The sequence below is a fragment of the Streptomyces sp. NPDC041796 genome (assembly GCF_055590785.1).
Window position 1 is genome coordinate 396,149 of the sequence record NZ_JBVJAH010000001.1, and the last position, 115,343, is coordinate 511,491.

93 protein-coding genes, 2 pseudogenes and 1 riboswitch (2 of these 96 running past the window's edge) are annotated in these 115,343 nt (G+C 71.8%); of the genes and pseudogenes, 69 read left to right on the top strand and 26 right to left on the bottom strand.

All coding sequences use genetic code 11. The annotated features are described in order from the left end of the window. The 4 genes and pseudogenes from ACZ6C1_RS01830 to ACZ6C1_RS01845 all read right to left on the bottom strand — a co-directional run. Positions 1-146 carry the 5' portion of a maltokinase N-terminal cap-like domain-containing protein gene (locus ACZ6C1_RS01830; protein ID WP_469236728.1) on the bottom strand. Its footprint begins 1,237 nt before the window's first position, so the window shows 146 of its 1,383 coding nt (coding positions 1-146); the start codon lies at positions 144-146; the stop codon falls past the left edge of the window. Positions 147-726: 580 nt separating this feature from the next. Further along, positions 727-2,418, bottom strand: a pseudogene (gene treS, locus ACZ6C1_RS01835) (maltose alpha-D-glucosyltransferase); the annotation flags it as partial. Beyond that, the gene (locus ACZ6C1_RS01840; RefSeq protein ID WP_469237157.1) at positions 2,415-4,400 is read right to left on the bottom strand and encodes an alpha-1,4-glucan--maltose-1-phosphate maltosyltransferase; all 1,986 of its coding nucleotides are present in this window, start codon (positions 4,398-4,400) and stop codon (positions 2,415-2,417) included. The pseudogene treS and the gene ACZ6C1_RS01840, both read right to left, overlap by 4 nt. A gap of 262 nt (positions 4,401-4,662) precedes the next feature. Next, positions 4,663-5,616, bottom strand: a complete 954-nt coding sequence (locus tag ACZ6C1_RS01845; RefSeq protein WP_469236729.1) for an SDR family oxidoreductase — start codon at positions 5,614-5,616, stop codon at positions 4,663-4,665. A gap of 117 nt (positions 5,617-5,733) precedes the next feature. On the opposite strand from ACZ6C1_RS01845, the gene ACZ6C1_RS01850 reads away from it, so the two are divergent. From ACZ6C1_RS01850 to glgP, 6 genes are all read left to right on the top strand, one after another. Further along, complete coding sequence (locus tag ACZ6C1_RS01850; protein ID WP_469236731.1) at positions 5,734-6,705, top strand: AraC family transcriptional regulator; 972 nt, start codon at positions 5,734-5,736, stop codon at positions 6,703-6,705. 118 nt (positions 6,706-6,823) lie between these two features. Next, on the top strand, positions 6,824-8,275 hold the full coding sequence (locus ACZ6C1_RS01855; protein WP_469236733.1) for a 4-hydroxyphenylacetate 3-hydroxylase family protein: 1,452 nt from the start codon (positions 6,824-6,826) through the stop codon (positions 8,273-8,275). Between the two features lie 451 nt (positions 8,276-8,726). Further along, entirely contained in the window at positions 8,727-10,121 is a 1,395-nt protein-coding gene (locus tag ACZ6C1_RS01860; RefSeq protein ID WP_469236734.1) for an MFS transporter, read from the top strand. Between the two features lie 61 nt (positions 10,122-10,182). Continuing rightward, positions 10,183-11,304 (top strand): monodechloroaminopyrrolnitrin synthase PrnB family protein, encoded by a 1,122-nt coding sequence (locus tag ACZ6C1_RS01865; RefSeq protein ID WP_469236736.1) that lies wholly within the window; start codon positions 10,183-10,185, stop codon positions 11,302-11,304. A gap of 13 nt (positions 11,305-11,317) precedes the next feature. Next, positions 11,318-12,610: an FAD-dependent monooxygenase gene (locus tag ACZ6C1_RS01870; protein ID WP_469236737.1), complete on the top strand. Its 1,293-nt coding sequence runs from the start codon at positions 11,318-11,320 to the stop codon at positions 12,608-12,610. Between the two features lie 125 nt (positions 12,611-12,735). Further along, the gene (glgP, locus tag ACZ6C1_RS01875; RefSeq protein WP_469236739.1) at positions 12,736-15,363 is read left to right on the top strand and encodes an alpha-glucan family phosphorylase; all 2,628 of its coding nucleotides are present in this window, start codon (positions 12,736-12,738) and stop codon (positions 15,361-15,363) included. Positions 15,364-15,765: 402 nt separating this feature from the next. Here glgP and ACZ6C1_RS01880 read toward each other — a convergent pair whose 3' ends face one another. The 4 genes from ACZ6C1_RS01880 to ACZ6C1_RS01895 all read right to left on the bottom strand — a co-directional run bounded on the left by ACZ6C1_RS01880 (position 15,766) and on the right by ACZ6C1_RS01895 (position 22,715). After that, on the bottom strand, positions 15,766-17,799 hold the full coding sequence (locus ACZ6C1_RS01880) for a M4 family metallopeptidase (RefSeq protein WP_469236740.1): 2,034 nt from the start codon (positions 17,797-17,799) through the stop codon (positions 15,766-15,768). Between the two features lie 451 nt (positions 17,800-18,250). Next, positions 18,251-18,856, bottom strand: a complete 606-nt coding sequence (locus ACZ6C1_RS01885) for a flavodoxin family protein (protein ID WP_469236742.1) — start codon at positions 18,854-18,856, stop codon at positions 18,251-18,253. Positions 18,857-18,915: 59 nt separating this feature from the next. After that, a complete protein-coding gene (locus tag ACZ6C1_RS01890) occupies positions 18,916-20,937 on the bottom strand; it encodes an ABC transporter ATP-binding protein (RefSeq protein ID WP_469236743.1) in 2,022 nt (673 codons plus the stop codon). After that, the gene (locus ACZ6C1_RS01895) at positions 20,934-22,715 is read right to left on the bottom strand and encodes an ABC transporter ATP-binding protein (RefSeq protein ID WP_469236745.1); all 1,782 of its coding nucleotides are present in this window, start codon (positions 22,713-22,715) and stop codon (positions 20,934-20,936) included. Before ACZ6C1_RS01895 ends, ACZ6C1_RS01890 begins: the two co-directional genes overlap by 4 nt. A gap of 197 nt (positions 22,716-22,912) precedes the next feature. Here ACZ6C1_RS01895 and ACZ6C1_RS01900 point away from each other — a divergent pair, with 197 nt between their 5' ends. After that, complete coding sequence (locus ACZ6C1_RS01900; protein ID WP_469236747.1) at positions 22,913-24,148, top strand: glycosyltransferase; 1,236 nt, start codon at positions 22,913-22,915, stop codon at positions 24,146-24,148. A 38-nt stretch (positions 24,149-24,186) separates the two neighbouring features. Here ACZ6C1_RS01900 and glgX read toward each other — a convergent pair whose 3' ends face one another. Next, the gene (gene glgX / locus ACZ6C1_RS01905; RefSeq protein WP_469236748.1) at positions 24,187-26,463 is read right to left on the bottom strand and encodes a glycogen debranching protein GlgX; all 2,277 of its coding nucleotides are present in this window, start codon (positions 26,461-26,463) and stop codon (positions 24,187-24,189) included. Positions 26,464-26,627: 164 nt separating this feature from the next. Between glgX and ACZ6C1_RS01910 the strand changes: the two genes are divergently transcribed. The 6 genes from ACZ6C1_RS01910 to ACZ6C1_RS01935 all read left to right on the top strand — a co-directional run bounded on the left by ACZ6C1_RS01910 (position 26,628) and on the right by ACZ6C1_RS01935 (position 33,296). Beyond that, positions 26,628-27,863: a L,D-transpeptidase gene (locus ACZ6C1_RS01910; RefSeq protein WP_469236750.1), complete on the top strand. Its 1,236-nt coding sequence runs from the start codon at positions 26,628-26,630 to the stop codon at positions 27,861-27,863. Between the two features lie 195 nt (positions 27,864-28,058). Then, positions 28,059-29,315, top strand: coding sequence for a L,D-transpeptidase (locus tag ACZ6C1_RS01915; protein ID WP_469236752.1), 1,257 nt, complete (start codon positions 28,059-28,061; stop codon positions 29,313-29,315). 77 nt (positions 29,316-29,392) lie between these two features. Then, positions 29,393-30,160, top strand: a complete 768-nt coding sequence (locus ACZ6C1_RS01920) for an enoyl-CoA hydratase/isomerase family protein (RefSeq protein WP_469236754.1) — start codon at positions 29,393-29,395, stop codon at positions 30,158-30,160. A 243-nt stretch (positions 30,161-30,403) separates the two neighbouring features. Continuing rightward, positions 30,404-30,907 (top strand): ATP-binding protein, encoded by a 504-nt coding sequence (locus ACZ6C1_RS01925; protein WP_469236755.1) that lies wholly within the window; start codon positions 30,404-30,406, stop codon positions 30,905-30,907. Positions 30,908-31,373: 466 nt separating this feature from the next. Further along, the gene (locus ACZ6C1_RS01930) at positions 31,374-32,558 is read left to right on the top strand and encodes a YncE family protein (protein ID WP_469237159.1); all 1,185 of its coding nucleotides are present in this window, start codon (positions 31,374-31,376) and stop codon (positions 32,556-32,558) included. Between the two features lie 96 nt (positions 32,559-32,654). Next, on the top strand, positions 32,655-33,296 hold the full coding sequence (locus tag ACZ6C1_RS01935; protein WP_469236757.1) for an ADP-ribosyltransferase: 642 nt from the start codon (positions 32,655-32,657) through the stop codon (positions 33,294-33,296). A 16-nt stretch (positions 33,297-33,312) separates the two neighbouring features. On the opposite strand, the gene ACZ6C1_RS01940 is transcribed toward ACZ6C1_RS01935, so the two are convergent. Next, positions 33,313-33,951 carry an N-acetyltransferase gene (locus tag ACZ6C1_RS01940; RefSeq protein WP_469236758.1) on the bottom strand — a complete coding sequence of 213 codons (639 nt, stop codon included), beginning with the start codon at positions 33,949-33,951 and terminating at the stop codon, positions 33,313-33,315. 93 nt (positions 33,952-34,044) lie between these two features. Here ACZ6C1_RS01940 and ACZ6C1_RS01945 point away from each other — a divergent pair, with 93 nt between their 5' ends. Then, the gene (locus tag ACZ6C1_RS01945; protein ID WP_469236760.1) at positions 34,045-34,260 is read left to right on the top strand and encodes an EF-hand domain-containing protein; all 216 of its coding nucleotides are present in this window, start codon (positions 34,045-34,047) and stop codon (positions 34,258-34,260) included. Beyond that, positions 34,257-35,198 (top strand): CopD family protein, encoded by a 942-nt coding sequence (locus ACZ6C1_RS01950; RefSeq protein WP_469236761.1) that lies wholly within the window; start codon positions 34,257-34,259, stop codon positions 35,196-35,198. Before ACZ6C1_RS01945 ends, ACZ6C1_RS01950 begins: the two co-directional genes overlap by 4 nt. On the opposite strand, the gene bla is transcribed toward ACZ6C1_RS01950, so the two are convergent. The 5 genes from bla to gcvT form a co-directional block, all read right to left on the bottom strand. After that, the gene (gene bla / locus ACZ6C1_RS01955) at positions 35,191-36,135 is read right to left on the bottom strand and encodes a class A beta-lactamase (RefSeq protein ID WP_469236762.1); all 945 of its coding nucleotides are present in this window, start codon (positions 36,133-36,135) and stop codon (positions 35,191-35,193) included. The genes ACZ6C1_RS01950 and bla overlap by 8 nt on opposite strands. A gap of 51 nt (positions 36,136-36,186) precedes the next feature. Further along, a complete protein-coding gene (locus ACZ6C1_RS01960) occupies positions 36,187-37,557 on the bottom strand; it encodes an L-serine ammonia-lyase (protein WP_469236763.1) in 1,371 nt (456 codons plus the stop codon). 160 nt (positions 37,558-37,717) lie between these two features. After that, the gene (gene glyA, locus ACZ6C1_RS01965) at positions 37,718-38,977 is read right to left on the bottom strand and encodes a serine hydroxymethyltransferase (protein WP_469236764.1); all 1,260 of its coding nucleotides are present in this window, start codon (positions 38,975-38,977) and stop codon (positions 37,718-37,720) included. A 13-nt stretch (positions 38,978-38,990) separates the two neighbouring features. Next, the gene (gene gcvH, locus ACZ6C1_RS01970; RefSeq protein ID WP_469236765.1) at positions 38,991-39,368 is read right to left on the bottom strand and encodes a glycine cleavage system protein GcvH; all 378 of its coding nucleotides are present in this window, start codon (positions 39,366-39,368) and stop codon (positions 38,991-38,993) included. A gap of 58 nt (positions 39,369-39,426) precedes the next feature. Continuing rightward, on the bottom strand, positions 39,427-40,542 hold the full coding sequence (gene gcvT, locus ACZ6C1_RS01975) for a glycine cleavage system aminomethyltransferase GcvT (protein WP_469236766.1): 1,116 nt from the start codon (positions 40,540-40,542) through the stop codon (positions 39,427-39,429). 143 nt (positions 40,543-40,685) lie between these two features. Further along, positions 40,686-40,778, bottom strand: a riboswitch (glycine riboswitch). Positions 40,779-40,933: 155 nt separating this feature from the next. Between gcvT and ACZ6C1_RS01980 the strand changes: the two genes are divergently transcribed. The 11 genes from ACZ6C1_RS01980 to ACZ6C1_RS02030 all read left to right on the top strand — a co-directional run bounded on the left by ACZ6C1_RS01980 (position 40,934) and on the right by ACZ6C1_RS02030 (position 52,225). Next, on the top strand, positions 40,934-41,605 hold the full coding sequence (locus ACZ6C1_RS01980; RefSeq protein WP_469236768.1) for an AAA family ATPase: 672 nt from the start codon (positions 40,934-40,936) through the stop codon (positions 41,603-41,605). 84 nt (positions 41,606-41,689) lie between these two features. Beyond that, positions 41,690-42,430: an enhanced serine sensitivity protein SseB gene (locus ACZ6C1_RS01985; protein ID WP_469236770.1), complete on the top strand. Its 741-nt coding sequence runs from the start codon at positions 41,690-41,692 to the stop codon at positions 42,428-42,430. Between the two features lie 36 nt (positions 42,431-42,466). Further along, positions 42,467-43,270, top strand: a complete 804-nt coding sequence (locus tag ACZ6C1_RS01990; protein WP_469236771.1) for an enhanced serine sensitivity protein SseB C-terminal domain-containing protein — start codon at positions 42,467-42,469, stop codon at positions 43,268-43,270. A gap of 295 nt (positions 43,271-43,565) precedes the next feature. Continuing rightward, complete coding sequence (locus ACZ6C1_RS01995; protein WP_469236773.1) at positions 43,566-44,564, top strand: ABC transporter permease; 999 nt, start codon at positions 43,566-43,568, stop codon at positions 44,562-44,564. 86 nt (positions 44,565-44,650) lie between these two features. Beyond that, complete coding sequence (locus ACZ6C1_RS02000) at positions 44,651-46,402, top strand: ABC transporter substrate-binding protein (RefSeq protein WP_469236775.1); 1,752 nt, start codon at positions 44,651-44,653, stop codon at positions 46,400-46,402. A gap of 81 nt (positions 46,403-46,483) precedes the next feature. Next, positions 46,484-47,491: an ABC transporter permease gene (locus ACZ6C1_RS02005; RefSeq protein ID WP_469236777.1), complete on the top strand. Its 1,008-nt coding sequence runs from the start codon at positions 46,484-46,486 to the stop codon at positions 47,489-47,491. Then, positions 47,488-48,579 (top strand): ABC transporter ATP-binding protein, encoded by a 1,092-nt coding sequence (locus tag ACZ6C1_RS02010; protein ID WP_469236779.1) that lies wholly within the window; start codon positions 47,488-47,490, stop codon positions 48,577-48,579. Before ACZ6C1_RS02005 ends, ACZ6C1_RS02010 begins: the two co-directional genes overlap by 4 nt. Continuing rightward, positions 48,576-49,811, top strand: coding sequence for an ABC transporter ATP-binding protein (locus ACZ6C1_RS02015; protein WP_469236780.1), 1,236 nt, complete (start codon positions 48,576-48,578; stop codon positions 49,809-49,811). The genes ACZ6C1_RS02010 and ACZ6C1_RS02015 overlap by 4 nt, the downstream gene beginning before the upstream one ends. Before the next feature lie 330 nt (positions 49,812-50,141). After that, the gene (locus tag ACZ6C1_RS02020) at positions 50,142-50,825 is read left to right on the top strand and encodes a trimeric intracellular cation channel family protein (RefSeq protein WP_359807273.1); all 684 of its coding nucleotides are present in this window, start codon (positions 50,142-50,144) and stop codon (positions 50,823-50,825) included. Positions 50,826-50,851: 26 nt separating this feature from the next. Continuing rightward, entirely contained in the window at positions 50,852-51,670 is an 819-nt protein-coding gene (locus ACZ6C1_RS02025; protein ID WP_469236783.1) for a thioesterase family protein, read from the top strand. A 111-nt stretch (positions 51,671-51,781) separates the two neighbouring features. Further along, positions 51,782-52,225: a hypothetical protein gene (locus ACZ6C1_RS02030; RefSeq protein ID WP_469237161.1), complete on the top strand. Its 444-nt coding sequence runs from the start codon at positions 51,782-51,784 to the stop codon at positions 52,223-52,225. Here ACZ6C1_RS02030 and ACZ6C1_RS02035 read toward each other — a convergent pair. After that, complete coding sequence (locus ACZ6C1_RS02035; protein ID WP_469236784.1) at positions 52,194-52,811, bottom strand: TetR family transcriptional regulator; 618 nt, start codon at positions 52,809-52,811, stop codon at positions 52,194-52,196. The two genes, ACZ6C1_RS02030 and ACZ6C1_RS02035, sit on opposite strands and share 32 nt — an antisense overlap. Positions 52,812-52,928: 117 nt before the next feature. Between ACZ6C1_RS02035 and ACZ6C1_RS02040 the strand changes: the two genes are divergently transcribed. The 3 genes from ACZ6C1_RS02040 (at position 52,929) to ACZ6C1_RS02050 (ending at position 54,633) form a co-directional block, all read left to right on the top strand. Continuing rightward, on the top strand, positions 52,929-53,075 hold the full coding sequence (locus tag ACZ6C1_RS02040; protein WP_469236785.1) for a hypothetical protein: 147 nt from the start codon (positions 52,929-52,931) through the stop codon (positions 53,073-53,075). Positions 53,076-53,085: 10 nt separating this feature from the next. Next, entirely contained in the window at positions 53,086-53,358 is a 273-nt protein-coding gene (locus ACZ6C1_RS02045; protein WP_469236787.1) for a DUF4190 domain-containing protein, read from the top strand. Between the two features lie 105 nt (positions 53,359-53,463). After that, entirely contained in the window at positions 53,464-54,633 is a 1,170-nt protein-coding gene (locus ACZ6C1_RS02050; protein ID WP_469236789.1) for a cysteine desulfurase family protein, read from the top strand. Here the strand turns inward: ACZ6C1_RS02050 and ACZ6C1_RS02055 are convergent. Next, positions 54,626-55,291, bottom strand: a complete 666-nt coding sequence (locus ACZ6C1_RS02055) for an N-acetylmuramoyl-L-alanine amidase (RefSeq protein ID WP_469236791.1) — start codon at positions 55,289-55,291, stop codon at positions 54,626-54,628. The two genes, ACZ6C1_RS02050 and ACZ6C1_RS02055, sit on opposite strands and share 8 nt — an antisense overlap. A gap of 60 nt (positions 55,292-55,351) precedes the next feature. On the opposite strand from ACZ6C1_RS02055, the gene mnmA reads away from it, so the two are divergent. The 4 genes from mnmA to ACZ6C1_RS02075 all read left to right on the top strand — a co-directional run bounded on the left by mnmA (position 55,352) and on the right by ACZ6C1_RS02075 (position 59,350). Next, positions 55,352-56,476 (top strand): tRNA 2-thiouridine(34) synthase MnmA, encoded by a 1,125-nt coding sequence (gene mnmA, locus ACZ6C1_RS02060; protein ID WP_469236792.1) that lies wholly within the window; start codon positions 55,352-55,354, stop codon positions 56,474-56,476. 128 nt (positions 56,477-56,604) lie between these two features. Continuing rightward, entirely contained in the window at positions 56,605-56,970 is a 366-nt protein-coding gene (locus ACZ6C1_RS02065; protein WP_469236793.1) for a hypothetical protein, read from the top strand. After that, on the top strand, positions 56,967-58,763 hold the full coding sequence (locus ACZ6C1_RS02070; protein ID WP_469236795.1) for an alpha/beta hydrolase: 1,797 nt from the start codon (positions 56,967-56,969) through the stop codon (positions 58,761-58,763). Before ACZ6C1_RS02065 ends, ACZ6C1_RS02070 begins: the two co-directional genes overlap by 4 nt. 107 nt (positions 58,764-58,870) lie before the next feature. Further along, the gene (locus ACZ6C1_RS02075; RefSeq protein ID WP_469236797.1) at positions 58,871-59,350 is read left to right on the top strand and encodes a hypothetical protein; all 480 of its coding nucleotides are present in this window, start codon (positions 58,871-58,873) and stop codon (positions 59,348-59,350) included. A 191-nt stretch (positions 59,351-59,541) separates the two neighbouring features. On the opposite strand, the gene ACZ6C1_RS02080 is transcribed toward ACZ6C1_RS02075, so the two are convergent. Further along, complete coding sequence (locus tag ACZ6C1_RS02080) at positions 59,542-59,865, bottom strand: DUF427 domain-containing protein (RefSeq protein ID WP_469236798.1); 324 nt, start codon at positions 59,863-59,865, stop codon at positions 59,542-59,544. 50 nt (positions 59,866-59,915) lie between these two features. Here ACZ6C1_RS02080 and ACZ6C1_RS02085 point away from each other — a divergent pair, with 50 nt between their 5' ends. The 15 genes from ACZ6C1_RS02085 to ACZ6C1_RS02155 all read left to right on the top strand — a co-directional run bounded on the left by ACZ6C1_RS02085 (position 59,916) and on the right by ACZ6C1_RS02155 (position 80,514). Further along, positions 59,916-60,455, top strand: a complete 540-nt coding sequence (locus ACZ6C1_RS02085; protein ID WP_469236800.1) for an LOG family protein — start codon at positions 59,916-59,918, stop codon at positions 60,453-60,455. A gap of 19 nt (positions 60,456-60,474) precedes the next feature. Next, positions 60,475-61,173 carry an SDR family oxidoreductase gene (locus ACZ6C1_RS02090; protein ID WP_469236802.1) on the top strand — a complete coding sequence of 233 codons (699 nt, stop codon included), beginning with the start codon at positions 60,475-60,477 and terminating at the stop codon, positions 61,171-61,173. Continuing rightward, positions 61,170-62,177, top strand: coding sequence for a methionine synthase (locus ACZ6C1_RS02095; protein WP_469236804.1), 1,008 nt, complete (start codon positions 61,170-61,172; stop codon positions 62,175-62,177). The genes ACZ6C1_RS02090 and ACZ6C1_RS02095 overlap by 4 nt, the downstream gene beginning before the upstream one ends. Before the next feature lie 23 nt (positions 62,178-62,200). After that, on the top strand, positions 62,201-64,384 hold the full coding sequence (gene ligA / locus ACZ6C1_RS02100) for an NAD-dependent DNA ligase LigA (protein ID WP_469236805.1): 2,184 nt from the start codon (positions 62,201-62,203) through the stop codon (positions 64,382-64,384). A gap of 225 nt (positions 64,385-64,609) precedes the next feature. Next, on the top strand, positions 64,610-66,718 hold the full coding sequence (locus ACZ6C1_RS02105; protein WP_469236807.1) for a putative bifunctional diguanylate cyclase/phosphodiesterase: 2,109 nt from the start codon (positions 64,610-64,612) through the stop codon (positions 66,716-66,718). Positions 66,719-67,276: 558 nt separating this feature from the next. Further along, positions 67,277-67,573 carry an Asp-tRNA(Asn)/Glu-tRNA(Gln) amidotransferase subunit GatC gene (gatC, locus tag ACZ6C1_RS02110; protein WP_016642027.1) on the top strand — a complete coding sequence of 99 codons (297 nt, stop codon included), beginning with the start codon at positions 67,277-67,279 and terminating at the stop codon, positions 67,571-67,573. Between the two features lies 1 nt (position 67,574). Further along, positions 67,575-69,068, top strand: a complete 1,494-nt coding sequence (gene gatA, locus ACZ6C1_RS02115; protein WP_469236809.1) for an Asp-tRNA(Asn)/Glu-tRNA(Gln) amidotransferase subunit GatA — start codon at positions 67,575-67,577, stop codon at positions 69,066-69,068. After that, on the top strand, positions 69,065-69,304 hold the full coding sequence (locus ACZ6C1_RS02120) for a hypothetical protein (protein WP_469236810.1): 240 nt from the start codon (positions 69,065-69,067) through the stop codon (positions 69,302-69,304). Before gatA ends, ACZ6C1_RS02120 begins: the two co-directional genes overlap by 4 nt. A gap of 16 nt (positions 69,305-69,320) precedes the next feature. After that, on the top strand, positions 69,321-70,832 hold the full coding sequence (gatB, locus tag ACZ6C1_RS02125; protein ID WP_469236812.1) for an Asp-tRNA(Asn)/Glu-tRNA(Gln) amidotransferase subunit GatB: 1,512 nt from the start codon (positions 69,321-69,323) through the stop codon (positions 70,830-70,832). A gap of 439 nt (positions 70,833-71,271) precedes the next feature. Beyond that, positions 71,272-73,335: a phosphocholine-specific phospholipase C gene (locus ACZ6C1_RS02130; protein ID WP_469237162.1), complete on the top strand. Its 2,064-nt coding sequence runs from the start codon at positions 71,272-71,274 to the stop codon at positions 73,333-73,335. 200 nt (positions 73,336-73,535) lie between these two features. Then, complete coding sequence (locus ACZ6C1_RS02135) at positions 73,536-75,860, top strand: MMPL family transporter (RefSeq protein WP_469236813.1); 2,325 nt, start codon at positions 73,536-73,538, stop codon at positions 75,858-75,860. Positions 75,861-75,879: 19 nt separating this feature from the next. Continuing rightward, positions 75,880-76,443 carry a GNAT family N-acetyltransferase gene (locus ACZ6C1_RS02140; protein ID WP_469236816.1) on the top strand — a complete coding sequence of 188 codons (564 nt, stop codon included), beginning with the start codon at positions 75,880-75,882 and terminating at the stop codon, positions 76,441-76,443. A gap of 35 nt (positions 76,444-76,478) precedes the next feature. After that, positions 76,479-77,081: a hypothetical protein gene (locus ACZ6C1_RS02145; protein WP_469236817.1), complete on the top strand. Its 603-nt coding sequence runs from the start codon at positions 76,479-76,481 to the stop codon at positions 77,079-77,081. Positions 77,082-77,208: 127 nt separating this feature from the next. Further along, positions 77,209-77,397: a hypothetical protein gene (locus tag ACZ6C1_RS02150; protein ID WP_469236818.1), complete on the top strand. Its 189-nt coding sequence runs from the start codon at positions 77,209-77,211 to the stop codon at positions 77,395-77,397. Between the two features lie 21 nt (positions 77,398-77,418). After that, the gene (locus tag ACZ6C1_RS02155; protein WP_469236820.1) at positions 77,419-80,514 is read left to right on the top strand and encodes a helix-turn-helix transcriptional regulator; all 3,096 of its coding nucleotides are present in this window, start codon (positions 77,419-77,421) and stop codon (positions 80,512-80,514) included. A gap of 584 nt (positions 80,515-81,098) precedes the next feature. Here the strand turns inward: ACZ6C1_RS02155 and ACZ6C1_RS02160 are convergent. The 3 genes from ACZ6C1_RS02160 to ACZ6C1_RS02170 all read right to left on the bottom strand — a co-directional run bounded on the left by ACZ6C1_RS02160 (position 81,099) and on the right by ACZ6C1_RS02170 (position 83,546). Beyond that, positions 81,099-81,272, bottom strand: a complete 174-nt coding sequence (locus ACZ6C1_RS02160) for a DUF6191 domain-containing protein (protein ID WP_469236821.1) — start codon at positions 81,270-81,272, stop codon at positions 81,099-81,101. 13 nt (positions 81,273-81,285) lie between these two features. Continuing rightward, on the bottom strand, positions 81,286-82,455 hold the full coding sequence (locus ACZ6C1_RS02165) for a PQQ-dependent sugar dehydrogenase (RefSeq protein ID WP_469236822.1): 1,170 nt from the start codon (positions 82,453-82,455) through the stop codon (positions 81,286-81,288). A gap of 68 nt (positions 82,456-82,523) precedes the next feature. Next, positions 82,524-83,546 (bottom strand): aldo/keto reductase, encoded by a 1,023-nt coding sequence (locus ACZ6C1_RS02170; protein WP_469236824.1) that lies wholly within the window; start codon positions 83,544-83,546, stop codon positions 82,524-82,526. 47 nt (positions 83,547-83,593) lie between these two features. Here ACZ6C1_RS02170 and ACZ6C1_RS02175 point away from each other — a divergent pair, with 47 nt between their 5' ends. From ACZ6C1_RS02175 to serA, 6 genes and pseudogenes are all read left to right on the top strand, one after another. After that, positions 83,594-84,544 (top strand): 2-hydroxyacid dehydrogenase, encoded by a 951-nt coding sequence (locus ACZ6C1_RS02175; protein WP_469236825.1) that lies wholly within the window; start codon positions 83,594-83,596, stop codon positions 84,542-84,544. Positions 84,545-84,868: 324 nt separating this feature from the next. Further along, a pseudogene (locus tag ACZ6C1_RS02180) lies at positions 84,869-87,689 on the top strand (putative bifunctional diguanylate cyclase/phosphodiesterase); the annotation flags it as partial. 956 nt (positions 87,690-88,645) lie between these two features. Continuing rightward, entirely contained in the window at positions 88,646-90,505 is a 1,860-nt protein-coding gene (locus ACZ6C1_RS02185) for an acetolactate synthase large subunit (RefSeq protein ID WP_469236827.1), read from the top strand. A 20-nt stretch (positions 90,506-90,525) separates the two neighbouring features. Beyond that, entirely contained in the window at positions 90,526-91,050 is a 525-nt protein-coding gene (gene ilvN, locus ACZ6C1_RS02190) for an acetolactate synthase small subunit (RefSeq protein ID WP_019889675.1), read from the top strand. Between the two features lie 74 nt (positions 91,051-91,124). Next, positions 91,125-92,126, top strand: coding sequence for a ketol-acid reductoisomerase (gene ilvC / locus ACZ6C1_RS02195; RefSeq protein ID WP_469236828.1), 1,002 nt, complete (start codon positions 91,125-91,127; stop codon positions 92,124-92,126). Between the two features lie 237 nt (positions 92,127-92,363). Next, on the top strand, positions 92,364-93,965 hold the full coding sequence (gene serA / locus ACZ6C1_RS02200) for a phosphoglycerate dehydrogenase (RefSeq protein ID WP_469236829.1): 1,602 nt from the start codon (positions 92,364-92,366) through the stop codon (positions 93,963-93,965). 60 nt (positions 93,966-94,025) lie between these two features. Here serA and ACZ6C1_RS02205 read toward each other — a convergent pair whose 3' ends face one another. Next, positions 94,026-95,324: a PucR family transcriptional regulator gene (locus ACZ6C1_RS02205; RefSeq protein ID WP_469236831.1), complete on the bottom strand. Its 1,299-nt coding sequence runs from the start codon at positions 95,322-95,324 to the stop codon at positions 94,026-94,028. A 173-nt stretch (positions 95,325-95,497) separates the two neighbouring features. Here ACZ6C1_RS02205 and ACZ6C1_RS02210 point away from each other — a divergent pair, with 173 nt between their 5' ends. The 8 genes from ACZ6C1_RS02210 (at position 95,498) to ACZ6C1_RS02245 (ending at position 103,454) form a co-directional block, all read left to right on the top strand. Then, entirely contained in the window at positions 95,498-96,424 is a 927-nt protein-coding gene (locus ACZ6C1_RS02210; RefSeq protein ID WP_469236833.1) for a proline dehydrogenase family protein, read from the top strand. 16 nt (positions 96,425-96,440) lie between these two features. Further along, positions 96,441-98,072, top strand: coding sequence for an L-glutamate gamma-semialdehyde dehydrogenase (gene pruA / locus ACZ6C1_RS02215; RefSeq protein ID WP_469236835.1), 1,632 nt, complete (start codon positions 96,441-96,443; stop codon positions 98,070-98,072). 231 nt (positions 98,073-98,303) lie between these two features. Next, entirely contained in the window at positions 98,304-99,527 is a 1,224-nt protein-coding gene (locus ACZ6C1_RS02220) for an MFS transporter (protein ID WP_469236837.1), read from the top strand. A 44-nt stretch (positions 99,528-99,571) separates the two neighbouring features. Then, positions 99,572-99,952: a hypothetical protein gene (locus ACZ6C1_RS02225; RefSeq protein WP_469236838.1), complete on the top strand. Its 381-nt coding sequence runs from the start codon at positions 99,572-99,574 to the stop codon at positions 99,950-99,952. A gap of 141 nt (positions 99,953-100,093) precedes the next feature. Beyond that, positions 100,094-100,639, top strand: a complete 546-nt coding sequence (locus tag ACZ6C1_RS02230; protein ID WP_469236840.1) for a GNAT family N-acetyltransferase — start codon at positions 100,094-100,096, stop codon at positions 100,637-100,639. Positions 100,640-100,874: 235 nt separating this feature from the next. Then, positions 100,875-101,015 carry a hypothetical protein gene (locus ACZ6C1_RS02235; protein WP_469236841.1) on the top strand — a complete coding sequence of 47 codons (141 nt, stop codon included), beginning with the start codon at positions 100,875-100,877 and terminating at the stop codon, positions 101,013-101,015. A gap of 64 nt (positions 101,016-101,079) precedes the next feature. After that, positions 101,080-102,123: a 3-isopropylmalate dehydrogenase gene (locus ACZ6C1_RS02240; protein ID WP_469236843.1), complete on the top strand. Its 1,044-nt coding sequence runs from the start codon at positions 101,080-101,082 to the stop codon at positions 102,121-102,123. Between the two features lie 239 nt (positions 102,124-102,362). Then, positions 102,363-103,454 (top strand): branched-chain amino acid aminotransferase, encoded by a 1,092-nt coding sequence (locus tag ACZ6C1_RS02245; RefSeq protein WP_469236845.1) that lies wholly within the window; start codon positions 102,363-102,365, stop codon positions 103,452-103,454. Positions 103,455-103,523: 69 nt separating this feature from the next. Here ACZ6C1_RS02245 and ACZ6C1_RS02250 read toward each other — a convergent pair whose 3' ends face one another. Continuing rightward, complete coding sequence (locus tag ACZ6C1_RS02250; protein ID WP_469236847.1) at positions 103,524-104,954, bottom strand: cytosine permease; 1,431 nt, start codon at positions 104,952-104,954, stop codon at positions 103,524-103,526. A 144-nt stretch (positions 104,955-105,098) separates the two neighbouring features. Here ACZ6C1_RS02250 and ureA point away from each other — a divergent pair, with 144 nt between their 5' ends. The 6 genes from ureA (at position 105,099) to cimA (ending at position 111,683) form a co-directional block, all read left to right on the top strand. Beyond that, the gene (ureA, locus tag ACZ6C1_RS02255; protein ID WP_469236848.1) at positions 105,099-105,806 is read left to right on the top strand and encodes an urease subunit gamma; all 708 of its coding nucleotides are present in this window, start codon (positions 105,099-105,101) and stop codon (positions 105,804-105,806) included. Beyond that, the gene (locus ACZ6C1_RS02260) at positions 105,803-107,524 is read left to right on the top strand and encodes an urease subunit alpha (RefSeq protein ID WP_469236850.1); all 1,722 of its coding nucleotides are present in this window, start codon (positions 105,803-105,805) and stop codon (positions 107,522-107,524) included. The genes ureA and ACZ6C1_RS02260 overlap by 4 nt, the downstream gene beginning before the upstream one ends. Before the next feature lie 13 nt (positions 107,525-107,537). Beyond that, complete coding sequence (locus ACZ6C1_RS02265; protein WP_469236852.1) at positions 107,538-108,554, top strand: agmatine deiminase family protein; 1,017 nt, start codon at positions 107,538-107,540, stop codon at positions 108,552-108,554. A gap of 98 nt (positions 108,555-108,652) precedes the next feature. Continuing rightward, a complete protein-coding gene (locus tag ACZ6C1_RS02270; protein ID WP_469236853.1) occupies positions 108,653-109,144 on the top strand; it encodes a hypothetical protein in 492 nt (163 codons plus the stop codon). Further along, entirely contained in the window at positions 109,141-109,758 is a 618-nt protein-coding gene (locus tag ACZ6C1_RS02275) for a TetR/AcrR family transcriptional regulator (RefSeq protein ID WP_469236855.1), read from the top strand. Before ACZ6C1_RS02270 ends, ACZ6C1_RS02275 begins: the two co-directional genes overlap by 4 nt. Before the next feature lie 281 nt (positions 109,759-110,039). Further along, positions 110,040-111,683, top strand: a complete 1,644-nt coding sequence (gene cimA, locus ACZ6C1_RS02280; protein WP_469236856.1) for a citramalate synthase — start codon at positions 110,040-110,042, stop codon at positions 111,681-111,683. A 16-nt stretch (positions 111,684-111,699) separates the two neighbouring features. On the opposite strand, the gene ACZ6C1_RS02285 is transcribed toward cimA, so the two are convergent. From ACZ6C1_RS02285 to ACZ6C1_RS02295, 3 genes are read right to left on the bottom strand one after another with little or no spacing between them, the layout of a single operon-like run. Beyond that, positions 111,700-112,062: an STAS domain-containing protein gene (locus ACZ6C1_RS02285; RefSeq protein WP_469236858.1), complete on the bottom strand. Its 363-nt coding sequence runs from the start codon at positions 112,060-112,062 to the stop codon at positions 111,700-111,702. Next, the gene (locus ACZ6C1_RS02290; protein WP_469236859.1) at positions 112,056-113,351 is read right to left on the bottom strand and encodes a PP2C family protein-serine/threonine phosphatase; all 1,296 of its coding nucleotides are present in this window, start codon (positions 113,349-113,351) and stop codon (positions 112,056-112,058) included. Before ACZ6C1_RS02290 ends, ACZ6C1_RS02285 begins: the two co-directional genes overlap by 7 nt. Further along, on the bottom strand, positions 113,348-114,154 hold the full coding sequence (locus ACZ6C1_RS02295) for an alpha/beta fold hydrolase (RefSeq protein WP_469236860.1): 807 nt from the start codon (positions 114,152-114,154) through the stop codon (positions 113,348-113,350). Before ACZ6C1_RS02295 ends, ACZ6C1_RS02290 begins: the two co-directional genes overlap by 4 nt. A gap of 83 nt (positions 114,155-114,237) precedes the next feature. On the opposite strand from ACZ6C1_RS02295, the gene ACZ6C1_RS02300 reads away from it, so the two are divergent. Then, positions 114,238-115,343: the 5' portion of a hypothetical protein gene (locus ACZ6C1_RS02300; RefSeq protein WP_469236862.1), read on the top strand. It continues 235 nt past the right edge of the window; 1,106 of the gene's 1,341 nt are visible here — the first part of the coding sequence; it begins with the start codon at positions 114,238-114,240; its stop codon lies beyond the right edge, outside the window.

Below are 115,343 nucleotides of genomic sequence, written 5' to 3' on the forward strand. Positions count from 1 at the left end.
TCGGTGGCCGAGACGAGGGCGAACCCGGTGACGGGCCGCCCCTTCCCGGCGAACCAGCGCTGGCGCGGCAGCCATTCGTGGAGCAGCGGCACCAGGGAGGGGAGCAGGGCGACCGGGGCCCGGGCGGTGGATGCGGTCTCCGACATGGCAGCGCGTCCTTTCCCCGGGCACTACGAAATGCACAGAACGTGCAGAGTGTCCCGGAATGCGGCGAGTGCTGTCCGGCTGTGCGGGACGTGTCGGGCGGGGATGGTCGAGATAGACCCGAATCGACGTATGAGGGGGAGAGTGCCCAGGGCGGGGCGCCGGAAACGCCCCGCCCCGATGTCCTCACCCCTTCCCGGCCGCCCGGGCTCCGCCGTCGGTGCGCGCGTCACCGCTCCGCCCGGCCGCGCCCGGCCCGGCCGCTGACGCCCCATCGGCCGCCGCGACCCGGGCGGCCGTCCCGGGGCCGCCCACGCCCGCGGCGGGGCCCGTCTTCACCGGGCCCGCCGCGGCGTCGGCGGCGCGTGCTCTCCCGGTCGTCCCGGGCGCCGGGAGCGTGTCGGCCACCGCTCCCGCGAACGCCGTGCCCGGCACGGCTACGGCCGTCGTGCCGGGCAGGACCGGGGCCACCGCGCCCGCCGTCGTCCGCGCCGCCCCGGCAGGAGCCGCCGCCCCACCGGCGGGTGCCGCCGTGGCCACGGTGGCTTCCGTGACCGTCTTGCCCGTGGCCGGCTTCATGGTGTCCTTGCGGAGGCGGAACCAGTAGAAGCCGTGACCCGCGAGGGTGAGCAGATACGGCCATTCGCCGATCGCCGGGAAGCGCACCCCGCCGATCAGCTCCACCGGGTGCATCCCGTTGAACCGCCGAAGGTCCAGCTCCGTCGGCTGCGGGAAGCGCGAGAAGTTGTGCACGCACATCACCAGGTCGTCCCCGTACTCCCGGAGGAAGGCGAGGACCGCCGGGTTGGACGACGGCAGCTCGGTGTACGAACCGAGACCGAAGGCGGGGTTCTGCTTGCGGATCTCGATCATCCGCCGCGTCCAGTGCAGCAGCGACGACGGCGACGCCATGGACGCCTCGACGTTGGTGACCTGGTAGCCGTAGACCGGGTCCATGATGGTCGGCAGGTACAGCCGTCCCGGGTCGCAGGACGAGAAGCCCGCGTTGCGGTCGGGCGTCCACTGCATGGGTGTGCGGACGCCGTCGCGGTCACCCAGCCAGATGTTGTCGCCCATCCCGATCTCGTCGCCGTAGTAGAGGATCGGCGAGCCGGGCAGGGACAGCAGCAGCGCGGTGAACAGCTCGATCTGGTTGCGGTCGTTGTCGAGCAGCGGGGCCAGGCGCCGCCGGATGCCGATGTTGGCGCGCATCCGCGGGTCCTTGGCGTACTCCGCGTACATGTAGTCGCGCTCTTCGTCCGTGACCATCTCGAGCGTCAGCTCGTCGTGGTTGCGCAGGAAGATGCCCCACTGACAGCCCTCCGGGATCGCCGGCGTCTTGGCCAGGACTTCGGAGACCGGGTAGCGGGACTCCCGGCGCACCGCCATGAAGATGCGCGGCATGACCGGGAAGTGGAACGCCATGTGGCACTCGTCGCCGCCGGCCGCGTAGTCGCCGAAGTAGTCGACGACGTCCTCCGGCCACTGGTTGGCCTCGGCGAGCAGCACGGTGTCGGGGTAGGCGGCGTCGATCTCCTTGCGGACCCGCTTGAGGAAGGCGTGGGTGGCCGGGAGGTTCTCGCAGTTGGTGCCCTCCTCCTGGTACAGGTACGGCACGGCGTCGAGGCGGAAGCCGTCGATGCCCAGGTCCAGCCAGAAGCGCAGCGCGGACAGGATCTCCTGCTGCACGGCCGGGTTCTCGTAGTTGAGGTCCGGCTGGTGGGAGAAGAACCGGTGCCAGTAGTACTGCTTGCGCACCGGGTCGAAGGTCCAGTTGGACGTCTCGGTGTCGACGAAGATGATCCGCGCGTCCTGGTACTGCTTGTCGTCGTCGGCCCAGACGTAGTAGTCGCCGTAGGGGCCGTCGGGGTCGTTGCGGGATTCCTGGAACCACGGGTGCTGGTCGCTGGTGTGGTTCATCACGAAGTCGATGATCACTCGCATGCCGCGCTGGTGGGCGGCATCGACGAACTCGACGAAGTCGGCCAGGTCGCCGAATTCGGGCAGTACGGAGGTGTAGTCCGATACGTCGTAACCGCCGTCCCGGAGCGGGGACTTGAAGAACGGCGGGAGCCAGAGGCAGTCGACCCCGAGCCACTGAAGGTAGTCCAGCTTGGCGGTGATGCCCTTGAGGTCGCCGACGCCGTCGCCATTGCTGTCCTGGAACGAGCGGACCAGAACCTCGTAGAAGACGGCTCGTTTGAACCAGTCGGGGTCACGGTCCTTTGCCGGCGTGTCCTCGAATGTGTCGTGGACGGGCTCGTTGACGATCATGATGTGGGTGACCCTCCGATCGGCGGGGACGGTCGCAGGACGAAGATGTGCGCGGGTGTGACACCCGGTGCGAGGCGCACATAGTTGGCCCTGCCCCAGTGATAGGTCTCACCGGTGAGCTCATCGCGCACCGGCACGGTCTCGTGCCAGTCGAGGCCGAGTTCCGGCATGTCCAACGACACCGTCGCCTCGTGGGTGTGGCGCGGGTCGAGGTTGACGACCGTCAGAACAATGTTCGAACCCGCGCGCTTGCTGTACGCGATGACGGCGTCGTTGTCGGCGTGGTGGAAGCGCACCGAGCGCAGCTGCCGCAGGGCGGCGTTGCGGCGCCTGATCCGGTTCAGTTGCGCGATCAGGGGGGCGATGGTGCGGCCCTCGCGCTCCGCCGACTCCCAGTCGCGCGGGCGGAGTTGGTACTTCTCCGAGTCGAGGTACTCCTCGCTGCCCTCCCGTACCGGGGTGTTCTCGCACAGCTCGTACCCGGCGTAGACACCCCACGTCGGGGACATCGTCGCGGCGAGCACCGCCCGCGCCTCGAAGGCGGGGCGGCCGCCGTGCTGGAGGTAGGCGTGCAGGATGTCCGGGGTGTTCACGAAGAAGTTCGGCCGCATGTAGGCGGCGGCGTCGCCGGACAGCTCGGTGAGGTACTCGGTCAGCTCCTGCTTGGTGTTGCGCCAGGTGAAGTACGTGTACGACTGCTGGAAGCCGATCGCGCCCAGGGTGTGCATCATCGCGGGCCGGGTGAAGGCCTCCGCCAGGAAGATCACGTCCGGGTCGGACTTGTTGATGGCCCCGATGACCTTCTCCCAGAACACCACGGGCTTGGTGTGCGGATTGTCGACGCGGAAGATGCGCACGCCGTGGGCCATCCAGTGCCGCAGCACGCGCAGCGTCTCGCGGACGATGCCCCGCATGTCCTTGTCGAACGCGATCGGATAGATGTCCTGGTACTTCTTGGGCGGGTTCTCGGCGTACGCGATGGTCCCGTCGGGCCGGTGGTGGAACCAGGCCGGGCGCTTCTTCACCCAAGGGTGGTCCGGCGAGCACTGGAGGGCGAAGTCCAGGGCCACCTCCAGGCGCAGTTCGCGCGCCCGTTCGACGAAGGCGTCGAAGTCCTCGATGGTGCCGAGGTCCGGGTGGACCGCGTCGTGGCCGCCCTCGTGAGACCCGATCGCCCACGGCACGCCGACGTCGTCGGGGCCGGCCGTGAGGGTGTTGTTGGGACCCTTGCGGTGGGTGGTGCCGATGGGGTGGATCGGCGGCAGGTATACGACATCGAACCCCATCGCCGCGATGGCCGGAAGCCGCTCGGCGGCCGTGCGGAAGGTCCCGGAGACCGGGCGGCCGTTCTCCACCCTGGCTCCCTCGGAGCGCGGGAACATCTCGTACCACGACCCGAACAGCGCCCGCTCACGCTCCACCAGCAACGGCAACGGCCGTGAGGAGGTGACCAGTTCGCGCAGGGGATGGGCGTCGAGCGCCTGCACCGCCTCGGTGCCGAGGGCGGCGGCGAGCCGGTCCTCGGGGGAGCGCCGCTCGTCGCGCAGCGCGTCCACCACGGCGAGCACGGCCTCACGGCCCTCGCCCTTCGGTACGCCGTCGGCGGCCCGTTCGTGCAGGGAGGCGCCCTCGGCCAGTACCAGGTCGGTGTCGATGCCGGCCGGGATCTTGATGCCGGCGGTGTGGCGCCAGGTGGCGACCGGGTCGCTCCACGCCTCGACGGTGAAAGTCCAGCGTCCTTCGGCCGTAGGGGTGACCTCGGCGCCCCAGCGGTCGGTGCCGGGCGCCAGTTCCCGCATCGGGGTGAACGGGCCCGGGTGTCCGGCCGGGTCCGTCAGGACGACATTGGCGGCCACGGCGTCATGGCCTTCGCGGAACACCGTGGCCGTAATCTGGAAGGTTTCGCCGACCACCGCCTTGGCGGGCCTTCTGCCGCAGTCGACCAGCGGGCGTACATCGAGAACGGGAATGCGACCAATCAGCGAGTTCACGGCATCACCTGAGGGTTGCGTACGGGGTATCGCTCTTTGTACTTGCTCGGTTGACGAGTGGCAGAGCGCAGGCATCACCGCTCCTGTCCGGGTTCACTCGGGTGGGCGGGTACCGGAGGAGCCCTACCCACACCCTTCGGGTGGGCAATCCGGCGCGTTGTTAACTACTCAGGCGTAGCCGGACACGAAAAGAACCGGCCCCGTTCGAGTGGAAAAACGTGGCCGGTTCGTGCTCGGGTGTGTCCAGTGGCGTTCAGGTGAGCGTCTGGGCGTCCTGCTCCTCCGGGTCGCTGGCCCAGACCTGCCACGGCTGGCGCGACACCCACTCGTCGACCGGCGCGGGCGCCACCGACAGGGCCCGGGCCGACAGCCCGTCGTCCCCCGCCATCAGCAGCGGCTCCTGACCCGCCGACATGTAGTGGTAGATGCCGGCCACTCCGGCCGCGGCGGCCGGGCCGATCGCCTCCGCGAGGCCCTGCTCGAAGACCTGCGGCGACAGCGCCCGGTACCGCACCTCGCGCCCCAGCCCCCGGCCGAACGCCTCCGCCAGCTCATCACCCGTCAGGGCCCGCGTGCCGCCGATGTCGTAGGTACGCCCTTCCAGACCGTTCACGGTGAGCGCCGCGTACACCGCCCGCGCCAGGTCCCGGTGCGAGAGCCACGCCGTCGGCACGTCGGCCGGCAGCGGATAGGCGAGGACGCCGTCGTTGACCAGGGCCGGGCCGTTCCACGGGCTGAACAGGTTGTCCAGGTAGACCGGTGGGCGCAGCACCACCAGCGGTACGCCGCTCTCCCGCAGTACCTCCTCGGCGATCCGGCGCGTCTCGAACGCCGCCACGTCGGTGGGCGTACGCGGGACGCGGGTGTTGGCGTTGTACACCAGCCGCCGCACCCCGGCCGCGACGGCCGCCCGCGCGATGTTGCGGGCGTAGGCGCGCACCCGCTTCGCCTCGTACACCAGCGGCATCACCACCGCGGCGTGCGTCGCCCCCGCGAAAAGCTGCCGCACGGCCTCGGCGTCGGCGAGGTCGCCCGTGGCGCACGAGACGCCGGGCAGCGGGGGCCGGTCGCCCTCGGGACGCCGGGAGAGCGTACGCACCCGGTGGTCACGCTCGGTCAGCAGGCGGGCGACCGCTCCGCCCTGGAAACCGGTCGCTCCCACCACGGCGACCCGCATCTGATTGTGCTCGGACTTTGGCTCCGACATATGCCTGATTGGCCCTTCGATAGGGTGTGACTGCTGCCATGACGGCTCCTCACAGGCTGGCGGCGGCGGCTTTGGCCGATCAATTAACAATTCGGGGCGGGGGTTGAAGGATCGTCCATGGACACCGTGCGCACCGAAACCGGGAACGACGACCGCAATGACGACCTCCTCAGTGAGCTGTTGCAACCGTTGCGTCTCACCGGCGTCTTCGACAGCCGCTGGCACGTCCGCGCGCCCTGGGCGATCGAGGGCGACGCCGAGCAGGGCTGTGCCGTCCTCCACTACATCGTCGAGGGCGGCTGCTGGATCACCGCCGACGGCCAGCCGCCGCAGGAACTGCACGCCGGTGACCTGGCCGTCTTCCCCACCGGCACCGCACACCGGCTCGCCGACCGGCCCGACCGGCAGGGCGTGCCGCTCAAGGCGGTCCTGCCCGAGCGCCAGCCCGGCACCTCCGGCGAGATCCGCATCGGCGGCACCGGGCCGGAGAGCCGGCTGCTGTGCGCCGGGCTGCACTACGACTCCAGCGCCGCCACTGGTCTGTACAAGGCGCTGCCCTGGGCGCTGGTCCTGGACCGCTCGCAGGTCGACCGGGAGCCGCTGCTGCGCGACACCCTGCGCCTGCTCGCCGCCCCCGACCGGCCCGTCGGCCCCGGTGACCGCCTGATCACCCTGCGGGCCTTCGAGATGGCCCTGGTGCTCGCGCTGCGCCCGCTGCTGCGGGAGTTCGCCGAGAACCCGGCCTCCCTGCCGGTCCTGCGCCACCCGGGGGTGAGCCGCGCCCTGGTGATGATCGCGACCCGGTTCGCCGAGCCGTGGACCATCGAGTCGCTCGCCCGGGAGGTCGGTATGTCCCGCTCCGCGTTCACGGCCGCGTTCCGCGCGCTGGTCGGCGAGGCGCCGGCGCGCCACCTGACCGGGCGGCGCATGCAGGAGGCGGCGCGGCTGCTCGGCGAGACGTCACTGCCGCAGTCGGCGGTACCGCAGCGGGTCGGTTACCAGAGCGCGGTCGGTTTCCACCTTGCCTTCCGCAAATGGTTCGGCGTCACTCCGGGTGAGTACCGGGCAGGTGCGGCGAGCGCCGCCTAATGGTTTTTGGACGCTGACTGGCCGGTTCTTAAGGACCATTGGACGGACGTTCATTGCCGAAGGCATGGACCAACGGACAGGCTCTCCTGCGGCAATGGCACCCGCAGGAGGAGAAACGGTGACGAGGTCCGGTCAGGAGTACCTGGCGTCGCTGCGCGACGGCCGGGAGATATGGCTCGACGGGGAGCGGGTGGAGGACGTCACCTCGCACCCGGCGTTCCGCAACACCGCGGCCTCGATCGCCCGCCTGTACGACCTGGCGCACGACTCCGAGCACACCCCGGTCCTCACCCAGGGTGGCGTCCACCGCGCGTACGCGATCCCGCGGTCGTACGAGGACCTCGTCGCCCGTCGTGAGGCGTACAAGGTGTGGGCGGAGGCGAGCTTCGGCTTCCTGGGCCGCACACCCGACTACATGGCCGGCGGCGCGGCCGGCTTCGCGGCGCTGCCGTCCCTGTTCCGGACGGAGGGCTACGACGGCTCCGCCGCCGCACTCGCCTACCACCGGCGGCTCGCCGAGGGTGACCTGTACCCGACCTTCACCATCACCAACCCGCAGAACGACCGCACCAGGTCCGCCTCCGAACAGGAGGAGGACGACCTGGTGGTTCGGGTGGTCGCCGAGAAGGACGGCGGGATCGTGGTGCGCGGCGCCAAGATGATCGGCACCGCGGCGGTGTTCGGCAACGAGGTGATCGTCGGCACGATCGAGCCGCTCGCCCCGCAGGACGTCGAACACGCGGTGTGCTTCTCGGTCCCGATCGACACACCGGGGCTGAAGTTCCTCTCCCGCACGTCGTACGAGGCCCAGGCGCGCAGCGTCTTCGACAACCCGCTCTCCTCGCGCTTCGACGAGAACGACGCGCTGCTCGTGTGCGACGACGTGTTCGTGCCGTGGGAACGGGTGCTGGCGTACCGGAACGTCGACGTGTCGTTCCGGATGTGGTGGCAGACCCCCGCGTACCTGAACTTCGTGCACCAGGCCGCCACCCGGTTCTGGACGAAGCTGGAGTTCCTCACCGGCGTCGCGATCCTGGTCACCAAGGCCAACAACACCTACGAACTGCCGCCGGTCACCCAGGCCATCGGCCGGCTCCTCGGCCGTGTCGCCCAGGCCAAGGCGTTCGTGCTGGCGGCGGAGGCGTCGTACGAGGAGGTGGACGGCGGCCGCGGCGGGGTCGCGCCCGGCAAGGACATCTCCTTCGCGCAGCGCATCATGGCGGGCGAGCTGTACCCGCAGGCCGTCCAGGAGATCAAACTCCTCGCGGGCGGCGGGCTCATCCAGCTGCCAGCGTCGGGCGAGGACCTGCTGCACCCGGAGCTGGGCCCGCTGGTCCGCAAGTACATCCGCTCGCCCGGCACTCCGGCCGAGGACCGCGTGAAGCTGCTGAAACTGGCCTGGGACGCGCTCGGCTCGGAGTTCGCCGGCCGCCACGAGCAGTACGAACGCTTCTACCACGGCGCCCCGCACGTCTACCTCACCCAGCAGGCATGGGAGGGCGGCGCCCCCGCCTGCGAGGCCCTCGCCCAGGCCTGCCTGGACGGCTACGACCTGGGACGTACCCGATGACCGCGTGTGTCCCGGGCTCGGCGCGCGGACGCCGCCCCGCCGTCGCGGACCGCGCGGGCCCGGCGGCCCGGCTCACCTCCGCCGCCCTCTGCGCCCCCGCCCGGCTGCGCGCCGACGACCCCGGCCGGTGCGCCCGTGGTGGCCGCGCGGTCCGACCGCCACGGCACGCCCACGGCACGGCGCTGCCCCACCCGGCGGCCGACCCCGGATGGCACCGCCGTCCGGGCGCCCCGCGCCCCGACGCCCCGGCGTGGCGCGGAATCCGTCCGGGGGGACCGGCGTGGCGCGGAATCCGTCCAGGGGATCCGGTGCGGCATCAGGTCACCGGCCTTGTGGCCGACCCCGGGTGGCATCGGGGCAGCGGCGGTGCGGGCGCCCCTGGACGGCACCCCGTCGCCGGGTGGCCGGGCGGCCGCGTGCGGCTGCGCCGCACGGCGCGCGGGAGCCGGCGATGAGGGGAACGCCCGGGAACCGGCGCGGCGCGCTGGGGCTGCTGGCGGCCACCCAGCTTCTGATGATCATGGATACGGCGATCGTCAACGTCGCCCTCCCGTCCGTGGACGCGGACCTCGGGGCCGGGTCCGCCGGCCTGTCCTGGGTGGCCAACGCCTACCTCATCACCTTCGGCGGGCTGCTCCTCCTCGGAGGCCGCACCGCCGACCTGTTCGGCCACCGGCGGCTCTTCACCGGCGGGCTCGCGCTCCTCGCGGCCGCCTCCGCCGCCGGGGGCCTCGCCCAGTCCACCGGCGCGCTGATCGCCGCCCGCGCCGTGCAGGGCGTCGGGGCGGCACTGGCGGCGGCCGCCGCGTTCGCCCTGCTGCTGATCCTCTTCCCGGACGGCCCCGACCGGCACCGGGCGCTCGGCGCGTTCGCCGCGATGGGCGGCCTCGGCGGCGTCCTCGGAACCGTTCTCGGCGGCGTCCTCACCGACCTGCTCGGCTGGCGCTCCACGTTCTGGCTGAACGTCGCCGTCGCCGCCGTACTCGCCCTGCTCGCCCTCCGGCTCCTGGACGGCGGCACCCGGGGCGCCGAGCCCGGCTTCGACCTGGCGGGCGCGCTCACCGCCACCGGCGGGCTCGGCCTCGTCGCGTACGCCCTCGTCGGGCGCAGCCTCCTCGCGGGCGCCGCCGGGCTCTGCCTGCTCGCCGCGTTCGCCGTCGTACAGACCCGCGCCGACCGGCCCCTCGTACCTCCCGCCGTGATGAAGCGGCCCGCGCTGCGCCTCGCCAACCTCCTCGGCGCCCTCGCCCAAATGGCGTTGTTCCCCATGTTCTTCCTGGTCAGCCTCTACCTCCAGAGCGTCCTGGGACAGTCCCCGCTCACCGGCGGCCTCGGCCTGCTCCCACTCTCCCTGGTCGTCGTCGCCACCGCCCCGCTGACCGGCCGCCTGATCCTCCGCCTCGGCCTTCGCCGGACCATGACCCTCGGTTTCTGGCTGCTGCTCGCGGGGATGGTCTGGCTCGCCCTGTCCCTGCGTGCCGACGGCACCTTCGCCACCACCGTCCTCGCGCCCAGCCTCCTGCTGGGTGCCGCCCTGCCGCTGGTCATGGTCACCACCAATGTGGCCGCCACGGCAGAGGCCACGAAAATGGAGACCGGCCTCGCCTCCGGGCTGATCAACACCAGCCAGCAGTTCGGATCCGTCCTGGGCCTGGCCGTCCTCGTGGCCGTGGCCACCACCCGTACCGGCACGGCCACACCCCAGGCCGAAACCGCGGGCTTCCAGGCGGCGCTGCTCGTCGGCGCCGCGTTCGCCGCCACGGCAGCACTGCTGTCCGTACGGCTGAGCCTGCCCGCGCCCGTACCGGCGCCGCCACGCCGAGGCCGGGTGGGCGACCCGCGGTGACCGCCTGACCAGCGAACACCGCGCCACTCCCGAACCCACACTGCCCGAGGGGGGCATCCCGTTGACCCTGTACGACCTTGTCGCGCCCGGTCTCGATACCTGTGCCGAACCGCGCTACCGCATCACCGAGATACGCGACGCCGACCCGCTCGGCGCCGACGCGCTGCTCGCCGCGCTCCCCGCGATGAACCGTGACGCCGACGTCGCCGCGCTCACCGTCGCCCTGCGCACCCTCGTACCCGACCTCGACCGGGTCGCCGAGTGGTGCGTCATCGAGGCGCTCGCCGCGATGCGCGACCTCGGCATGCTGCTCGGCTCCCTCAAACGGCACGGTGTCCAGCCGGTCACCGCCGTCCCCGAGGTCCTGCCCGTCCTGGAGGAGCTGGCCCGCCGCACCGACATGGTGCCCCGTGACACCGTGCACCACTACACCACCTGGAACCCGCTCGGCCACCGGCAGCGCATGTACACCGGCCACGAGATGGAGGCCCACCTCCAGGAAGCCGTCCGGATGGTCTTCCCCAGCCTCGTCGCCGCCCTGGACACCTGCGGCAAGCTTGCCCGCCTCGAACCGTACGACCCCGGCTTCGCCCTCGCGCTGGACCGTACCGCCCAGCACGTCCAGGCGATGGTCGACTCCATCGACTTCACCATCGACCACGTCTCACCGTCCTACTTCGCCCGCACGCTGCGCCCCTACTTCGAGGAGGTCGACGTCGCCGGCCGCGACTACCTCGGCCCGGCCGCCGCGCAGGTGCCGCTCTGGCTGGTCGACCTGACGGTCTGGCAGTGCGACCGCCCGCACCCCGGCTACGACGCCTTCCTCGCCGAGTCGGTCGAGTACAGCCTCCCGTCGTGGCGCGCCTTCCACGCGGCCCACAGAAGCGGCGTCTCCGCCGTCAGCAAGCTGTCCGCCGCGCTGAGCTGGGAGACCGTCCACCGGCTGCCGCCCCAGCTCGTCGCGTCCGCCCACTCCCTGGCGCGGGTGCTGCGCATCCTCAAGACGTTCCGCGCCCGCCATGTGGGCATCGCCCGCAAGGCCTACAGCGACGAGCTCCGGCTGTACGACGAGGGCAGCGGCGGGGCGCCGGTCGCGCTGCTGCGCTCGGTGCTCGACCTGACCAGGGACAACGAGACGCTGGTGCGCCAGGCCACCCAGCGGCCGCGCCCCACGGCCGCGTGAGGGGAGCGCCCGCATGACCCCGCACATACTCGTCGCCGGCGGCGGAGTCGCCGGACTGACCGCCGCACTCGCCCTGCACGCCGCCGGGTTCCACCACGTCACCGTCGTCGAGGCGGCACGCGAGATCCGGCCGCTCGGCGCCGGGCTGAACCTCATGCCCAACGCCGTGCGCGAACTCGACGCGCTCGGACTCCTCGACGACCTGGAGGCCGACGCCGTACGCACCCGGGAGCTGCGCTACTACCACCGCTCCGGCGGGCTGATCTCCCGTGAACCGCGGGGCGTGCGCGCCGGCTACCACTGGCCCCAGCTCTCCGTCCACCGCGGCCGGCTCCAGCAGGTCCTCGCCGACGCGGTACGCGGCCGGCTCGGCCCTTCCGCGATCGTCACCGGTGTCCGGGTGACGGGCCTGGAACAACTGCCCGACGGGCGCCCACGCGTGCGCCTGGAGCACCGCGAGGGTGCCGTGCGCGGCCGGGCGTCGCTGGAGCCGGACGTCCTGATCGGCGCCGACGGCATCCGTTCGGCGGTCCGCGCCGCCCTCAACCCCGGCGAGGGCGAGCCGCCCTGGAACGGCATGCTGGTGTGGCGCGGGGTGTCGTGGATGGACGCCCGCCGGGCGGGCACGTTCATGCTCGTCGCCGGCGACGACCGGCAGAAGGCCGTCGTGTACCCGATGGCCGAGCGCCCCACCGGGGACGTCCTCGTCAACTGGGCGCTCGCGATGCCCGCCGACAGCACCGCGAGCACCGTCCGGGACTCCCCCCGGGGCGACTGGAACCGGGCCGCGGTGGTGGCGGACTTCCTCCACCACTACGAAGGCTGGGAGTTCGGCGGGGTGAGCGTCCCCGACGTGCTGCGCGCCGCCGACGCGGCCCACGAGTACCCCATGGTCGACCGCGAACCCCTGCCGCGCTGGAGCCACGGCCGCACCACGCTCATCGGGGACGCCGCCCACGCCATGTACCCCATCGGCTCCAACGGCGCCACCCAGTCGATCGTCGACGCCCGGGCCCTCGCCCACGCCCTGGCCCTGCACCCCGACCCGGCCGAGGCCCTGGCCGCCTACGAGGCGGACCGGCGCCCCGCGATGACGGAGCTCCAGCGCGCCAACCGGCGCCTGGGCCCGGAGGCCGTCATCAATCTGGCCCATGAACGGGCCCCCGGGGGCTTCGCACACATCGACGACGTGATCCCCCCGCACGAGCGGCGCGAGATCGCCGCCCGGTACGCCGCGACCGGCGCGTTCGACCCGGAAACGGTCAACGCGGGCTCCCCGTACGAGGTCCCGGTGAGTACGCGGTGAACGCGCCCCCCTGAGTGCGCCGTGGTTGCGGAGGGCGGGGTGCCGATAACGTCGAAGGGTGAAGGCGGACGCACAACGCCCGTGCGTCCGCCCCGATACGTACCTGCCCTGCGAAGGTGGAACACGTGAAGGCAATCCGTCGATTCACCGTGCGCCCCGTCCTCCCCGACCCGCTCCGGCCGCTCAGCGACCTCGCGCGCAACCTGCGCTGGTCCTGGCACGCCGAGACCCGTGAACTGTTCCAGACCGTCGACCCCGAGGGGTGGCGGACCGTCGGCGGTGATCCCGTCCGGCTGCTGGGTTCCGTGTCGGCGGCCAGACTCGCCGAGCTGGCCCGCGACCGGCGGTTCCTGCGCCGCCTGTCCGCCGCCGCCGACGACCTCGACGACTATCTGCGCGGCCGCCGCTGGTACCAGAACCACACGCTCCCGGACGGTGACCTGCCCGCCGCCGTCGCCTACTTCTCGCCCGAGTTCGGTGTCACCGCCGCCCTGCCCCAGTACTCCGGCGGCCTCGGCATCCTCGCCGGTGACCACCTGAAGGCCGCCTCCGACCTGGGCGTACCGCTCATCGGCGTGGGGCTGCTCTACCGGCACGGCTACTTCCGCCAGTCGCTGTCCCGGGACGGCTGGCAGCAGGAGCACTATCCGCTCCTGGACCCCAACGAGATGCCCGTCAGCCTGCTGCGGCGGACGGACGGCTCCCCCGTGCGGGTCTCCCTCGCCCTGCCGGGCGGCCGCTGTCTGCACGCCCACATCTGGGTGGCCCAGGTCGGCCGCGTACCGCTGCTGATGCTCGACTCGGACGTGGAGGAGAACGGCCCCTCCGAGCGGGACGTCACCGACCGGCTCTACGGCGGGGGCAGCGAACACCGGCTGTTGCAGGAGATGCTGCTGGGAATAGGAGGTGTCCGGGCGGTACGCGCGTACTGCGAGCTCACCGGCCACCCCGCGCCCGAGGTGTTCCACACCAACGAGGGACACGCCGGATTCCTCGGCCTGGAGCGCATCCGGGAACTGAGCGAGGAGGGCGTCGAGTTCGACGCCGCCCTGGAGGCCGTCCGCGCCGGGACGGTCTTCACCACGCACACCCCCGTCCCGGCCGGCATCGACCGGTTCGACCGCGAGCTCGTCGCCCGCCACTTCGGTGACGGCGCGGAACTGCCCGGCGTCGACGTCGAACGCGTCCTCCAGCTCGGCATGGAGACCTACCCGGGCGGCGAGCCGAACCTCTTCAACATGGCCGTCATGGGGCTGCGCCTCGCCCAGCGCGCCAACGGCGTCTCCACCCTCCACGGCGCCGTCAGCCGGGGGATGTTCGCCGGCCTGTGGCCCGGGTTCGACGCCGACGAGGTGCCCATCACCTCCATCACCAACGGCGTCCACGCCCCCACCTGGGTGGCGCCCGAGGTGTTCCGGCTCGGCGCCCGCAAGATCGGCACCCAGCGCGCGGAGGACGCCCTGAGCGTCGGCGGCTCCCAGCGGTGGGACGCCGTCGGCGAGATCGCCGACTCCGAGATCTGGGACCTCCGCCGCGAGCTGCGCGAACAGCTGGTGACGGAGGTACGCACCCGGCTGCGGGCCTCCTGGCGGCAGCGGGGCGCGGGCTCGGCCGAGCTGGGGTGGATCGACGGGGTCCTCGACCCCGACATCCTCACCATCGGGTTCGCCCGCCGGGTCCCCTCGTACAAACGTCTGACGCTGATGCTGCGGGACCGGGACCGGCTGATGGAGATGCTGCTGCACCCGGAGCGGCCGGTGCAGATCGTCGTCGCGGGCAAGGCCCACCCGGCGGACGACGGCGGCAAGCGGCTGGTGCGGGAACTGGTGCGGTTCGCCGACGACCCGCGCGTACGCCACCGGATCGTGTTCCTGCCCGACTACGGCATGGGCATGGCCCAGAAGCTGTACCCGGGCTGCGACGTGTGGCTCAACAACCCCCTGCGGCCCCTGGAGGCGTGCGGCACCTCCGGCATGAAGGCGGCCCTCAACGGCTGCCTCAACCTGTCCGTCCTGGACGGCTGGTGGGACGAGTGGTACGAGCCGGACTTCGGCTGGGCCATCCCGACCGCCGACGGCCCGACCATGGACGAGGACCGGCGCGACGACCTGGAGGCCAACGCGCTGTACGAGCTGATCGAGAAGCGCGTCGCGCCCCGCTTCTACGACCGGAGCGCGAACGGGCTGCCCGAACGGTGGATCGAGATGGTCCGCCGGACGCTCGCCAACCTGGGCCCCAAGGTGCTGGCGGGACGGATGGTGCGGGAGTACGTGGAGCGGCTGTACGCCCCGGCCGCCCTCGCCCACCGGTCGCTGACCACCGACGCAGCTCGTGAACTCGCCGTCTGGAAGGCCAGGGTGCGCGCCGCGTGGCCGCGCGTGGCGGTCGACCACGTCGAAGTGGACGAGGCCAACGGCGTCGCCGAGCTCGGCTCCACCCTGGCGCTGCGGGTGCGGGTCGCCCTCGGGGACCTCCAGCCGGAGGACGTCGAGGTCCAGGCGGTCGCGGGCCGTGTCGACACCGACGACCGGCTCCGGGACGCCCAGACGGTGCCGCTGAAACCGGCGGGCGGACCGGACCAGCAGGGGCGCTGGGTCTACGAGGGCCCCCTCACCCTCGACCGGACGGGCCCGTTCGGCTACACGGTCCGGATACTGCCCACCCACCGGCTGCTGGCGGCGGGTGCCGACCTCGGGCTGGTCGCCCTGCCCACCGAGACGACGGGGGAGGGCGCGGGCGTCCTGATGCGCTGACCCCCTCCGCTGCCACCGCGGCTCGTCGCCCCTTCCCGCGCGGGGAGGGGCGGCGGGCCGCGCCGGTGTCCGCACTCGACGACCCCATGGTTCCGGCGCCGCCGCGGCGGCCGGCCGGCTCGCACCCGGGCGTGTGGCGCCCCGCGCTCGTCGCCCTGGACGTGAACGGCACGCTCCTGGAGGCCGGACCGCTCCGTCGCCCCGCCGGTGACGGCCGCCGTACGCCGCGCCGTTCCGGCCGGCGCCCACGTCGTGCTCGCCACCGGCCGTTCCGCGGCCGGGATCTCACCGGTGATCTCCTCGCCGTGCTGGAGCGCCGCGCCTCCGGCCGCACGTACGACCGCCCGGCGGCACTCGGGGTGCCACCGGGCGGTGCGTCAGCCGTTCAGCGTGCTTCCCGGATCACGGGAAGGTCAGCTTGAAGCTGTTGATGTAGCCGGTGTCCTGGGCGGCCCTGTCCTGCACGCGGAGCTTCCAGCTGCCGTTGGCGACCTCGCTGGAGGCGTTGACCGTGTAGGTGGCCTTGACGTTGTCGGCCGAGTCGGAGGAGCTGAACGGCTTCAGGTTGTAGACCGAGCCGTCCGGTGCGACCAGATCGACGACCAGGTCACCGCGCCAGGTGTGGACGATGTCCACGTCCACCTTCAGCGCGGAGGGGGCGTTGCCGGTGATGCCGGTGACGCTGACGGCGGAGGTGACGGCGGCACCGTTGTCCGGGATGGCGACGTCGGCCGTGTTCTCGAAGATCTTGCCGGTGCCGGGGTCGCCGCCACCGGGGCGGGACCCGACGTTGACGCCGGCCCACGCGTGCTCGACGGCCTTCACCTCGGCGCTGCCGGCGCCGTACAGCTCCGTGGCGACCGCGACGGTCCCGGTGCGGGCGGCGGCGTAGTTGGTCGTCGAGGTGAACTTGGTGGTGAGCGCCTTGTACCAGATCAGCGCGGCCTTGTCCCGGCCGATGCCGGTGACGGGCAGGCCGTCGGAGGTCGGCGAGTCGTAGTTGACGCCGTTGACGGTCTTGGCGCCGCTGCCCTCGGAGAGCAGGTAGAACCAGTGGTTCGCCGGGCCCGAGGAGTAGTGGACGTCGATGCCGCCGATACCGGAGTACCAGGCGTCCTTCGACGAGCCGTCCTTGCTCGGCTTGTCCATGTAGCGCAGCGGAGTGCCGTTGCCCCGGATGTCGATCTTCTCGCCGACCAGGTAGTCGCCCTTGTCCTGGGCGTTGTTGGCATGGAACTCGACCGCGGCGGCGAAGATGTCGGAGGTCGCCTCGTTCAGACCGCCGGACTCGCCGCTGTAGACCAGCTTGGCGGTCGCGGAGGTGATGCCGTGGGTCATCTCGTGGGCGGCCACGTCGATGGACGTGAGCGGCTTGGCGTTGCCGGCGCCGTCGCCGTACGTCATGCAGAAGCAGCTGTCGGTCCAGAAGGCGTTGACGTAGGCGTTGCCGTAGTGGACGCGGGAGTACGCGCCGACGCCGTCGCCCTTGATGCCGGAGCGGCCGTGGACGTTCTTGTAATAGTCCCAGGTGAGCGCGGCGCCGTAGTGGGCGTCGGCGCCGGCCGTCTCCAGGTTCTGCGGGGTGCCGTCGCCCCAGACGTCGTCGGCCCCGGAGAACAGCGTCCCGGTGCCGGAGGTGCCGCGGTTGAGGTTGTACGTCTTGTGGTTGCCGCGGCCGGTGTCGGTCAGCGTGTACGAGGGCGCGGTGCCGAGCGTGACCTGGCCGCTGTACTGGGTGTTGCCGGTGCCGTTGTGGACGGCCTGCCACTCGTAGAGCTTGGCGCCCGTGGTGGCGTCGGTGACGACGTGCAGCTCGTTCGGGGTGCCGTCGTGCTGGAGACCGCCGACGACCGTCTCGTACGCGAGGACCGGCTTGCCCTGTGCGAGCCACACCACCTTGCGCGGGGCGCGCTCGGGGGCGGTGGCCTTGGAACCCTCGGCGCGGGCCGCGCTCAGCGCCTGCTTCTGCGCGGCGGCCGGGGCGACGTCCGCGGTGGTGTCCACGCCCTTGAGTTCCGCCCGGGAGGCCTTGGCCACCGCCTCGGTGCGCCCGGCCTTGGTCTCGGTGACGACGAGGTCGCCGCCGAGGACCGGGAGCCCGGCGTAGGTGCGCTCGTAACGCGTGTGGGTGGTGCCGTCGCGGTCCTGGACGACGTCACGGACGGCGAGCTTCTCCTGGGCGCCGAGGCCGAGTTCCCTGGCCGTCTGCGCCTTGTCGGCGTCGGCCGCGCGTATCAGCGCGGTGCGCTGGGCGGGGGAGAGGTCGGCGGGCAGGGCGCCGGGGTCGGCCTTCCCGGCCGCCTGGGCCTTGGGGGCGGCGGTCCACGGGTCGTCGGCGGCGGTGGCGGCACCGGTCTGCACGCCCACGGCGAGCATGGCGGCGGCGGCGATCAGAGCACCGGTCGCGGTGGCGCGACGGCTTGGCGTGGGTCTCACGCGAACTCCTTTTGCGAGGGGGGTACCGGACGGCTGGGTGGGCCGGCCGGGCGGAGCAGCCTGCACAAGCGCGGAACACATGCGGAACGAACGTGAGAACGTCCGTCGAACAGGTGATGCGGAGAACGGGGTAAGAGTGACGTCCGCGACGGCTTCCTGTCAGGAGCGCGTCAACAGATTGGCCGGAATTCGTCCGTTGCCCGAAAAGCCGTGTTCGTTAAGCGGACGTTTCACCGTTGCGTACGGCCTCGCCGGCCGGTGTCCCGCTCCGCCCCGCACCGACGGGCGCGCCGCGGCCGAGCGCGCACCGCGCCCGTGTGAACGGCATGTTGAGCACGCGATACACGCCCCCGCGGCGGGCGCCCGGAGCCGGTGCGCGCTTCCGGCCACCCGGTCGCGCCCCCTCGCGGGCCGGTCCCGGGCGCACACCCCGGCGCGGCGGCCGGGTCGGCTACCGCTCCTCGTGGGGGAAGCGGGCGAGCGGGGCCTCACGCTGGAAGAAGCTCTTGGCGCGGATCATCGCCCGCTCGTCGTTCCGCACCTGGCCAGGACGGGACCCGTTGCCCAACAGCACCCCGCCGAACCGCATCCCCATGTACGCCGCCGAGTTGTTGAGGGAGGTCACGAGCCCGTCGGCGACGGCCTCCTCGCGGTCCGCCATCACCGTCACCCCCCACAGGGTCCGGCCCGCCATCCGCTCCTTGAAGTCCGAGCCGGGCACCGTCAGCCAGCCCGACCAGTAGTCGAGGTAACGCTTCATCTGCGCGGAAAGGGTGTACCAGTACAAGGGTGAGACGAGGACGACGTCGGTGGCGGCCAGAGTCGCCCGCCGAAGCGTCTCCTCGCTCTCGCCCGGCGCCCAGGACAGGCTCTCGTGCCGGCCGTCCTGGAAGTCGGGCAGCGACACCCGGCTCAGGTCGACCCATTCCTGGGAGACACCGGTGGGCAACTGCTCGGCGGCGGCACGAGCCAGGATCTCGCTGTTGCCGTCGGAACGGGAACTGCCGAGGACGAAGAGGAACGAGCGGTCGGTGACAGGTATGGAGTCGGTGGTCATGTCCGTTCCCAACTCCCCCAGCCGCCGCCGGTATTCCGCGTGACCCGGCCGCTGACCGGTCATCCCACCAGGCTCTCCCGCCACGCCCGGTGCAGACCGGCGAACCGGCCCCTGCCCTCGATCAGCTCGGTCGGCGACCCGTCCTCCACGATCCTGCCGCCCTCCATCACCAGCACCCGGTCCGCGATCTCGACCGTCGACAGCCGGTGGGCGATCACCACCGCGGTGCGGCCGTGCAGCACCGTGTCCATGGCCCGCTGCACGGCCCGCTCGCCTGGGATGTCGAGGGAGCTGGTCGCCTCGTCGAGGATCAGCACCGCCGGGTCCGCCAGCAGGGCCCTGGCGAAGGCCACGAGCTGACGCTGACCGGCCGAGATACGACCGCCACGCTTGCGTACGTCGGTGTCGTAACCCTCCGGGAGGCCCGCGACGAAGTCATGGGCGCCGATGGCCTTCGCGGCCTGCTCGATCTCCTCCCGGGTCGCGTCCGGCCGCCCGAGCGCGATGTTCTCCGCCACCGTCCCGGAGAACAGGAACGCCTCCTGGGTCACCATCACCACCCCGCGCCGCAACTCCGGCGTGGCCAGCTCCCGGAGGTCGACCCCGTCGAGCAGGACCCGGCCCCCGGTGGGGTCGTAGAACCGGGCCAGCAGCTTGGCGAGCGTCGACTTGCCCGCCCCCGTCGAACCGACCACCGCCACGGTCTGCCCGGCCGGGATGGTCAGCCCGAAGCGCGGCAGCACCTCACCGCCCGTGCGGTACCCGAAGCACACGTCCTCGAAGACGACCTCACGGCCCGGACTCCCGGCACGGGCAGGCGGCAGGGGACGGGGCGCCACGGGCTCCCGGACCGTCGGGGTCTGCGCCAGCAGTCCCGCGATCTTCTCCAGCGAGGCGGCGGCCGACTGGTACGAGTTGAGGAACATCGCCAGCCGGTCGATCGGGTCGTACAACCGCCGCATGTACAGCACGGCCGCCGCCAGCACCCCGAGCGCCAGCGTCCCGGACGCGACCCGGTAGGCGCCCCACAGGACCATGCCGGCCACCGCCGTGTTCGCCACCAGGCGGGAGCCGACGACATAGCGGGCCATCTCCAGAATCGCGTCGCCGTTGCGGCGTTCGTGGCGGCGGTTGAGCGTGCCGAACACCGCGTCATTGGCCCGTTCCCGCCGGAACGCCCGCACCGGCCGGATGCCGTTCATCGTCTCGGCGAACTTCACGATGACGGCGGCGATGGCCGTCGACCGTGCACTGAACGCGACGGCGGCACGCCGCCGGTAGAGCCGTACGAGCAGGTACAGCGGCAGGAACGAGGCCACCGCGACCACGCCGATGCCCAGGTCCAGCCAGAGCAGGAGCACGGAGATGAACGCGAAGGAGAGGAAGACCCCGACCAGCTCCTGCAGCCCCTCGCCGAGCAGCTCGCGCAACGACTCGACGTCGGTGGTGGAGCGGGAGATCAACCGGCCCGAGGTGTACCGCTCGTGGAAGTCGATGCTCAGTGCCTGGGCGTGCCGGAAGATCCGCCCGCGAAGATCGAGCAGGACGTCCTGGTTGACCCGGGCGGAGGTACGGATGAACGCGTAGTGGAAGAAACCGGCGCCAGCCGCGCACAGCGCGTACGCGACGCCCACCGCGACCAGCGGCCCGTGGTCCCCGCGCCGGAGTGCGGGCACGGCCCGGTCGATGGCGTACGCGACGACGAGCGGACCGGCCTGCACGGCGGCCTGCTGGAGCAGCAGCAACACCGCGGACAGCACCACCCGCCCGCGCCGCGGCGCCAGCAGCGCCCGCAGCAACGTCCGCGTGGCCCCCTGCGCGACCGGCAGATCGTCCCGATCGAACGCGTCCGTCCCACCGGCACCAGGCTCCACGTCCGCGCCGTGCCCCCCACCGGCCCCGTGCCCCCCACCGGCCCCGGGCTCCCCACCGGCCCCGGGCTCCCCACCGGCCCCGGGTTTCGCGCCTGCGCCGGGCAGCTCACCAGCCCCGTTCCCCCCACCGGCCCCGGGCCTCCCGCCCGTGCCCGGCGGGCCGTCGAGTGGGGGTGTCGGGGGCGTTCCACCGACCGTGTCCGTCATCGCGCACCGCCCGTCTTCTCGGCGCCCGACATGAGCCAGGCGTACTCCGCGCTGTCCCGCAGCAGTTGCTGATGGGTGCCCACCGCCGCGATGCGGCCCGCCGAGAGGAGGGCGACGCGGTCGGCCAGCATGACCGTGGACGGGCGATGGGCCACGACCAGGGCGGTGGTGTCCCGCAGCACGTCCCGCAGCGCCGCTTCGACCAGCGCCTCCGTGTGGACGTCCAGCGCCGACAGCGGGTCGTCCAGCACCAGGAACCGCGGCCGGCCCACCACCGCCCGTGCCAGGGCGAGGCGCTGACGCTGGCCGCCCGAGAGGCTCAGGCCCTGCTCGCCGACCTGCGTCTCGGTGCCCTGCGGCAGACGGCGTACGAACCCGGCCTGGGCGACCTCCAGGGCGCGCCGCAGCTCGGGCTCGCCCGCGCCCGCGGGACCGGCGCCCATCAGTACGTTCTCGCCGACGCTCGCCGAGAACAGCGTGGGCTCCTCGAACGCCACGGACACCAGTTCCCGCAGCCGCTCCCGGGGCATCGTCGCCACATCGACCCCGTCCAGCAGGATGCGCCCGCCCGTCACCTCGTGCAGTCGCGGCACGAGTGCCGTCAGCGTCGTCTTGCCCGAGCCGGTGGCGCCGACCAGTGCCATGGTCTCGCCGGGGCGCACGACCAGATCGACCCCGTCCAGCACCGGCGGCGCGTCCTCCGGCGCGTCCGGATACCGGAACGACACGTTCTCGAAGCGCAGCCCGCCCGACGGCACCGCGGCCGCGCCGCTCCCGCCCGCGTCCTCCTCCGCCTCGTCCATCACCTCGAAGTACCGCTCCACCGACGTCGCCGCCTCCTGGCTCATCGCCAGCAGGAACCCGATCGACTCGACCGGCCACCGCAGCGCCAGCGCCGTCGACAGGAACGCCACCAGCGTTCCGGCGGACAGCACACCGTCGGCGACCTGGACCGTGCCCAGCACCAGCGCGGCCCCGATGGCCAGCTCGGGCACGATCGTGATGACCGCCCAGATGCCCGCCAGCAGCCGCGCCTTGACCAGCTCCGTGCCCCGCAGCCGCTCCGCCAGCCCGTGGAACGCCTCCGCCTGGCTGCGGTGGCGGCCGAAGCCCTTGATGATCCGGATGCCGAGCACGCTCTCCTCGACGACCGTCGTCAGGTCGCCGACCTGGTCCTGCGCGCGGCGCGCCACCAGCGAGTACCGCGACTCGAACAGCGAGCAGACCACGATCAGCGGCGCCACCGGCACCAGCAGGACCAGCCCCAGTGTCCAGTCCTGCACCAGCAGCACTCCGCAACCGACCACCACCGTGACGCCGTTGACGAACAGGAACGTCATCGGGAAGGCCAGGAACATCCGAATCAGCGACAGGTCCGTCGTCGCCCGGGACAGCAGCTGCCCCGACGCCCACCGGTCGTGGAACGCGATCGGCAGCCGCTGCAGACGCCGGTACAGGCCGGCCCGCATCGCCGCCTCGACGCCCGCCAGCGGCCGGGCCACCAGCCACCGCCGCAGCCCGAACAGCGCCGCCTCCGCGATCCCCAGCCCCAGCACCACGAGCGCGCCGAACCACACTCCGCCCGGGTCCCGCCCGGCCACCGGCCCGTCCACGATCCACTTCAGTACGAGCGGGATGACCAGGCCCAGACAGGACGCCACGACCGCGACGGCCGCCGCGCTTCCGACCCGCGCGCGCACCGGACGCACATACGGCCACAGCCGCAACAAGGTACGAACGACTGAGCGGTCCTTGGGCGTTGCATCCGATTTCGACATCAGGAGCGAGCCTAGGGTTCGGCACTGACATCGCTCACGCGGTTTTCCCCGCGGCATGTCGGGGTCCGCCGCCGAGGTGACGCACTCTCCGCCAGTCTCAACGTATAGCGCACCGGGGGGCTTGCGGCAAGGCCCCCGTCGTCCTGCAGAATCCCCAGCTCAAGCCCAGAACTTGCGGAAGATGGGGGAATCAAGGGATGCGTGTACTGCTGTCCACGTACGGATCGCGCGGCGACGTTCAGCCTCTGGCGGGGCTCGCGGTGCGGCTGAGGGAACTCGGCGTGGAGGTACGGGTGTGTGCGCCGCCGGACGAGGAGTTCGCGGAGCGGCTGGCCGCCGTCGGTGTGCCGATGGTGCCGGTGAGTGATCCGGTGCGCGCCCTGGTGACCGGGACGCCTCCGACGGCGTCGGACTTCGACCTGCGGGTGGCCTCATTGGTCTCCGCCTACTACGACGCGATCATGGCGGAGGCCGAGGCCGGCGACGTGGTGGTGGCGACCGGTCTGTTCCCGAGCACGGCCGGTGTGCGGTCGGCGGCCGAGAAGCTGGGCCTCGAGTACGTGTACCTGGGCCTCCAGCCGACCGTCCTGCCGTCTCCGCACCGCCCGCCGTTCCAGTACCCCAGCCACCCGCACCCGCCGGAGGTCACCGACAACCGGGAGCTGTGGGACCTCAACATCCGGACAATGAACGCGTTGTTCGGCGGGGCGGTCAACACCCACCGGGCGTCGGTGGGCCTTGTGCCGGTGGACAACGTCCGCGACCACGTCATCACCGACCGCCCGTGGCTGGCGACGGACCCGGTCCTCGACCCGTGGCAGTCGGCCGACCTCGACGTCGTGCAGACCGGCGCGTGGATCCTGCCGGACGAGCGCCCGCTCCCGGACGGGTTGGAGGCCTTCCTGGCGGCCGGCGCACCGCCCGTGTACGTGGGCTTCGGCAGCATGGCTCTGCGCGGGGCGGGGGACATCGCGGGGGTCGCCGTCGAGGCGGTCCGCGCACAGGGCCGACGTGTCGTCATCGCCCGTGGCTGGGCGGACCTGGGCCCGGTCGACGACAAGGACGACTGCTTCGTCGTCGGCGAGGTCAATCACCAGGCGCTGTTCGGCCGCGTGGCCGCCGTCGTGCACCACGGTGGCGCGGGCACGACGACGGCGGCGGCCCGGGCCGGTACGCCCCAGGTGGTCGTACCGCAGTTGGTGGACCAGCCGTACTGGGCCGAGCGGGTGGCCGAGCTGGGCATCGGCGCGGCGCACGACGGTCCGGCTCCGACCGTCGGATCCCTGTCGGCCGGGCTCCGGACGGCACTGCGCCCGGAGACCCGCGAACGGGCCGCCGCCGTGGCCGCCTCGATGAGCGCCGACGGGACGGAGGTGGCGGCGAAGCTGCTGCTCGACACGGCCGGCCGGGCAAGGCCGTCGACGTCCGGGTGACGCGACCGCGCACCCACCCAGACCCGCCCGGACGCGCCTCAGTCCCGCACTCTCAGCAGCCACACCGAACGCGCCGGCACGGTCACCGCCTCCCCGCCCGGGAGGACCGTGCCCGGCGCCTCGGCCTGGTCCTCCCGCGAGGTGTCCACCACCAGCTCGTACGCCTGCGCCCACGGCGCGCCCGGCAGGCGGAAGTCGACCGGCTCGGCGCCCGCGTGGAGGACCGCCAGGAAGCTGTCGTCCGTGATGGGCTCCCCCCGCGTGTCGCGGCCCGGGATGTCCCGGCCCGACAGGTACATCCCGATCGTCGCGGTCCGGGCGTACCAGTCCCCCTCCGTCATCTCCGCGCCCGCCGCCGTGAACCACGCCAGGTCCCGCAGCCCGTCCACACCCTGCGGGCGGCCCGAGAAGAACGCCCGGCGCCGTAGCACCGGGTGGGCGTGGCGCAGCGCCAGCAGCCGGGCGGTCAGGTCCAGCAGGCCCTTGGGGCCGGGCCGCTCCGGCAGGGACCAGTCGACCCAGCCGATCTCGTTGTCCTGGCAGTACGCGTTGTTGTTGCCGCCCTGGGTGCGGCCCATCTCGTCACCCGCCACGAGCATCGGCACGCCCGTCGACAGCAGCAGGGTGGTGAGCAGGTTGCGCACCTGGCGCCGGCGCAGCGCGTTGACGCCGGGGTCGTCGGTCTCGCCCTCGGCGCCACAGTTCCAGGCCCGGTTGTCGTTCGTGCCGTCCCGGTTGCCCTCGCCATTGGCCTCGTTGTGCTTGTGCTCGTACGACACCAGGTCGCGCAGGGTGAAGCCGTCGTGGGCGGTGATGAAGTTGACGGAGGCGTACGGCCGCCGTCCGCCCCACGCGTACAGGTCGCTCGACCCCGACAGCCGGTAGCCGAGGTCCCGTACGTCGGGCAGGGCGCCGCGCCAGAAGTCGCGTACCGCGTCGCGGTAGCGGTCGTTCCACTCCGTCCACAGGGGCGGGAAGGCGCCCACCTGGTACCCGCCGTTGCCCACGTCCCACGGCTCGGCGATCAGCTTCACGCGCCGCAGCACCGGGTCCTGGGCGATGGTGGCGAGGAACGGCGACAGCATGTCGACGTCGTGCATCGAGCGGGCCAGCGCCGCCGCCAGGTCGAAGCGGAAGCCGTCGACGCCCATCTCGGTGACCCAGTAGCGCAGCGAGTCGGTGATCAGCCGCAGCACGTGCGGCTGGACGACGTGCAGGGTGTTGCCGCAGCCGGTGTAGTCGGCGTACCGGCGGGGGTCGGCGGCCAGCCGGTAGTAGCCGCGGTTGTCGATGCCGCGCAGCGACAGCATCGGGCCCAGCTCGCTCGCCTCGGCCGTGTGGTTGTAGACCACGTCGAGGATCACCTCGATGCCGGCCGCGTGCAGCGCCTTCACCATCCGCTTGAACTCGCCGACCTGCTGCCCGGTCGTGCCCGACGCGCTGTACGCGGCATGCGGCGCGAAGTAGCCGATGGAGTTGTAGCCCCAGTAGTTCTTCAGCCCGCGCCGCAGCAGATGGTCCTCGTGCGCGAACTGGTGCACCGGCAGCAGCTCCACCGCCGTCACCCCCAGCGACACCAGGTGCTCGATCGCGGCGGGGTGGGCGAGCCCCGCGTAGGTGCCGCGCAGCTCCTCCGGGATGCCGGGGTGGCGCCGGGTGAAGCCGCGCACATGGACCTCGTAGATGACGGAGTCCGCCCACGGGGTCTTGGGCCGCCGGTCGTCGGACCAGTCGTCGTCGTCGTGGACGACGACGCCCTTGGGCACGTACGGGGCGGAGTCGCGGGTGTCCCGGACGGTGTCGGCGACGTGCTGCTCGGGCCAGTCCCGCACATGGCCGTACACCTCGGGCGGCAGGGTGAAGTCGCCGTCGACCGCCCGCGCGTACGGGTCGAGGAGCAGCTTCGCCGGGTTCCAGCGGGCGCCCGTCCACGGGTCCCAGCGGCCGTGCACCCGGTAGCCGTACCGCTGCCCGGGCCGTACGCCCGGGACGAAGCCGTGCCAGATCTCGTGCGTCAGCTCGGTGAGGGGCAGCCGGGTCTCGGTGCCGTCCTCGTCGAACAGGCACAGGTCGACCGCTTCCGCCCCGCCCGCCCAGAGGGCGAAGTTCGTCCCTGTCGCCCCGCCCGGCCCGGCCCTGAAGCGGGCGCCCAGCGGTGTGGGCGCGCCCGGCCATACGGGTGGGGCGGGCGCGTCGGGGTCCCGGGGGAGCCCGTTCAGCCCGTGCCGCCGCGCCCCGGCGGGGGCGGGCCTCCCGTCCAGCAGTGCGTCACCCACCGCACGCTGCACTGCCTGCTGCTCGGCTGCGCTCGACACCTGCCGGCCTCCTGCGGCTCGTCGGGCTCCATGCGGTGCGGGGCGCGCGGCGTCCCGGCCGCGGCCCCGCACATGGTCCTCCACCTGTTCTGCCCGGACTGCCCGGCTCCCAACATGACCCGCACTCACGTTTCCCCTGGAGGGGGGCCGTCGTTGGTCGCATCGTGAGACACGTACTGAAGCGGGCAGGGCTCGGCATCGCCGCTGCCGTGACATGTGCAGGGCTGATGGCGGGGCCGGTGGGGTGCACCAGCGACGGCGGTCTGGACATCGGCATGGGCGACAAGGGGCCGTCGCCGGAGGACACCATCCGGGTGATGCCGGACGACGGCGCCAAGGGCGTGGCCCCGGACGGCAGGTTGGAGGTGCAAGTGCCCAGCGGGCGGCTGGAGCGGGTCAAGGTGGTCAAGGTCGAGGACGACCAACCGGTCCGGGTGCCGGGCGAGATCTCGGAGGACGGGCTGCGCTGGCGCCCCACCCCCGGTACGCGGCTCGCGCTGGCGGCCAAGTACAGCGTGGACGCGGTCGCGCTGGACGCGCACGGCCGGCGCTCGGCCCGGCACACGACGTTCACCACCGCGGTCCCCGAGCACCGGTTCATCGGCTACTTCAAGCCGGAGAACCGCTCCACCGTCGGCACCGGGATGATCGTTTCCTTCGGTTTCAACCGGCCGATCGAGAACCGCGCGGCCGTCGAGCGCGCCATCCGCGTCACGTCCCGGCCGCCGGTGGAGGTGGTGGGCCACTGGTTCGGCAAGGAGCGCCTGGACTTCCGCCCGCGCGAGTACTGGAAGCCGGGTACCAAGGTCACCGTCGACCTGCGGCTGCGTGACGTGGAGGGGGCGCCGGGCGTGTACGGCATCCAGCGGAAGACCGTGGGCTTCACGGTCGGCCGCTCGCAGGTCTCCCGGGTGGACGCGGAGGAGCACACCATGGAGGTACGGCGCGACGGCCGGCTCGTCACCACGCTGCCGATCACGGCGGGGGCTCCGAAGACCACCACGTACAACGGGCGGATGGTGGTGACGGAGTTGTTCGACGTGACACGGATGAACGGTGCCACGGTGGGGTTCAAGGACAAGGACGGCAAGGGCGAGTACGACATCAAGGACGTCCCGCACGCGATGCGGCTGACCGATTCGGGGACGTTCCTGCACGGGAACTACTGGGCGCCGGAGTCCACCTTCGGCACGGCCAACGTCAGCCACGGGTGCGTGGGGCTGCGCGACGTGAAGGGCGGCAGCGCGGACTCCCCGGCGGGCTGGTTCTTCGACCGGACGCTGATCGGGGACGTCGTGGAGGTGGTCAACTCGAACGACCGGAAGGTCTCTCCCGACAACGGCCTGGGCGGCTGGAACATGGACTGGAACCGCTGGAAGGCGGGTTCCGCCCTGCGGTGACCCTGGCCGACTCTCGCCGTCCCGGCACGATCCGGCATGGCGCGCCCCGGTCCTGGACACGTTGGGACTGAACGGTGACATTCGCGGGCGCTCGGGGGCGCCCGCGGTGTGATTATCTATCGCGGTGCACGCGCGTGTGGCGTGCGGGGGTGCGGGCCGTGGCGGGGCCAGGCCGTGCGAGGGGAGAACAGCGAAGTGAACGTAGAGCCGATATCGGGGGCATCGGCCGGGGCGGGCAGGCGCGGATCCGGTGCCGGCAAGGGTCTGCTGGCTGTGGTGCTGGGGGCGTTGTTGCTGCTGGTGACGGCGTGCGGGGGGTCGGGCTCCGGCGACAGCGGCGGCAAGGGCGGCGAGAAGGCCAAGGACGGCGGAAAGGTGGAGAACGCGGCGTCGCAGGCCGTCGTGACCATCGCGCCCAAGGACGGTGCCGCGTCGGTCGCCACGAGCGGCGCACTGAAGGTCACCGCCGAGAAGGGCAAGCTGACCACGGTCACGGTCGCCGACCCCAAGGGCAACCAGGTCGAGGGCAAGCTGACCGCCGACGGCACGAGCTGGGAGCCGGTACGGCACCTGGCCGCCGCCACCAAGTACAAGGTGCACGCGGTCGCCAAGGACGCCGAGGGACGCGAGTCGGCCAAGGACACCACCTTCACCACCCTCGTACCGAAGAACACCTTCATCGGCCACTACACGCCGGAGGACGGTTCCACCGTCGGCGTCGGCATGCCGGTGTCCATCAACTTCACCCGCGGCATCACCAACCCGGAGGCCGTGGAGAAGGCCATCAAGGTGACCGCCGAGCCGTCGGTCCCGATCGAGGGCCACTGGTTCGGCAACGACCGCCTCGACTTCCGTCCCGAGAAGTACTGGGCCGCGGGCACCAAGGTGACCGTGCAGCTGCACCTGGACGGCGTGGAGGGCCGCCCGGGTGTGTACGGCAAGCAGTCCAAGACGGTGAAGTTCACCATCGGCCGCAGCCAGGTCTCCACGGTCGACGCGAGCGAGAAGACCATGAAGGTCGTCCGTGACGGCAAGCTGATCAAGACCATCCCGATCACCGCCGGCGCACCGTCCACGACGACGTACAACGGCCAGATGGTCATCAGCGAGAAGTACAAGGTGACCCGGATGAACGGCGCCACCGTGGGCTTCGGCGGCGAGTACGACATCAAGGACGTGCCGCACGCGATGCGCCTGTCCACCTCGGGCACCTTCGTGCACGGCAACTACTGGGCATCCAGCGGCACGTTCGGCTCCGCCAACGTCAGCCACGGCTGCGTCGGTCTGCGCGACGTACGCGGCGCCTACGACGGCTCGACCCCGGCGGCCTGGTTCTACAACCAGTCGATCATCGGCGACGTGGTGATCGTGAAGAACTCAAAGGACAAGCAGATCCAGCCGGAGAACGGCCTCAACGGGTGGAACATGCCCTGGTCGGAGTGGATCGAGTAGCGCTCCCACGGACGGGCCCGGTGCTGTGACGGACAGCACCGGGCCCGTTGTCGTTAACGACGACTAACCTTCCGCCTATGACAGTCACTCTCGAAGTCTCCGAAGGCGTCGGCACCATCCGCCTGGACCGCCCGCCGATGAACGCGCTGGACATCGCCACCCAGGACCGGCTGCGCGAGCTCGCCGAGGAGGCGGCCCGTCGCGACGACGTCCGTGCCGTGGTGCTGTACGGCGGCGAGAAGGTGTTCGCGGCCGGCGCGGACATCAAGGAGATGCAGGCGATGGACCACACGGCCATGGTGCTGCGCTCCAAGGCCCTCCAGGACTCGTTCACCGCCGTCGCCCGCATCCCCAAGCCCGTCGTCGCCGCCGTCACCGGGTACGCGCTGGGCGGCGGCTGCGAGCTGGCGCTGTGCGCCGACTTCCGGATCGCCGGTGACAACGCCAAGCTGGGCCAGCCCGAGATCCTGCTGGGCCTCATCCCCGGCGCGGGAGGCACGCAGCGCCTCGCCCGCCTCGTCGGCCCGTCCAAGGCCAAGGACCTCATCTTCACGGGCCGTCATGTGAAGGCCGACGAGGCCCTCACGATCGGGCTCGTCGACCGGGTCGTACCGGCTGCCGAGGTGTACGAGCAGGCGCACGCGTGGGCGGCCAGGCTGGCCCAGGGGCCCGCACTGGCGCTGCGCGCGGCGAAGGAGTCCGTGGACGCGGGTCTGGAGACCGACATCGACACGGGCCTGACCGTCGAACGCAACTGGTTCGCCGGGCTGTTCGCCACCGAGGACCGGGAGCGGGGCATGCGCAGCTTTGTGGAGGAAGGGCCGGGCAAGGCCAAGTTCCTGTAGGCGTACGCGAGTTGTCAGCCGTGTGGGTGGTTTAGGGCAGTCTTAACGGGGCCTTAAGCGCTTCGCGTCGTCCGGCCGCGCCACTCTTTCGTGTCGGCCGTGTCATCGCAGGTCAACACCGCTTTTCCGGGCCCCGTGTGCCCCTGTCATATGCCGGGCGATGCCCCGGGAACGGTTCATTCCGGGGCATCGATTCCACGGGAACGGCCACGCGGAGGCCGCCGGACGGCCATCATGGTGGGCATGGCGGGGCTGGAAGGTGTGGAGCAACCGGGGCAGCGCGGCAGCGCTACCGCCGCGCGGTGGGTACCCCCCGCGGATGACGAACAGGCGCTCAAGGCGCTCGAACTGTTCGGCAACCCGACGGAGGAGGAAGTGCGGCTTCCGTCCCGCCCCGAATCCGCCGCGACCGCCCGCCGGCTCACCCAGTGCGTGGTGCTGCGCCAGTGGGGGCTCACCCCGCAGATCGCCGAGCACGCGGTCCTGCTCGTCTCCGAGCTCGTCGGCAACGCGGTCCGGCACACCGGGGCGCGCGTCTTCGGTCTGCGGATGCTGCGCCGCCGGGGCTGGATCCGGATCGAGGTGCGTGACCCGTCGCGGGGCCTGCCCTGCCTGATGCCGGTGCACGAGCTGGACACCAGTGGCCGTGGGCTCTTCCTCGTCGACAAGCTCTCCGACCGCTGGGGCGTGGACCTGCTCCCGCGTGGCAAGACCACCTGGTTCGAGATGCGGGTCTCCGACCGCTGACGGACGCGACGACCGCTGACGGACGCGACGACCCCTGGCGGTCACGACGACCCCTGGCGGTCGCGACGACCGCTGACGCACATGGCCCGGGTGGCCCACAGGACGCACGGAAGCCCCCTCGCGCCGTGATGGGGCGCCGCGGGGGCTTCCGGGAAGTGCGTCGTGGACTGGGGTGGGGTGTGTCCACGACCGTGGGAACGACCTGGCCCGGGTCAATGGGGGTCGCGTGTTCCCGACTATGGCAGACGGGGGGCCATGCCACCAAAAGACCAAACCGGGCGAATTTCAGCAAAACGGTCCAGCTGGGGAATGAATCGTAGGTGAGATGGGCCACTGGCCTCATAAACCATGAATAACTATGGGATCTGGTGGGTGAATCCTCGACTTCCCTCGATGCTCCCGCCGGGCCGCGGAGATCCATGGCGGGCGGACCGGAGGACCCGGATCCTCAATGGGGTCCGTGACGATGCTGCGCCTGACGAAGCGATCCAAGAGCCTCCTCGCGGCCACCGCCCTGCTCGCCGCCGCGGCGGCGCTCCCCGGGTGCGGCGGCGGGGAGGACCGGCCCTCGGCGCGCGGCACCGCCGTACCGGTCTCCGTACCGAAGAAGGCCGCCCCGGCCGGGCTGCCGGGCATGCCGCCCGTCCTCGACCCGAAGGACGTCTACGCGGCCGACCGGCCCGGACGGCTGTCCCCCGTGGTCAAGGGCTTCCCGTCCCGGGTGTACGTCCCCAACACCCTGTCCAACACCGTCTCCGTCATCGACCCGAAGACGTACAAGGTCATCGAGACCATCCCGGTCGGCGTACAGCCGCAGCACGTCGTGCCGTCCTGGGACCTCAAGACGCTCTGGGTCAACAACAACCGGGGCCACACGCTCACCCCCATCGACCCCGCCACCGGAACCCGGGGCAAGGACGTCGACGTCCACGACCCGTACAACCTGTACTTCACGCCCAACGGCAAGTACGCCGTGGTGATGGCCTCCCTCGACCGGGAGCTGGTCTTCCGCGACCCCCACACCATGGAACGGCGCCACACCGAGCCCGTCGCCTGCTACGGCGTCAACCACGCCGACTTCTCCGCCGACGGCCGTTACTTCATCGTGAGCTGCGAGTTCTCCGGCGAGCTGCTCAAGGTCGACACCGAGCGGATGAGGGTCGTCGCCCAGCAGAAGCTCCCCTTCCAGGGTGCGATGCCGCAGGACGTGAAGGTCTCGCCGGACGGGAAGACCTTCTACGTCGCCGACATGATGGCGCACGGCGTGTGGGTCCTGGACGGCGACTCCTTCGCGACCCCCCGGCTCCTGCCCACCGGCAAGGGCGCCCACGGCCTGTACGTCTCCCGCGACTCCAAGGAGATGTACATCCCCAACCGGGGCGAGGGCTCCGTCTCCGTGTTCGACTTCGCGCGGAACGAGCTCACCAAGAAGTGGTGGCTGCCGGACGGCGGTTCACCGGACATGGGCGGCGTGTCGGCCGACGGCAAGGTGCTGTGGCTCTCCGGGCGGTACGACTCCGAGGTGTACGCGATCGACACCACGACCGGCAAGCAGCTCGCCCGCATCCCGGTCGGCGGCGGCCCTCACGGCCTCGCCGTCTACCCCCAGCCCGGCCGCTACTCGCTCGGCCACACCGGCGTCTTCCGCTGACGCCACTCCTGGAGCGACTCCCGCACGCCCCCTGACACGCCGCCGATCGGGTGAAGATCCACGGCGGCGCGGGATGCGGCGGTCATCGTGATCGCCGTGATCACTTCTCGCCCGCAGCGCCGCGCCGCCGCGCTCGCCGTGTCCCTCGCCGCCCTCCTCGTACCCGCCGCCTCCACCGAGGCCTCCCCGGCCGCCGCCACCCCGGCCGCCGGGGCCCCCGCCGCCGCTCCCGCCTTCGCCCCGAAGGCCGCGGCGAAGTGTCCCGTGGTCGAGGACCGGCTGTATCCGGCGGCCGACCGCCGGGTCGACCCCGACCGCATCACCCCCGCCCCCGCCTGGCGCAAGGACTGCAAGCAGCTCTACCGCGCCGACAACCGGCCGCCGGCCGTGATCTTCAAGGAGGGCTTCCACCCGAAGGCACCGCTGGACGGCCAGTACGACATCGAGAAGTACGTCCTGGTCAACCAGCCTTCGCCGTACGTCTCGACGACCTACGACCACGACCTGTACAAGAAGTGGAAGAGCGGCTTCAACTACTACGTGGACGCCCCGAAGGGCGTGGACGTCAACGGGACCATCGGCGACACGCACAAGTACGCCGACCAGGAAGAGGTTGCCTTCCCCGGTGGTATCGCCCGCAAGCACATCGTCGGCGTCTGCCCGGTCGACCTGGTGAAGAAGATCGAAATCATGAAGGAGTGCGAGGACAACCCGTACTACGAGCCCTGGCGCGGCTGACCCGGCACCGGGCCCGTCACCCCGCGATGAACAGCGCCTCCGAGCCGACCGGGCGGTAACCGGCGGACTGGAAGGTGCGGACGCTGCGGGCGTTGCCCGGGGACTGCTGGGCCCACACCACCGGGCCCGGCACCAGGTGACGGGCCGCGACCGCCAGATCCCTGCCCAGCCCCCGCCCCCGGGCGTCCTCGTCGACCTCGACGGCCGCCTCCCAGCGGCCCGCGACGCCCCGCCCGAGCACGACCACGCCGCCGTCGGCCGCCCAGACCCGTACGTCGTCACGGAACTTCACGGCCCGGGCGACCCGCGGGTGCGCCGGGTCGGCGATCTCGCGCAGGGCGACGGGCGGGGCGCCGGGCAGGGCGTCGGCGACGGTCAGCAGGTCGATGGTGTTCATGTACCGGCCGCAACGGGCCAGCAGCCGGGCCAGGAACACCGGGTTCATCGCGGCGGCCAGCGCGTCGCTCGCCGTGGCCGCCAGCTCGGCCCGGACCCGGTCCGGGTCCTCGTCCGTGAAGATCACCGAGTGCGCGGTGAAGGCCAGCACCCCGGCGTCGCGCGCGTTCGGCTGCGCCACCACCGTGACCGTGCCGTCCGCCGGCGGGAAGTCCCCCCGGGAAGCCGCCGTGAGGATCCGCGCCACTTCGTCACCCATGCCCCCATGGTGGACCATGGCCCCCGAACTCGGCCCACGCTCCCTGCCGATAATCTGACCGGCGTCAGTTATGCACCAAGAAGGGGTGGACCAGTGGCGGACATCGAGGCGGCGCGCAAGGCGTTCGAGCGGTACGACGTGAACGGGGACGGGCTCATCACGGCCGCCGAGTACAAGAGCGTCATGGCGCAGCTCGGCGACTTCAACGTCACCGAGACCGTCGCCCAGGCCGTGATCAACGCGCAGGACGGCAACGGCGACGGGCTGCTCACCTTCGACGAGTTCTGGGCGCACCTCAGCAAGGCGTGACCACAGGGACGAACGGCGCCGCCCGGCGATCCGGGCGGCGCCGTACGCGTACCGCGCTCGCGGTCGGCGCGCTCGTGGCGGTGGCGGTCGCGCTCTTCGGCGCGGGCATCGCCGGGCGAGGCACCGGGGAGCTCCGCATCCCGGCCGCCGGGACGACGACCCTGCTGCGCGTCGCGGTGTTCACCGCCCTCGCCCTGCACCTCGGCGAACTGGCCGGCGTCCGGCTCGCGGGCCCCGGACGCACGCCCCGCTCCTGGGCCGTGTGGGCCGCCCTCGGCGGGGCCGCCGCGTCCGCCGGGCAGATCGTGCTGCTGGCGCGGGTCAGCGACCTGGACCTCACCGCCACGTACGGGACGAGGGACGGCGGGCTGCTGCTGGCCATGGCCAACGGCTTCGCCCTGGCGGCCGGCTGCGCCGCGCTCGGGCGCCCCGGCTGGGCTGTCGCCCCACTGGCCCTGGTGGTCGGCGCGGAGGCGCTGCGCGCGCATCCCGAGCCGTACACCCCGGAACTGGGCACCGCCCTCACGGTGGTCCACCTGACGGCCGCCTCCCTGTGGGCGGGCGGGCTGGGGCACGTCCTGCGGACGATGTGGCTGCGCGGTGGCGGCCGGGACGTGCTGGCCCGGTACGCCCGGCTCGCCGTCTGGCTGTACGCCGCGCTCGCCGTCACCGGTACCTGCTCGGCGCTGCGCCGCCTCCCCGCCGAGGCGGTGTTCGCGTCGGCGTACGGCAGGGTCCTGATCGGCAAGCTGGTGCTGGTGGCCGTGGTGAGCGTCCTGGCGCTGGCCGCCCGCCGGCGGCTGCGCGGCGACGGCGACACGACGCGGCCCGTCGCTGCCGAAGTGGCCGCTCTGGCGGGGGTCGTGCTGGTCTCGGCGATCCTCACCGTGGTGCCCGACCCCCACTGGCTGAGCGTGCACTCGGCGGTCCTCAGGTGACGGCCGCGGCCAGCACCGAGGCCGCGTCGCGGACGAGCGGGTGGTCCGCCGGGGCGTCCTGCTTCGGCTTGGTCGTGAGGACGGCGAGGACGACCGGGGTGCCGTCGGGCGTCCAGGCGACGCCGACGTCGTTGTTGGTGCCGTACGCGCCGCCGCCCGTCTTGTCGGCCAGGCGCCAGTCCTCCGGCAGCCCGGCGCGGAACCGCTCCTTGCTGGTGGTGTTGGCCAGCAGCCAGCCGGTCAGCCGCTCGCGGTCGGGCCGGTTCAACGCGGTGCCGAGCACCAGCCGCTCGTAGTCCCCGGCGATGGCGGCGGGCGTGGTGGTGTCCTCGGCGCGCCACGGCTCGCAGGTGTTCAGCTCGGGCTCCCAGCGGTCGAGCCGGGTCGTACCGTCCCCGAGGGAGCGGCAGAACCGGGTGATGGCGGTGGGGCCGCCGAGTTCGCGCATGAGCAGGTTGGCCGCCGTGTTGTCGCTGAAGCAGATGGCGGCCCAGCACAGCTCCGCGACCGTCATGCCCGTGGCCAGGTACTCCTCCGCCTTGTCGGAGTTCTCCACAAGGTCGTCCTTGGTGTACCGGACGCGCTTGGCGAGCACCTCGCCGTGCCGGTCGAGGTCCCGCAGCACGGCCGCCGCCGCGAGCGTCTTGAACGTCGAGCACATGGGGAAGCGCTCGTCGGCCCGGTACAGCACGGTGGCGCCGGTGACCGTGTTGCGGGCCACCGCGCCCAGCCGCGCCCCGTGCCGCCGCTCCAGCGCCCGCAGCTTCCCGATGGCGGCCGCACGGTGCGAGGCACGCCTCGGGGCCCCGGCGCCGGCAGTGGCGGCCGGGGCGGCCGCGCCGGCGGTCAGCAGTGTGGCGGCACCCGCCGCGGCGGTCAGGAGGGCGCGGCGGGAGGTCCCGCCCCGTAACGTCGCGATCTTGTCGTTCTCCGTCATGGGACGAGCCCATCACGGGCGGCTACCGGAAGAAAATGTTCCGGCGGCGTGTCAGCACTCGATGATGTTCACCGCAAGACCGCCGCGCGCGGTCTCCTTGTACTTCACGCTCATGTCGGCGCCCGTCTCCTTCATGGTCTTGATGACCTTGTCCAGGGAGACCTTGTGGCTGCCGTCGCCGCGCATCGCCATGCGGGCCGCCGTGACGGCCTTGACCGCCGCCATGCCGTTGCGCTCGATGCACGGGATCTGGACCAGGCCGCCCACCGGGTCGCAGGTCAGGCCCAGGTTGTGCTCCATGCCGATCTCGGCGGCGTTCTCCACCTGCTCCGGGCTGCCGCCCAGCACCTCGGCGAGCGCGCCCGCCGCCATGGAGCAGGCCGAGCCGACCTCGCCCTGGCAGCCGACCTCGGCGCCGGAGATGGACGCGTTCTCCTTGAAGAGCATGCCGATCGCTCCCGCGGCGAGCAGGAAGCGGACCACGCCCTCCTCGTCCGCGCCGGGCACGAAGTTCATGTAGTAGTGCAGGACGGCCGGGATGATGCCGGCGGCGCCGTTGGTGGGGGCGGTGACGACCCGGCCGCCCGCGGCGTTCTCCTCGTTCACGGCCATCGCGTAGAGCGTGATCCACTCCATGGCCAGGGCCTGCGGGTCGCCCTCGGAGCGCAGCTTGCGCGCGGTGTTCGCGGCGCGGCGGCGGACCTTCAGGCCGCCCGGCAGGATGCCCTCACGGGACATGCCGCGGTCCACGCACGCCTGCATCACGCGCCAGATGTCGAGGAGGCCCGCACGGATCTCGTCCTCCGTGCGCCAGGCCTTCTCGTTCTCCAGCATCAGCGCGGAGATCGACAGGCCGGTCTCCTTGGTGAGCCGCAGCAGCTCGTCACCGGTGCGGAAGGGGTACTTCAGCACGGTGTCGTCGGGGACGATCGGGTTCTCGCCCTGGACCGCGGCCTCGTCCACCACGAACCCGCCGCCGACCGAGTAGTACGTCTTCTCCAGCAGGGTGGCGCCGTCGGCGTCGTACGCCCACAGGGTCATGCCGTTGGCGTGGTACGGCAGCGCCTTGCGGCGGTGCAGGACCAGGTCCTCGTCGAAGTCGAAGCCGATCTCGTGGGCGCCCAGCAGGTTGATGCGCTTGGTGCTCCTGATCCGCTCGACCTGCTCGTCGGCGGTCTCGACGTCGACCGTGCGGGGCGAGTTGCCCTCCAGGCCCAGGAGGACCGCCTTGGGGGTGCCGTGGCCGTGGCCGGTCGCGCCCAGCGAGCCGTAGAGCTCGGCGCGTATCGAGGCGGTCGGGGCCAGCAGGCCCTCGTTCTTCAGCCGGCGGGCGAACATCCGGGCGGCGCGCATGGGGCCGACCGTGTGGGAGCTGGACGGGCCGATGCCGATCGAGAACAGGTCGAAGACCGAGATGGCCACGGGGGAACTCCTTGGTTGGTAGACGTCGCTGTCTGCCGGGGTGGTGCAGGGGCGCAACGGGTGGTGCTCGGGTGGGGCAAGAGACGGGGCACCGCACTCACTGTTCAGTGTGCGCGGTGCCCCGCAGTCCAGTCTGTTACGTACGTAACGTCTATGAATGTTACAGACTGGGGTAAAGCGGGTGCTTCGCGGCGAGGGCCGACACCCGGGCCTTGAGCGCGTCCGCGTCGTAGGACGGCTTCAGCGCCTCGGCGATGATGTCGGCGACCTCGGTGAAGTCCTCGGCCTGGAAGCCACGGGTGGCCAGCGCCGGGGTGCCGATCCGCAGGCCCGAGGTGACCATCGGGGGCCGCGGGTCGTTCGGGATCGCGTTGCGGTTGACGGTGATGCCGACCTCGTGGAGCCGGTCCTCGGCCTGCTGGCCGTCAAGCTCGCTGTTGCGGAGGTCGACCAGCACCAGGTGCACGTCGGTGCCGCCGGTCAGGACCGACACACCGTGCTCGGTGACGTCCGGCTGGACCAGCCGCTCGGCCAGGATGCGGGCGCCGTCCAGGGTGCGCTGCTGGCGCTCCTTGAAGTCCTCGCTCGCGGCGACCTTGAACGCCACGGCCTTGGCGGCGATCACGTGCTCCAGCGGGCCGCCCTGCTGACCGGGGAAGACCGCGGAGTTGATCTTCTTGGCGAGCTCGGCGGTGGACAGGATCACACCACCGCGCGGGCCGCCCAGCGTCTTGTGGGTCGTGGTGGTGACCACGTGGGCGTGCGGCACCGGGTTGGGGTGCAGACCCGCCGCGACCAGGCCCGCGAAGTGCGCCATGTCGACCATCAGGTACGCGCCGACCTCGTCCGCGATCCGGCGGAACGCGGCGAAGTCCAACTGGCGGGGGTAGGCGGACCAGCCGGCGACGATCAGCTTCGGCTTGGACTCCTTGGCCAGGCGCTCGACCTCGGCCATGTCGACCTGACCGGTCGCGTCGTCGACGTGGTAGGCGACGACGTTGTAGAGCTTGCCGGAGAAGTTGATCTTCATGCCGTGGGTCAGGTGACCACCGTGGGCCAGGTTCAGACCCATGATCGTGTCGCCCGGCTTCAGCAGCGCGAACATCGCGGCGGCGTTGGCCTGGGCACCCGAGTGCGGCTGGACGTTGGCGTGCTCGGCACCGAAGAGGGCCTTGATGCGGTCGATGGCGATCTGCTCGACGACATCGACGTGCTCACAGCCGCCGTAGTAGCGGCGGCCGGGGTAGCCCTCGGCGTACTTGTTGGTCAGGACGGAGCCCTGGGCCTCCATGACCGCGACCGGAGCGAAGTTCTCCGAGGCGATCATCTCGAGGGTGGACTGCTGACGGTGGAGCTCGGCGTCGACGGCGGCGGCGACGTCCGGGTCCAGCTCGTGAAGAGGGGTGTTCAGAAGCGACATCGGGGAGGGGTCCTTAGCTGCCGGAGAACTCGGTGTACTCGTCGGCGGAGAGCAGGTCCTTCGGCTCGTCCGCGACGCGTACCTTGAACAGCCAGCCGCCCTCGAACGGGGCGGTGTTCACCAGCGAGGGGTCGTCGACGACGTCCTGGTTCGCCTCGACGACCTCGCCGGTCACCGGGGAGTACAGGTCGCTGACGGACTTGGTCGACTCCAGCTCACCACAGGTCTCGCCCGCGGTGACCGTGTCGCCGACCGCGGGGAGCTGGACGTACACCACGTCGCCGAGCGCGTTCGCCGCGTGCTCCGTGATGCCGACCGTCGACACGCCGTCCTCGGCGGCCGACAGCCACTCGTGCTCCTTGCTGTAGCGCAGCTGCTGGGGGTTGCTCATGACTGGAATTCTCCTGTACGCGGGGGAGTGCTGGTGAACGGGGTGGTGGTGCGGGGGGTCACTTCTGGCGCTTGTAGAACGGCAGCGCCACGACCTCGTACGGCTCATGGGTACCGCGGATGTCGACGCCGACCCCTCCGGTGCCCGGCGCGGCGTGCGCGGCGTCCACGTATGCCATGGCGATCGGCTTGCCCAGCGTCGGCGACGGGGCGCCCGAGGTGACCTCGCCGATCACCTTGCCGTCCGCCACCACGGACATCCCGGCGCGCGGGACCCGTCGGCCCTCGGCGATCAGGCCCACGAGCTTGCGCGGCGGGGCGATCTGCGCCCGCTCGGCGGCGGCGGCCAACGCCTCGCGGCCCACGAAGTCGCCCTCCTTCTCGAACTTGACCACCCGGCCCAGGCCCGCGTCGAACGGGGTCAGGGACGTCGTCAGCTCGTGCCCGTACAGCGGCATGCCCGCCTCCAGGCGCAGCGTGTCGCGGCAGGACAGCCCGCACGGGATCAGACCCACCGGGGCTCCGGCCTCCAGCAGCGCCTGCCACAGCTTCTCGGCGTGCTGCGGCTCCACGAACAGCTCGAAGCCGTCCTCACCGGTGTAGCCGGTGCGGGCGATCAGCGCGGGGACGCCCGCGACGGTGCCCGGCAGGCCCGCGTAGTACTTCAGCCCGTCCAGGTCGGCGTCGGTCAGGGACTTCAGGATGCCGGGGGACTGCGGCCCCTGGACGGCGAGCAGCGCGTAGGCGTCCCGGTCGTCGCGCACCTCGGCGTCGAACCCGGCGGCGCGGGCGGTCAGCGCCTCCAGCACGACCTGCGCGTTCGAGGCGTTGGCGACGACCATGTACTCCTGCTCCTGGAGCCGGTACACGATCAGGTCGTCGAGGATGCCGCCGTCCTCCTGGCAGATCATCGTGTAGCGGGCGCGGCCGGTACCGACGCTGCCGATGTTGCCGACGAGCGCGTAGTCCAGCAGGTCGGCGGCCTGCGAGCCGGTGACGGTGATCTCACCCATGTGGGAGAGGTCGAACAGTCCGGCATGCGTACGGACGGCGTTGTGCTCGTCACGCTCGCTCCCGTACCGCAGCGGCATGTCCCAGCCCGCGAAGTCGGTCATGGTCGCGCCGAGCGCACGATGCACGGCATCGAGGGCGGTCAGGCGGGGGGCAGTGCTCATGGATGTGGCTCCCAGGGCATGGCTCGAAGACGATCCTCCCCATCTGTCATCGGAACCTGAGAGGTTCACCGTGACCGTACGGGGACGGCCTTCGGCTTGCACCTTGGGTGGAGCCGCCGTGGCGGCCCGCTTTTCAGATCTGCCTCATCCACGCGGTACGGGGCCTGAGAGATTCAAGGGAGGAACTTGCTCCTTCGGCGCCCGGGCGGGACCCGGAACTCTCCCGCGCGGATTCAAGCGGCCGGTATGCGGTTGTGTACGCACGTGTGTGCGTCGGCGCGCACATCATTGCACGCGGGGTCTCCTCGGCAAATCGCTTGTGCCTTATTACCCTTTCTTTACACTTCATGGGCAAGGGTCGTCAGAAGCCGACCCAGCTGGGGGAGTAGCGATGACGTTGCAGCGGACCGGGGCGTACCCGACGACCGCCGGCGTGCCCGGGCAGCCGGGCCTGCCCGCGGGCGGGCGGGCGGTGGCCGGTGCGCCCGCCCTCCCGGTCGTGCGCGACCTGCGGGACCGGCGCGGGTGCGGACCCCGGGCGCTGATCTTCCCGGCCGGTGACCTGGTGGTCGTGTCGGGCCTGCCCGGCAGCGGCAAGTCGACCCTGATCGCCCGGGCGGCCCAGGGACGCGGCATCGACTCGCAGGACGCCCGGGAGCGGTGGGAGCACCGGGTGCCCGGCCTCCTGCCGTACGCCGTCTACCGGCCCCTCGTCCGGCTGGCGCACTACGCGGGGCTGCGGCGGGCCCTGCGCTCCGGCGAGAGCGTCGTCGTCCACGACTGCGGCACCCAGGCCTGGGTGCGGCGCTGGCTCGCCCGGGAGGCCCGGCGGCGCGGCACGGCCCTGCACCTGTTCCTGCTGGACGTCCCGCCCGGCACGGCCCGGGAGGGCCAGCGCGAGCGGGGCCGCGGTGTGTCGGGGTACGCCTTCGGGCGGCACCGCAGGGCGGTGGGGCGGCTGGTGCGGGGCGCGGAGCGGGGCGTCGTGCCGCGCGGGTGCGCGTCCGCCGTGCTGCTGGACCGTCCGGCGGCGTCCGCGCTGACCCGGATCGCGTTCGGCTGACCCGGGCGGCGACCCGGGCGGCGGAGCCCGCGTTAGGGTGCTGCGGCAGCGACAGGCACGCGCGGGGAAGGACCAGGAGCACCAGTGGACACTGCATGGCCGGGCAATGAGCTCGAAGAGGTGCTCGCCGCCTCCCTGGGGAACCCCGCGGCCGGGGGCCGTCTCGTCGAGGTGCTGGGCCGCAGCCACGTCTGGGTGCCCCTCCCCAACGGCGGCGCCCCCGACAGCCCGGACCTGGACCTGCCCACCCTGGAGATCGGCGGGCAGGCGTACGTCCCCGTCTTCAGCTCCGAGGCCCAGTTCCTCCAGTGCGCGGGCGCCCACATGCCGTACGCCGTCGCCCCGGCCGTCGAGTTCGCACGCGGCCTGCCGCCACAGCTCGGCATCGCCGTCAACCCCGGCGGTGCCGTCGGCGCCCCGCTGCCCCCGCTCGCCGTCGCCGAGCTGTGCCGGGCCGGCCGCACCCCGCTGGACGGGCCCGCGAGCGGCGCCCGGGTGCGGCTGTTCGAGCCGGACTGGCAGGAGGACCCGGTCGACTTCCTGTCCGCCGCGGCCGCCGAGTTCGACGCCACCGCCACCGTTCTGACGGCCCGCCGCTGCCTGGCGAGCATCGAGGGGGACAGCCCCACCCTTTTCATCGGCGTGCAGCTCTCGTCCTGGGAGGGCGCCGACCGTAACGTACCGATGGACGCCCTGGGCCGGGCGCTGGGCCGCGTACAGGTGCCGTGGCCGGTCAACCTGGTCCTGCTGGACGTCGCGCAGGACCAGGTGGGGGACTGGATGCTGGAGAAGGTACGGCCCTTCTACCAGCGCGGGCACGCATAAGCTGGTCGGGTGGACGGAAGAGGGGCGGGACCCAGGGTGAGCGCGTCAGGCGCCGCGGCGGCCGGAGCGGCGGCCGGGCACGCGGCAGGGCAGGTCGAGCACATGCTGAGTCAGGTGACTCCCGGCCGCTACGACACGTACGAGGCACTCCTGCACGCCCTCGCCGAAGGCCGGCTGTGGATGCTGCTCTGGTACGGCCAGGCCGGCTCGCCCGACGCCCAGTACGGGAACATGGAGGTCGACGGCCTCGGGTACGCCCCGTGCGTCACCTCCGCGCAGGAGCTCGCCGCCTCCGGCTGGAACCGCGCCCACGAGGTCATCAGTGGCCGTGACATCGCCCGCGCCCTCTACCCCGACCGCTGGGGCATCTGGCTCAATCCACACGCTCCGGGCGGTGGCGTCGGCATCCCCTGGCCGGACCTGCGCCGCATCGCCACCGGCCTCGACCGAATGCCCGCCGGACCGCTCAAACTGTCCGAACCGGGCATCCAGCTACCGCAGTTCTACGCCCTGCTCACCCAGAACGCCCACCGCACCCCCGCCGTCCGGTCGCTGCGCCGTGCCTGGGTCCAGCCGGCCCTCGGCACCCCGTACCTCGCCATCGGCCTGGACCTGTACGACACCGGCCAGGCGTCCGTCGACGCCGTGCGCGCGATGATGCAGCAGTCCGTCGGGGCCGTCCCGGACGGCCTGCCCGTGTCCACGGTCGCGATGTCCGACGAGTACGACCCGGTGACCATGTGGATGCGGGCCAACGCCCGCCCCTTCTACGACCGCGAGGCCCACGCCACCGCACCCGTCGTGCCCGGTACGGGGTACGGATACCCGCCTCGCGGCTGACGCTCCCGCTTGTCCGTTTTCGCTTGTCCGTTTCGATGGAATACCGGCCGAGTTGGTCCGCTGAGGCGGCCGACCCGTCCGGATAACGGAAGCCGACGACCCGCATCACGGTTGCGCAAACATTCCCGGTGAGGTCTGGCGGGTGATCGTGAACCCATTGAAGACTCCCCCCAACCAGGGGTGGTCGCACATGCGTGCAGCGCATTCGCGCATCCCCTGAACGGACCGCGCCGCAGACCCGGGTGGTCCGTCGAGCACTGTCGGCGACCGTCGGCACGGGCGAGCACGAGGGACGATGACCGCACCCATTGAGACCACCGGATCGCAGGCCGAGGCAGCGCCTGAGGCCGTACTTGAAGGCGTCAAGTCCAAGCAGATCGAAGGTCGTTCACTCGGTCAGATCGCCTGGACCCGCTTCAAGCGGGACAAGCTGGCCGTGACCGGCGGAGTGATCGTCGTTCTGCTCGTCCTGATCGCCGCGCTCTCCCGGCCGCTCCAGGCGATGCTGGGTCTCGACCCCAACGCCTTCCAGCAGGACCTGGTCGATCCCAACACCTCGCTCCCCAAGGGCGGATTCGGCGGGATGAGCTGGGACCACCCGCTGGGCGTCGATCCGAAGTTCGGCCGCGACATCCTCGCCCGCATTCTGGAGGGCTCCTGGGTCTCGCTGGTCGTCGCCTTCGGCGCGACGATCCTGTCCAACGTCATCGGTGTGGTGCTCGGCCTGATCGCCGGGTACTACGGCGGCCGTGTGGACACCGTGATCAGCCGGCTCATGGACACGTTCCTCGCCTTCCCGCTGCTGCTGTTCGCCATCGCCATCTCGGCGACCTTGCAGGGCGGTGCCTTCGGCCTGGAGGGCCTGCCCCTGCACATCAGCGTGCTCATCTTCGTCATCGGGTTCTTCAACTGGCCCTACATGGCCCGTATCGTGCGCGGTCAGACCCTGGCCCTGCGGGAACGGGAGTTCATCGACGCCTCGCGCGGGATGGGGGCCCGCGGCCCGTACATCCTCTTCCGCGAGCTGCTGCCGAACCTCGTGGGACCGATCACCGTCTACGCGACACTGCTCATTCCGACCAACATCATCTTCGAGGCATCGCTCAGCTTCCTCGGCGTCGGAATCCAGCCACCGCAGGCCTCATGGGGCGGCATGCTGAGGGAGGCGGTCGACTTCTTCGAGGTCGATCCGCAGTACATGCTCGTCCCCGGCCTCGCGATCTTCATCACCGTACTGGCCTTCAACCTGCTCGGTGATGGCCTTCGGGACGCTCTGGACCCGCGCAGCCGCTGACGTCTGCCACGTCATCCGCGGCGGCCGCACCACCGGGCCCGGACCGTACCGACAAGTTTCCGAAAACAAAGGGGAGTTCGACGAAAATGCGAAGGTCAGCAGTGGCCGCAATCGCGGTCGTCAGCAGTGCCAGCCTGCTCCTCGCGGGCTGCAGCAAGGCGGACGACGGCGACTCGAGTGCCAAGGGCAATGCCAAGGCGAACGCCGCGACGACCGGTGTCGTCAACGCCTCGGACAAGAAGGGCGGCACGGTCACCTACGCGATGGCCGACGCCCCCGAGTCCTTCGACCCGGGCAACACGTACTACTCGTTCATCTACAACTTCAGCCGGCTGTACGCCCGCCCGCTGACGACCTTCAAGCCGGGCCCCGGCGAGAAGGGCAACGAGCTCGTCGCCGACCTCGCCGAGGGCATGGGTACCCCCAGCGACGGTGGCAAGACCTGGACGTACAAGATCCGCCAGGGCGTCAAGTACAGCGACGGCACGCCGGTCACGGCCAAGGACGTCAAGTACGCCATCGAGCGCTCGAACTTCGCGCGTGACGTGCTGTCCAACGGCCCGAACTACTTCCAGCAGCTCCTGGACGACCCGGCCAAGTACAAGGGCCCGTACAAGGACAAGAGCGAGAAGGGCCTGGCGTCCATCCAGACGCCGGACGACCACACCATCGTCTTCAAGCTCAACAAGCCCTTCGCGGACTTCGACTACCTGGTCAGCGCCCCGCAGACCGCCCCGGTGCCGAGGGCCAAGGACAAGGGCGCGGACTACACCAAGTCGATCCTGTCCTCCGGCTCGTACAAGTTCGAGACCTACAAGGACGGCCAGCAGGTCGTCCTCGTCCGCAACGAGCACTGGGACGCCAAGACCGACCCGCTGCGCAAGCAGTACCCGGACAAGATCGTCCTGAACCTCAAGGTCAACCAGGCCACCATCGACAAGGACCTGATGTCGGGCGACATCATCGCCGACCTCAAGGGCGGCGGCGTCGACGCCCAGACACAGGCGAAGGTCATGTCCAAGGCGGACCTCAAGGCCAACACCGACAACACCTACGGTGGCCGGCTCGTCTACACGGCGATCAACACCAAGGTGAAGCCGTTCGACAACGTCGAGTGCCGCAAGGCCGTGCAGTACGCCATCGACAAGGTCTCCGTGCAGACCGCGATGGGCGGCCCGATCCGCGGTGACATCGCCACCACCGTGATGCCGAACGACCTGCCGGGCCACGAGAAGTTCGACCTGTACCCCAGCAAGGACAACAAGGGCGACGAGGCCAAGGCCAAGCAGCATCTGAAGGCCTGCGGCCAGGAGAAGATCTCCACCTTCATCTCCGCCCGCAGCGAGCGCAAGCCCGAGATCGACGCCGCCACCGCCGTCGTCGCGTCGCTGAAGAAGGTCGGCATCGACGCCAAGATCAAGCAGTACCCGGGCAGCAAGTACTTCAGCGACTACGCCGGTGTCCCGTCCTTCACCAAGAAGGAGAACATCGGCCTGATCATGATGCAGTGGGGTGCCGACTGGCCGACCGGCTACGGCTACCTCCAGCAGATCGTCCACGGCAAGGCCATCGGCCAGTCCGGCAACACCAACCTGTCCGAGCTGAACGACCCGGCGATCAACAAGCTGCTGGACGACGCCATCGCCAACACGGACGAGAACGCGCGCAACGCCGCGTACGTCCAGGTCGACAAGAAGGTCATGGAGCAGGCGGCCATCGTCCCGCTGTCGTACTTCAAGGTCCTGAACTACCGCTCGCCGCACGGCACCAACATGGTGGCTTCCGCGGCCTGGAGCGGGCAGTACGACTACCTCAACATCGGCACCACGAAGAAGTAGCCCCGGAAGGCAGGTGAAGGCATTGGTGCCCGCGGGCCCCCGCATCCACGGTGCGGCCCGCGGGCACCGGCGCCGGTCCCCGTGATCTCGTACATCATCCGCCGACTGATCGCGGCAGTGATCCTGCTGCTGGTCGTCACGGCGGTCACCTTCGGCATCTTCTTCATCCTGCCGAAGCTGGCCGGCCAGACGGTCGATCAGCTGGCCCAGCAGTACATCGGCAAGAACCCCACGCCCGCGGACATCGAAGCGGTCAAGCGGAATCTTGGCCTCGATGAACCGGTCTACGTCCAGTACTGGGACTTCATCAGGGGGATCGTCACCGGCGCCACCTATGAGCGGGGCCCCACCGTCGTGCAGTGCGACGCGCCCTGCTTCGGTTACTCCTTCAAGACCAACCTGGAGGTCTGGCCGGAGCTCGTCGACCGGCTGCCGGTCACCATCTCCCTCGCCATCGGCGCGGCCGTGCTGTGGCTGGTCTCCGGCATCGTCGTCGGCGTCATCTCCGCGCTCAAGCCCGGCTCGTTCTTCGACCGTGCCGCCATGGGCGGCGCGCTCGCCGGCGTCTCGCTGCCGATCTTCTTCACCGCCCAGCTCTTCCTGCTGCTCTTCAGCTACAAGCTGGAGATCTTCGGCCGGACGTACGTGCCGTTCGCCGAGAATCCCTCGCAGTGGGCCAACACGCTCTTCCTGCCGTGGTGTTCGCTCGCCCTGCTGTACGCGGCCATCTACGCCCGCCTCACCCGCTCCGGGATGCTGGAGGCGATGAGCGAGGACTTCATCCGTACCGCCCGCGCCAAGGGCATGCGGGAGCGGCGGGTCGTCGCCAAGCACGGCCTGCGGGCCGCGCTCACCCCGATCGTCACCGTCTTCGGGATGGACATCGGCCTGCTGCTCGGCGGCGCCGTCATCACCGAGACCGTGTACTCGCTCCACGGCATCGGTGAGTACGCGGTGCAGTCGATCGTCGCCAACGACCTGCCGCCGATCCTCGGCGTCACTCTGCTCGCGGCGTTCTTCGTCGTCTTCCTCAACCTCGTGGTTGACCTTCTGTACGCCGTCGTCGACCCGCGCGTGAGGGTGTCATGACCGAACTGTCCAAGACCGGCGCCGTGGTGGAGGACCGCCCCGGCACCTCCGAACCGCGCGCCTTCCTCGACGTACGCGACCTCAAGGTCCACTTCCCCACCGACGACGGCCTGGTCAAGTCCGTCGACGGGCTCTCCTTCCAGCTGGAGAAGGGCAAGACCCTCGGCGTCGTCGGCGAGTCCGGCTCCGGCAAGTCCGTCACCTCACTCGCCATCATGGGCCTGCACCGGCTCGGCGCGCGGGGCAAGAACGTACGGATGAGCGGCGAGATCTGGCTCGACGGCAAGGAGCTGGTGAACGCCGACCCGGACGAGGTGCGGCGGCTCCGCGGCCGTGAGATGGCGATGATCTTCCAGGACCCGCTGTCCGCGATGCACCCGTACTACACAGTCGGCAACCAGATCGTGGAGGCGTACCGCATCCACAACAAGGTCACGAAGAAGGTCGCCCGCACCCGGGCCATCGAACTGCTGGACCGCGTCGGCATCCCCGAGCCCGGCAAGCGCGTCGACTCCTACCCGCACGAGTTCTCCGGCGGTATGCGCCAGCGCGCGATGATCGCCATGGCGCTGGTCAACAACCCCGAGCTGCTGATCGCCGACGAGCCGACGACCGCGCTGGACGTCACCGTCCAGGCGCAGATCCTCGACCTCATCCGGGACCTGCAGAAGGAGTTCGGCTCGGCGGTCGTCATCATCACGCACGACCTCGGCGTGGTGGCCGAGATCGCCGACGACATCCTGGTGATGTACGGCGGCCGGTGCGTGGAGCGCGGCCCCGTCGACAAGATCTTCTACGAGCCGCAGCACCCCTACACCTGGGGCCTGCTCGGCTCGATGCCCCGCATCGACCGGGAGCAGACCGACCGGCTCATCCCGGTCAAGGGCCAGCCGCCGTCCCTCATCAACGTACCGAGCGGCTGCGCCTTCAACCCGCGCTGCCCGTACGCGGATGTGCCCAAGGGCGGGATCACCCGCACCGAGCGCCCGGAACTGCGTGAAGTGGGCTCCGGCCACTTCTCGGCCTGCCACATGGACCAGGCGGAGCGCACGCGGATCTGGACCGAAGAGATTGCGCCGAAGCTGTGACCAACGAACCGACGCGTACCGATGCCGGCCCCCTGCTCAAGGTCGAGGGCCTGGTCAAACACTTCCCCATCAAGAAGGGGCTGCTCCAGCGGCAGGTCGGCGCCGTCAAGGCGGTCGACGGCATCGACTTCGAGGTGCGCCGCGGTGAGACCCTCGGCGTGGTCGGCGAGTCGGGCTGCGGCAAGTCGACGATGGGCCGGCTGATCACCCGGCTGCTGGAGCCCAGCGGTGGCAAGGTCGAGTTCGACGGTACCGACATCACGCACCTGAGCACGGGCGGGATGCGGCCGTTCCGGCGCGACATCCAGATGATCTTCCAGGACCCGTACGGGTCGCTGAACCCGCGGCACACCATCGGTTCGATCGTCTCCGCGCCGTTCCGGCTCCAGGGTGTGGAGCCGGAGGGCGGGGTCAAGAAGGAGGTCCAGGGCCTCCTGGAGCGGGTGGGCCTGAGCCCCGAGCACTACAACCGCTACCCGCACGAGTTCTCGGGCGGCCAGCGCCAGCGCATTGGCATCGCGCGGGCGCTCGCCCTGAAGCCGCGGCTCGTCGTCGCCGACGAGCCGGTCTCGGCGCTGGACGTGTCGATCCAGGCGCAGGTGGTGAACCTGCTGGACGACCTCCAGGAGGAGCTGGGCCTGACGTACGTGATCATCGCCCACGACCTGTCGGTCATCCGGCACGTCTCCGACCGGATCGCGGTGATGTACCTCGGCAAGATCGTGGAGCTGGCGGACCGTACGTCGCTGTACGAGGCGCCGATGCACCCGTACACCAAGGCCCTGATGTCGGCGGTCCCGGTACCGGACCCGAGGCGGCGGGGGGCCAAGAGCGAGCGGATCCTGCTCAAGGGTGACGTGCCGTCGCCGATCGCCCCGCCGAGCGGGTGCCGGTTCCACACGCGCTGCTGGAAGGCGACGCAGGTCTGCACGGTCAAGGAGCCCCCGCTGCTGGAGCTGGCCCCCGGCCGGCGGGTGGCGTGCCACCACCCGGAGAACGCCCCGGACCAGGCGCCGGGCGACACGGCGCTGGCCTCGGCGGGCGAGGCGATCGAGATCGTGCCGGCGACGAAGGCCGCCGCGTCGGGCGCGTCCGCCTCGGAGGCGTCCGCCGCGGAAGCGTCCGCTGGGGAGGCGTCCGCCGCGCCGGAGCCGTCGGCCCCGTCGGCCCCGGTGATCCCGGCCCCGTCCAAGGAGCCGTCCCCGGACGACGAGGACCCGAAGAACCCCTGACCCGCGCGGGGTGGCCCCTCGGGACCACCCCGCCCGGGCGTCGGTTGGCGTGAGGTCCGCGCCCCGGGGGTCCCGCCCGTGTCGGTTGGCGTGGGGGCCGCTCCCGGGGGTCCCGCCCGTGTCGGTTGCCGTGGGGGCCGCTCCGTGGGGGGTGTCCCCCTTCCCGGGGCGGGCCGGGGGTGGATTCCGCCGCAGGCCCAGGCACGCGACCCGCACCACCGGCGCAAGCCGGGCCCGCCCGGCACGGTGGTCCGTGTACCGGCGGGGGACGCGCGGGGGTAGCGGTCCGGCGGGGGCGGAGCCCCCGGGGAGAACCGGCACAATTGGGCGGTGCTCCAGGAATTCTTCACCCCCTCCGTGCAACACGCGCTCGACCTCGCCGGGATCTTCGTGTTCGCGATCTCCGGCGCCCTGCTCGCCGTGCGCAAGAACTTCGACGTCTTCGGCATCGCCGTCCTCGCCGAGGTGACCGCCCTGGGCGGAGGGCTGTTCCGGGACCTGGTGATCGGCGCCGTACCGCCCGCCGCGTTCACCGACCTGGGGTACTTCGTCATGCCCCTCGTCGCCACCGTGCTCGTCTTCTTCCTGCACCCGGTGGTCGAGCGGACGCAGGCGGCCGTGAACGTCTTCGACGCCGCGGGGCTGGGGCTGTTCTGCGTCGCGGGCACGACCAAGGCGTACGAGTACGGCCTGGGTCTCACCTTCTCCGCGGTGCTCGGTCTCGCCACCGGTGTCGGCGGTGGCGTCCTCCGCGACGTCCTGGCCAACGAGGTGCCGTCGCTGCTCCGCTGGGACCGGGACCTGTACGCCGTGCCGGCCATCGTGGGCGCCACCATGGTGGCGCTCTGCATCCGCTTCGAGATGCTGAACCCTTTCACCAGCGCCCTCGCCGCCGTGACCACCTTCCTGCTGCGCCTGCTGGCGATGCGCTACCACTGGCGGGCGCCCCGTGCGTGGAACCGGCGGTCGACGGCGAGGGAGGAGGAGCAGCTCCCCGGAAAAGCTACCGCTTAGTAATTTCCTGTTGTACTGTGCCGGACATGGACAGCGAGTTCGACCGCGACACCGCGGTGACCCTCCGCGAGCCGGGCGTCTACGACGCGGAGCTCTCCGCCGGCTGGACGATCATCCAGGCCGTCAACGGCGGCTACCTGCTCGCCCTGCTCGGCCGTGCGCTCGGCGAAGCCCTGCCGCATCCCGACCCGTTCACCATCTCGGCGCACTACCTGACGCCGTCCGCGCCGGGCCCCGCCGTGATCCGGACGGAGACGGTCCGTTCCGGCCGCACCCTCTCCACCGGCCAGGCCTCGCTCTTCCAGTACGCGGAGGACGGCACCGAGGTCGAGCGCATCCGGGTCCTCGCCTCCTACGGCGACCTGGACGCCCTGCCCGACGACGTACGGACGACGGCCAAGCCGCCGGCGATCCCGCCGCGCGAGCACTGCCTCGGCCCGTCCGACGGGCCGGCACCCATCCCCGGCTCCTCCGCCATCACCGAGCGCCTCGACATCAAGCTCGACCCCACCACCCTGGGCTGGGCCGTCGGCGCCCCGTCCGGCAAGGGGGAGATGCGCGGCTGGTTCGGCCTGGCCGACGGCCGCGAGCCGGACCCGCTGTCCCTGCTGCTCACCGTCGACGCCCTGCCCCCGACCTCCTTCGAGCTCGGCCTCACCGGCTGGACGCCCACCGTGGAGCTCACCACCCACATACGGTGCCGCCCCGCCCCCGGCCCGCTGCGCGTCTCCATCACCACCCGCAACCTCGCGGGCGGTTTCCTGGAGGAGGACGCGGAGGTCTGGGACAGCGCCGACCGCCTGGTCGCCCAGTCCCGTCAACTCGCGCGCGCACCCAGGGGCTGATGGCCCAGGGCTGAAGTCCGGCCGGCCGCCTCTGAATCCTCCTGCTCCTCAAGGCGGGGCCTGGTCCCCGCCGCCGAGCTCGCCGAGCGCCTCGACGTCTCCGTACGCACCATCCACCGGGACGCCGAGGCGCTCTTCGCGTCCGGCGCCCCCGGCCACGCCGAGCGCGGCCGGCACGGCGGCGTCGCGCCGCTGCCGGGCTTCATGTCACCGGCCCGGCCGCCGAGTCGACGCATCCTCGTCGGCCGGACCGCCGGTCGGGCGCCCTGGCGCCGGACGTGGACCCGGGCCTCCTCGCATGACTCCGTCTCCGCCGACCGGCGACTGCGGCTGCGCCGCCGCCACGGCGGTACGGAGGCGCCAGGGGCGTACACCGTGGATCCCTACGGGCTCGTCGCCAAGGCCGGTGCCCGGTCGCCGAACGTCGCGCGACGCCCCGGCTCTTCCGGGCGGGCCGTGCCTGCCCACCGGGCGGCCACCACCGACCAGCCGCCGCGGCGGCGGCTCGCCCCGTACGCGGACGTCAGTCCAGCCAGTGCCGGCGCCCCAGGCTGACCAGCCGCAACTGGCGCCGCGCGGTCCGTGCCACCCGGTCCCACTCCCGCGGGGGTGTCGCCAGGAACGCCGAGGCGGTCATCACCATGTGGTCGACGTACAGCCCGGCGAGCATGAGCAGGTCGTCCCGCTCCCACGCCTCGCTCCCGGGGTGCCTGGCCAGCTCGTCGGCCACCTCGTGGGCGAACCGGTCGAGTTGGCCGCCGATGGCCTCGCGCACCGGTGCCACGCCGCCGTGCCGTTCACGGGCGATGAACCGGACGTGAGCGGGGTACCCGCGTACGAGCCCGGCGATCAACTCGACGGTGGCGGCGATCCGTTCGTCGCTGTCGCCGGTCGCCGCCAGGGTCGTACGGATCGTTCCGTGCAGGCTGCCGAGGGCCTCGTCGACGAGGGCGACGCCGAGGTCCGCGGTGTCCCGGAAGTGCCGGTAGAAGGCCGCCGGGGCGACGCCCACCGCGCGGGTCACCTCGCGCAGGCCGAGGCTGCTCAGGCTCTGCTCCTCCAGCAGCCGGAGGGCGGCGTCCAGGAGCGCCTGACGGGTCTTCTGTTTCTGGGCCTGACGGATCCCGGACGTGTGACTCATGCCATTCAGTAAACAACCGTTCTCCGAGCCGTTCCAGACTGAGGGTCGCTAGACTGGGTAGTCAGTGAACAAGTGTTTTCCGATTCAACCCTACTGAGGACCGAGGGAGGTCATCCGATGTTCTTCATCGTCGCCGCCCTGCTGATGCTGGGTGTCGTCCTCGGGACCGTGGCCCACGTGCCCGTCCCGGTCACACTGGTCGCCGCGACCGTCATCGGCGCCTGGCTGCTGATCTTCGCCATCCGGGAACGACAGCACCGCTGAGGAGACAGCCATGGAACTCACCACCTCCACCCCCCGCCCCCGGAGCCGTGTGCGTGACGCCGACGGGATGGCCGTCGCCGCGTTCGTCCTGGGCCTGGTGGGCCTGCTGGTGATGAACATCCTGCTCGGGCCCATCGCCATCGGCCTCGCCGTCCTCGCCCTGCGGCGCGGCACCACACGCCGGGGACGGGCCATGCTCGGCCTCGGCCTCGGCGTCGCCGACCTCGCCGTCCTGGCCACCCTGGTCACCATGGACGGCACGGTCTCCTGGAGCATCGCCTGACACGGCTGAACCGGGTGGCGCCGACCCCGGCGGGGCGGCCGGGGCGGATACGGCCGATACGGCGCTGATCCTCCGACGTCGGAGGGCTCGTAGAATCGTTGCACCATGGCATACCTCGACCACGCCGCGACCACTCCGATGCTGCCGGAGGCGATCGAGGCGATGACCGCCCAGCTCGCCGTCACGGGCAACGCGTCCTCGCTGCACGCCGCCGGCCGCCGGGCCCGCCGTACCGTCGAGGAGGCCCGCGAGGCCCTCGCCGAGGCACTCGGCGCGCGCCCCAGCGAGGTCGTGCTGACCTCCGGCGGCACGGAGGCGGACAACCTCGCCGTCAAGGGCCTGTACTGGGCCCGCCGGGACGCGGACCCGCGCCGCGTGCGGGTGCTGGCCAGCCCGGTCGAGCACCACGCCGTCCTCGACGCCGTGCACTGGCTCGGCGAGCACGAGGACGCCGCCATCGAGTACCTGCCCGTGGACCGGTACGGGCGCGTCCACCCCGACGCCCTCCGGGAAGCCATCGAGCGCGACCCCTCGACCGTCGCCCTCGCCACCGTGATGTGGGCCAACAACGAGATCGGCACCGTCATGCCGGTACGGGAACTGGCCGCCGTCGCGCGGGAGTTCGACGTCCCGCTGCACTCCGACGCCGTCCAGGCCTTCGGCCAGGTCCCGGTGGGCTTCGCCGACTCCGGCCTCGCCGCCATGACGGTTTCCAGCCACAAGATCGGCGGCCCCTACGGCATCGGGGCGTTGCTCCTGGGCCGCGAGTACAGCCCCGTGCCGGTGCTGCACGGCGGCGGGCAGGAGCGCCACGTCCGCTCCGGCACGCTCGACGTCCCGGCCGTCGCCGCCTTCGCGGTGGCGGGACGGCTGGCGGCCGAGCGCCGCGCGGAGTACGCCCGCGAGATCGGCGCCCTGCGCGACGACCTGGTCGACGCCGTCCGTACGGCCGTCCCGGACGCCGTCCTCGGCGGCGACCCCGCCACCGAGGGCCGCCTGCCCGCCAACGCCCACTTCTCCTTCCCCGGCTGCGAGGGCGACTCGCTGCTGCTGCTCCTCGACGCCCAGGGCATCGAGTGCTCCACCGGATCCGCCTGCACGGCCGGCGTGGCCCAGCCCAGCCACGTCCTGCTGGCCACCGGCACCGACCCGGACCTGGCGCGCGGCACGCTCCGCTTCACACTCGGGCACACCTCGACCCGCGCCGACGTCGAAGCGGTCGCCAAGGCCATCGGCCCGGCGGTGGAACGCGCCCGGACCGCCGGCCTCAGCTAGCCGTCGTCCGCGGGGCCCGGGAGGCGTCCCGCACGAGCCTCATGTACCGGTCCCAGTCCCAGTGCGGCCCCGGATCGGTGTGGTCGGTGCCCTCCACCTCCACATGGCCGATGATGTGCTCGCGGTCCACCGGTATCCCGTACCGCGCGCATATCCCGGCCGTCAGCCGCGCCGACGACGCGTACATCGCGGCGGTGAAATCCTGCGGCCGGTCCACGAACCCCTCGTGCTCGATGCCGATGCTGCGCTCGTTCATGTCCCGGTCGCCCGCGTGGAAGGCCACGTCCAGCTCACGGATCATCTGGGCGACGTGCCCGTCCTTCCGTACGACGTAGTGCGTCGCCGCCCCGTGCCCGGGGTCCTTGAACACCTTCAAGGCGGTCGGAAAGCTGCCCTGCACCACATGGATCACGACCCGGTCGATGGTGAAGTCGTCCGGCCGGTCGGCCCGCCGCCAGTTCGCCCGCGAGGCCGCCGTCCATTCCGCCCCCGCGTGGTCCAGCTCGCCCTCGACGCGGTCCTTCTCCACCCCCGGCACCCGGTACCAGGCACTCCGCAGCTCGTCGCGCGCCAGCACCGCCGCGCCCACGACGGCCGCCCCGCCGCCGATCAGCACCGCCCGACGCCCGACGACCGGCCCCCGCTTTTTCCCGTCCATGTGACCGTGAACGCATACTCGGGGGACCATGGTTCCCGGGGCCCGTACCCTGGTAGGGCTATGACTCACACTCCCCAGCGCCCGCTCCGTGTGCTCGCCGCCATGTCGGGCGGCGTGGACTCCGCCGTCGCCGCCGCCCGCGCCGCCGAGGCCGGCCACGACGTCACCGGCGTGCACCTCGCCCTGTCCGCGAACCCGCAGTCCTTCCGTACCGGCGCGCGGGGCTGTTGCACCATCGAGGACTCGCGCGACGCCCGCCGCGCGGCCGACGTCATCGGCATCCCGTTCTACGTGTGGGACCTGGCCGAGCGGTTCCGCGAGGACGTCGTCGACGACTTCATCGCCGAGTACGAGGCCGGGCGCACCCCCAACCCGTGCCTGCGCTGCAACGAGAAGATCAAGTTCGCGGCTCTGCTGGACAAGGCGCTCGCGCTGGGCTTCGACGCGGTCTGCACCGGCCACTACGCCACCGTCGTCACCCGCGAGGACGGCACCCGGGAGCTCCACCGCGCCTCCGACATGGCCAAGGACCAGTCGTACGTCCTCGGGGTCCTGGACGAGAAGCAGCTCGCGCACGCGATGTTCCCGCTGGGCGACACCCTCACCACCAAGGACGAGATCCGCGCGGAGGCGGAGCGGCGGGGCCTGGCCGTGGCGAAGAAGCCCGACAGCCACGACATCTGCTTCATCGCGGACGGTGACACCCAGGGCTTCCTCGCCTCCCGCCTGGGCAAGGCGGAGGGCGACATCGTCGACGAGTCCGGCGCCAAGGTCGGCACCCACGAGGGCGCGTACGGCTTCACCATCGGCCAGCGCAAGGGCCTGCGCATCGGCCACCCCGCCCCGGACGGCAAGCCCCGGTACGTCCTGGACATCTCGCCCGTGAACAACACCGTGACGGTGGGCCCCGCCGAGGCGCTCGACGTCACCGCCCTGACGGCCATCAAGCCCCGCTGGTGCGGCACCGCCCCCTCGGGACCCGGCGCCTACACCGCCCAGCTCCGCGCCCACGGCGACGAGACCCCGGTCACGGCGACCCTCGCGGACGGCGAACTCCACGTGTCCTTCGAGGAGCCCGTCCGCGGCGTCGCCCCCGGCCAGGCGATCGTCCTCTACGACGGCACCCGCGTGGTCGGCTCGGCCACCATCGCCACGACGACCCGCCGGACGCCGGTCAGCGCCTGAGCGAACCCGCGTCAACCGGGGACACCGGTCCGCGGCGGTGCGGTTCACCGGCCCGCCGCCTGCGCTAACGTCACCGCGCGCACAGCGCGTCGCTGTGCGTGACCTTCGACGTGCGGGGGATGGCGTACGTGACGTATACGCAGCGCTGGCAGGAACTGCTCGACCTGGCCCCGGGGCACGGCGGGCTCAAGCACAGCGGCGGGCCCTGGACCGGTGCCTCCGGCGCCGCCGATGAGTTGCGCGTCCGGACCGAGAGCGGCCGCCGCTCGCTCGGCACCGCCCACGAGGGCGTCGGGGCGGCGGGCGCGGGGCTGACGTCGGTGGCCTCCTTACGGGCCGTGCTGACCTCCTGGGAGGAGCGTCTCGCGGCCGTACGGGACGAGTGCGCGTACCTGACCGGCGCCCTCGCGAAGGTCGCCAAGGAGATGGGCGAGACCGACACGGGGGTCGGGCATGCCTTCCACGCCGTCCCGGAGGGCGGCCGGCAGCGGTGAGCGGCACCACCCTGACGTGGCGACTCCTGCGGGACCTGAGGCCGGCCGCGCTGGAGGACGCGGGCGACGCGTGGCACGCGGAGTCCAGCCGGTCGGGCTCGGACCGCGTCCGCGTGGACCGCCTGATGACGGCGCGGCTGCGGGAGACCCAGGACAGCCGGTCCGCGGCGGCGGCCCTCGCGCGCCTCCAGCGGCTGAGCCGCAACTACCAGTACCTGCACACCGAGTGCGGCCTGATCCGTACCACCCTGAACGCCCTGGCGGCGGAACTGGCGGTGCCCCAGAAGCAGTTGCGGCAGGCGCTGGACGAGGCGGCCGAGCTGCGGTTCACCGTCCACGAGGACGGCTCCGTCAGCTTCCCGCCCGGCACCACGGCCACACGTGCGGGTGAGACTCCCACCCCGGGCGGCCAGGCCCGCGGTGACGCCCGCCTGCCCCTGGACCGTGCCCCGGGCCTGGCCGGCCCGCCCCCGACGGTCCGGCCGCTCAACCCGAACGCGGAAAAGGCCCAGGCCCTCGCGGACCGCATCGCCCGCGCGGTCCGCGCGGCCACGGAAATCGACCTCAAGTACGCGGCGACGCTGGACCGCCTCAGGGCGGCGAAAGGCCTGGACGTCACCACGGCCACCCTCGCCGACGCCGCACGCGACACCGCGGACGTCCGCGCCGCGGCGGGGCGCCACCTCGGAGACGGCATCCCCGCCGACAGGTCCCCGGCCGAACTCAAGGCCTGGTGGGACGGCCTCCCCGAAGAGCAGCGCCGCGAGTACATCGACATCGCCCCGGACCTGATCGGCGGCCTGGACGGCATCCCCGCGGCGGTACGTGACGAGGCGAACCGCAACCACCTGCCGGTGCTCATCGACGAACTGGCCCGGCGCCACGATGACGACTCCCGCACAAAGCTGGAGGCGCTCCGCATGATCCAGGGCCGCCTCAGCCAACCGAGCGTCCCGCCGATGTACCTGCTGGGCATCGGCGACGAGGGCAACGGCCGCGCGATCGTCGCCTACGGCAACCCCGACACCTCGCGGAACGTCTCGGCATACGTGCCGGGCCTGGGCACGAAGCTGAACGGGGAGTTCGTCGAGGACACGATGAAACGGGCCGAGGACACGGCGATCGGGGCACGGCGGGTGGATCCCTCCAGCGCCTCCATCATCTGGCTGGGCTACGACGCGCCTCAGCTCGCGGACGTCATGACCGAGAGTGATGCGGAGCGAGGAGCCCCCGCGTACAACCGGTTCATGGCGGGACTGGAAGCGACCAACTCGAACGCCGACCCCCACCTGACGGCGATCGGCCACTCCTACGGCTCGTTCACCGTGGGCACGGCGGCAAAGCAGTCCGGCGGTATTCCGGGAGTCGACGACGTGATTCTGCTGGGAAGTCCGGGAGTGGGTGTGGAAAGGGCGAGAGACCTCGGTGTCGACGAAAGCCACGTCTTCGTCGGAGCGGCCGACAACGACCTGGTCACCAGGGCCCCGACAAAGGGCGAGATGGCCTTCGCCGGCCCCGTCGGCTCACTCTTCTACGGTGACGTCGTCGACCGGGGAAACGACGACAACTACTTCGGCAAGGACCCGGCGAGCGAGGCCTTCGGCGCCCAACGCTTCAAGGTCGACCCCGGCCCTCCGTTCGCCGGTGCCAGCGCGTCGGAGGGGTTGCAGCTGGGGTTGATGGACGCGCACTCGCAGTACTTCGACCCGAAATTGGACCTGGATTCAGCAGAGAGCATCGCCCGGATCGTCGGAGGGAAGCCCAACGAAATCACCAAGGAGGAGCGGCGATGAGATGGGTACGAGGTGCGCGATTGGCGATGTCAACGGCGCTCGTCAGCGTCCTTGTTGCAGGGTGTACAGGTGCGGAAGGCGCGCGTGGAACTGGAGCGACGACCATCATGGACATGCAGGAGGCCGCTGAACGGGCGGATGCGATGCTGGACGCAACCATTTCAGCGGTTGTGCCGGAGATTGAGTGGGCCCATCACGTGACCACAGCCGGATCGTGTCAGGTCAACCGGCGTCGGACTGTTACCACCATCATCTCCAACGAGCGGCGCGGCAACTTCTTGGGTGTCATCGAGCGGTTCTGGAAGGGGAGCGGCTACAAGATCACTTCTGTGAACCAGTCTCGGGAGATGCCCGCCATTTTTGCCAAGTCACGGGACGGGTTCCAGCTCCAGTTGAGCTTCGGCTACAAGGGCCAAGCCTTCTTCGAAGTCGCCACCCCCTGCGTAGCCAAGTCACCCGTCGCCGAGCCCACCTCCGAACCCAACGGCCCTGCCTACCCCCTCGGGCAGGTGCCCACCCCCAATGTCCGTTCCGCGTTCTGGTCCGCCGAGGTGCCCGTCCCGTCTTCCGGGCCGACGGCACGGTGAGCGTGGTGCGTTTCGGGGGGTGAACCACCGCTTCAGTGAGCGGGCCGGGGGCTGGGGGCCACCGCATGGGTCTGGCGCGAGCGCGTCGCCGCGCCGGCCGTCCGCCAGGAGCCGCGTGGGCCGCCCGGTCTGCTCGGCGGATCCCCCGAGGGCCGCCGGGTCGGCGCCGTACGGCGGTTCGTACACCGCCGTCACACCACCTCTGTTTCGTAGAAACAGAGGTGGCCCTTGATCTCCGCGACGTCCGGCTTCGGGTCGGGGTACGCCCACACCGCGTCCTTCGCCCCGTCCAGCGACCAGTAGGACGCCGTGCCCTTGAACGGGCAGTACGTGTGCGTGTCCGACGGGGACAGCAGGTCCATCCGGACGTCCGCCGTGGGCAGGTAGTAGCGCACGGGACAGCCCGTTTCGCGCAGCACCAGCGGCCGTCGGCTCTCGGCGATCACGTGACCGTCGCGGACGACGCGTACGTGCTCGCTGCCTTGCTCGATCGTGATGCGGTGTCCTGTCGTCATGGTCGGTGCAACAGCCGGGCCCGGACCGCGATTCCCCGTACGGTTGCAACATGAACATTTGTGTCTTCCTGTCCGCCGCCGACCTCGACGAGCGGTACACCGTTCCGGCCCGCGAGTTCGCCGGTCTGCTCGGCAAGGGCGGTCACACCCTGGTGTGGGGCGGCAGCGACTGCGGCCTGATGAAGGTCGTGGCGGACGGCGTCCAGGAGGCGGGCGGACGGCTCGTCGGCGTGTCCGTGGAGTTCCTGGCGGCCAAGGCGCGGGCCGGTGCCGACGAGATGGTCTTCGCCGAGGACCTCGCCGAGCGGAAGGCACTGATGCTCGCCAAGTCGGACGCGATCGTCGTCATGGTCGGCGGCACCGGCACCCTCGACGAGGCCACCGAGATCCTGGAGCTGAAGAAGCACGGCAAGCACACCAAGCCCGTGGTGCTGCTCAACGCGGCGGGCTTCTACGACGGGCTCAAGGAGCAGTTCCGGCGCATGGAGGCCGAAGGCTTCCTGCCGGTGCCGCTGACCGACCTGGTGTTCTTCGCGGAGGACGGGGTTTCGGCCCTCGCGTACCTGGAGGAGAGCGCCGGGATCCGGTAGCCCTCGTCCGGATGCGAGCATGGCCCGTATGGCTACACACATGATCACCGGGGCGGGTTCCGGCATCGGCGCGGCCGTCGCCCGCCGCCTGCACGAGCGGGGCGACGAGCTCGTCCTGCTGGCCCGTGACGCCGGACGCGCCAAGGAGCTGGTCGGCGCCTACCCGGGTGCCCGCACGCTCGTCGGCGACCTCGCCAATCCGGACCGGCTCTCCTGGGCCTTCTCCCACCAGTCCCTCCCGGACCGGCTCGACTCGCTGCTGCACATCGCGGGCGTCGTCGACCTCGGGCGGGTCGGCGACCTCACCACCAAGGCCTGGCGCAGCCAGCTCGACGTGAACCTCGTCGCGCCCGCCGAACTGACCCGGCTCCTCCTGCCGCAGCTGCGGGTCTCCCAGGGACACGTGGTGTTCGTCAACTCCGGCGCCGGGCTGAACGCGCACGCCGAGTGGTCCGCGTACGCCGCCTCCAAGCACGGCCTCAAGGCGCTGGCCGACTCGCTGCGCCAGGAGGAGCACGGCAACGGCGTACGCGTCACGTCCGTCTACCCGGGCCGTACGGCCAGCCCGATGCAGGCGAAGGTGCACCAGCAGGAGGGCAAGGAGTACGACGCCTCGCGCTGGATCGACCCCGAGTCGGTCGCCACGGCGATCCTGACGGCCATCGACCTGCCGCGCGACGCGGAGATCAACGACCTGACGGTGCGGCCCGGACGATGAGCGACGACGACTTCAGCTGGGGCCCGGCCACCGGGATCGGGTCCATGCCGGGCGGCGACGCGCGGGAGGCCGCCAGGACCGTCACCGGGACCTTCGAGGACTTCCCCTTCCTCGCGGAGCTGCCCGCGCGCGGCCCGGGTGCCGACATGATCGGGCGGACCATCGGGCTGCTCGTCGAGATGTACGCGCACGTCGAGCCGAGCGGCTGGCGGGTCAGCGACCGGCCGGGCCGGGACACCCGGCGGGCCAGGTCCTGGATGGGGGAGGACCTCGACGCCCTGGAGGAGTTCACCCAGGGGTACGAGGGACTCCTGAAGGTTCAGGCCGTGGGGCCGTGGACGCTGGCCGCCGCCCTGGAGCTGCGGGGCGGCGAGGCGGCACTCGGCGACCCCGGCGCCTGCCGGGACCTGGCGTCCTCGCTGGCGGAGGGGCTGCGCGCCCACCTCGCGGAGGTGCGGCGCAGGATCCCCGGCGCCCGCGTGGTGCTCCAGCTCGACGAGCCGTCGCTGACGGCGGTGCTGCAGGGACGGGTGCGGACCGCGAGCGGCTACCGCACGTACCGGGCGGTGGACCGGCAGGTCGTGGAGAGCGCGCTCAGGGACGTGATGGCCGTGAACGAGGGACACGGGCCCGTGATCGTGCACTCGTGCGCCCCGGACGTGCCGTTCGCGCTGCTGCGGCGCGCGGGCGCGGCGGGCATCTCGTTCGATTTCGGGCTGCTCACCGAGCGTGACGAGGAGCAGATCGGGGAAGCGGTCGAGGGCGGCACGAGGCTGTTGGTGGGCGTCGTCGAGTCGACCGACGTTCCATTGTCAGACCCTGCCGGTAGCGTCATGGGTGTCAGGACGCTGTGGCGCAGGCTGGGGCTGAATCCGGGGACTCTCGCCGAGTCGCTGGTGGTCACCCCGTCGTGCGGACTGGCGGGTGCTTCGCCCGCGTATGCCCGTGCCGCGCTCGCCCACTGCGTCAGGGCGGCGAGATCGCTCGCGGACAACCCTGAGTGACGTCAGTAACGGGAGGAATGACGGTGGCTGTCGAACAGCAGGACGTCGTGCCGGCGGAGGCACGGGACAAGCACGCGCAGCTGGCCGAGCAGGTCGAGGAGCACCGCTTCCGGTACTACGTGAAGGACCAGCCGGTCATCAGCGACGCCGATTTCGACCGGCTGCTGCGCTCGCTGGAGGCCCTGGAGGAGGAGTATCCGGAGCTCCGTACGCCCGATTCGCCGACCCAGAAGGTCGCCGGGTCGTACGCGACGGAGTTCACGGCCGTCCAGCACCGCGAGCGGATGCTGTCGCTGGACAACGCCTTCGACGACGAGGAGCTGGCCGGCTGGGCGGACCGCGTCGCCAAGGAGGTCGGCACCTCGGAGTACCACTTCCTGTGCGAGCTCAAGGTCGACGGCCTCGCCGTCAACCTGACGTACGAGAAGGGGCGCCTCACGCGCGCGGCCACACGTGGCGACGGCCGCACGGGCGAGGACATCACGCCGAACATCCGCACCATCTCCGACGTTCCCGACCGGCTGAAGGGCGACCGGATCCCGGACCTCGTCGAGATCCGTGGCGAGGTCTACTTCCCGATGGAGAAGTTCGAGGAGCTCAACGCCCGCCTGGTGGAGGCCGGTGACAAGCCCTTCGCCAACCCGCGCAACGCGGCGGCGGGTTCGCTGCGCCAGAAGGACCCGAAGGTCACCGCCACCCGCCCGCTGCACATGGTGGTGCACGGTATCGGCGCGCGTGACGGCCTGGAGATCAGCCGTCTGTCGGAAGCGTACGAACTGCTGCGCGAGTGGGGTCTGCCGACGGCCCGGCACAACAAGGTGGTCGACGACATCGCCGGCGTACGGGAGTTCATCGCGTACTTCGGCGAGAACCGCCACTCGGTGGAGCACGAGATCGACGGCGTGGTCGTCAAGCTCGACGAGATCCCGCTCCAGGGCCGGCTCGGCTCCACCTCGCGGGCGCCCCGCTGGGCGATCGCGTGGAAGTACGCGCCGGAGGAGGTCAACACCAAACTGGTCAACATCCGGGTGGGTGTCGGCCGGACGGGCCGGGTGACGCCGTACGCGCAGGTGGAGCCGGTCACGGTCGCGGGCTCGGAGGTCGAGTTCGCCACCCTGCACAACCAGGACGTGGTGAAGGCCAAGGGCGTCCTCATCGGCGACACGGTGGTGCTCCGCAAGGCCGGTGACGTCATCCCGGAGATCCTCGGGCCGGTCGCGGACCTGCGGGACGGCACGGAGCGGGAGTTCGTCATGCCCGCCGAGTGCCCCGAGTGCGGGACGGCGCTGCGGCCGATGAAGGAGGGCGACGTCGACCTGCGCTGTCCGAACGGCCGTACGTGCCCGGCGCAGCTGCGTGAGCGCCTCTTCTACCTGGGCAGCCGCAAGGCCCTCGACATCGAGAACTTCGGCTATGTGGCGGCGGCGGCGCTGACCGCGCCCCTGGAGCCGGCCGAGCCGCCGCTGGTGGACGAGGGCGACCTGTTCGACCTGACCATCGAGCAGTTGCTGCCCATCAAGGCCTATGTCCTGGACCAGGACAGCGGCCTGCCCAAGCGCGATCCGAAGACGGGCGAGGAGAAGATCGTCACGGTCTTCGCCAACCAGCAGGGCGAGCCGAGGAAGAACGCCCTGGCCATGCTGGAGAACATCGCGGAGGCCAAGCAGCGGCCACTGGCCCGGATCATCACCGGGCTGTCGATCCGTCATGTCGGGCCGGTGGCGGCGGAGGCGCTCGCACGCGAGTTCCGCTCCATCGACCGCATCGAGCAGGCGAGCGAGGAGGAGCTGGCGGCCGTCGAGGGAGTGGGGCCGACCATCGCCGCCTCGCTGAAGCAGTGGTTCGAGGTGGACTGGCACCGGGAGATCCTGCGCAAGTGGCGTGCGGCCGGGGTGCGGATGGAGGAGGAGAGCTCGGGCGAGGACCAAGGACCGCGCCCCCTGGAGGGGTTGACCGTCGTCGTCACCGGCACCCTGCAGAACCACACCAGGGATGGCGCAAAAGAGGCCCTCCAGAGCCAGGGAGCGAAAGTGACCGGTTCCGTTTCGAAGAAGACCGCCTTCGTGGTTGTTGGTGACAACCCTGGTTCGAAATACGACAAGGCGATGCAGTTGAAGGTTCCGGTTCTCGATGAGGACGGCTTCCGTGTCCTGCTCGAACAGGGTGCCGACGCGGCGCGCGAGGCGGCGGTACCGCTCGAACAGTAGGCCGGGGAACGCCCGAAAAGAGTCACCCGTTCAGCGCATACCAGATGGATAAGGGTGGCCGGGTCGCATTCGGGCAAGACCAGTAGAGCGCTGCCCGTCGAAGCCTTCTGCGGCCTACTGTTGAGAGGGCGCCTGTCGTGCCCGGCCGGGGGATGATTCCGGCCGTGCCGACATGACAACGGGCCATCGCGTGGCAACGGCACCGCCGGCTGTGAGAGGGACGGAATGAAACCGACCGAGAGTGCCGCCCCGGTCCCACGGCCGCGTGCGTACGCGGCCTGCGCGGGCATCGCCTCCAGGCTCCCGAACATCGTCCTGGCCGTCGCCGCCTTCGTCCTCACCGCCGGGCTGTACGGCGCGGTGAGCGGCGGCCACGCCCTCTTCCCCGGTTCCACGGCGGGCTGGTCGCTCGCCGTGCTCACCGGCATCATCGTCGGCCACCTGGTGGCCCTCGGCCGCGACCGCTGGTGGGGCGGCACGGGCTCCGGTGCCGCGCTCACCCTCGCCGTCCTGCTCCTGTACGGGTGGGTGCCGGCCGGGCTGGTCAGCCTCGCCGTCGTCGTCCTGGTCGGCGCGGCGCGGCGGCACCGCTGGCGGCAGGGGCTGCTGCACGGCGCGGCGGACATCCTCGGCATCGGCGCGGCGGCCCTGGTGCTCGCCGCGTTCGGGGACGTACCGACGGTCGAACAGCCGTGGCGTCCCCTCGAATGGGGTATCGAGGCCGTACCGGAGGTGGCGCTGGCGGCTGCCGCGTATCTGGTGGTGACCCGGCTGCTGTTGTGGTACACGTTGGCCCCGCAGAGCGGCGGGCTGCCCACGGCGGCCCGTACGGCGCTGCTGCGACAGGGGCTCGTGGCGGTCGCACTGCTCGGCATCGCGCCGCTGATCTGCGTCGTCGCCGTCTCCCTGCCGGTGGTGCTGCCGCTGTTCGCCGTACCGCTGATCGCCCTGGACTCCACGCTCTGGATCGCCCGCGCGCGGGCGGAGGAACAATTGCGCGACCCGCTGACCGGCCTGCCCAACCGGCAGTGGCTGCTGGAGCGGACCTGGTCCGCTCTGGAGGAGGCGGAGGGCGAAGGCGTCAGGGCGGCCCTGGTGCTGATCGACCTCGATCGCTTCCGGTCGGTCAACGACACGCTCGGTCACCTGGCGGGCGACCGGCTGCTGCTCCAGATCGCCGACCGGCTGCGGCTCGCGCTGCCGCGCGGTGCGGAGGTCGCCCGGCTCGGCGGCGACGAGTTCGCCGTCCTCCTGCCCGTCGCCGACTCCACCACCAGCGCCCAGCGAGTGGCCCGGCAGCTCGCCGCCGAGCTGTCCTCGCCGCTCGACCTCGACGGCCTCACGCTCGTCCTGGAGGCCAGCGCGGGGGTCGCCGTCTTCCCCGACCACGCGCTGGACGCCGAAGGCCTGCTCCAGCGCGCCGACGTCGCCATGTACCAGGCCAAGCGGGACCGCACGGGCGTCGAGGTGTACGAGTCGAAGCGCGACTCCAACACCCCCGACCGGCTCGGACTCCTCGGCGACCTGCGCCGCGCCCTGGACGCCGGCGACGTCGAGCTGCACTACCAGCCCAAGGTCCGCTTCGACGGACACGTGGCCGGACTGGAGGCGCTGGTGCGCTGGGTGCACCCGGAGCGCGGGAAGGTCCCGCCCGACGAGTTCATCGCCATCGCCGAGTCCTCCGGGCTGATGCCGCACCTCACCGAGTACGTCCTGGAGACGGCACTCGGCCAGGTCGCCAAGTGGCGCGCCCAGGGCCTGAACGTCCCCGTCGCCGTGAACGTCTCGCCCCGCGACGTCCACACCCCCGGCTTCGCGGGCGCCGTCGCCGCGCGGTTGGCCCGCCACGGGGTCCCGGCGGGCGCGCTCCAGTTGGAGATAACGGAGCACGTCCTGCTGGAGGACCCGCAGCGCGCCGCCGACACCCTGGCGGGGCTCACCGGTCACGGCGTGAAGATGTCCCTCGACGACTTCGGCACGGGGTACTCCTCCCTGGTCCACCTGCGGCGCCTGCCCGTGAGCGAACTGAAGATCGACCGCTCCTTCGTGGCCCGCCTGGCCGTCGACAACGAGGACGCCGAGATCGTCCGCTGCACCGTCGACCTGGCCCACTCGCTCGGCCTCCTCGTGGTCGCCGAGGGCGTCGAGGACGACGAGACCTGGGAGCGGCTGCGGGACCTGGGCTGCGACGCGGTCCAGGGGTGGCTGGTGGCCGCCGCGATGCCGCCGGCCGAGACGACGGCCTGGCTCCGCGCACGCGGCGAGTCCGGCTGGCACCGCCCGCCGCGCGAACTCCCCCCGGCGCCGCAGAACGCCGACCAGGTGGTGCAGTAACCCCCGCCGGCCCGGGCACTCCGCCCGGGGCCGGGGCCCTTGTCCGGTGCGCCCCGGGTGGCGCGCTCCCCGTTGTGGGCATTGCGCCCGGGTCGGGCCTCTGCCCGGTGCGCCCCGGGTGGCTCGCCCCCCGTTGTGGGCATTCGTCCCGCTGGGGCGGGACGGGTGGGCACAACGGGCCGGGACGGTGTCCCTCCGGCGACCCCCGGGGCGGTGCCTGTTCGCGCCCGGGTGCGGGCCGGTGGGCGGCGGCCACCCCGGTAGGTGGGGGCGGGGCCCCTCCGGGCTCACCTCCTCGAGGCCGGCGGCCCTGGGTGCCGGCACGGGAGCCGCCCCGAGGCCGCCAACCTCTGCGGGGGCGACCCTGCACGGCCCCACCCGGGCGGGTGGTGTCCGCGGGTCGGTGGGTGGTGGGCGCGGTCCCCTTCCGGGCGGGTGCTGTCCGGGGGTCGGTGGGGGCGGCCCGGGAGGGCTCCGTGGCAAACCGTTTAACGGGTAGCGCGCCCCGCCCCATAGGATTGGGCCAAAACCATCACACTCACCCCTGAGGATCGCTGCATGCCTGGCATCACGCGCGAGGAGGTCGCCCACCTCGCCCGGCTGGCACGTCTTGAGCTGAAGGACGAAGAGCTCGACCACTTCGCCGGACAGCTCGACGACATCATCGGCGCGGTCGCCCGCGTCTCCGAGGTCGCCGACCAAGACGTACCCCCGACCTCTCACCCGCTGCCGCTGACCAACGTCATGCGCGCGGACGAGGTCCGTCCCTCGCTCACCCCCGAGCAGGCGCTCTCCGGCGCGCCCGCGCAGGAGCAGCAGCGTTTCAAGGTGCCGCAGATCCTGGGGGAGGACTGACATGACGGACATCATCAAGCTCACCGCCGCCGAGATCGCCGAGAAGATCGCCTCCGGCGAGCTCACCGCGGTCGAGGTCACCGAGGCCCACCTGGCCCGGATCGAGGCCGTCGACGAGAAGGTGCACGCCTTCCTGCACGTCGACCGCGAGGGCGCCCTCGCCCAGGCGCGTGCCGTGGACGAGAAGCGGGCCAAGGGCGAGAAGCTCGGTCCGCTCGCCGGCGTACCGCTCGCGCTCAAGGACATCTTCACCACCCGGGACATGCCGACGACGGTCGGTTCGAAGATCCTGGAGGGCTGGCTCCCGCCGTACGACGCGACGCTGGTGAAGAAGCTGCGCGGCGCCGACGTCGTCATCCTCGGCAAGACCAACATGGACGAGTTCGCCATGGGGTCCTCGACGGAGAACAGCGCCTACGGGCCGACCGGCAACCCCTGGGACCTCACCCGGATCCCGGGCGGCTCGGGAGGTGGCTCCAGCGCGGCGCTCGCGTCGTACGAGGCGCCGCTCGCCATCGGCACCGACACCGGCGGCTCCATCCGCCAGCCCGCGGCCGTCACCGGCACGGTCGGCGTCAAGCCGACGTACGGCGGTGTCTCCCGCTACGGCATGGTGGCGTTCTCCAGCAGCCTGGACCAGGGCGGGCCCTGCGCGCGGACCGTGCTGGACGCGGCACTGCTGCACGAGGTCGTCGCGGGCCACGACCCGATGGACTCGACGTCCATCGACGCGCCCGTTCCGCCGGTCGTCGAGGCCGCTCGCAACGGCTCGGTGCAGGGGATGCGGGTCGGCGTCGTCAAGCAGTTCCGCGGCGAGGGCTACCAGGCCGGTGTGGTCCAGCGGTTCAACGAGTCCGTCGAGCTCCTGAAGGAGCTGGGCGCCGAGATCGTCGAGCTGGACTGCCCGTCCTTCGACCTGGCGCTGTCGGCGTACTACCTGATCGCCCCGTCGGAGTGCTCCTCGAACCTCGCCCGGTTCGACGGCCTGCGCTACGGCCTGCGCACCGGTGACGACGGCACGAAGTCCGCCGAGGACGTCACCGCGCTCACCCGTGAGGCCGGCTTCGGCGACGAGGTCAAGCGCCGCATCATGCTCGGTACGTACGCGCTCAGCTCCGGCTACTACGACGCGTACTACGGCAGCGCGCAGAAGGTCCGGACGCTCATCACCCGGGACTTCGAGAAGGCGTTCGAGCAGGTCGACGTGATCGTCTCGCCGACGACCCCGACCACCGCCTTCCCGATCGGCGAGCGCGCCGACGACCCGATGGCGATGTACCTCGCCGACCTGTGCACCATCCCGACCAACCTGGCCGGCAACGCCGCCATGTCGCTGCCCTGCGGCCTGGCTCCGGAGGACGGCCTGCCGGTCGGTCTGCAGATCATCGCCCCCGCCATGAAGGACGACCGCCTCTACAAGGTGGGCGCGGCCGTCGAGGCCGCCTTCGTGGCACGCTGGGGCCACCCGCTGCTTGAGGAGGCTCCGTCGCTGTGAGCGCACTGACCAAGGCCAAGGGCTTCAAGAAGTCCCGGGCCGGAACGTATCTGTCCATCGGCACCACCGCCTTCGGCGCGCTCAGCGTGATCAAGCAGGTCCGGAAGGCGCGTGGCGAGAGCGACACGCTTCTGCTGCTGGACGCCGTCGTGTCCGCCGCCGCGATCGCGACCGGCCTCGCCATCCTGGTGCGCGAACTGAAGCGCGTCGGTGACGACGACGTCCTGTTCGGCTGAGAGGGAAAGTTTCACCGTGACCGTCATCACTGAGCTGGTGTCGTACGAGGACGCCCTCGCCGCCTACGACCCCGTCATGGGGCTCGAGGTGCACGTCGAACTCGGCACCAGGACCAAGATGTTCTGCGGCTGCTCGACCGAACTGGGCGCCGAGCCCAACTCGCAGACCTGCCCCACCTGCCTCGGCATGCCCGGCTCGCTCCCGGTCGTCAACGCGGTCGGCGTCGAGTCGGCCATCAAGATCGGCCTCGCTCTCAACTGCGAGATCGCCGAATGGTGCCGCTTCGCCCGGAAGAACTACTTCTATCCGGACATGCCGAAGAACTTCCAGACCTCGCAGTACGACGAGCCGATCGCCTTCAACGGCTATCTGGACGTCCAGCTCGAGGACGGCGAGGTCTTCCGCGTGGAGATCGAGCGCGCCCACATGGAGGAGGACACCGGCAAGTCCACCCACGTGGGCGGTGCGACAGGCCGTATCCACGGCGCCTCGCACTCGCTGCTGGACTACAACCGCGCCGGCATCCCGCTGATCGAGATCGTCACCAAGCCGATCACCGGCGCCGGTGAGCGTGCCCCCGAGGTCGCCAAGGCGTACGTCGCCGAGCTGCGCGAGCTCATCAAGGCGCTCGGCGTCTCCGAGGCCCGCATGGAGATGGGCCAGATGCGCTGCGACGTGAACCTGTCGCTGCGCCCGCACGGCACCGAGAAGTTCGGTACGCGCTCGGAGACGAAGAACGTCAACTCGCTCCGGTCGGTCGAGCGGGCCGTACGGTTCGAGATCAGCCGCCACGCGGGCGTGCTGAACGCGGGCGGTACGGTCATCCAGGAGACCCGCCACTTCCACGAGGAGGACGGCTCCACGACGTCCGGCCGGGTCAAGGAGGAGGCCGAGGACTACCGGTACTTCCCGGAGCCCGACCTCGTCCCCGTCGCCCCGTCCCGTGAGTGGGTGGAGCAGCTCCGCCAGGAGCTGCCCGAGCTGCCGCGGGTGCGCCGCAACCGGCTGCGCGAGGAGTGGGGCGTCTCCGAGCACGACATGCAGTCCATCCTCAACGCGGGCGCGGTCGACCTGATCGTCGCCACCACCGAGGCGGGCGCCCCGGCCGACCAGGCCCGTAAGTGGTGGATGGGCGAACTGGCCCGTAACGCCAACGAGTCGGGTACGTCGCTCGACGCGCTGCCCATCACTCCGGCGCAGGTCGCCCGGGTGACCGAGCTCGTCGCGTCCGGCGACCTCAACGACAAGCTGGCCCGCCAGGTCATCGAGGGCGTGCTGAACGGCGAGGGCGACCCGGACACCGTCGTCGAGAAGCGGGGCCTGAAGGTCGTCTCGGACGAGGGCGCGCTGGGCGCGGCCGTGGACGAGGCGATCGCCGCCAACGCCGCCATCGCGGACAAGATCCGCGGCGGCAAGGTGGCCGCGGCCGGCGCCCTGGTCGGTGCGGTCATGAAGGCCACCCGTGGCCAGGCCGACGCGGCCCGTGTGCGGGAACTGATCCTGGAGAAGCTCGGCGTCGAAGGCTGACATCGGCCCGGTCCGCACGGCTCGGCCCCCGCACGCAGGAAGTCCTGGGTGCGGGGGCCGAGTCATGGACCGATGGCCCCCGCCACCGGGGGGAGGGGAGTGGCGGGGACCGGGTACCGTCCCGTGGGGGGAGCGTTGGTGCTTCTGCCCCCGACTTCGCCGCTCATGCGCATCTGGCGTGTAGTAGCCATGGCACCGGGGCCGCGTTCCAGGGCGAAGTGGAGCGAAGGCGGGCAGAACGCTTGGACTCTTCGCCTCGCCCCTTGGACATTCACCACGGCGTCGTCATGAGGTCTTTCCGCCGACACCCGCTCTCACTACCGTCCGGCCCGTACCACTCAATGGATCGCAGGTGAACCATTGGGCCGTCGACGGGAGGTCGAGCTTGTCACCGGACAATTCGCGGCAGCGGGAATCGCGGGACGTGTCGCGCCGAAGGATGCTCGCGCTGGGTGGAGGCGCCCTGGGCGCCGCCGCGGCCGGGTCGCTGCTGCCGCCCTCGCTACGGGCGGCGATGGCCGCCGCTCCGCCCTCCGGCGGGCTGGGCGCCGTCAGGCATGTGGTGATCCTGATGCAGGAGAATCGTTCCTTCGACCATTACTTCGGCACCTTGCGCGGCGTCCGCGGGTTCGGTGACCGCAACGCCGTCGAACTGCCCTCGGGCAAGCCGGTCTTCGAGCAGCCCGGGCCCCTCGGCCGCACCGTGCTGCCCTTCCCCGTCCGCGACGCCGCCGAGACGCAGCACAAGGACCTCCAGTACATCGGCGACCTCGACCACTCCTGGGGCGGCGGGGCCAAGGCGTGGCGCGACGGGTGGATGGACGGCTGGGTCTCCGCGAAGACGGCCGCGACGATGGCGTACTACGACCGCCGGGACATCCCGCTGCACTACGAGCTCGCGGACACGTTCACCATCTGCGACGCGTACCACTCGTCGATCCACACCTCCACCAGCCCCAACCGGAACCACCTGTGGAGCGGGTGGACGGGGTACGAGGCCGATGGCAGCCGCGCCGTGACCAACGCCGCGTACGCGGAGGGCACCCACCCCGGCTATCCGTGGCCGACCTACGCCGAGCGCCTGGAGAAGGCGGGCCGGACGTGGAAGACGTACACGGAGTGGGAGAACTTCACCGACAACAACATCGAGTTCTTCACCCGCTTCAAGGAGATCGCCCGCAAGGCCCTGGCCAGGACCGGCGGCCACACCTACATGGAGTCCTTCTACGCGGCCGTGCGCGACACCGGCGACGCCGCCGAGCGCTCCCGGCTGCTCGCCGCGCTGGAGGAAGGGGTCGCCACGCTCACGGCCCCGGAGCGGTCGCTCTTCGAGCGGGGGCTGCGGCGGGTGGAGACGGGAACCCTGGCGGACGCGTTCCGGGCCGACGTCGCCGCCGGCACACTGCCGGAGGTCTCCTACCTCGTGCCCTCCGCGATCGACTCCGAGCACCCCGGCTCTTCGTCGCCGATCGCCTCCGCCACCCTCGTCTACAAGGTGCTGGACGCCCTCGGCTCCCACCCGGACGTCTGGCGGCACACCGTCGTACTGATCAACTACGACGAGAACGACGGCTTCTTCGACCACGTCCCGCCGCCCGTCCCGCCCGCCGGCGACACCGACGAGCGGTGGAAGGGGCTGCCCACCGGGCTCGGCATCCGGGTGCCGCTGCTCGTCGTCTCGCCGTGGACCGTCGGCGGCTACGTGTGCTCCGAGGTCTTCGACCACACCTCGGTGATCCGTTTCCTGGAGAAGTGGACCGGCGTCCAGGAGCCCAACATCACGCCGTGGCGGCGGACGGTCACCGGTGACCTGACGTCCGCGTTCGACTTCCGGCGCGGCCGTCCGCAGCCGGAGGTGGAGCGGCCCGGCGCCATCCCGCCGTTCACCGGCCGCTGGCGCCCGCAGCCGCCGCTGGTGCAGCACATGCCCGTCCAGGAGCCCGGTACCCGGCCCGCCCGGCCCCTTCCGTACCAGCCGGACGCGCACGGACGCCTGAAGAACGGCGGCCTGACCGTCACGCTCAGCAACGACGGAAAGGCGAGCGCGCACTTCGCGCTGTATCCGTACGCCGGTGAGTTCACCGTCCCGCAGCACCGGGATGTAAGGGGCACGGCCCAATGGAGGGTGCCCCTTACCGGTGACGCGTACCGCTTCACGATCACCGGCCCCAACGGCTTCCGCCGCGAGTTCACCGGCAAGGCGGCGGGCGGCGCCGAGGTCACCTCGTACATCGATCCGCACGAGCGCGATGTGCACCTGACACTGGCCGCCACCGGAGGCCGGCCGGTCACCTTCACCGTCCGCCCGCTCGGCTACGTCGACGAGGCCGACCTCGGTGACTGGACCCGGCAGGTCACGGTCAAGGCCGGCCGCAGTCGTACGGTCGTGCACTCGGCCGCCGACGCGCACGGCTGGTACGACATCGAGATCACGGGCCCCGACGGGTTCCGGCGCCGGCTGATGGGCCATATCGAGAACGGGCGGGCGAGCGTCTCCGGCTGAGCGGGGGGAGGGAGGGGAGGGTCCGCCGAAGCCCAGAAGCGTTGGCCCGGGCTTCGGCGGGTCGTGACGATGGGGCTGTGAGTATCGCCACGAAACGGACAATCGATCTCTTTAGGCTGCCAGAGTGGCGGTACGTAGGTCATGCGTTCTTTGCGGGCAATCCCCGGTAGAGAGCACGAACCACTCAGGGAGTACACCCGTTGGCAGCCCTCGCCCGATGGTGCGTCACGCATCGCCTCGCAGCCGTCCTGCTCTGGCTCGGAGCCCTGGCCGGCGTCACGGTGGCCTCCGGCATCGCCGGTTCCGCGTACTCCAACGACTACGACGTGCCCGGCACCGAGTCCGGCCGCGCCACGGCGCTCCTCGAAGAGGGCTTCCGCGGCCAGGGCGGCGACAGCGACACCATCGTCTGGCACGCCACCAAGGGAAGCGTCCGCGCGGCCGCCGTCGAGGACCGTATGACGGCGATGCTCGACGACGTCGCCGAGCTGCCGGGTGTCGCCTCCGTCACCAGCCCGTACGACCCGGCCCAGGCCCCCGGCCAGACGCCTGCCCAGGCTCCGGCCCAGGGCGGCGCCAAGAGCCCCGCCCTTGAAACGGCCCCGAACGAGGCCCATGACACCGGCCCGTCGGAGCCCACCTATGAGCCCGGCCGGGTCAGCGAGGACGGACGCACCGCCTACGCCACGGTCTCCTTCGACCGGCACGCCGACGAGATCCCGCCCGCGCAGATCCAGGCCGTCGTCGACACCGCCCGCGCGGCCGCGAGCGACGGCGTGCAGGTGGAACTCGGCGGCAGCGCCGTCGCGGTCACCGAGGCACCGGCCTCCCACACCGCCGAGATCGTCGGCGTCGCCGTCGCCGCCGTGGTCCTCTTCCTCGCCTTCGGCTCCCTCGCCGCCAGCATCCTGCCCATCGCCACCGCACTGGTGAGCGTCGGCACCGCCTACGCGGGCATCGGCCTGCTGGGTCACGTCATGACCGTCGCCGACTTCGCGCCCATGCTGGGCATGCTCATCGGCCTCGGCGTCGGCATCGATTACGCGCTGTTCATCGTCACCCGGCACCGCAAGGGCCTCAAACGCGGACTTCCGGTCGCGCAAGCCGCCCAGAACGCCGTCGCCACCACCGGCCGGGCCGTCGTCTTCGCCGGCGCCACCGTCTGCATCGCCCTGCTGGGCATGCTGATCCTCAGGCTCGGCTTCCTCAACGGCGTCGCCATAGCGGCCTCCCTCACCGTCGTCCTCACCGTCGCCGCCTCCGTGACGCTGCTGCCCGCGCTGCTGTCGTTCATCGGCATGCGCGCCCTGTCGCGCCGCGAACGCGCCCGGCTCGCCGAGCACGGCCCGGAGCCCGAGCTGCCGACCGGCTTCGCCGCGCGCTGGTCCGCGTTCGTCGAGCGCCACCCCAAACTGCTGGGTGCCGTCGCCGCGGTGGTCATGCTGGTCCTCGCGCTGCCCACCTTCGGCCTCCACCTCGGCACCTCCGACCAGGGCAACAACCCCGCCACCTCGACCACCCGCAAGGCCTACGACCTGCTCGCCGAAGGCTTCGGCCCCGGCGTCAACGGCCCCCTCACCCTCGTCGCCGAGCTCGACGGCGCCGACGACCGGCTCGCCCTCACCACGCTCCCCGACGCCCTGCGCGCCACCGACGGCGTCGAAGCGGTCGGCCCGGTCACGTACAGCGGCAGCGGCAACACGGCCGTCCTCACCGTCGTGCCGGACTCGGCACCGCAGTCGCAGCAGACCAGCGACCTCGTCGACCGGCTGCGCGACGACGTCCTGCCGACCGCCGAGCACGGCACCTCCCTCGAGGTGTACGTCGGCGGCGTCACCGCCGGCTACGACGACTTCGCCCAGGTCATCATCGGCAAGCTGCCGCTCTTCGTGGGCGTCGTCATCGCCCTGGGCTGTCTGCTGCTCCTGCTCGCCTTCCGCTCCATCGGCATCCCGCTGAAGGCGGCCCTGATGAACGTGGCCGCGGTCGCCTCCGCCTTCGGCGTCGTCGTCGCGATCTTCCAGTGGGGGATGGGCAGCGAACTGCTCGGCCTCGGCCGCGCGGGACCCATCGAACCCTTCCTGCCCGTGATCATGGTGTCCGTGCTCTTCGGGCTCTCCATGGACTACCAGGTGTTCCTGGTCAGCCGGATGTACGAGGAGTGGCTGGAGACCGGCGACAACCGGCGGGCCGTACGGGTCGGCCTCGCCGAGACGAGCCGGGTGATCAACTCCGCAGCGGTCATCATGATCGCCGTCTTCCTCGCGTTCGTCCTCTCCGGGGACCGCGTCATCGCGATGTTCGGTATCGGACTGGCGGCCGCCGTGGCCCTCGACGCGTTCGTCCTCCGTACGCTCCTGGTCCCGGCACTGATGCACATGCTCGGCGGCGCCAACTGGTGGCTGCCCGGCTGGCTCGACCGCGTCCTGCCGCGCATCAGCATCGAAAACCCCGAGTGCCGCGATTCCGATCATGCGAAGATCCCGTGGCAGCGCGCGAGCGACGACGGACAGCTCGTGCCTTGAGCCACGGAGGACCACGACGGTGTTCGCGATATCCCTGGGTGACGACGGAGCCGAGCTGCGGCCGCTGGAGCCGTGGCAGGCCGAGGAGTACCTGGCCCACATGGACCGGGGCAGGGAGTACATCGGGCAGTACGTCGCCCTTCCGACCGTGTGCACGGACCTGCCGTCGGCGCGGTCCTTCCTCCAGGCGTACGCCGACAAGGCGGCCGCCGACCGGGGCCGCATCCTCGGCATCTGGCTCGACGGCACCCTGGTCGGCGGGGTCCTCCTCCGGGTCATGGACACCGCCGCCGGAACCTGCGAGGCGGGCTGCTGGCTGGAGCCGTCGGCGTCCGGCCGCGGCCTGGTCACCCGCGCGGTCCGCGTCCTGATCGACTGGGCGGTGAACGAGCGCGGTATGCACCGCGTCGAATGGCAGGTCTCCTCGGCGAACACCGCGAGCATCAACGTCGCCAAGAGGCTCGGCATGACCAAGGAGGGCGTCCTCCGCGAGAGCTACCCCTACCGGGGCGTACGGCACGACATGGAGGTCTGGTCCGTCCTGGCACCGGAGTGGCGCGCGGCACGTCACGACGCACGTTAAGGGCCCTCTCAGAAACGGCACCTAGCGTGCCACGCATGAACCCCACGACGACGAAGACCGACACCGGCGCCGACACCACGGTGCCGGAGTCCGGAACCGCTCCCGCCACCGAGCCCGCGCCGGAGCCCGGGACCGCCCCCTCCACGGCCGCCGGCCCGCAGGACCACCGGCCCGAGCACGACGACGAGCACGCCGCCGAGTCCGGGCAGGAGGGGCACGGCTCTCAGGACCCCGCCGAACGGCCCACCGGGCCGGAGAAGGCCACCGGGCTCGCCGCCGCGGCGGCGGCCGTCGTCGCCACGGCACTCGGCATCGCCTCCCTCACCGGCACCTGGCCGGCCCGCGTCGCCTCCGAGCGCGAGACGCTCATCGGGCAGATCACCACCTCCCAGTCCGGGTCACCCGCCCAGCAGATCTCCGAGATCTACGGGGACGCCTGGCACACCACCGCCCTCGTCAACGGCCTGTTCGCCGTCATCGCGCTGATCACCGGCCTCCTCGTGCTCACCCGCACGCGACACCCCCTGTGGATCCGGGCGGTCGCCCTCGCCGGAGCCGTACTCGGCGGACTGGGGCTGCTGCTGTCGGCGGGTATGTACGCCGACCTGTTCCTGCCCCTGCCGAGCACCGGCTCCTGAGGCCCCCTCACACCCGCCTAAGGACCCCGCACCGCCCAAGATGCGGCAGTCTCCCGATGTGACGGAACCCCCTGGGCAACGAGAGTTGAGGCATCACGAAGTGCCCCGACCCACCAGGGAGAAGACGATGTTCCCGTACGAACTCCACGCCCAGGCCCGTCACGCCGAACTCCTCCGCGAGGCCGACGCCCAGCGACTGGTCAACCTCGCCCGGGCCGCCCACAAGGCCCGCCGCGCCCTCGCCCGCCGGTCCGGCCACCACGCCGCCGAAGGGCAGGTGAATACCGACCACGACCGCTTCGCCACCGCCGCCTGACGGACGGGTGGCACCCGAGCCATGGCCGTCGCACCGATATCCAGTGCCACGTCGTCACAGGGCTGTGCGATGCTCGGCGACGTGGAGAACAGGTCCGTCAGCCCCGTATTCGTCGGCAGAGCCGGTGAATTGACCGCACTCACCGAAGCGCTCTCCCGCGCCACCGCGGGAGAGCCGCAGGCGTTGCTCATCGGCGGTGAGGCGGGCGTCGGCAAGACCCGCCTGCTGGAGGAGTTCCTCGGGGAGGCGTGCGCCCAGGGCGCCGTCGTCGCGGTCGGCGGCTGCGTCGAGATCGGCGCGGACGGCCTGCCCTTCGCGCCGTTCTCCACCGCGCTGCGCGCCCTGCGCCGCACGCTGCCGGACGAGCTCGCCGCCGCCGCGAAGGGCCAGGAGGGCGAACTGGCCCGGCTCCTGCCCGAGCTGGGCGACGCGGCCGGCCCCGAGCCGTACAACGAGGACAGCACCGCCCGGCTCTTCGAGCTCACCGTCCGCCTCCTGGAGCGCATCGCCACCGACCGCACGGTCGTGCTCGCCCTGGAGGACCTGCACTGGGCCGACACCTCCACCCGCCACCTCCTCGCCTACCTCTTCCGCACCCTGCACCGCGGCCGGCTCGTCGTCGTCGCCACCTACCGCGCCGACGACATCCACCGCCGGCACCCGCTCCGGCCGCTGCTCGCCGAGCTGGACCGCCTCCGCACCGTGCGCCGCATCGAACTGCCCCGGTTCAACCGCACGGAGGTCCACCGCCAGCTCACCGGCATCCTGGCCGCCGAGCCCGCGGCCGCCCTCGTCGACGACGTCTTCCGCCGCTCCGACGGCAACGCCTTCTTCGTCGAGGAGCTCGTCGTCTGCCAGGAGGGCGGCAGCGAACCCGGCGGCCTCAGCGAGTCCCTCCGCGACCTGCTGCTGGTACGTGTGGAGCGGCTCTCCGAGGACGCCCAGAAGGTCGCCAGGATCGTCGCCGAGGGCGGCTCCACCGTGGAGTACGGCCTGCTCGCCGCCGTCGCCCGGCTGCCCGAGGACGACCTCATCGAGGCACTGCGCGCCGCCGTCAACGCCAACATCATGCTCGCCGTGCCCGACGGCGAGGGCTACCGCTTCCGCCACTCCCTGGTGCGCGAGGCGGTCAGCGACGACCTGCTGCCCGGTGAGCGCTCCCGCCTCAACCGGCGGTACGCCGAAGCACTGGAGGCCGACCCCGGTCTCGTACGGGCCGATGAGCGCACCACCCGGCTCGCCAGCTACTGGTACCACGCGCACGACGCCGCCAAGGCGCTGCCCGTCGTTCTCCGCGCCGCCGTCGAGGCCCGCAAGCGGCACGCCCACGCCGAGCAACTGCGGCTGCTGGAGCGCGCCATGGAGCTGTGGGACGACGTGCCCGCGGACGTCCGCGCCTCCCTCAGGCCCATCGACTACGCCGAGGCGTACCCGGCGTGCGGCTGCCCCGACACGACGCCCCTGCGCTACCTCGACCTGCTGGCCGAGGCCGCCGTCGCCGCGCGGCTGTGCGGCGAGCGCGAGCGGGCGCTGAAGATCGTCAAGCGTGCGCTGCGCCTCCTCGACGAGGACAGTGACCCCGCCGTCGCCTCCGCCGGCAAGGACCCCCAGCGCGCCGCCTGGTTCTGGACCGAGCGGTCCCGGCTCATGTCGAACCTCGGCCGGGGCGACGGCTGGGCCGAGCTGGCCACCGCGCAGGAGCTGGTGCGCGGCCTGCCGCCGTCGGCCGTCCACGCCAAGGTCCTCGCCGTGGCCGCCGGCTGGGGCATGCTGCACGCGCCGGGCCCGGAGAGCCTGGCCGCGGCCGAGCGGGCCGTCGAGTACGCCCGCCTGGTCAAGGCCGAGCCGGTCGAGCTCAACGCCCGCCTCACCCTCGGCGGACTGATGGTCGACGCGGGCGACATCGAGGCCGGTCTCGCGGAGATGTACGCGGTCCTCGACCGCGCCCGCGAACTGTGCGTGCGCACCGAGGCCGGGCGCGCCTACGTCAACATCCCCTCCTGTCTGGAGGCCGTCGGCCGCTCCCGGGACGCCGTCCGGATCGCCCAGGAGGGGCTGGTGTTCTCCCGCGAGACCGGCCTGCGCGACAACAAGGGCTGGGTGCTGAACAACCTCGTCGAGTCACAGATATCGCTGGGGCACTGGGACGAGGCGAGCCAGGGTGCGCGCCGGCTCCAGCGCATCGCCTACAGCGCCAAGCCACGCGCCGGAGCGCACCTCAGGCGCGCCCAGCTCGCCTGGCTGCGCGGTGAACTGTCCGTCGCGGCCGAACACTTGACGCTCGCCCGCGACACCTACGGCACGCACGACCCGATGATGCAGTACCTCCTCCCGCTCGCCCAGGTCGATATGGGCGTCGCCGCCGCGCAGGGCCGCATCGCCGACGTACGGACCGGCCTGGCCGAAGCGGCGCGTGACGGCTTCCCGACCGGCAGCCAGCGGTACGCGTGGCCGCTGCTGCTCGTCGCCGCCACGGCCGAGGCGGAGGCGCGCGGGCTGCCGGCGGCGGAGGAGGGCCGTGCCGAGGCCCTGGAGCTGATCCGTTCCCATACGAAGCGGCTCGCCACCCACGTCCCCGTGTGGCAGGCGCACGCGCTGTTCGTCGCCGCCGAGCTGGCCCGCGCCGAGGGCCGCGACGACGCCGACCGCTGGGCGGAGGTCGTGGTCGCCCTCGGCCCGCTGGAGCGCCCCTACGAGCTGGCCCGCGCCCGGCACCGCTGGGCGGACGCGCTGCTCGTGCGGGGCGGCCACCGCGACCGTGCCGCCGAACTGGTCCGCGCGGCCCATGCCGTCGCCGCGCACCTGGGTGCCCGCCCCCTGCGCGAGGACCTGGAGCTGCTCGCCGCCCGCGCCCGGCTGCCCCTCGTCGCCCCGCCCGCCGCTTCGGCCCCGGAACCGGACGGCGAGGGCTTCGGCCTCACCCCCCGGGAACAGGACGTCCTCCGCCTGGTCGCGGCCGGCCGCACCAACCGGCAGATAGCGGAGGAGCTGTTCATCTCCCCGAAGACGGCGAGCGTGCACGTCTCCAACATCCTCGCCAAGCTCGGCGTCTCCGGGCGGGGCGAAGCCGCCGCCCTGGCCCACCGCCTCCGCCTCCTCCCTCAAGTCCCGGCCTGACGCCCGCCGCCCCTCCGCTCTCCGGCCCGACCGGCGGCCCCCGGGACACGGCCCCGAGCCCGTGACACGGCCCGGCGCCCGGCACAGGCGCCGGGCCGAGGCTCGGCGGGTCCCGTGGCCCTCGCGGGTCCGGCGGTCCGGTCGCCCTCGCGGGCGCCGGGTGGGCCCCGCGGCCCTCACGGGTCCAGTCGGTCCTGCGGCCCTCGCGAGCCGGGCAGGTCCGGTGGCCGCCACGGCCCCCACGGGCCCGGCGGGCCCCGTGGCCCTCGCGGGCCCGGGCGGGCCCCGTCGCCCTCGTGGGCGCCGGGCCGTGTCCCCTACCCCCACGCGCCCGGCAGGCCCGCGGCCCTCGCGGGCCCAGGGCGGATCCCATGGCCCTCACGGGCCCGGCACGTCCCATCGCCCTCACGGGCCCGGCGGGCCCCGCGGCCCTCACTGGCCCGGTCGGTCCTGCGGCCCTCGTGGGCGCCGGGCCGTGTCCCCTGCCCCCGCGCGCCCGGCAGGTCCCGTCGCCCTCGCGGGCCCGGGCGGGGCGGATCCCGTGGCCCTCACGGGCCGGTGGGCAGGGCCCCCACCCGGGAGGGTCAGGCGTCCGGGGCGCGGGGCGTACGGATGGTGACCGTGCCGGAGGCGAGGTCTATCGGGCCGCGGGCCGGGTCGTTGTCGCCCAGGTCCTCCCGGGTGAGCTCCAGGCGCTGACGCTCGTCGTCGGTGTGCTTGCGTCCCGGCGCGAAGAGCTCCTGCATCAGGTTGAACACTGGCTGCCGCCCCTCACGTCACCTCCACCCGGAGGATCCTGTCGTCGCCCGCTTCCGGTGTGCCCCGGCCGTCCGTCTCGCTGGTCACCAGCCAGAGCTCGCCACCGCCCGCCGCCAGGACCGTGCGCAGCCGGCCGTACCGCTCTTCGAGGAACGGCTGGGGGGCCGCCGAGGGTTCCGCACCGGCCAGCGGAATGCGCCACAGCCGCTCGCCCCGCAGCCCCGCCATCCAGACCGAGCCCTCCGCGACGGCGATACCGCTCGGCGAGGCGTCGGCGGTCTTCCACTGGGCGACCGGGTCGACGAAGCCCGGCTCGCCGCCCCTGCCCTCCACCTCCGGCCAGCCGTAGTTCTTGCCGGGCCGGACGAGGTTCAGCTCGTCCCAGGTGTTCTGCCCGAACTCGGCGGCCCACAGGCGCTTCTCCGCGTCCCAGGCCAGCCCCTGCACATTGCGGTGCCCGTACGAGTAGACGACCGAGTCGGCGGAGGGGTTGCCGTGCACGGGCTGCCCGTCCGGGGTCATCCGGAGGATCTTCCCGCCCAGCGAGTCCTTGTCCTGCGCCAGGCCGGTCTCACCCGTCTCGCCGGTGCCCGCGTACAGCATCTTGTCCGGGCCGAACGCGATCCGCCCGCCGTTGTGGACGGTGCCCTTGGGAATGCCCCGCAGCACCGTGTCGGGCGCCCCCAGCTGCTGGCCGGGCGGCTTCTTCTCGTCGTACAGCATGCGGGCGATGCGGTTGTCCGACTCGGTGGTGAAGTACGCGTACACCAAGTGGTCCGAGGCGTACGCCGGTGAGATCGCCAGACCCAGCAGGCCGCCCTCGCCCGCCGGAGCCACCCCCGGCACCGAGCCGATCACGGTCTTGGCGCCGCTCTCCCCGTCGACACGGGTGATGGTCCCCTCGTCGCGCGAGGAGACCAGCAGGTCGCCGTCCGGCAGGGCGGCCAGGCCCCAGGGCGACTTCAGCCCCTCGGTGAGCGTGGACACGACCTTCACCGTGCCCTTCGCTGGTGGCGCGGACGGTGAGGGCCGGGAGGGCGACCCCGACGGCGTGGCGGAGGCGGCGGGCGGGGACCCGGCGCTCCTGTCGTCCGCGGGGCGCGCGCCCCCGTCCGACGAGCACCCGGCCACGAGAAACAGGGCGGCAGCGGCCAACCCGGCCGTCACAGCAGGACGTTGCACAGTTCCGATCCCTTCAACGGCGGTGTGAGCCGCGTGTGCACCCTTGATACACCGCGCGCGCCGGGGAATCAGTCCCACGACCCCCGGGCCGGTGGCAGCGCCGCGATCTCGGCCAGGTCCTCCGCGGTCAGCGACAGCCCGGCCGCCCGCGCGTTCTCCACCGCCCAGCGCTCGTGTTTCGTCCCCGGCACCGGTACGACGTGCCGGCCCCGACCCAGTACCCACGCCAGCGCCACCTGTGCCGGCGTCACCCCGGCCGCCTCGCCGCCGTGCCGCTCCGCCACCCGTCGCAGCCCCACCACGATCGGCTGGTTCGCCGCCATCATCTCGGCCGTGAACCGGGGGTGGCGGGCCCGCAGGTCCTCGGGTTCGAACCCGCCGCCCGGAGTCAGCGTCCCGGTCAGGAATCCATTGCCGAGCGGCATCGCCGCCAGGAACCCCACGCCCCGCGACTCGCACCACGGCAGCAGCCGCCGCAGCGCCTCCGGCGACCACACCGACAGCTCGGCCTGCACCGCGCTCACCGGGAAGACCTGCTGCACCCGCTCCAGTTGCCGAATCGTTCCCTCGTACAGATCCGTCCGGGCCGCCCCCGCCGCGGCCCGGCGCGGGGACCGTACGGCCATCGCGCACAGCCCGAGCGCCCGCACCTTCCCGGCCGTCACCAGTTCCGCCATCGCGCCCCAGGTCTCCTCCACGGGGACCTCCGGATCGGCGCGGTGCAACTGGTACAGGTCGATCACGTCCGTCTGGAGCCGCCGCAGCGAGGCGTCGCACGCCCGCCGCACGTACCCGGGCCGCCCATTGGCCACGATGTGCTGCTCACCGACCAGCAGCCCGCACTTCGTCGACACGAAGGCCTCCGCCCGGCGCTCCTTGAGTACCCGGCCCAGCAGCAGCTCATTGGTGAACGGCCCGTACATGTCGGCCGTGTCGAGCAGCGTCACCCCGGCGTCGAGCGCGGCGTGCACGGTGCGCAAGGAGCGGTCGCCGCGCTGTTGCGAGGCGCTGTACGCCCAGCTCATCGGCATGCAGCCGAGGCCGATAGGACCTACTTCGAGCGCCGTCGCCCCGATTGTCCTGCGCTCCAACTCCCCGTACCCCTCCTCGTGCCGCTCCCCAAACTAACCTCCTGACCATGACTGCTGACGTGTGGCTCCCCCTTCCGGCCGACGACATAGAGGGGCTCCCCGCCCCCGCCGAGTCCGGCCTGACCTACCGCTTCTGGGACGGCGGCCCGGACTTCCCGGCCGACCCGGCGAACTGCGTCTTCTACGTCGTGCCCTACATGAAGGGCAGCGAGATCGCGGTGCGCCCGATGGCCGCCATGACCTCCGTACGCGTCGTCCAGACCCTCTCGGCGGGCATCGACCATGTGACGCCCGGACTCGACCTCCTGCCGTCCGGGGTGACGCTGTGCAACGCCAGGGGCGTCCACGAGGCCAGTACCGCCGAACTGACGATCGCGCTGGTCCTCGCCTCGCTGCGCGGCATCCCCGGTTTCGTGCGCGGCCAGGACGCGGAGGAGTGGCGGGCGGGCTTCTACCCGGCGCTCGCCGACAAAACCGTCCTGATCGTCGGCTACGGATCGATCGGCGCCGCCATCGAGGACCGGCTCGCGCCCTTCGAGTGCGCGCGGGTGGCGCGCGTCGCGCGCTCCGCGCGCACCACCGAGCGCGGTCCGGTGCAGGCGCTCGCCGACTTGCCCGCACTCCTTCCCGAGGCGGACGTCGTCATTCTGTCCACGCCACTGACGCCCGACACCCACCACCTCGCGGACGCCGGCTTCCTGGCCCTGATGAAGGACGGGGCCCTGCTCGTGAACGTCGCCCGCGGCCCCGTCGTCGACACCGAGGCGCTCCTCGCCGAGACCCGCAGCGGCCGGATCACCGCCGCGCTCGACGTGACCGACCCCGAACCGCTGCCGGCGGGCCACCCTCTGTGGCATGTTCCCGGCGTACTGATCAGCCCCCATGTCGGAGGTTCCACATCGGCGTTCATGCCCCGCGCCAAGCGTCTCGTCGCCGGACAAGTCACCCGGTTCGCCGAGCGCGCGCCGATGCGGAACGTCGTCCTCACCACCCCCTGACCACGCTCCGAAGCGATATGGGCGCCCTGTGTACCCATAACACTGATGATCGTCACGGAGCGTAGAGGACCCCTGTCCCTGAGTGACGATCCTGGTGTATCGTCCCGATCTGGGGGCCGCGTCGAGCACGAACCGGCGCAGGGGAGCGACGTGATTGCCGATCAGAATCCGAGGGGGGCGACGGGCGATGCACGGTCGATGGGCAAGCGAGCCGACGCGACGGGGCAGCCGACTGCGACCCGCGACCGCGTCCCGGCCACCGAAGGGGAAGCCGAAGCAGGCGCCGTCGCCGTACCGGCCCGAGCCGCGCACAGGGGTGTCACCGTGAGCGCCCCGGGCGTGCTCATCGAGCGCCGCCCGCCCGTCACGGGCGGCGGCACCGGCGAAGCGGCGAGCCGCGACGAGGGAAGCGGCGGCGCGGGCGGCTCCGGCGGCCTGGTGTGCCAGTTGCTCCTCGCCGTCCTGTGCGGAAGCTATGCCACCGGGGCCGCCGTCGGCTGGGGTTCCGAGGAACTGGCGCTGATCATGGGCGACTTCGGTCTCAGCGCCGCCGCGCTGATCGCCTCCGTCTCGTGCTTCGTCTACGCACGCACGCGTGGCAGCCGCTTCCGGCCCGCCTGGCTGCTGTTCGCCTTCTCCTCGGCGATGGCGGCCGGCGGCAACACCGTCTGGGGGTGGTACGAGGTCGTGCTCGACCGTGACGTGCCACAACTGTCCCTCGCCGACCTGTTCTTCCTGCTCTTCGCACCGCCCGCCATCGTCGGGCTGCTCGTCCTCGCCAAGCGGCCGGTCACCAGGGCCGGATGGATCTGCCTCTGCCTGGACTCCTGGCTGATCGGCGGCTCACTGCTCACGCTGTCCTGGAGCCTCGCCCTCGCCCACACCGCCCGCTTCGAGGGCGAGAGCGTCGCGCGGGCCGCGCTGTCACTCGCGTACCCGCTCCTGGACATCGTGCTGGTGAGCATGGTGCTCGCCCTGCACTTCCGGCGCTCCCATGCCAACCGCTCCGCCGTCCACACGGCGATCGCCGCCCTCGCGCTCACCGTCCTGTGCGACGCGCTGTTCACCTCGCCGCTGCTGCGCGAGCACTACCGCTCGGGCCAGCTCCTCGACGCCGGCTGGTTCGCCGGCTCGCTGCTCCTGGCCTACGCCCCCTGGGGCGCCAACCGCGCCCCCGAGAGCCCCGCGCCGCCGCGCGGGCCCCGCCAGCCCAGTCGTCCCATCGCCGGGTCGCTGGCCGCCCTCACGCCCTACCTGGCGGCCGCGGTCTGCACGCTCGGCATCCTCTACAACGTCATCGAGGACCGCACGGTGGACCGCGTCGTCGTCTTCACCGGTTGCACGGTCGTGCTCGCCCTGGTCGTACGCCAGGGGATCATGCTCCTCGACAACATCGCCCTCACGCACGAGCTGGCCCAGAAGGAGAACCACTTCAGGTCCCTGGTGCAGGGCTCCAGCGACGTCATCATGATCGCCGCTCCCGACGGTGTGCTGCGCTACGTCAGCCCGGCCGCCTCCGGCGTGTACGGACGGGAGGCGGAGGAGCTCATCGGCTCCGAGCTCGCCTCCCTCATCCACCCCGACGACCTGGGCGGTGTCGTCCACGAGGTGCGGCGATTCCTGGCCGCTCCTCCTTCCCAGGAGCCCACGACCCGCATCGAATGCCGCTTCAGGTCGGGCACCGGTGACTGGCTCAACGTCGAATCCACCGTCAACCGCCACCAGGGCGGCCTGATCTTCAACAGCCGGGACGTCACCGAACGGGTGCGTCTCCAGGCGCAGCTCCAGCACAACGCGGAGCACGACCCGCTCACCGACCTGCCCAACCGCGCCCTGTTCACCCGGCGCGTCCGCCAGGCGCTCAGCGGGCGCCGCGCGGGCGACGCCGGCACCGCCGTGCTCTTCATCGACCTGGACGGCTTCAAGGGCGTCAACGACCGGCTGGGCCACCAGGCGGGCGACGAGCTGCTCATCCAGGCCGCCCGCCGGCTCCAGGACTCCGTACGGGCCGGGGACACCGCCGCCCGCCTCGGCGGCGACGAGTTCGCCGCGCTGATCCTCGGCGACGGCAACCCCGACCAGTCCGGGCGCGAGCCGCAGGTCCAGGAGATCGCCGACCGGCTGCGGCTCACGCTCTCGCAGCCGTACCGGATCGAAGGCCAGGAGGTACGGGTCGCCGCGTCCATCGGCGTGGCCTTCGCCGAGGCCGGCATCAGCGCCGGGGACCTCCTCCGCAACGCGGACCTCGCCATGTACCGCGCCAAGGCGGGCGGCAAGAACCGCGTCGAGCTCTACGCGCCGCAGATGCAGACCGACGTCGTGCGCCGCACGGAGGTGACCGCCCGGACGCGTACCACCGCACAGGACGGCGAGTTCGTGCTCCTGCACCAGCCCGTGGTGGACCTCACCACCGGGCGGATCGCCGCCGTCGCGGCCCAGCCGCGCTGGCGGTCCACCCAGGGCATCCTGTTCACGCCGGCCGAGTACCTCCGGGTCGCCGAGGACGCCGAGCGCGCCGCCGAGGTCGGCAGCCGACTCCTCGAAGAGGCCGTCGAGCAGGCCGCCGAGCGCGGCCGGCTCGGCCACCCCGTGCCGGTCTCGGTCCGCTTCCCGGCACGCAAGCTGGTCGACAGGTCCATGCCGCTCGGCACCATCGAAACCTTGCTGACGAAGTACGAACTGCCGTCCGGCTCTCTGGTCATCGAGCTCTCGGACAGTGACCCGCGGATCTCCTTCGACGAGCTGGAGCAGCGCCTGGCCGGGCTGCGCAGGCTCGGTGTTCGTATCGCGCTCGACGGATTCGGCAGCGGATATGCGGCGATCAACGCGCTCCGGCGGCTTCCGGTCGACATACTGAAACTGGACAGAGGCCTGGTCGAGGGTGTCGTCGAATCGGCCCGGCTGCACAAGATCACCAGCGGGCTGCTCCGCATCGCCTGTGACCTCGGCATGCAATCCGTGGCCGACGGTGTCGACGTACCGGAGCAGGTCCTGGCGCTACGCGCGATGGGGTGCACCCATGGGCAGGGCATGGCCTTCTCAGGCCCCCTCGACGAGTACCGGCTCCGCCGCGCCCTCGTCCGGGGCGAGTTCCCCGTGCCCGGCGGAGCCGCACTGCCGGCACGCACCGGAGGCGCCCGTCCGAGCCCCCACCCGAGCCCCCTGCCCGGCGTCTTCCACACCGCCTTCCCCGCCACCGTCCCGAACGGCGTCCCCGCCCCCGGCGCCGCGTCGGCGGGCGCCCCTGGCGGCACCCCGGTCACCGGGCCCGGCGGCAGCGCGGACCCCCGCCCGGGCGACACCCCCGGCGCCCCGCCCGGCACCGCGCGCCCGGGCGAACCACCCGGCGACGCCCACGCCGACCTCCCGATCCCGGCCCCCGGCGCCCTGCCCCGCACCGGCACGCCCGGTCCCGGCCCCCGGCCGCCCGGCGCGGCCCATGGCGGTGGCCCCGCCGGGACGCCGGCCCCTCGCGGTCCGAGCGCCCCGCCAGGCGCCGCCCCCGACCGCTCCGGCACCGAACCGGGCAGCGCCGACGGGCCGCCCAGCACCGCCCATGGCACCGGCCCCCGCGCCGCCCGTGACGACCTGCCCACCGGCCTGTCGCCGGGCACTCAAGGGGACCTCCCGGCCGACCCGCCCAGCACCGCCCACGGCACCGGCCCCGGCGCCGCCCCCGCCGACCCGTCCGGTACCGCCCCCGCCGACCGCCCAGGCGGGCCGGCAGCCGTCCACGACGACCTCCCCGGCGCCCTGCACGGCCTGCCCGGGGGGCTGTCCAGCACCGTGCCGAACGCCGTTCCCGCCGCTTCGCCGAGCGCCCTTCCGGGAATGCGCTCGCCCTCTCCGATTCGCCCACATAGTGAGACTCGCGTCCCACCCACTTGACACTGACGGTGCGCCGGAGGGAGGGTCATTGCCATGCGCACCCGAATTCTCGTACTTGGAAAGCGCGTCGGCTGAGCACGGCCTGATGACGGCCCTGCAGACCCACACCGGCGCGCTCCCCTCGCTTGCCTCACGGCACGAGGGGTTTTTTGTTGCACTGGCTCCCCGCCACACCAGCTAAACCTCGCGAAAACCCTCAGCTTCGAGAAGAGAATGCCGATGACCGAGCAGGCCACCGGGGCCCACCATCCGCAGCCGCGGGCCCGTACCGGCGGACAGCCCTCCGCCACCGTTGAGCACGTCACGGGTGCGCAGTCCCTCATCCGTTCTCTCGAGGAAGTGGGCGCCGAGACGGTATTCGGCATCCCCGGCGGCGCCATCCTCCCCGCGTACGACCCGATGATGGACTCCACCCGGGTCCGTCACATCCTGGTCCGCCACGAGCAGGGCGCGGGTCACGCCGCCACCGGTTACGCCCAGGCGACCGGCAAGGTCGGCGTCTGCATGGCCACCTCCGGCCCCGGTGCCACCAACCTGGTCACCCCGATCGCCGACGCGCACATGGACTCCGTCCCGCTGGTCGCGATCACGGGCCAGGTCGCCTCCAAGGCCATCGGCACGGACGCCTTCCAGGAGGCGGACATCTGCGGCATCACCATGCCGATCACCAAGCACAACTTCCTGGTCACCAAGGCCGAGGACATCCCCAAGACGATCGCCGAGGCGTTCCACATCGCCTCCACCGGCCGCCCCGGCCCGGTCCTGGTCGACATCGCCAAGGACGCCCTCCAGGCCCGTACGACCTTCAGCTGGCCGCCGCAGCTCGACCTGCCCGGCTACCGCCCGGTGACCAAGCCGCACGCCAAGCAGATCCGCGAGGCCGCCAAGCTGATCACCCAGGCCAAGCGACCCGTCCTGTACGTCGGCGGCGGCGTCCTGAAGGCCGGCGCCACCGCCGAGCTGAAGGTGCTGGCCGAGCTGACCCAGGCGCCGGTGACCACCACGCTGATGGCGCTGGGCGCTTTCCCGGACAGCCACCCGCTGCACGTCGGCATGCCCGGCATGCACGGCGCCGTCACGGCCGTCACCGCCCTGCAGAAGGCCGACCTGATCGTCGCCCTCGGTGCCCGCTTCGACGACCGCGTCACCGGCAAGCTGGACAGCTTCGCGCCGTTCGCCAAGGTCGTCCACGCCGACATCGACCCGGCCGAGATCGGCAAGAACCGCGCCGCCGACGTGCCGATCGTCGGTGACGCCCGCGAGGTCATCGCCGACCTGGTCCAGGCGGTCCAGGCCGAGCACAACGAGGGCAACACCGGCGACTACAGCGCCTGGTGGAAGGACCTCAGCCGCTGGCGCGACACCTACCCCCTCGGCTACGACCAGCCCGAGGACGGCAGCCTGTCGCCGCAGCAGGTCATCCAGCGCATCGGGCAGCTCGCCCCCGAGGGCACCATCTACGCGGCCGGTGTCGGCCAGCACCAGATGTGGGCCGCCCACTTCATCGACTACGAGCGGCCCGCCACCTGGCTGAACTCCGGCGGAGCCGGGACGATGGGGTACGCCGTGCCGGCCGCCATGGGCGCCAAGGCGGGCATGCCGGACCGTACGGTCTGGGCCATCGACGGCGACGGCTGCTTCCAGATGACCAACCAGGAACTGGTCACCTGCGCGCTGAACAACATCCCGATCAAGGTCGCGATCATCAACAACGGCGCGCTCGGAATGGTCCGCCAGTGGCAGACCCTCTTCTACAACCAGCGCTACTCCAACACGGTGCTGCACTCCGGCCCCGAGGCGGACGGCAAGCAGCCCAGCGCGGGCACCCGGATCCCGGACTTCGTGAAGCTGTCCGAGGCCATGGGCTGTGTCTCGATGCGCTGCGAGAGCCCCGAGGACCTGGACAAGGTCATCGCCGAGGCCAACGCCATCAACGACCGCCCGGTCGTCATCGACTTCATCGTCCACGAGGACGCCCAGGTGTGGCCCATGGTCGCCGCCGGCACCTCCAACGACGAGGTCATGGCCGCCCGTGGTGTCCGCCCGGACTTCGGCGACAACGAAGACGACTGAGAGAGAGCTGAGTCAAGAACATGTCCAAGCACACGCTCTCCGTCCTGGTGGAGAACACGCCCGGCATCCTCGCCCGGATCGCCGCCCTGTTCTCCCGCCGCGGCTTCAACATCGACTCGCTCGCCGTCGGTGTCACCGAGCACCCCGACATCTCCCGCATCACCATCGTGGTCAATGTCGAGGACCTGCCGCTGGAGCAGGTGACCAAGCAGCTCAACAAGCTGGTCAACGTCCTGAAGATCGTCGAACTGGAGCCCAGCGCCGCGATCCAGCGTGAACTCGTTCTGGTGAAGGTCCGCGCCGACAACGAGACCCGCTCCCAGATCGTCGAGATCGTCCAGCTCTTCCGCGCCAAGACCGTGGACGTCTCGCCCGAGGCGGTCACGATCGAGGCAACAGGTTCGAGTGACAAGCTCGACGCGATGCTGAAGATGCTCGAGCAGTTCGGCATCAAGGAGCTCGTCCAGTCCGGCACGATCGCCATAGGGCGTGGCGCGCGGTCCATCACGGACCGCAGCCTGCGGGCCCTGGACCGTTCCGCGTAGCGAGACCCCTCAGCTTTCACATCCCTCCCCGCCGTACGGTGGGACGCAACATCAGCACACCAAGGAGAAACCCAGTGGCCGAGCTGTTCTACGACGACGACGCCGACCTGTCCATCATCCAGGGCCGCAAGGTCGCGGTGATCGGTTACGGCAGCCAGGGCCACGCCCACGCGCTGTCGCTCCGTGACTCGGGTGTCGACGTCCGCGTCGGTCTGCACGAGGGCTCCAAGTCCAAGGCGAAGGCCGAGGAGCAGGGCCTGCGCGTGGTCACGCCCGCCGAGGCCGCCGCCGAGGCCGACCTGATCATGATCCTGATCCCGGACCCGATCCAGGCCAAGGTCTACGAGGAGTCCATCAAGGACAACCTCAAGGACGGCGACGCGCTGTTCTTCGCCCACGGCTTCAACGTCCGCTTCGGCTTCATCAAGGTCCCGGCCGGTGTCGACGTCGCTCTCGTCGCCCCCAAGGGCCCGGGCCACCTGGTCCGCCGTCAGTACGAGGAGGGCCGCGGCGTTCCGGCGATCGCCGCCGTCGAGCAGGACGCCACGGGCAACGCGTTCCAGCTGGCGCTCTCGTACGCCAAGGCCATCGGCGGCACCCGCGCGGGCGTCATCAAGACGACCTTCACCGAGGAGACCGAGACCGACCTGTTCGGCGAGCAGGCCGTGCTGTGCGGTGGCACCTCGGCGCTGGTCAAGGCGGGCTTCGAGACCCTGGTCGAGGCCGGTTACCAGCCGGAGATCGCGTACTTCGAGTGCCTCCACGAGCTGAAGCTGATCGTGGACCTGATGTACGAGGGCGGCCTGGAGAAGATGCGCTGGTCGGTCTCCGAGACCGCAGAGTGGGGCGACTACGTCACCGGCCCGCGGATCATCACGGACGCCACCAAGGCCGAGATGAAGAAGGTCCTCTCCGAGATCCAGGACGGCACGTTCGCCAAGAACTGGATGGACGAGTACCACGGCGGTCTGAAGAAGTACGACGAGTACAAGACGCAGGACTCCGAGCACCTGCTGGAGACCACCGGCAAGGAGCTGCGCAAGCTCATGAGCTGGGTGGACAACGAAGAGGCGTAAGCCCCGCGCGGCGGGTCCGGACCTGGTGTCCGGGCCCGCCCCTCTTCATTGGACCGGTTGTCCAACCACGGACGGGTGATCCTTCCGCCACGGCGGAAAAGATGGCACCCACCCGCACTACACTTCTCAACACATACGCGTCAGGCCCACAGCGTCGTGCGTCTTCCACGCGGCAAGCCCCCTCCACCGCCTGCGGCCGTCGGGACGGCCGTCCGCACTGGACTTGTGAGGACCCACGTGAGCTCGCATCCCCCCAAAAAGCCGGTAGTACTGATCGCCGAAGAGCTGTCGCCCGCCACCGTCGACGCGCTCGGCCCCGACTTCGAGATCCGGCACTGCAACGGCGCCGACCGAGCCGAACTGCTGCCCGCCATCGTGGACGTGGACGCCGTCCTCGTGCGCTCCGCCACCAAGGTCGACGCCGAGGCGATCGCCGCCGCGACCAAGCTCAAGGTGGTCGCCCGCGCGGGCGTGGGCCTGGACAATGTCGACGTCTCCGCCGCCACCAAGGCCGGTGTGATGGTCGTCAACGCGCCGACGTCCAACATCGTCACCGCCGCCGAGCTGGCCTGCGGTCTGCTGGTCGCCACCGCGCGCAACATCCCGCAGGCCAACACCGCCCTCAAGAACGGCGAGTGGAAGCGGAGCAAGTACACCGGCGTCGAGCTGAGCGAGAAGACCCTCGGTGTCGTCGGTCTCGGCCGTATCGGCGTCCTGGTCGCGCAGCGCATGTCGGCCTTCGGTATGAAGATCGTCGCCTACGACCCCTACGTCCAGCCGGCGCGCGCCGCGCAGATGGGCGTCAAGCTGCTGACGCTGGACGAGCTGCTGGAGGTCTCCGACTTCATCACCGTCCACCTGCCGAAGACCCCCGAGACGCTCGGCCTGATCGGCGACGAGGCGCTGCACAAGGTCAAGCCGACCGTCCGCATCGTCAACGCCGCGCGTGGCGGGATCGTCGACGAGGAGGCGCTGTACTCGGCGCTCAAGGAGGGCCGGGTCGCGGGCGCGGGCCTCGACGTGTACGCGAAGGAGCCCTGCACGGACTCCCCGCTGTTCGAGCTCGACCAGGTGGTCTGCACCCCGCACCTGGGCGCGTCCACGGACGAGGCGCAGGAGAAGGCCGGTATCGCAGTCGCCCGCTCGGTCCGCCTCGCCCTCGCCGGTGAGCTGGTCCCGGACGCGGTCAACGTCCAGGGCGGTGTCATCGCCGAGGACGTCAAGCCGGGTCTGCCGCTCGCCGAGCGCCTGGGCCGGATCTTCACCGCGCTGGCGGGCGAGGTCGCGGTCCGGCTCGACGTCGAGGTGTACGGCGAAATCACCCAGCACGACGTCAAGGTGCTGGAACTGTCCGCGCTGAAGGGCGTGTTCGAGGACGTCGTCGACGAGACGGTCAGCTACGTCAACGCGCCGCTGTTCGCGCAGGAGCGCGGTGTCGAGGTGCGGCTGACGACGTCGAGCGAGTCCCCCGACCACCGCAATGTGGTGACCGTGCGCGGCACGCTGTCGGGCGGCGAGGAGGTGGCGGTGTCCGGCACGCTGGCCGGTCCCAAGCACCTCCAGAAGATCGTCGCCGTCGGCGACTACGACGTGGACCTGGCGCTCGCCGACCACATGATCGTCCTGCGGTACGAGGACCGTCCCGGCGTCGTCGGCACGGTCGGCCGCGTCCTCGGCGAGGCCGGTCTGAACATCGCGGGCATGCAGGTCGCCCGTGCGGCGGAGGGCGGCGAGGCGCTCGCGGTCCTCACCGTCGACGACACGGTCCCGCAGGCGGTGCTAACGGAGGTCGCCGAGGAGATCGGCGCGACGTCCGCCCGCTCGGTCAACCTCGTCTGACCGTTCATACGTTCCTTCCCGGACCGGCCCGGTGCCTCGGCGCACCGGGCCGGTCCCGTTTCACAGCCGGGCCGCCTTCAGGGCCATATGGAGCAGGAGGCGGTCCTCGCCGTCGTCGAGGTCCAGGCCGGTGAGGTTTTCCACGCGCGAAAGGCGGTAGTAGAGCGTCTGGCGGTGGATGCCGAGGGTCGCCGCGGTGCGGCCCGCCTGGCCCGCGCTGTCGAGGAACACCTCGGCGGTGCGGGCCAGTTCCGCATGGGCGGGCGTGAGCAGGGGGCGGACGGCCCGGTCGTGGGGCGGGGCCGCCGGGAGCGCCGCCAGGAGGCGGTACGGGCCGATCGACGCCCAGGGGGCCAGCGGGCCGAACCGGGGCTCGGCCATGGCCGCCCGGGCGGCGGACAGCGCCTCCCGCCAGGCCTCCCCGAGGTCGCCCACCCCTCGCCTCGCGTCGGCCACCCCGGCGACGACCCCGCTCGCCCCGCGCGCCGCCCACGCGGCGGTGGGCGTGGCAGGGGCGCTGCCCGCAGCGTCCATCAGGCGGGTGGCGGCCGTGAACGCCGGGGCGGGGGAGTCGGCCGAGCGGAGCCGCACCAGGGCGGCGAGGCCGTGGGCGGCCCCACCGGGCGCGGCGGGCCCCGGTTCGGGAGCCCCGCGTCCGTCCGCCGCCGGAGCGGCCGACCGGGGCGCCCCCGGAGCACCCGTGTCCGCCGCGCCCGCGTGCGGCTCCCGCGCCGCCCACGGCACCGAGCAGAGGGCCGCGACACCGGGCGCGGTGCGGATGGACGGCGTGTCCGGACCCGGCCAGGGGGCGACGCACACCAGGGCGTGCAGGCCGTCCACGTCCGGTCCCAGCGCCGTGCGGAGGGCGGCGAGGGCCATGTCGTACTGCCAGCCGCGCTCGGCCGTCAGGACCGCCCGCAGCTCGCGCGAGAGGTCCGCGTCCGCCCGCTCCTCGTCCGCCAGCAGCGCCCCGATCCGCTCGGCCACCCGCATGGCCGCCGTCAGCCGGTCGGCCGAAGGGCCCGGGTCGGCGTCGAGGAGCCATACGTACCCGAGTGCGACGCCCCGATGGCGTACCGGCAGGCAGATCCGGCCGCGGAACACGCCGGCGTCCGGGGCGGCCGGGATCCGCACCGGGCCGGTCGCCCGGGTGATGCCGAAGCCCTCGAACCAGGCCCGCACGGCGGGCGTCGACTTGCGGGTGAGGATCGACCGCGTGCGGACCGGGTCCATCGCCGTGTCGTCGTCGCTGTCGTGGGCCCCGAAGGCGATCAGCCCGAAGTCGCGGTTCTCCAGTGTCGCCGGGGCGCCCAGCAGCGCCGAGATCTCATCGACCAGCTCTTGGTAATCGGCCTTCACCCGGACATTCTGCCACTCGTTCAGACATCTGTATGAGATGCCAGGCTCGGATGCGTGACAGCTGTCGATGGCCCAGCATCGGAGCGATCCTTAGGTTTCACGGTGGTTCTCCGTGCCGATACGGATTCGTTCCGTTTCAGCCCCCTTCAACCCGTGTTCCGTGGAGGTGCCCCGTGCTGGGTCCCGTGATCCTTGCCGCGTCGCGCAGTGACAAGATGCGCCGCTTCGTCTCTGCCGCCCCGGGCACCAAGCAGGTCGTCGGCCGGTTCATCGCCGGTGAGACGGTCGAGCAGGTCATCCCGATCGTCCGTGAGACGACGGCCAAGGGCCTCGAGGTCACGCTGGACGTGGTGGGCGAGGACATCACGACCCGCCAGCAGGCCTACGACGCCCGCGACGCCTACATGGAGCTCATCGAGCACCTGGAGGACCTCGGGCTGGGCGCCAGGGCCGAGATGTCGGTGAAGCTCTCGATGTTCGGCCAGGCGCTGGACGGTGGCCATGAGCTGGCCCTCGCCAACGTCCGCCCGGTCGTCGAGGCCGCGGCCTCCATCGGCACCACGGTCACGCTGGACGCGGAGGACCACACCACCCTCGACTCGATGTTCGCCATCCACGAGGAGCTGCGGAAGGACTTCCCGCAGACCGGCTGCGTCATCCAGGCGTACCTCTTCCGCACCGAGGAGGACGCCCGTCGCCTCGCCGCGAACGGCAGCCGCGTCCGGATCGTGAAGGGCGCCTACAAGGAGCCGGCCTCCGTCGCGTACCAGGACAAGGCGGAGATCGACAAGGCGTACGTCCGGATCCTGAAGATCCTGATGGAGGGTGACGGCTACCCGATGATCGGGTCGCACGACCCGCGTCTCATCGCCATCAGCCAGGAGCTCGCGCGCCGTGCCGGGCGCAAACTGGACGAGTACGAGTTCCAGATGCTCTACGGGATCCGCAGCGACGAGCACGTACGGCTCGCCGCCGAGGGTCACCGGATGCGCGTCTACACCGCGTACGGAACCGACTGGTACGGGTACTTCATGCGCCGCCTCGCGGAGAAGCCGGCCAACCTGCTGTTCTTCGTCCGCTCGATGATCACCAAGAACTGAAGGAGTTACGGAACTCATGGACGCTGTGACCCAGGTCCCCGCTCCGGTCAACGAGCCGGTCCACACCTACGCCCCCGGTTCGGCCGAGCGCACCCGCCTCGAGGCCAAGCTCAAGGAGCTGTCCGAGAACCCGATCGACCTGCCGATGACCATCGGCGGCGTCAAGCGGATGGGCGGCGGTGAGCGCGTGAACGTCGTGCAGCCGCACAACCACGCCAAGGTCCTCGGCACCTTCGCCGGCGCCACGCAGGCGGACGCCCAGGACGCCATCGACGCCGCGCTCGCCGCCGCCCCGGCCTGGCGCGCGATGTCCTTCGACGACCGCGCCGCGATCATCCTGCGCGCCGCCGAGCTGCTGGCCGGCCCGTGGCGCGAGACCATGGCCGCCTCGACCATGCTGGGCCAGTCGAAGACGATCCAGCAGGCCGAGATCGACACGCCGTGCGAGCTGGTCGACTTCTGGCGCTTCAACGTCAAGTACGCCCGTGACCTGCTCGCCGAGCAGCCGCCGGCCAACGCCCCGGGTGTGTGGAACCGCCTCGACCACCGCCCGCTGGAGGGCTTCGTCTACGCGATCACGCCCTTCAACTTCACGGCCATCGCGGGCAACCTCCCCACCGCCCCGGCCCTCATGGGCAACGTGGTGGTCTGGAAGCCGTCCCCGACGCAGACCCACGCCGCCGTGCTGCTCATGCAGCTCCTGGAGGAGGCCGGCCTGCCCAAGGGCGTCATCAACCTGGTGACGGGCGACGGCATCGCGGTCTCCGAGGTGGCGCTGAACCACCCGGAGCTCGCGGGCATCCACTTCACCGGCTCGACCAAGACCTTCCAGCACCTGTGGAAGACGGTCGGCAACAACATCGAGAAGTACCGCGGCTACCCGCGCATCGTCGGTGAGACCGGTGGCAAGGACTTCGTCGTCGCCCACCCGAGCGCCGACCGCGCCGTCCTGAAGACCGCGCTGACCCGCGGCTCCTTCGAGTACCAGGGCCAGAAGTGCTCGGCCTCCTCGCGCGCGTACATCCCGGCCTCGATCTGGAACTCCGGCTTCAAGGAGGAGTTCGCGGCCGAGGTCGACGGCATCAGGATGGGTGACGTCACCGACCTGACGAACTTCATCGGCGCCGTCATCGACGAGCGGTCCTTCGCCAAGAACAAGGCCGCCATCGACCGCGCCAAGGCCGACCCGACCTGCACCGTCGTCGCCGGCGGCACGTACGACGACTCGGTCGGCTGGTTCGTGCGCCCGACCGTCATCGAGTGCACGGACCCGGCCAACGAGGTCTTCACGACCGAGTACTTCGGCCCGATCCTCGCGGTGTACGTCTACGAGGACGACGACTACGACGCGATGCTGGAGCAGATGGAGTCGGTGTCCGCGTACGCGCTGACCGGATCGGTCATCGCGAACGACCGCGCCGCCGCCGCGTACACGATGGAGAAGCTGCGGTACGCCGCGGGCAACTTCTACATCAACGACAAGTCGACCGGCGCCGTCGTCGGCCAGCAGCCCTTCGGCGGTGGCCGCGCCTCCGGTACGAACGACAAGGCGGGCGCCCCGCAGAACCTGATGCGGTGGACGCTCACCCGCGCCATCAAGGAGACGCTGGTCCCGCCGACGGACTACACGTACCCGCACATGGGCTGACGCCCACCCCCTGAGCACCGCCCCCCTCCGGCCCCCACGCCGGTCGGGGGCGGTCCCTCGTCCGGGACTCCCCACTCCGGTCGCGGGCGGTCCCCCACCCGGAACATACGAATTCCGAGCGGCCGCGGACCGCTTCGGTGGTGCGATGCTCCGGGATCGTCCGGTTCGCTCCCCCCGGGACCGTTCCGGGATTAGCGTCCCCCCGGTCCACCACAGCCGGGGGGTCTCGCCATGTCCGCCACCACGGGCCTCCGGGCCGTCTTCGCCGTCGCGGGCGTCGGCCTGCCCGTGATCTCCTTCCTCGCGCGGCTCCCCGCCGCGCTCTGTCCCATCGGCACGCTGCTGATGCTGACCGAGCTGAACGGCATCGGGCAGGCGGGACTCGTCGCGGGCCTGCTGTGGACCGGTCAGGCGGCGGGCGGCCCGCCCATCGGGCGGCTGGCCGACCGGTTCGGCCACCGGCCGGTGATCCTGGTCGCCTCACTGGCGAACGCCGCCGCGATCGCCGCCCTGGTGGCCTCGGTGCTCACCGGGGCGGCGGCGGCCGTTCAGGCGGTCCTCGCCGCGCTGGTGGGGATGACCATCCCGCAGGTCGGGCCGCTGTCACGGACCCGGTGGATCGTGCTCACCAGGTCACGGCCGGCCGAACTGACCGGGCGGGCGCTCTCCTTCGACACGATGGTCGACGAGGTCGGCTTCATGGCCGGGCCCGCGCTCGCCGGAACGGTGGTGGTACTGGTCCACCCGGTGGCGGGGATGGTGCTGGCGGGAGCGCTGATCGCGGTGTTCGGCGTGCTGTTCGCGCTGCATCCCACGGCGCCGCCCGGTGGTCCACGGACGCGGACGGCCGGCGTACGCCTGCTGTCGCCGGGGCTCCTGGTGCTGTTCGCCATGGCTCTGCTCCAGGGCATGGTGTGGGGCAGTGCCAACGCGGGCGTCAGCGCGCTGGCGAAGCACCTGGGTGACTCCGGGGCGGCGGGGTTCGTGTGGGGCGCCATGGCGGTGACGAGCGCCCTCGCGGGGCTGGCCACCACCGCGATGCCGGGCCCCTGGGACCTGACCGTACGGCTGCGCCTGGCGATGGTGGCGCAGGCGGCCCTGCTCTTCCCGCTGCTGACGGTGGACGGCTGCACCGGGGCGGCGCTGGCCGTCGCCGGGGTCGGCGTCGCCGTGGCGCCGCACCTGATCGCCCTGTTCGGTCTGGCCGAGCGCGTGGCGCCGCTTTCGCGCATGGGGGAGGCGATGGCGCTGCTCGGCAGCGGGCTCATCGTCGGCCAGGGCGTCGCGGCCCTCGCTTCCGGCCGGCTGGCCGAACGGTGGGGCCACGGGGCGGCGTTCGGGTTCAGCTGCGCGGCGGGCGTGGTGGCGGTCGCCGTGGCGCTGACCTTCGTACGCCGTCCGGCGTTCGCCGTGGCGGAGGCCGGGCCGCGACTCGCGGCCGTACCGCGCGGTTGAGCGGCCGTCAGTTTGCCGGGCCGCTGAGCGGTTACCCGCACACCATGGCTGACACGAACAAGACTTCGACGACCAAGACCGCCTCACGCAACGGCACGGCGACCAAGGACCGGGCGCAGGACGCCGCGAAGTCCGCGTCGCAGACCGCGCGCGGTGGCAAGGAAGCTCTCGCCGGGCTCGGCGGCGCGACGACAGAGAAGGCCAAGTCCGCCGCCAGGACCGTCCAGTCCGCCGTCAGCACGGCGGCCGGGCAGACCGTGGGCAAGGCGGGCGTCGCCTGGACGCTGCTGAAGGCCCGGAAGGCCATCGCCGCCGGCGCGGGCGCGGGTGTGGTGACCGTGGTGGCGTCCTCGTACGCCCTGGGCCGCCGGGCCGGACTGCGTCAGCGCGGGCCGCTGTCCCGGCTCACCGGTGGCCGCCTCTGACGGCGGTCGACGGCGGGGCGGCCGGGGCCGGAACGGGCCGGTGGCGGCGCGGTCGGTGGCGGGGCGCGGAGCGAGGACCCGGGCGCGGGCGGTGGCCGGTTCTTCACCACGCGCCCCGTCGGCGCTGCCAGAGTGAGCCGTATGACCGACTCCTTGCACACGGCTCACACCTACGAGCTCGCCCCCGCCGCCCTCGCCGGGATACGGGCGATGCTGAACGAGGCGTTCGACGGGGACTTCACCGACCAGGACTGGGACCACGGGCTCGGCGGCGTCCACGCGTACGTCGAGGACGAGCACGGTATCGCCGCGCACGGCAGCGTGATCATGCGCCGGGTGGCGCACGCCGGCCGCTCGTACCGCGTCGGTTACGTGGAGGCGGTCGCCGTCCGCGCCGACCGCCGGCGCCAGGGTCTGGGCGGCCGGGTGATGGCGGCGCTGGAGGAGGTCGTCGACGGGGCGTACGCGTTCGGCGCGCTGTCGGCGTCGGACGAGGGGGCGGAGCTGTACCGGGCGCGCGGCTGGCAGCTCTGGAACGGCCGTGTCGAGGTGTACGGGCCCGGCGGTGTGGCGCACCTGCCGGAGGAGGAGGACTCCACGTACCTGCGGCCCGCGGCGGGCCGTCCGCTGCCTGCCGTGGACGCGGGGGCGCTGCTCTTCGACTGGCGAGACGGCGACGTGCTGTAGACCTCGGGTCCCTGTTCGAGCGGGGCTCCACCGCCGCCCGTCTCAGATAGTAGGAAGTCCGAGTAATTGTGGAGACAGATGCTCCGCGACCGCTTAGCTTTGTAGGAGCCGAACGTCTCGCTCCATCAAGCGAACGGCGGACGAGAGCCCCGTGCCCCTGGCAGGCAACCCCTGCGGCCGTGCTCCCCGCCCCTTCCGGCGCCTCGAATCATCTGATCTCAAGGAGTCGATCGTCATGGCCGCTGAGACCGTCGTTCGCCGCGTCCGCCACACCGCCCCCCGCCCCACCGACACCGAGCGCCGCAACGCCGCCGCCGCGCTGCAGCGCGCGCTCGACCGGCGGGACAACGGCGGGGCCACGGGCCACGCCCACTGACGCGCCCCGTCCACATTCCGGAACGCTCATGTCAGGCTCTGGGACGGAGGAGTAGGGTGCGGACATGTCTCGCAGCATCAATCTCGCAGTGGTCCCCGGTGATGGCATCGGCCAGGAGGTCGTGGCCCAGGGCCTGAAGGTCCTTCGCTCCGTTCTCCCGCAGGATGTGAAGCTGGAGACCAAGGAGTACGACCTCGGCGCCCAGCGCTGGCACCGCACCGGGGAGACCCTCCCCGACGCGGAGCTGGAGTCCCTCAAGACGCACGACGCCATCCTGCTCGGCGCGATCGGCGACCCCTCCGTCCCCTCCGGTGTCCTCGAACGCGGGCTGCTGCTCAAGCTGCGCTTCGCCTTCGACCACTACGTCAACCTGCGTCCGTCGAAGCTCTTCCCCAACACCGCCACCCCGCTGGCCGGCCGTCCCGACATCGACTTCGTCGTCGTCCGCGAGGGCACCGAGGGCCCGTACACCGGCAACGGCGGTTCGCTGCGCACCGGAACCCCGGCCGAGGTGGCCACCGAGGTCAGCGTCAACACGGCGTACGGCGTGGAGCGTGTCGTCCGTGACGCGTACGGGCGTGCCAACGCCCGCCCGCGCAAGAAGCTGACGCTGGTGCACAAGAACAACGTCCTGGTCTACGCCGGCCACATGTGGAAGAACATCTTCGACAAGGTCGGCCAGGAGTATCCCGAGGTCACCACCGACTACCTGCACGTCGACGCCGCGACGATCTTCTTCGTCACGCAGCCCGAGCGCTTCGACGTCATCGTCACCGACAACCTCTTCGGCGACATCCTGACCGACCTCGCCGCTGCCGTGACCGGCGGCATCGGCCTGGCCGCGTCCGGCAACATCAACCCGACGGGCGAGTTCCCGTCGATGTTCGAGCCCGTCCACGGGTCCGCGCCCGACATCGCGGGCCAGGGCAAGGCCGACCCCACCGCGACGATCCTCTCCGTCGCGCTGCTCCTGCGCCACCTCGGCTACGAGACCGAGGCCGTCCGCATCGAGGAGACGGTCGCCGCCGACCTGGCGGAACGCGACCCGTCGGCGCCGCGTACGACGGACGAGATCGGCGACGCGCTCGCGGTACGCGTAGCGAGCTGACCCGCCGACTGAGGATCACCAGACACAGCCGCCGGGTCGCACACGGACCCGGCGGCTTCTCCTGTGCGGCCCCGGGTGCCACCATCAACCCTGGACCGCACTCCAGCCGTTTCATTGCACGGGCCACGCGCGCGATAATCGAACGCGGGGCCGCGGCATGCGGGATAGCTCGGACGTCCTAGCAGATGTAGCGGCGTGAGCGCGGTCCGTCACACACAACGGTGAAGGACACAGCACTCATGACGACGACGCCCACGATCGAGCTCAAGCCCTCCTCGAACCCGCTGTCCGACGCGGAGCGCGAGGCGATTCTGGCCAACCCCGGTTTCGGCCGCCACTTCACCGACCACATGGTGACGATCAAGTGGACGGAAGGGCGCGGCTGGCACGACGCCCAGCTCACGCCGTACGCGCCGCTCTCGATCGACCCGGCGAACATGACCCTGCACTACGCGCAGGAGATCTTCGAGGGTCTCAAGGCGTACCGTCGCCCCGACGGCTCGGTCTCGCTGTTCCGGCCCGAGGCCAACGCCGAGCGGTTCCAGAGCTCGGCCAAGCGCCTGGCCATGCCGGAGCTGCCGGTCGAGACGTTCGTCGCCGCGTGCGACGCGCTGGTCCAGCAGGACCAGGCATGGGTGCCGCCGCACGGTGGCGAGGAGTCGCTCTACCTGCGCCCCTTCATGATCGCCAATGAGGTCGGGCTCGGTGTCCGCCCCGCCAACGAGTACCTCTTCATCGTCATCGCCTCGCCGGCCGGCGCGTACTTCCCGGGCGGAGTGAAGCCGGTCTCGATCTGGCTCTCCGAGGACCGCGTCCGCGCCGTCCCGGGCGGCATCGGCTTCGCCAAGACCGGCGGCAACTACGCCGCGTCCCTGCTCGCCCAGGCCGAGGCCGCGGCACGGGGCTGCGACCAGGTCGCCTACCTCGACGCGGTCGAGCACAAGTGGGTCGAGGAGCTCGGCGGCATGAACCTGTACTTCGTGTACGACAAGAAGATCGTCACCCCCGAGCTCACCGGCTCCCTCCTTGCCGGCATCACCCGTGACTCGCTCCTCCGGCTCGCCGTCGACCTCGGGTACGAGGCGGAGGAGAGCCGCATCTCCATCGACCAGTGGCGGCGCGACACCGAGAACGGCACGCTCAAGGAGGTCTTCGCCTGCGGCACCGCGGCCGTCATCACCCCGGTCGGCACGGTCAAGTCGGCCGGCGGTGAGTGGACCCAGGGCGACGGCCGGCCGGGCGAGATCACGCTGAAGCTCCGCAAGGCGCTGCTGGACATCCAGACCGGCGCCGCCGAGGACGTCCACGGCTGGACCCACAAGGTCGGCTGACGCCTTCGTACGTACGAGAGCGCCCGCGCCTCCCGCTCGGAGGCGCGGGCGCCGTCGCGTCGCCGCGCGTCAGGGCGCGGCGGTCTCGGGTTCGGGCGCCGGGAGGGCGACCGGGGCCGAGGTCTCGGAGGTGGCGGTGAGCGCCGCGTACGCCGCACCGCCCACCAGGCCCGACAGGATGAAGCTCACGTCGACGCCGCCGGTCAGCGCCGGCAGCGGACCCTCGTAGAGCGGTGTGGACACGGCCGAGAGGCCCACGGCCGCGCCCAGCGCCCAGGACAGCGTGGCGCGGGGATGCCAGCCGGCGCGGAACCAGTAGATCCCGCCCTTCGCCCGCCGGTTGAAGACCTGGAGCGCCTCCGGGTCGTACCGCCCGCCGCAGCGGCGGTGGCCCATCAGGGTGATGACCGCCCACGGCGTACCGATCGCGGTCAGCAGCAGCACGAACGACGTCATCGCCGATCGCGCGTCCCACGCGAAGTGGCCCACGAACACGAACGCCGTGGCGAGCGCCGCGACGACCAGCGTGGCCGTGGCCCGTGTGGCGCGTGGCACGATCGCGTCCAGGTCGAGGCCCATCGAGTAGAGCATCAGCCCCGCGTTCCCCACCGATCCGGCGCTCGCCGCGACCAGCAGCGGCAGCAGGAACCACGGGGCCGCCGTGTCGACCAGCGGCCCGGCGTAGTCCAGGCCCGCCCGGGCGGCCAGCGCGGTGAACGTGCCGAACAGCTGCGGCAGGAGCAGGCCGGCGAACAGGCCCAGACACGTCGCCCGCAGCACCGCGCGGCCGCTGTGCCGCCGGGGCGAGACGTACCGCGTGTAGTCCCCGAGCAGGGTGATGAAGGCGACCGGCCCGCTCAGCCCCGCCGCCACGGTGGACATCAGCCACGTCGGCCAGAAGGAGCCCAGCAGGTAGGGGGTGGCCGGTGGCGGCGCTGCCGTGAAGTCGCCCGCGTACGCCAGGACGCCGAGCAGCAGGAGCCCCGTCATGCCGACGGCGAGGTACCGGCTGATTCGCAGCAGCAGCCGGTAGCCGTACACGGCGGCGATCACGGTGCAGCCGGCGAGCAGCACGTACACGAGGGTGTGCGCCAGCGGTCCGGTCGGCACGCCGAAGAGCCGGGACAGCGTGCCGAGCATCACGTCACCGCCGATCCACAGCGTCAGCGCGGTGTAGCCCAGCGACAGCAGCAGTCCGACGACCGAGCCGACGAGCCGGCCCCGTACGCCGAAGAAGGCGCCGCTTGACGTCGACAGGTTGGTCGCCGTGCGCAGCGAGACCAGGGCGAGCGGGGCGGTGACGGCGACGCCGACGACCGTCCCCACGACCACGGAGGTGACCGCCGGCCACAGGCCGAGCCCGAAGGACACCGGCAGCCAGCCGAAGACGATCACACCGAGGCACAGGTTCGAGCCCAGCAGGATCGAGACGAGGTCCCGTGGCCCGCTGGTGCGCTCCGCCTCCGGGACGGTGTCGACTCCGCGCTGTTCAATCGGCATGGGCGTCCTCCCTGCTCTGCTCGTCGACCTGTGGGAATGCTTTTAGAGCGACGTTCAATGTGACTCATGCCCAGCTACCACGTCAATGCTTTCATCCCTCGAAGCTTGTGATTAGAGTGTTGCTCAAACAGGAGGTGTGGTGACGTGCGACTGACCCCCACGGAACGCGACCGGCTGCTGATCTTCGGCGCCGCCGAGCTCGCCCGGGCCCGCCGGGCCCGTGGCCTGAAGCTCAATGTCCCCGAGGCGACCGCCCTCATCGCGGACACCGTCTGCGAGGCGGCCCGCGACGGGCGACGGCTCGCCGAGGCGATCGAAGCCGCCCGCTCGGTGCTCGGCCCCGACGACGTCCTGCCGGGCGTCGCGGACGTCGTGACCGAGGTCCATGTCGAGGCCGTCTTCGACGACGGCTCCCGGCTCGCGGTCGTCAGCGACCCGATCGGCGGAGGCAGCCAGGACAGCGACGCCCCCGGCGCGCTGCTGCCGGGGCCGGAGCACTCCGACCCCGAGCCCGTGGTGAGCCTGAGGGTCACCAACACCGCCGGCGTGCCGGTCTCCGTGACCTCGCACTTCCACTTCTTCGAGGCCAACCCGCGGCTCGACTTCCCCCGCGCCCGGGCCTACGGCATGCGCCTCGCCGTCCCCGCCGGATCATCCGTGCGGTTCGGGCCCGGCGAGAGCGAGGAGGTCGGCCTGGTGCCGATCGGCGGCGACCGCGTCGCGATCGGCTTCGCCGGACTGGTCGACGGGCCGCTGGACGCGCCGGGCGCCCGCGAAGAGGCACTGCGCCGCGCCGCCGCCTGCGGCTACCTCGGCGTACCGGAAACGACCGATCAGGAGGCCGAGCGATGAGCCGCCCCGGAGGCCACCCCGCCGAGGCGCGCCGCCTCACCCCCCACGAGTACGCCGCCACCCACGGCCCGCGCGCCGGCGACCGCGTCCGCCTCGGCGACTCCGGCCTCACGGTCCGAGTCGAGTCGGACGGGCAGAAGCCCGGCGACGAGTTCCTCGCCGGCTTCGGCAAGACCGCCCGCGACGGACTGCACCTCAAAGCCGCCGCCGTCCGCGACACCTGCGACGTCGTGATCAGCAACGTCCTCGTCATCGACGCCGTCCAGGGCATCCGCAAGGTGTCCATCGGCATCCGCGAGGGCCGCATCCACGCCATCGGCCGGGCCGGCAACCCCGACACCCTCGACGGCGTCGACGTCGTCGTCGGCACGGGCACCTCGATCGTCTCCGGCGAGGGCCTCATCGCCACCGCCGGAGCGGTCGACACCCACGTACACCTGCTGTCACCCCGCATCATGGAGGCCTCGCTCGCCTCCGGCGTGACCACGATCATCGGCCAGGAGTTCGGCCCGGTGTGGGGCGTCGGCGTCAACTCGCCCTGGGCGCTCCGCCACGCCTTCAACGCCTTCGACGCCTGGCCGGTCAACATCGGATTCCTCGGCCGCGGCTCCTCCTCCCACGAGGCACCGCTGATCGAGGCGCTCGCCGAGGGCGGGGCCTCCGGCTTCAAGGTCCACGAGGACATGGGCGCCCACACCCGGGCCCTCGACACCGCGCTGCGGGTCGCCGAGGAGTACGACGTCCAGGTCGCCCTCCACAGCGACGGCCTGAACGAGTGCCTCTCCGTCGAGGACACCCTCAAGGTGCTGGAGGGCCGGACCATCCACGCCTTCCACATCGAGGGCTGCGGCGGCGGCCACGTCCCCAACGTCCTCAAGATGGCCGGCGTCCCCAACGTCATCGGCTCGTCGACCAACCCCACCCTTCCCTTCGGACGGGACGCGGTCGACGAGCACTACGGAATGATTGTCTCCGTACACGACCTGAAGACCGACCTGCCCGGCGACGCGGCCATGGCCCGCGACCGGATCCGGGCCGGGACGATGGGCGCGGAGGACGTCCTGCACGACCTCGGCGCGATCGGGATCACGTCGTCGGACGCGCAGGGCATGGGAAGGGCCGGCGAGACCGTACGCCGGACCTTCGCCATGGCCGGGAAGATGAAGGCCGAGCTGGGCCCCCTGGAAGGCGACGGGGACGGCGACGACAACGCCCGTGTCCTGCGCTACATGGCCAAGCTCACCATCAACCCGGCGATCGCCCACGGCCTCGCGCACGAGGTCGGCTCGATCGAGGCCGGCAAGCTCGCCGACATCGTGCTGTGGCGCCCCGAGTTCTTCGGCGCCAAGCCACAGCTCGTACTGAAGTCGGGCTTCCCCGCGTACGGGGTCGTGGGCGACCCGAACGCCGCCACCGACACCTGCGAACCGCTCGTCCTGGGACCGCAGTTCGGCGCGTTCGGGGCGACGGCCGCCGACATCTCGGTGGCCTTCGTCTCCGGTGCCGCCGCCCAGGCCGGGAACGACCTGATGCCCACCCGCCGCCGCCGGGTCGCCGTACGCGGCACGCGCGGCATCGGCCCCGGCGACCTGCTGCTCAACTCCCGCATCGGCGAGGTCGCGGTCGACGGCCGCACCGGGCTCGTCACCCTCGACGGCGACCCGGTCCGCTCCGACCCGGCCGACTCCGTCTCCCTCAACCGCCTCTACTTCCTCTGAGGACACGCACCCCATGAGTACCTTCCGCATGCCCGCCGAGTGGGCCCCCCACGAGCGCACCTGGATGGCCTGGCCGGGACCGAACCCGACCTTCACCAACGACGAGGAGCTGCGCGAGGCCCGCGAGGCATGGGCGTCGGTCGCCCGCGCCGTACGCCGCTTCGAGCCGGTGACCGTGGTCCACGCACCCGGCGACGAGGCGTCCGCCCGAGAGCTGCTCGGCCCGGACATCGGCCTGGCCGAGCGGGACCTGGACGACGCGTGGATGCGCGACATCGGCCCCACCTTCGTCACCGACGGCGAGGAACTGGCCGCCGTGGACTGGGTGTTCAACGGCTGGGGCGCGGCCGACTGGGCGCGCTGGGAGCACGACTCGAAGATCGCCCGCCATGTGGCGGATCTCGCCGGGGTGGCCGTACACAGCTCCCCCCTCGTCAACGAGGGCGGCGCCATCCACGTCGACGGCGAGGGCACCGTCCTGCTCACCGACACCGTCCAGCTCGGCCCCGAGCGGAACCCGGAGTGGACGCGCGAGCAGGTCGAGACGGAGATCCACGCCAAGCTCGGCACCACCAAGGCCATCTGGCTGCCCCGCGGCCTGACCGGCGACTACGGCATGTACGGCACGCGCGGCCACGTCGACATCGTCGCCGCCTTCGCCCGCCCGGGCGTCGTGGTCGCCCACACCCAGCCCGACCCGTCCCACCCGGACCACGAGCTGTGCAAGGCCAACGTGGACCTGCTGCGCAAGCAGACGGACGCCAAGGGCCGCCGGCTGGAGGTCGTCGAGGTCCCCGCCCCGACCGTCCTCCAGGAGGACGGCGAGTGGGTCGACTACTCCTACATCAACCACTACATCTGCAACGGCGGCGTGGTGTTGTGCGCCTTCGACGACCCGCGCGACGAGATCGCCGCGGGCATCTTCCGCCGCCTCTTCCCGGACCGCACCGTCACGCTGGTCGACGCGCGGACGATCTTCGCGGGCGGCGGCGGCATCCACTGCATCACCCAGCAGCAGCCGAGGGTCTGACACCCCACGGGACGGCCGGGGGCGGAGCGGCGGCCCCCGGCCCGTCGCGGGCGGACGACCGCCGACCGCGCGCCGGACGGATCAGGTAGAACATACGGGTGAACGTACTGCTTTGCGTGGCGTGCGGCCGACGGCTGACCGAGCCCGTCCGCCTCCTCCCCGAGGTCCCGGAGCGGCCCGGGTACGACGGAATGCCGGGCGACGACGGCCAACGGCACGCGCCCGCCACCCTGCCGCGCGGGACGTACGCCGTCGACCCGGAACCGAGCGGGGCGCCCTTCGTGCCCTGCGAGGACGAGGACGCCTACACCGGTGCCTACCCGGGCGGACCGTGGATGAGCGAGGAGGGGGCGCTCCTCGTCGCCGCCGGGCCGAGGAACTCCTTCGTCCTGCATCCCGACGACGTCCTGCCCCTGGACTTCCACCCCGGCCTCGACCGCCTCGGCGGCTGCTGCGGACCCTCCGGGGACAAGGGCGTCAACCGCGTCTGCGCCTGTGGGGCCGAGGTCGCCACCGTCTTCGGCGACTGCTACGGACCGTACGAGACCCACCTCGACGCGGACGCCGTCCGGGCGGAGGCCGCCGTATGACCCCGGCCGCACGGCGACGCAACAGCGCGCCGCCCCGAGAAGGGGTCCTCGCCGCCGCCATGGCGACCATCGCCGAGCGCGGACTCGACGGACTGACCATGGCCGGGCTCGGCCGTGAGGTCGGGATGAGCAGCGGACACCTGCTCTACTACTTCCGCACCAAGGACGAGCTGCTGCTCCAGACTCTGGAGTGGAGCGAGGGGCGGCTCGGCGCCCAGCGCAGCGCGCTGCTGTCCCGCCCGGCACCCGTGCGGGAGCGGCTCGGCGCCTACGTGGACCTCTACGTCCCCGACGGCCCGCGCGACCCGCACTGGACGCTCTGGCTGGAGGTCTGGAACCGCTCGCAGAACGCCGACGCCGACGCCCGCGCCCGGCAGGCCGCCATCGAGGGCGCGTGGCACCGCGACCTGGTGGCCCTCCTCGCCGAGGGAATCTCGCGCGGCGAACTGCGCCCCGTGGACCCCGACCGCTTCGCGGCCCGCCTGCGCGCCCTGCTCGACGGCTTCAGCGTCCACGTGGCGGTCGGCATACCGGGCACGGGACGCGAGACCGTGCTCGGCCACGTCCACGACTTCCTCGCGGACACGCTCGTGCCCGAGGCGCCCGCAATGTGAGACCCGGGTCCACCGGGGCTCCGGTCTGTGGCAGACTGCCGACGTGCTTGCTTCCACCATGATTATGGGCAGCAGCGCGCCGGTCCGCAGTGACCACTGAATCGCGGCAGAATCCCCGCGGCAGTGGACACCGTGTCTCAGACCCGCGCGCAGACCTCTCGCACCCGCGAGGGGTCTTTTCGTTTTCCGGCCCCACCACGGCCGGCGACGGCGGCGCGCGAGAATGGGGGCAGGTGGATCCAGGGAGTCCGGAGCCACATCCGACAGGAGCCAACACAGTCATGACCACGGAGACCGACCGTCTTCCTACCGCCGCCGGGGCGAGCGGCTTCCCCGCCGCCGACGACAGCTTCCACGTCTTCGACACGACGCTGCGCGACGGCGCCCAGCGTGAGGGCATCAACCTCACCGTCGCCGACAAGCTCACCATCGCCCGGCACCTGGACGACTTCGGCGTCGGATTCATCGAAGGCGGCTGGCCCGGCGCCAACCCGCGCGACACCGAGTTCTTCGCCCGCGCCAAGCAGGAGATCCGCTTCAAGCACGCGCAGCTCGTCGCCTTCGGCGCCACCCGAAGGGCCGGAGCCACCGCGGCCGAGGACCCGCAGGTCAAGGCGCTCCTCGACTCCGGCGCCCCGGTCATCACGCTGGTCGCCAAGTCGCACGACCGCCACGTCGAGCTGGCCCTGCGCACCACGCTCGACGAGAACATCGCCATGGTCCGCGACACCGTCACCCACCTGCGCGAGCAGGGCCGGCGCGTCTTCGTGGACTGCGAGCACTTCTTCGACGGCTACCGGGCCAACCCGGAGTACGCCAAGGCCGTCGTCCGCGCCGCCTCCGAGGCCGGTGCCGACGTCGTCATCCTCTGCGACACCAACGGCGGGATGCTCCCGGCGCAGATCCAGGCCGTGGTCTCCACCGTCCTCGCCGACACCGGCGCCCGCCTCGGCATCCACGCCCAGGACGACACCGGTTGCGCCGTCGCCAATACCCTCGCCGCCGTCGACGCGGGCGCCACCCACGTCCAGTGCACCGCCAACGGCTACGGCGAGCGCGTCGGCAACGCCAACCTCTTCCCGGTCGTGGCCGCCCTGGAACTGAAGTACGGCAAGAAGGTCCTCCCCGAGGGCGCCCTCCAGGAGATGACGCGCATCTCGCACGCCATCGCCGAGGTGGTCAACCTGACGCCCTCCACCCACCAGCCGTACGTGGGTGTCTCCGCGTTCGCCCACAAGGCGGGCCTGCACGCCTCCGCCATCAAGGTCGACCCCGACCTGTACCAGCACATCGACCCCGAGCGCGTCGGCAACACCATGCGGATGCTCGTCTCCGACATGGCCGGCCGCGCCTCCATCGAGCTCAAGGGCAAGGAGCTCGGCGTCGACCTCGGTGGCGACCGCGCCCTGATCTCCCGGGTCGTCGAGCGCGTCAAGGAGCGGGAGCTCAAGGGCTACACGTACGAGGCCGCCGACGCCTCCTTCGAACTGCTCCTGCGCGCCGAGGTGGAGGGCCGCGCCCGCCGCTACTTCCGCACCGAGTCGTGGCGCGCGATCGTCGAGGACCGCCCGGACGGCACCCACGCCAACGAGGCCACCGTGAAGCTGTGGGCCAAGGGTGAGCGGATCGTCGCCACCGCCGAGGGCAACGGTCCGGTCAACGCCCTCGACCTCGCCATGCGGGCCGGTCTGGAACGGATCTACCCCCAGCTCGCCAAGCTGGAGCTGGTGGACTACAAGGTCCGCATCCTGGAGGGCAAGCACGGCACCCAGTCCACGACCCGCGTCCTGATCACCACCACCGACGGCGAGGGCGAGTGGGCCACGGTCGGTGTCGGCGAGAACGTCATCGCCGCCTCCTGGCAGGCGCTGGAGGACGCCTACACCTACGGCCTGCTGCGGGCGGGCGTCGATCCGGCGGAGTAGGCCGCGCCGGGGCGGCTCAGGTGCTGTCCGCCTCGGCCGCCTCGGCCGGCTCGCCCGCCTCGCCCGCCTCCGCCGGCTCGATGGCGAAGACCTGGTCGAGTCCGACGATGCGCAGCACACGGAAGGTGCTCTCCGGCACCGCGGCCAGGGCGACGTCCGCACGGGCCGTCGTGGCGAGGTTGCGGGCGACGAGGAAGGCGGTGATGCCGCTGGAGTCGCAGAACCGGAGACCGGCCAGGTTCAGCACGAGCCGCTGCCCGGGCAGCAGGGTCAGGCCTTCCAGGGTCCTCCGGAACTCGGGGACCGTGTGGAAGTCCAGGTCTCCGTCGACGTCCAGGACGGGGCCTTCGGCGGTGTGGCGTGTCGTGGTGTTCAGCATGGTGGAGGTGTCGGGTTCTCGTGTACGCGGGCGGGGACGCCCAGGGCGAGTATGGCGGTGTCGTCGTCCAGGCCGTTGCCGAAGCTCTCCAGCAGATCGGTGAGCGCCTTGACGGTGGGTTCCGCGCCCGAGGGCGCCAAGCCGGAGACGTGGGCGAGGAGTTCGTCGTCACCGTAGCGTCCGGACGGTGTGCGGGCCTCGGTCAGGCCGTCGGTGTACAGCACCAGGGTGTCCCCGGGCTCCAGCCGGGCCCGGGCGACCGCGATGAGCGGCGTGGGCAGGATCCCGACGAGGACCCCGCCGGGGGTGTGGACGTAGTGGGCGGTGCCGTCGTCACGCAGCAGCAGGGCAGGCGGGTGACCGCCGCCGGCGAGGGTGATGTCGAACCCGGCCCCGTCCGGACCCGACGCTTCGAGGAGCCCGAAGACGACGGTGCAGTAGCGGGGGTCGTCCCCCGTGTACCGCTCGTACAGGACCGCGTTGAGGGTGCGCAGCACGGCCTCGGGGTCGGGGTCGTTCATGGCCGCGGCACGCAGGGTGTAGCGGGCCAGCGAGGTGGCGGCGGCCGCCTCGGGTCCCTTGCCGCACACATCGCCGAGGAAGAAGGCCCAGCGCCCGCCGCCCAGGGAGAACAGGTCGTAGAAGTCGCCGCCGAGGTGGTCGGGGGAGGCCGTGTGGTAGTGGGCGGCGGTCTCCAGGCCGGGCACGGGCGGGAGTGACGGGGGCAGCAGGCTGCGCTGGAGGACGGCGACCACCTGGTGCAGGTGCTCACGGCTGCGCTCCGCCTCCCGGTGGGCCTCCTCGGCGGCGCGGCGGGCGCGGAGGAGTTCCTGTTCGTAGGCGCGGCGGTCGCGGGCGTCGATCACGGTGGTGCGGATCAGCAGCGGCTCTCCGGCGGCGTCGGTCTTGACGGCGGAGGTGACCAGCACGGGCAGCCTGGCGCCGTCCGCCGCCTTCAGCTCCATGGCGATCCCGTGCACCTCGCCCTGCATCCGCAGCAGCGGTGCGAAGTGGGTCTCGTGGTAGAGCCTGCCGCCGACCGTGAGCAGGTCGGCGAAGCGCTTGCGGCCGATCAGCTCCTCCCTGCGGTGCCCGAGCCAGGACAGGAGAGTGCCGTTGACCTTGGCGAGGGTGCCGTTCATCAAGGTGGACAGGTAGCCGCACGGCGCGTTCTCGTAGAGGTCCTCGACGGAGTCCTCCAGCAGCGGGGCGACCGCCGAGGCCTGCTCCTCGAGTTCGTCGAGTTCGTCGAGGGCGCCGGGGGGCGGGTCCGGTTCCTCCCGGCTCATCGTTCCCCGCCCCCGAGGAAGGCGACGATCGCCTCCACGGTCGCCTCCGGGGCGCTGAGCTGCGGGCAGTGTCCCGTGGCGTCCAGGGTGACCAGGCGGCTGCCGGGGATGGCGGCATGGACGTACGCGCCGACCTCGCGCGGCGCGATCATGTCCTCGGCGCACTCCACGACCAGCGTCGGCACCGCCACCCCGGCCAGGTCGTCCCTGCTGTCGCTCAGGAAGGTGGTGCGGGCGAAGACACGGGCGATGGCGGGATCGGTACGGCAGAAGGCGTTGGTGAGCTCCTCGCCCAGCTCCGGACGGTCGGGGTTGCCCATGATCACCGGAGCCATCGCCCCCGACCAGCCGAGGTAGTTCGCGTCCAGGGACTCCAGCAGTTCGTCGATGTCCTCCTTGCTGAATCCGCCCCGGTAGCCGTCGTCGTCGATGTAGCAGGGGGACGGCGTCAGCAGCACGAGCTTGCCGAACCGCTCGGGTTCCCTGGCCGCGGCCACCACCCCGACCATGGCGCTCACGGAGTGACCGACGAACACGACGTCGCGCAGGTCGAGCTCGCGGCAGATGTCGAGAACGTCCTCGGCGTATCCGTCGAGGGACGCATAGCGCTCGGCACTCCATGCCGTCAGATCCGACTGTCCCGACCCCACGTAGTCGAAGAGCACCACGCGGAAGTCCTCCGCGAGCACGGGCGCCACCAGGCGCCACAGGTTCTGGTCGCAGCCGAACCCGTGCGCGAGCACGAGGACGGGACCGTCTTCGCGGCCGATGACCGAAACACTGTTCCTTCGACGAATGTCCATCCGATCATCCTCCCACTCGGCCCGGTTCCACTCTGCCGCACTGTTATGTCTGCTTTACCCCCTTTTGGGGTAGCGTCGATGATATGAGGACCAGGCCGTTCACCTTTCTGTCGGCCTTGGCGGGGCTGACGCTGTTGCTGCTCCTGGCCCTGGCCCCCGGCGCGGGGGCCAAGGCCACGGGGCTCCAGGACGCGGCCGAGGCGCTGAAACAGGGCCCGGTGTACGTCCACCCCGCAGCCGCCGACCAACTGCCGAAGGCGGAGGCCGACGCGCTCGCGGACACGATCAAGGAAGCCGACAAGCCGGTCTTCGTGGCGGTGCTGCCCGCCACCGCGGAGTTCCCGAAGGACGGCCTCCTCCAGAACCTCCGCACGCAGACCGGCATCACCGGCCTGTACGGCGTCCGCCTCGGCGACGACTTCGCCGCGGGCGCCGACCGTGCCGTGATGTCCAACCAGGCCGTGCAGAACATCGTCCGGTCCGTGCACCAGCCCGGAGTGGACGCCACCACCGAGCTCGACAACTTCGTCGACCAGGCCCTGCCCCAGGTGCGCGGCGACGCGCCCGGCACCTGGTCCGGAGTGCCCGGTGACGGCGCCCCGGTCGCCGGACTGGTCATGCTCGGCGCGGTGGCCGCGGCGGGCGGCGCGACCGTCCTCACCGTCTCACGCAGGCGGCGGCAGCGCCGGGAGCAGCAGGAGCAGGCGGCCCTGGACAAGCTGCGGGTCGTCGTCGACGAGGACATCACCGCGTACGGAGAGGAACTCGACCGGCTCGACTTCCACCCCGCGGAGAAGGGCGCCGACGACGCGATGCGCGCCGACTACGAGCGCGCTCTCGACTCGTACGACAAGGCCAAGTCCCTGATGGGCCAGGCCCGGCACCCCCACGACGTGCGGGGCGTGACCGAGGCCATCGAGGACGGCCGGTACGCCCTGGCCGTCCTGTCCGCCCGCCGCGAGGGCCGCCCGCTTCCCGAGCGGCGGGCACCTTGCTTCTTCGACCCGCGCCACGGCCCGGCCGCCACCGAGGTGGAATGGGCCCCGGCCGGCGGCGCGGCGCGCGAGGTGCCGGTCTGCGCGGCGGACGCCGCACGGCTGGCGGAAGGCCAGGACCCGATGGCCCGGACGGTGGAGACCGAGTACGGCCGGCGCCCCTACTGGGAGGCGGGACCGGCGTACGGCCCGTG

What these genes read in the sequence shown, in the direction of transcription:
- ACZ6C1_RS01845 (WP_469236729.1), bottom strand. Translation starts at nt 5,616, where the DNA reads ATGTCGGAGCCAAAGTCCGAGCACAATCAGATGCGGGTCGCCGTGGTG.
- ACZ6C1_RS01850 (WP_469236731.1), top strand. Translation starts at nt 5,734, where the DNA reads ATGGACACCGTGCGCACCGAAACCGGGAACGACGACCGCAATGACGAC.
- ACZ6C1_RS01860 (WP_469236734.1), top strand. Translation starts at nt 8,727, where the DNA reads ATGAGGGGAACGCCCGGGAACCGGCGCGGCGCGCTGGGGCTGCTGGCG.
- ACZ6C1_RS01870 (WP_469236737.1), top strand. Translation starts at nt 11,318, where the DNA reads ATGACCCCGCACATACTCGTCGCCGGCGGCGGAGTCGCCGGACTGACC.
- ACZ6C1_RS01885 (WP_469236742.1), bottom strand. Translation starts at nt 18,856, where the DNA reads ATGACCACCGACTCCATACCTGTCACCGACCGCTCGTTCCTCTTCGTC.
- ACZ6C1_RS01890 (WP_469236743.1), bottom strand. Translation starts at nt 20,937, where the DNA reads ATGACGGACACGGTCGGTGGAACGCCCCCGACACCCCCACTCGACGGC.
- ACZ6C1_RS01895 (WP_469236745.1), bottom strand. Translation starts at nt 22,715, where the DNA reads ATGTCGAAATCGGATGCAACGCCCAAGGACCGCTCAGTCGTTCGTACC.
- ACZ6C1_RS01900 (WP_469236747.1), top strand. Translation starts at nt 22,913, where the DNA reads ATGCGTGTACTGCTGTCCACGTACGGATCGCGCGGCGACGTTCAGCCT.
- ACZ6C1_RS01920 (WP_469236754.1), top strand. Translation starts at nt 29,393, where the DNA reads ATGACAGTCACTCTCGAAGTCTCCGAAGGCGTCGGCACCATCCGCCTG.
- ACZ6C1_RS01925 (WP_469236755.1), top strand. Translation starts at nt 30,404, where the DNA reads ATGGCGGGGCTGGAAGGTGTGGAGCAACCGGGGCAGCGCGGCAGCGCT.
- ACZ6C1_RS01930 (WP_469237159.1), top strand. Translation starts at nt 31,374, where the DNA reads ATGCTGCGCCTGACGAAGCGATCCAAGAGCCTCCTCGCGGCCACCGCC.
- ACZ6C1_RS01940 (WP_469236758.1), bottom strand. Translation starts at nt 33,951, where the DNA reads ATGGGTGACGAAGTGGCGCGGATCCTCACGGCGGCTTCCCGGGGGGAC.
- bla (WP_469236762.1), bottom strand. Translation starts at nt 36,135, where the DNA reads ATGACGGAGAACGACAAGATCGCGACGTTACGGGGCGGGACCTCCCGC.
- glyA (WP_469236764.1), bottom strand. Translation starts at nt 38,977, where the DNA reads ATGTCGCTTCTGAACACCCCTCTTCACGAGCTGGACCCGGACGTCGCC.
- gcvH (WP_469236765.1), bottom strand. Translation starts at nt 39,368, where the DNA reads ATGAGCAACCCCCAGCAGCTGCGCTACAGCAAGGAGCACGAGTGGCTG.
- gcvT (WP_469236766.1), bottom strand. Translation starts at nt 40,542, where the DNA reads ATGAGCACTGCCCCCCGCCTGACCGCCCTCGATGCCGTGCATCGTGCG.
- ACZ6C1_RS01980 (WP_469236768.1), top strand. Translation starts at nt 40,934, where the DNA reads ATGACGTTGCAGCGGACCGGGGCGTACCCGACGACCGCCGGCGTGCCC.
- ACZ6C1_RS01995 (WP_469236773.1), top strand. Translation starts at nt 43,566, where the DNA reads ATGACCGCACCCATTGAGACCACCGGATCGCAGGCCGAGGCAGCGCCT.
- ACZ6C1_RS02000 (WP_469236775.1), top strand. Translation starts at nt 44,651, where the DNA reads ATGCGAAGGTCAGCAGTGGCCGCAATCGCGGTCGTCAGCAGTGCCAGC.
- ACZ6C1_RS02010 (WP_469236779.1), top strand. Translation starts at nt 47,488, where the DNA reads ATGACCGAACTGTCCAAGACCGGCGCCGTGGTGGAGGACCGCCCCGGC.
- ACZ6C1_RS02025 (WP_469236783.1), top strand. Translation starts at nt 50,852, where the DNA reads ATGGACAGCGAGTTCGACCGCGACACCGCGGTGACCCTCCGCGAGCCG.
- ACZ6C1_RS02035 (WP_469236784.1), bottom strand. Translation starts at nt 52,811, where the DNA reads ATGAGTCACACGTCCGGGATCCGTCAGGCCCAGAAACAGAAGACCCGT.
- ACZ6C1_RS02040 (WP_469236785.1), top strand. Translation starts at nt 52,929, where the DNA reads ATGTTCTTCATCGTCGCCGCCCTGCTGATGCTGGGTGTCGTCCTCGGG.
- ACZ6C1_RS02045 (WP_469236787.1), top strand. Translation starts at nt 53,086, where the DNA reads ATGGAACTCACCACCTCCACCCCCCGCCCCCGGAGCCGTGTGCGTGAC.
- ACZ6C1_RS02050 (WP_469236789.1), top strand. Translation starts at nt 53,464, where the DNA reads ATGGCATACCTCGACCACGCCGCGACCACTCCGATGCTGCCGGAGGCG.
- ACZ6C1_RS02055 (WP_469236791.1), bottom strand. Translation starts at nt 55,291, where the DNA reads ATGGACGGGAAAAAGCGGGGGCCGGTCGTCGGGCGTCGGGCGGTGCTG.
- mnmA (WP_469236792.1), top strand. Translation starts at nt 55,352, where the DNA reads ATGACTCACACTCCCCAGCGCCCGCTCCGTGTGCTCGCCGCCATGTCG.
- ACZ6C1_RS02075 (WP_469236797.1), top strand. Translation starts at nt 58,871, where the DNA reads ATGGACATGCAGGAGGCCGCTGAACGGGCGGATGCGATGCTGGACGCA.
- ACZ6C1_RS02080 (WP_469236798.1), bottom strand. Translation starts at nt 59,865, where the DNA reads ATGACGACAGGACACCGCATCACGATCGAGCAAGGCAGCGAGCACGTA.
- ACZ6C1_RS02085 (WP_469236800.1), top strand. Translation starts at nt 59,916, where the DNA reads ATGAACATTTGTGTCTTCCTGTCCGCCGCCGACCTCGACGAGCGGTAC.
- ACZ6C1_RS02090 (WP_469236802.1), top strand. Translation starts at nt 60,475, where the DNA reads ATGGCCCGTATGGCTACACACATGATCACCGGGGCGGGTTCCGGCATC.
- ACZ6C1_RS02095 (WP_469236804.1), top strand. Translation starts at nt 61,170, where the DNA reads ATGAGCGACGACGACTTCAGCTGGGGCCCGGCCACCGGGATCGGGTCC.
- ACZ6C1_RS02105 (WP_469236807.1), top strand. Translation starts at nt 64,610, where the DNA reads ATGAAACCGACCGAGAGTGCCGCCCCGGTCCCACGGCCGCGTGCGTAC.
- gatC (WP_016642027.1), top strand. Translation starts at nt 67,277, where the DNA reads ATGCCTGGCATCACGCGCGAGGAGGTCGCCCACCTCGCCCGGCTGGCA.
- gatA (WP_469236809.1), top strand. Translation starts at nt 67,575, where the DNA reads ATGACGGACATCATCAAGCTCACCGCCGCCGAGATCGCCGAGAAGATC.
- ACZ6C1_RS02130 (WP_469237162.1), top strand. Translation starts at nt 71,272, where the DNA reads ATGCTCGCGCTGGGTGGAGGCGCCCTGGGCGCCGCCGCGGCCGGGTCG.
- ACZ6C1_RS02145 (WP_469236817.1), top strand. Translation starts at nt 76,479, where the DNA reads ATGAACCCCACGACGACGAAGACCGACACCGGCGCCGACACCACGGTG.
- ACZ6C1_RS02150 (WP_469236818.1), top strand. Translation starts at nt 77,209, where the DNA reads ATGTTCCCGTACGAACTCCACGCCCAGGCCCGTCACGCCGAACTCCTC.
- ACZ6C1_RS02155 (WP_469236820.1), top strand. Translation starts at nt 77,419, where the DNA reads ATGGCCGTCGCACCGATATCCAGTGCCACGTCGTCACAGGGCTGTGCG.
- ACZ6C1_RS02175 (WP_469236825.1), top strand. Translation starts at nt 83,594, where the DNA reads ATGACTGCTGACGTGTGGCTCCCCCTTCCGGCCGACGACATAGAGGGG.
- ACZ6C1_RS02185 (WP_469236827.1), top strand. Translation starts at nt 88,646, where the DNA reads ATGCCGATGACCGAGCAGGCCACCGGGGCCCACCATCCGCAGCCGCGG.
- ilvN (WP_019889675.1), top strand. Translation starts at nt 90,526, where the DNA reads ATGTCCAAGCACACGCTCTCCGTCCTGGTGGAGAACACGCCCGGCATC.
- pruA (WP_469236835.1), top strand. Translation starts at nt 96,441, where the DNA reads ATGGACGCTGTGACCCAGGTCCCCGCTCCGGTCAACGAGCCGGTCCAC.
- ACZ6C1_RS02220 (WP_469236837.1), top strand. Translation starts at nt 98,304, where the DNA reads ATGTCCGCCACCACGGGCCTCCGGGCCGTCTTCGCCGTCGCGGGCGTC.
- ACZ6C1_RS02225 (WP_469236838.1), top strand. Translation starts at nt 99,572, where the DNA reads ATGGCTGACACGAACAAGACTTCGACGACCAAGACCGCCTCACGCAAC.
- ACZ6C1_RS02230 (WP_469236840.1), top strand. Translation starts at nt 100,094, where the DNA reads ATGACCGACTCCTTGCACACGGCTCACACCTACGAGCTCGCCCCCGCC.
- ACZ6C1_RS02235 (WP_469236841.1), top strand. Translation starts at nt 100,875, where the DNA reads ATGGCCGCTGAGACCGTCGTTCGCCGCGTCCGCCACACCGCCCCCCGC.
- ACZ6C1_RS02240 (WP_469236843.1), top strand. Translation starts at nt 101,080, where the DNA reads ATGTCTCGCAGCATCAATCTCGCAGTGGTCCCCGGTGATGGCATCGGC.
- ACZ6C1_RS02245 (WP_469236845.1), top strand. Translation starts at nt 102,363, where the DNA reads ATGACGACGACGCCCACGATCGAGCTCAAGCCCTCCTCGAACCCGCTG.
- ACZ6C1_RS02250 (WP_469236847.1), bottom strand. Translation starts at nt 104,954, where the DNA reads ATGCCGATTGAACAGCGCGGAGTCGACACCGTCCCGGAGGCGGAGCGC.
- ACZ6C1_RS02260 (WP_469236850.1), top strand. Translation starts at nt 105,803, where the DNA reads ATGAGCCGCCCCGGAGGCCACCCCGCCGAGGCGCGCCGCCTCACCCCC.
- ACZ6C1_RS02265 (WP_469236852.1), top strand. Translation starts at nt 107,538, where the DNA reads ATGAGTACCTTCCGCATGCCCGCCGAGTGGGCCCCCCACGAGCGCACC.
- ACZ6C1_RS02275 (WP_469236855.1), top strand. Translation starts at nt 109,141, where the DNA reads ATGACCCCGGCCGCACGGCGACGCAACAGCGCGCCGCCCCGAGAAGGG.
- cimA (WP_469236856.1), top strand. Translation starts at nt 110,040, where the DNA reads ATGACCACGGAGACCGACCGTCTTCCTACCGCCGCCGGGGCGAGCGGC.
- ACZ6C1_RS02285 (WP_469236858.1), bottom strand. Translation starts at nt 112,062, where the DNA reads ATGCTGAACACCACGACACGCCACACCGCCGAAGGCCCCGTCCTGGAC.
- ACZ6C1_RS02290 (WP_469236859.1), bottom strand. Translation starts at nt 113,351, where the DNA reads ATGAGCCGGGAGGAACCGGACCCGCCCCCCGGCGCCCTCGACGAACTC.
- ACZ6C1_RS02295 (WP_469236860.1), bottom strand. Translation starts at nt 114,154, where the DNA reads ATGGACATTCGTCGAAGGAACAGTGTTTCGGTCATCGGCCGCGAAGAC.